This window comes from Arthrobacter sp. MOO21 (assembly GCF_057369995.2).
In genome coordinates this window covers 342,395-456,068 of record NZ_CM170671.2, presented here as the reverse complement: position 1 = coordinate 456,068, position 113,674 = coordinate 342,395, and the positions used below count along the sequence as shown (strand labels likewise).

Genomic DNA, 113,674 nt, shown 5'->3' with positions numbered 1-113,674 from the left:
CGACGAAAGCATCCTCACCGGGGAGTCCCAGCCCGCCGCCAAGGACCCTGCTCCCGTGCCGGCGGGCGCGGCCCTGGCCGACCTCGCCTCCTGCGCCTTCATGGGCGCCGTGGTCCATTCCGGCAGCTGCAGCGGCGTGGTGGTGGCCACCGGCGGCCGTGCAGAGTTCGGCCGGAGCGCGCTGGGCCTGGGCGAGCGGCAGCCGCAGACCGAGTTCCAGCTGGGGCTGAAGCGCTTTTCCTTCCTGCTGCTGCAGGTGGCCATCGTGCTCACATCGCTGATCTTCATCGCCAACGTGCTGCTGCAGCGCCCACTGCTGGAATCACTCCTGTTCTCCCTGGCCATCGCGGTGGGCATCACGCCGCAGCTGCTTCCCGCCGTCGTCAGCACCAGCCTTGCCACGGGCACCCGCCAGCTGGCCCGGCGCAGAGTTCTGGTGAAGCGGCTGGTGTGCATCGAGGACCTGGGGGACATGGACATCCTGGTCACGGACAAGACCGGCACGCTTACCGAGGGGAAGATCAGCTACACCGGCGCACTGCCGGCCTCCCCGGACATGTCCGACGACGGCCTGCTCACCCTGGGCCTGCTGGCCACCGAGGCGGATTACAGCGGCGGCACGGTATCGGCTGCCGGGCAGAACCCGCTGGATGCGGCGCTGTGGGAGAGCCCGGGCGCGGCTGCTTTCGAACCCGCGCGGTTCGAGCGGCTCGACCTGATCGGCTTCGACCACCAGCGGCGGCGGACCACCGTGCTGGTCCGGGAAACGGATGGCCCTGCGCTGGTTGTCACAAAGGGAGCACCCGAGGACGTGCTGGCTTTGTGCGGACCCACCCCGCCTGCCGTGCAGGCCATGCTGGATGGACAGTTCGACGCCGGCGCCCGGGTGGTTGCCGTGGCCACCCGTCCTGCCGCAGGGCTGGGGCAGCTGGTGCCCGCGGACGAGCGGGACCTCACCCTGGCCGGCTTCCTCGTGTTCCTGGACCGCCCCAAGGCCAACGCCCGTCAGCCGCTGGACCGGCTGGAGGCCCTGGGCATTTCCGTGAAGCTCGCCACCGGGGACAACGCGAAGGTGGCGGAAAAGGTCTGCGCGGACCTGGACGTGGTCTCGGGCGGCACGCTCACCGGCGCCGAGGTGGAGGGAATGTCCGACGCTGACCTGGCTGCCGCCGCGCGCACGGCCACCATCTTCGCCCGCGTCTCCCCGGAACAAAAGGCCCGCATCATCACCCTCCTGCGGGAGAGCGGCGGCGCGGTGGGCTTCATGGGCGATGGCGTGAACGACGCCCTGGCACTGCACAAGGCGGACATCGGCATCTCCGTGGACACAGCAACGGACGTGGCCAAGGACGCGGCCGACGTCGTCCTCCTCGACAAGGACCTCGGCGTCCTGGCGGACGGCGTGATGGAGGGGCGGCGGATCTTCGCCAACACCATCAAGTACGTGCTGATGGGCACATCCAGCAACTTCGGCAACATGTTCAGCGCTGCTGTTGCATCGGTGGTGCTGAGCTTCCTGCCCATGCTGCCCGGCCAGATCCTGCTGAACAACCTGCTCTACGACAGCGGGCAGCTCGCCCTCCCGGGAGACCGCGTGGACAAGGAACAGCTGCGGGCGCCCTCGCACTGGAACATCGCCTTCATCCGCCGGTTCATGCTGCTTTTCGGGCCCATCAGCTCGGTGTTCGACTTCGCCACGTTCGCCCTGATGCTGTTCGTGTTCACCGCAGCCCCCGGGGAGTTCCGTGCAGGCTGGTTCATCGAATCCATCGCCACACAGACCCTGATCATCTTCGCCATCCGCACCCGGCGCGTCCCGTTCCTGCGCAGCCGGCCCTCTGCCGGACTTCTCGCAGCCTCGCTGGGCGTGGTGGCGCTGGGGGTGTTCCTGCCGCTTTCACCCCTGGCCGGGGTCCTGGGCTTCGACCCGCTGCCGGTGCCGTTCTTCCTGGCACTGCTGGGCATGGTGGTGGTGTACCTGGTCCTGGTGGAGCTGGCCAAGCAGTGGTTCTTCACCCGCGGGGCGCAGAAGGTGCCCGTGGTACCGCCGCCGGTCCAGCGACGGCACGCCACCCACCACATCTCCCGCCGCGCGTTCCGCTTCAGCACCGCAGTCCGGGTGCCCAGGTCGGGTGCGCACCGCGTCAGGGTGCGGCGGCGCCGTAATCATCAAGCCAGGCGGTGACGCGTGTTGCTAGCATGGTCGCAAGAGGCGGCGGGGGCGTCACTTGTATGCCGGACCGGGGTGAAGTAGCCCGCCCTAGTGAGGCCGGCGAATGCTGAGGTGTTTTCTCAATGTGGCGTGAACCCATCAGGCGGCGGACCCGTGAACTCCTGCGGGAATTCGTAGACCGGGCAGATGACCTTGTCCGTGCCCAGGAACATGTGGAGGGCCTGCTCGGCGCAGTGGTTTCCATGGCGGAGGACCTGAGCCTGGAAGCGGTCCTGGACCGGGTGGTGCAGTCAGCGTGCGAACTTGTCGGGGCACGGTATGGCGCGTTGGGCGTCATCGGCGACGACCAGCAGCTCAGCCACTTCATCACCGTCGGCATCGACGAGGAAGGTGCCCACCTCATCGGGGACCTTCCCAAGGGCCACGGAGTGCTGGGCCAGCTGATCCGCGAACCCCAGCCGCTGCGGCTCCATGACCTGGGCGAACACCCCATCGCCGTAGGCTTCCCGCCCAACCATCCGCCAATGAGGACGTTCCTCGGCGTACCTGTCCGGGTCCGGAACGAAGTCTTCGGGAACCTGTACCTGACCGAAAAGATCGACGGCCCGGACTTCACGGCCGAGGACGAGGACCTGGCCGTCGCCCTCGCCAGCGCCGCCGGCGTGGCGATCCAGAACGCGCGGTTGTTTGACGACACCAACCGCCGCCAGCGGTGGCTCGAAGCCGGAATGGTGGTCAGCGACAGGCTGAAGGCCCAGCCGCGGTCCGATACGGAAAACCTCGACATGATCGCGGAACAGGCCCTGCACGCGTCCGGTTCCGCACTGTCACTGGTGGCCTCCGCGGGCGGGGACGGCAGGATATGGTGCCGGACTTCCGTGGGGGTCCAGGCCATGCCCGGCGGGCAGGAACTGCCTGCCGCCGCTGTCCTGGCCCAGGTGCTTGAGACCGGGGAATCCATAGCCTTCAAGGATCCTCACCAAGTGTTTGATCCGGCGGCGGCCGAAAAGCTCGGGCCGGTCCTGGTGGCAGCACTGGGCAGCAACAGCGACGGCCACCGCGACAGCGTCCTGATCCTGGCCAGGCCCGCCGGCGGGTCGCGCTACACCGAGGTGGACGTCGAACAGAGCGCCTTGTTTTCGTCCCGGATCGGCCTGACGCTGGACCTGCTGAAGGCCAACCAGTTGCGGGAAGAGCACGCGCTGTTCATCGACCGGGAACGGATTGCGCGGGACCTGCACGACCTGGTCATCCAACGGCTGTTCGCGGCCGGTTTGAACCTGCAGGGCCTGCGGCGGTACATGTCGGATCCCGCCGCGCTTGAGCGCCGCATTGCCGGTGTCACCACAGAGCTGGACGACTGCATCCATCAGCTCCGCGATACCATCTACTCCCTCCATGCCAGGCAGCCCGACCAGGAGCTTCTCAGCGGACGCGTCCTGCGCGCTGTCCAGGAGGCCGCGAACGCCGGCGGTTTCCTCCCGAGGATCCAGCTCTCGGGCCCGGTGGACGACGGTGTGGGCGACGAGGTGGCCGACCAGCTGCTGCCGGTGCTGTACGAAAGCGTCAGCAACGCCGTCCGGCACTCCGGGTCGGAGGACATCTACATCCACCTGGCAGCCCAGGAGGACGAGGTGGTGCTCACGGTCCGGGACAATGGGTGCGGCTTTGCCGTTCCGGAACGCGTCAGCGGCTTGGACAACATGAAGAGCCGGGCCTCCCGCCTGGGCGGTGCCTGCGTCATCGAGAGCTCACCGGGCAAGGGCACGTGCGTGACCTGGACGGTGCCTGCTGCCGGACGAGGCGGGCTCCGGCGCTAATTCACGGGGATCTCGGCCGGGGCCAGCTGGCTCCGCGGGCGGAAGCCAAGCTTGTGCAGTACGGCGGAGACACAGGCGGCCACGGTGTCGTCAGCGAGCGTGAGTTCCTGTCCGATCTGCGGGTTGGTGAGGCCCCGCGCCATGAGCGCAAGCACGTTCCGTTCCCGCTGTGTCATGGTTTCCGGCCAGGAGGCGGAGGCGGCTGCGTGCAGGCCTTCGGCAGCCCACGCCCTAAGCCCGGGCCGCGGAAGGGGAACGCCGGCGGCGGCCATGCGGATACGGTTGACCAGTTCGTTGTTGGTCCCCACCTGCTTGAGCACATAGCCGGATGCACCCGCCAGGACCATTGCCCGCGCTGCGTGGTGTTCATCCCAGCCGGTGAGGATCAGGCATTTGACGTGTGGAGCGGTGGAATGGAGATCACGGCAGACCTCGATTCCGGTGCCGTCAGGGAGCCTGTCGTCCAACACCGCAAGGTCCGGGTTCAGGACGGGGATAAGCCTTCTGGCTTCGGCGGCTGATCCGCTTTCGCCGGCGATAACGAAGCCGTCGTGTTCGAGCAGGTCCCTCAGCCCCTGCCGGACCAATTTGTGGTCATTGAGGACAAAGACCCGGACGGCCAGGCCAAGGGAGCGGACCTTGTCCGGGGGTGCTGCAGGTGTATCCATGGAGATGCTCTCGTCGGTTCGGTGCCCTCCCCGGCCACCCTCCCCGTGCAGCCACCCCTTCGAAAGGAACTTCAGTCCATCATCCCGCATATCACCGCCGTCCGATACCCATTCCCGGATCGGGAATGGCCGGTACCTCGGCTGGGGTGCTGCAGGCGGAGCCTGTGGTGCTGAGTCTTTCAAAGGTGCTGTGTCTTTCAAAGTCGACGTCGCCCCGGTGGCGGAGCAGCGGGAAGGTCATGCCCTGCATCGAGCCCAGGGCCACCGCGGGCACATTGGCGTCCACCTGGCGGCCTGCAGCCCGGTGACGGCGCAACTGGGCAGCGAACCCGTCCCATACTTTCCGAGCCGCGATCCGCGCCACTTCCGTCCGTGCTTCATTGTCCGGCAAACCCCGGCACAGCAGTTCCTGGTGGAGGAACTCCAACGCGGCGAGCTCTTCTCCCTGTGCCATTGGCACCGGTGATGTCAGGGCCTGTGGCGGCGGAACGGAATGAAGCGTGAGGATGTCAGCGGGCATGCCGTGCTCCTTTCGATGCCTTCGCGTGTGGATGCCTTCACGGCCACATGTCCTTGGGGTTCTGCGTGGAAAGCCGCTCCGGCCTCGCGACGTGAGGACCCGGACGGCGCCTTTACCAGCGTGCCAAAGCACGGCGGCCCCTCCATAGGGCTGAAGGTCCCGTATCGAGGTGCTCGGACTTGGCCGCGATGCGGGGGTTGGAAGGCGGGGGGCTTTGTGCCCTGTTTCCGTTTCCGGGCCGGTCCTAGCCTGAGTTAAGCAGCGCGGCGCGCGGCCGCCTGCCGTATCCCGGGAGGCACACGGTGAAATCGGCAAACGCAAGCATCATCGCAGGCATCGTCCTCATGGCGCTGGGTGTGCTGTTGCTGCTGGACCGGCTCGGCATTATGGACAGCGGAGCCTTTGTGGCGCCGGTGGCCTTCGCAGCCGTCGGGGTCCTGTTCCTGTCCCTGTTCATCAGGCGCCGGGAGTTCTGGTGGGCTGCCATCCCCGGCTCCGTGTTCCTGGGCCTGGCGGCGGTCATCACGGCCACACAGCTCACCGGCGGCGCCTGGGGCGCAGCCCTTCTGTTCCTCTTCATGGGGGCGGGCTTCGCCGCTGTGTTCCTGCGGGAACCCGGCAACTGGTGGGCCCTGATCCCGTCGGGCGTCATGTTCACGCTGGCGGTCATCGTGGCCCTCCCGCAGGAGCTGCAGGGCACGCCCACCGCCGCCGTCCTCTTCCTTGGCCTGGCGGCCACCTTCGGCGTGCTTTCCCTGATCCCGGTGCGCATCGATGAGGCAGCCGAGCACCCCGACCGGATGAAGTGGCCGTTGATCCCGGCCGGGATCCTCGCCGTCATGGGACTGATCTTTGTCCTCCAGGCCACGGCGATATTCATTCCCATGGACTTCGCCGTGCCCGCCGTCATGGTCCTGGCGGGTGTAGCACTGCTGGTCTACGCATACGTCGCCCACCGCGACGGGCAGCAGAAGGCACACGGACCCGGCCCCCGGGCAGGCTGACGGCTTTGGGCGGTTAACGGACCTTCCGCGCGGGCCGCAGCAGCGTGGCCCACAGGTGCCAGAGCATCCCGGCCATGGTGGCAAGGAATGCTGCGACCGCGAGCCACAGCTCGGCCCGGCCGATCGCTGCCACCAGGGGTAACTGGTCGGCGCGGCCGAGGTAGATCCCGGCCACGGCGTACATCCCGAGGGGGAAGATGACGCTCCACAGGCCGGGCTCGTAGGACAAGGGAACGCGGTGGAGCACGTGCCGCCACCACCCGGCCGCGAGCAGCACCGGAAACAGCCACGAGGCGAAGGCCCAGAAGACCACGGACGCGCCGGCCACCAGCCCTCGGGTTGCATCCACCATGGGCGCACCCGCCATCTCCACGATCCGCGCTCCCGCCAGGACACTGATGGCCATGGCGCCCATGGCTACGAAGTATTGCGGACGCAGATCCTCGGGGCGGATGGGGTAGGTCATCAGCCGCAGCGAAACGAAGATGCCCACCGCGGCGTAGAGGATGAGGCCCACCGACCAGGCCACGACGCCGGCAAGCGCCAGGGGTGCGCGCCAGTCGGGCCCGGCGAGCGGTTCGAGGGACGCGGCCGCCACCGCCACTGACTGGCTGGCCACGCACCAAATGAACCAGGTGCCGTTGGCATCCTTGACCACGGGCCGCTCCGCGCGGCCCAGCACGGCCGTCCATGGGATGACGTAGCCGAGCACCACCCAGGCGAGCGTTGCAGCTGCCAGGAGGACCGCCGTCGCGACCGGCCACCCTGCCATCCCAAGCCGCACGCCGAGGACGTTGGTGCCGGCAATGAAAGTGAAGAAGCCGAATGCCCGGCCGGGATCGAGGAAGTCGCGGCGCATGTCGGCGGGGTACCGGGCGAGGCGGAGCAGGCTGAGCGCAAGGATCACGGCATAGGAGACCGCGCAGGCCACCAGCAGCGCCACGGAAAGGACATGGAAGCCTTCGAGTTCAAGGCCCACTGAGATGATGCCGCTGGCCATGGTGAGGGCGAAGTATCCCGGGGTCAGGGTTTGCACCGCCTCGTTGACCCGGGAGCCCAGGGAGATCCGGGCGGCATCGGCGGTGTTCATGCCACCAAGCTTAGGACTGGTGCCCGCCCCATCCGCGAGGTGGCCCTTTGCGGGGCGTCTCAGGCAGTGCCGGTGGCGGCCTCCGCCTTGGCTTTGATGCCGGCCAGCTGTTCGGCCTGGCTGTGTTCGGACATCTTGATGACAAGTGCATCCACGGCGGCTTCGGCCATATTCCGGGGCACCACGTCCGACCTCATGTCGAGGCGGGTGCCGCCGTCAACGGCCGAGACCTCCACCTTGAAGACCGGCCCCATGGCCGCCTTTGACGTGAAGTGCTCATTGGGAACGAACTCGGTGTATTCGTGCGTCGTCTTGAGTGGAATACCAAGGACCTTCCATGCTGCCTGGAAGGTGGTGCCGACGCCCTCGGGGGTGGTCTTAAGGTCGGAGATCTGCACGTCCGGTCCCAGCCAGACATGGGGATCCTTCACCAGGTCGAAGACCCGATCCACCGGCGCGGCGATGGTGATGCCACCGAACATCGTCAGCGTTTGGCCGGACACGGCGCCGGCGGCTTCCGGGACCGCCTTCTTCCCGGTCTCGATGAGGCTCTTGACGTTGGCCACCATGCCCTTGACGTCGTCTTCTGTCATCCGGACAAAAAGCGCCTGCGCCGGCACCCTGACCAGCGGGGCCTGGATATCGAGGACTGAATCGACCGTCAGCGCAGTGCCCGTGCCCGCCGGTTCCAGGGAGAACGTGATGACAGGCCCGAACGACCTGGAGACAATGCGCTTGTTGGGAACCACCTCGCGGTACTCGTGGGTGACATGCATGGGAATGCCCCACGCCTTCGCGGACCACCGTGCGGACGTGCCGATGCCCTCCGGCCTGATGTCCAGCTGGGTGACTTCGCTGTCCCCGGGGAATGCCTTCATCCAGTTCGTCGGATCGCTCAGGAAGGAGAACACCTTGTCCACGGGGGCGTTGATCATGGTGCTCTGTGAGACGTTCCTGGTCATACTTTCCATCTCCTTTCGGGTCAGGAGCTCCGGCGTCGGCTCCCGCCGTTCCAGTGCAGCCCGAAAGGAAGGCCGGGAACAGGGCAAAAAGTCCCGGCGGACCCCCGTAACCGAAAAGGGGGGGAACGCAAGGGGCGGACCCGGCTACTCCGCCCCCGCCCGGTTCACGGCATTGGGCCTGCCGGCCTTGGCGGGCCGGGCCTTCGGCTCCTTGGCAGGGAGCGTGGCGACGTAGCCCAGCGCCTTCTCGGCCCATGCCCTGGCACGGGTGTCGTCGCCGTCGCCCTCTTCATTCCACACTTCCGGCAGTCCCGTGTACCCGCCCATGGGCCGCCCGGCCGGCCCGAAGGGTACGGTCCGTTCCGAGGACTCCAGCAGTTCCTTGTCCTCGGCGGACAGCTTCACGCCGATGGTGGACCCGAATAGCCCGGCGAACATGTTGCCATTGACGAAGGCCCCTAGGTTGCCGAACATCGGTTTCACCACCACGCCAGGGCGGTCCGGGACCACGCGCCGGAAGCGCTCCTTCTCTTCCTCGGTTGCCTTGGGCATGTCCATGGCTTCATCTCCCGTTGAAAGGGCTGCGACCGCAGATCTGGAGGCAGGATATGCCTATTCCCGCCGGTGGTCGAGGACGTGCGGGCGGCCGCTGCGGGGCCGGAAGAAACTCATGCCTGAACAGGTGAAACATCCGGAAGGAGTGCTATATATAGCTCAAGGCAACTATTTTTTGGTTGCCGTGCCGCAGGTTATGGATCCGGGTGCCGCCCGGGGGCTGGAGGCAAAGGTGCTGAACATGCCGGGCCCGGCCTCCGCCGCCAGCAGGAAGTTCCTTGCCGCCCTGGCATTTTCCGCGCTCGCACTCCTCACCGCGTGCACCGGCAGCACCAGCGAAACGGTCGCGACGGCCGTCAAGGACAGCTCTTCGGCGGTCGCCACCGCGCGCCTCGCCCTGCGGCAGGACATGGACGGAAAGCTGACCCGGGCCGCAACCTCCACAGCCCTCGACGACGGGCTCAAGGAAGTCCAGGCCAGCCGCGGCACCGTCCTGAAGCTCTCGGCCGCCACCCAGGGGGACCGCGACACCCAAAAGCAGGCCCTTGATGTGCTGGACCAGTGCGCGGCAGGTTTCGCAACCGCCCGCGCCGCGCTGTCAACGTCCGACGGCGCTGCCCCCTCCCTGCCCGACGGGGACAGGGCGCTCGCAGCGGCCGAGGACGTCCTGGACCAGCTGGCCAGGAAGGTGGGGTCCACATGAAGCGGCTCCTCGGCGTCGCACTGGGAATCCTCACCGCCATCGGCGGGTTCGTGGACATCGGCGACCTGGTGACCAACGCCGTCGTGGGTTCACGCTTTGGCCTCTCCCTGGTGTGGGTGGTGGCTGTTGGGGTGGTGGGGATCTGCCTGTTTGCCAACATGTCCGGCCGGGTGGCAGCAGCCTCCGGCAGGGCCACGTTCGAGGTGATCCGGGAACGGCTGGGCGCGCGGGCCGGCCTGGCGAACCTTTCGGCGTCATTCCTGATCAACCTCATGACCGTCACGGCGGAAATCGGCGGCATTGCGCTGGCCCTGCAGCTGGCCAGCAGCGTGAACTACCTGCTCTGGATCCCGGTGGCGGCCGTGGCCGTGTGGCTGGTGATCTGGCGGGTCAAGTTCTCCATCATGGAGAACGTCACCGGCCTGCTGGGCCTGACGCTGATTGTGTTCGCCGTGGCGCTGTTCATGCTCAAACCGGACTGGGGGTCCCTCGCGGGACAGCTGGTCCCCAGTGTTCCGGAGCAGGAGACCGCCTGGACCTACAGCTACTACGCCATCGCCCTTTTCGGTGCCGCCATGACGCCATATGAAGTGTTCTTCTTCTCCTCCGGCGCTGTGGAGGAAGGGTGGAACGTCAAGGACCTGATCCAGTCCCGGATCAACGTCCTGGCCGGCTTCCCACTCGGCGGCCTGCTGTCCGTCGCCATCGCAGGCTGTGCCGCCGTGGTGCTTCTGCCCGCCGGCATTGCGGTGACCTCGCTCTCGCAGGTGATCCTGCCCGTGGCAGAGGGCGCGGGGAAGCTCGGCCTGGCGTTCGTCCTGGTGGGAGTGGTGGCCGCAACGTTCGGTGCCGCACTGGAAACCACGCTCTCCAGCGGCTACACCCTGGCCCAGTACTTCGGCTGGTCCTGGGGCAAATTCCGCCGGCCCGCCCAGGCTGCGCGCTTCCACCTGGCCATGATCGTGTGCCTGCTCGTGGGCATCGCGGTCCTTGCCACCGGCGTTGACCCTGTCCTGGTGACCGAGTACTCCGTGGTCTTCTCCGCGATTGCGTTGCCGCTGACCTACCTGCCCATCCTTATAGTGGCCAACGATCCGCAGTACATGGGCAAGCACGTCAACGGCCGGGCAGTGAACATGCTGGGCATGGTGTACCTGGTGATCATCCTGGTGGCGTCCGTGGCGGCAATTCCCCTCATGATCGTGACAGGAGGCGGCTCATGACTCCCTCCAAGGGCCCACTGGCCCCCGCGCCGCACCATGCGGGGCGCACCCTGGACGCGCAACTGCACCTGATGGACCGGCAGGTCCTGGACCACGACGGCGTCCCGGTCACCACCGTTGACGACCTCGAGCTGAGCGGGCCTGCTGTGGACGAAGAGATCCCGCCCGGCACCCCGGCCCCGGTCCTTACCGCACTGCTGACCGGCCCCGTCCTGGGGACACGCATCTTCGGCGGCAGGCCGCCGTCGGCCCGGCTGATCCGCATCCCCTGGAAGGACGTGGCCGCGGTGGACGTTGTCCTGACGCTGGGTGTCAGCGGCGAGAACCTGGACGCCGGCTGGGTGGAACGCTGGATCCGCGACAAGATCATCGCCCGTATCCCGGGAGGCCGCCGTGATCCTCGGTGATTTGCTGGGCACCTCCGTGCATGATCCCGACGGCGGGTGGCTGGGCCGGGTGGCCGACGCCCGGTTCGTCCTGGACGGCACCCCGCGCCAACTGCTGGCGGAGCCGCGGCTGCTGGGCCTGGTGGTCAGCCCGCACAGCGTGGCCTCGTTCCTGGGGTACGAGCGCACCGGACTGACCCAGCCCTGGCCGCTGGCGAACCTGCTGCGCTGGCGGCACCGGGGTTCGTTCCTGGTGATGTGGGAGGACATCGCCATGATTGGCGCCGGTTCCGTGCGCCTCCGGCCAGGATTCACCAGGTACAACCCGCAGCTTGACGACCGGGGGCAGGAATAGCCGGGTTGTACGGCGTGGTAATGCGCGGCGGCAATGTCCTGTAGTGTGGAACCTGTTGTTGTGTTTATGCAGTTGGTAGTTCAGGCAGTACGCGCGGTCGGAAGTCCGCGTTCTTCTGAAGTAGCGGTTTTTGAACACCCCACGCCGGAGGGCCCGAAAGTCGGGATTTTCCCTCCACCTTCACGAAGGACAAAAATAATGGCTACTGGTACCGTCAAATGGTTTAACGCTGAAAAGGGCTTCGGCTTCATCTCCCCGGACGACTCCTCACAGGATGTTTTCGCGCACTACTCCGCGATCAACTCCAACGGCTTCCGCTCCCTCGAAGAGAACCAGAAGGTTTCCTTCGACACCGAGCAGGGCCCCAAGGGTCCCCAGGCCACCAACATCCAGGCTCTCTAATTCCTTAGGGTTCCGGGACCGTTAGGTTTCCAAGCAGGGCTTGCCGTTCATCGGCAGGCCCTGCTTTTTGTTAACCCGGCTTAGCCATAACCGGGCCGTGACCGCATAGGCGGCGCCGGGCAGCAACGGTTATGCGGTGCAGGGCCGCCCTCAGGCCGGGCCCCATAGTCCGTGAGGCGGGAATGTCTGTCGTCTCGACAAAATTCAGTTGAAGGAGCAAGCTAAAAGTGCGTCCGCCTTACGCGTCCTGATACCCCGCGTGAGGGACGGCGTGTGGAATAGATTCCAGCCCTGCGCGCACCAGTTGGGGTGGTGCAGGTCCGGCATGAGAGTGCCGGTTCCGGCTGCCAGCGCCCGAGAGTCCAGGTGGCCGGTATCTCTACCGAAAAAAACCCTGGCCGTTTCGGCCCATCAGGCAATGTGCTGAACGGTCAGAGCCGTGGGCACCGGCCACTGCGGCCGGACGCATCCGAGAAAGCATTGCTATGAAGCACATTCGGGGAATCAATCCCAGATTCAGAATGCTGGCGTTTATTGTTGCAGTCGCTGTTGCGCTGCTGGCTTCAGTAGCCGCAGCGGTCCCCGCCTCGGCGGACGGGGGTGGCCACCGGACCTGGACGGTGCTGGTGGGCTCCGAGTCCCGCGACCAGGAGATCCAGGGCATGGCTTTCCTCCCCTCGGAGATCTACATCAATGAGAGGGACAGCATCAGGTGGGAGGCGAACTCCGCGGAAATCCATACCGTGACATTCCTGGCGTCAGGGCAGTCACTGCAACCCTTCAATCCGTTCAATCCCGATGAGTTACTGAAACGCGGACGGAGCAGTTATGACGGGCATTCGTATTACAACTCCGGCCTCCTTGCCAATGTGGACGTCCCTGGCTTCCCTGATGCGAGGAGCTACACGCTGACGTTCCCGCGGGAAGGCGACTTTACTTACTACTGCCTGGTCCACGGCGAGATGATGAAGGGCACCGTCCACGTCCGGGAACAGGGCACGAAGTACCCGTACAGCCAGGCTGACTACGACAAGGCATCACGGGCACAGGCGCGGTCCATCCTGCGGGACGGGCACCAGCTCGATGCCGCCCTGGCGCAGCAGGCCAGCAACCATCGGGTCATCGCAGGCGGTGACGACGGCGTGGCGATGGTCATGCGCTTCGTCCGGCCCACCGCCACGGTGCACGTGGGTGAGACCGTCGTCTTTGCCAACACCGGGATGGGCGCTCCCCACACTGTCACGTTTGGCACCGAACCGGCCAACATCTTCGCCCCGTCCGGCGACCGGTCCCATTTCACCGGGGGAGACCTCAACTCCGGAATCATGTGGCCCGGCGATGAGTTTGCTGTGACGTTCCAGGCAAAGGGAACGTTCGAGTACATCTGTGCACTCCATGACTACATGGGCATGGTGGGCGAGGTGAAGGTCGTCGGCTGACGCCTTTTCCAGCGACGGTCCGGTGGGGGGTTGCCCCGGCCGGACCGTTTGCGTTATGCCGGGCCAGTGCAGGCGGTCAGTGCAGCCCCATCGCTTCGCGCACCTCGTCGAGGATGTGGTGCATGGCCCGTTCCGCCACCGCGGTATCGCCACGGGACACGGCGGCGGCAACATCCTCGTGCGCCTGGAGCGCCTCCTTGCGCGGCTTGAACGGCATGAGCCCCTGCTGCGTCCGGCTGGTCAGGACCTCGGCCACCATGCCTTCGAGGGCGCGGAACATCTCGTTGCCGCAGCTCCGCAGCAGCAGTTGGTGGAAGGCTATGTCTGCGGCCAGGAAAGCCTGGAGGTCACCGGCCTCGCCCAGGCGCCTCAGGTCGGCAGCCAGCGAGACAAGCTGCGCCCGCTCGGCAGCGCTGGCCCGGCGGGCGGCGCCGGCAGCGGCAATTGGTTCGACGGCGATGCGCAGCTCGGTGAGGCTGCTGTACTGCAGCTCCCGACGGTCCGAGGCCAGCCGCCACCGCACCAGCTTCGGGTCAAAAACGTTCCACAGGGTCGGCTCCTGCACCACGATGCCGACCCGCCGCCGCGAATAGACCAGGTTCATCGACTCCAGGACCTTCATGGTGTCCCGGGCCACCGTGCGGGAAATCCCGTACTCCTGCTGCAGTCCTTCCAGCGTGAGGCGGGTGCCCGGGGCAAGGCTGCCGGATGCGATGGCTACCCCCAGCGCATCAAGAACCCGGCCCTGCATGGCAGGCGACAACCCGCCGTCCTGCACTTCATCGCCGTCCTGGACTGTCGCCGTCGACATTTTCTCCCCGTTCCCTTACGCGCCGCTGCGCCTTCCCAGAATACCCGCAGGAGCGCCAAAGGTATGACTTGTGACACGCAAAGATAGTATCTATGGACGAAAAAGGTGATACCTTATCGCGTAGCCCAATCGAGACCCGGGCCCGTAACGCGCTTCTTCCAAAGCCAAAGACGTCTTCTCCGGAGGTATGACATGCAGTATCCAGCCACGCACCTGGTGGTCATGGGCGTTGCCGGTTCCGGCAAATCCACCCTGGCCGCGGCCCTTTCCCAGCAGCTGGGCTGGGCCTGCGCGGAGGCGGACGAGTTCCACCCCGCAGCCAACATCGCCAAGATGTCCCAGGGCGTTCCCCTCCAGGATGACGACCGCTGGCCGTGGCTGCAGCAGATCCGGGACTGGATGACAGCCCGAGCCGTCGGGGGCCAGAGCACGGTGCTTACCTGCTCCGCACTCAAGCAGAGCTACCGGGAACTCCTTTCCCAAGCCGCAGGCCGGGTGCTCTTCCTCCATCTCGACGGCGGCGCCGACCTGATCAGCGAGCGCATGCAGGGCCGGGAAGGCCACTTCATGCCGCCCACCCTGCTGCCCAGCCAGCTGGCCACCCTGGAGCCGCTCACCGCACAGGAGCTCAACGCCGGCAGCCTCCGCCTGGACATCTCGCGCTCACCCGACGAGCTGGTTGCCGCCGTCGTCAACGCCCTTAGCCTCCCCGCCGGCCAGGCGCCCCAGGCGTCCTGACCCCCCCTGATCCCCAACCCTGTTTCAAAGGAGAACCATGACCATCGAAGGATGGACCCAGACGCTGGGCGCAGGACCGCTGCTGCTCATCGCCGCGGCAGCGATTCTTGTGCTGCTGTTCCTCATCATCCGGCTGCGGATGCACGCCCTCATCGCGCTGATCCTCATCAGCCTCGCCACCGCCTTCGCCACCGGCATCCCCGCCAACAAGGTGGTCCCGGTCCTGGTGGACGGCTTCGGCACCACCCTCGGCACAGTGGCGCTGCTGGTGGGCCTGGGCGCGATGCTCGGCCGCATCGTGGAAACCAGCGGCGGCGCCAAGGTCCTTGCGGACTACCTCATCGGCGTGTTCGGTGAAAAGCGCGCCCCCTTCGCGCTGGGCCTGGCCTCACTGATCTTCGGCTTCCCCATCTTCTTCGACGCCGGCCTGGTGGTCATGCTGCCCGTGGTCTTCGCAGTTGCCCACCGCCTGGGCGGGGGAGTGCTGCGGTATGGGCTGCCCGCCGCCGGCGCCTTCTCCGTGATGCACATCTTCCTGCCGCCGCACCCCGGCCCGGTCTCCGCCGCCGCCTTCTTTGGCGCGAACGTCGGACTCGTCCTGATCGCCGGCCTGATCACGGCCATCCCCACCTGGTACGTCACCGCCTACCTCTACGGCCTGTACACCGGCAAGAAGCTCGTCCTGCCGGTGCCCGAAATCCTGGGCCACGCCAGCGCCGAGGCCGAGGCGCACCCGCCGAAGTTCCGCACCATCATCGGGCTTCTGCTGCTGCCGCTGGTGCTGATCTTCCTCAACACGGGCCTGAACACCCTGGCGTCCTCCGGGGCGCTGGACGAATCCGTCAAGAAGGAACAGTGGTTCCAGGTCCTCCGCACCATCGGCGAAACCCCGGTGGCGCTGCTGATCGCCGTCCTCGCGGCCCTGTTCGTCCTGGGCACCCGCCGCGGCCGGGACGCCACCGCCATGGAGAAGCTGCTCGAGTCCTCGCTGGGACCGGTCTGCTCCGTCATCCTCATCACCGGCGCCGGAGGCATGTTCGGTGGTGTGCTGCGCACCTCCGGCATCGGCAAGGCGCTGGCTGACGTGCTGGGCAACGTGGGTATCCCGCTGATCCTGGCAGGGTTCCTGATCTCCGCCATCCTGCGCATTGCCCAGGGCTCGGCAACGGTCGCACTGACCACCACCGCAGGCCTTATCGCCCCCGCCGTCGCCGCGGGCGGGCTGAACGGCATGCAGGTCGCCGCCATGGTCATCGCCGTGGCCGCCGGTTCCGTGGTGGTCTCCCACGTCAACGACTCCGGCTTCTGGCTGGTGGGCCGCTTTTTCGGGATGGACGTCAAGACCACGCTGAAGACCTGGACCGTCATGGAGACGCTCATCGGCGTGATGGGCTTCGCCATCGCCGGCATGATCTTCCTGGTGGCCGGCCTGGCGGGCTGACGCAGCACGCTTGGGAGCGGGGCGGGGCGGCTGGTGGGAACACCGGCCGCCCCGCCCTCGTTATCCCCAAAGCCACCGTCACCGGAAAGAACCGACCAAAGGACACCCCTTGACTCCTCGCACCATTGTGATCACCGGCGCCAGCGACGGCATCGGAGCGGCAGCCGCACGGACGCTGGCCACGGCGGGGGAGCAGGTGGTCGTCGTCGGCCGGTCTGCCGGGAAGACCCGCGCTCTGGCCACGGAGCTCGGCGCGGACCACTACGTGGCCGACTTCGCCGACCTTGCGCAGGTCCGCGATCTTGCGGAAAAGCTGAAATCCAACTACCCGCGCATTGACGTGCTCGCCAACAACGCCGGCGGCATGATGGGCAAGCGCACGCTCACTGTGGACGGCAACGAGCTGACATTCCAGGTCAACCACCTGGCGCCCTTCCTGCTCACCAGTCTCCTGATGGACACGCTGACCGCCAGCCAGGCGAAGATCATCAATACCGCCAGCCACGCCAACTTCCACGGCAAGCTGAATCTTTCCGACCTCAACGCCGAACGCGGCTACAGCACCTACCGCGCGTACGGCACCGGCAAGCTCGCCAACATCCTGTTCACTTCCGAGCTGCACCGCCGCTTCCACGACCAGGGGATCGCGACGACGGCCTTCCACCCGGGCGTGGTCCGCACCAACTTCGCGGCGGACTCCACGAGCCCCTTCCGGCACGCCTACAAGACCCTGCTGAACCGCTTCATGCTCAGCCCGGACCAGGGCGCGGACACCATGCTCTGGCTCATCAACGGCACCGCCGGCTCCGACTGGATCTCCGGCGCCTACTACGCCAGGCGTGCCCTGGCCAGGGCCAACCCGCAGGCCTACGATGCCGAACTGGCGCACGGGCTCTGGGAGAAGAGCGAACAGCTGGTCGCGGCCCTCGTTTAGGGCGGCGGTCCTGGAGCATCCGTGACGGAAAGGCGTAACTTATGGACGCCGCAGCCGCCGCAATTCAGGTGGATTTCCGCGCTCCGGGTACCGCACCTGCGTAAAGTGACGCGTTTCCGTCAGGCCAGGTTCCATCATTACCCCTGCCGCGCCAGGGCCTCGCCGATGATCCGGGTCCCTTCCGGGTACGCGCCCGGGTTCGGGCCGGAGTAGTTGAGCCGGATGAAGGCGCCGGCGGGCTCGGCCGGGAACCATTCCGTCCCGGCTGCGATGATCACGCCGGCGTCCTCGCAGTCGCGCACCAGCCGGGGCAGGTCCGTCCCGTCGGGTAGGCGCAGCCACAGATTCAGCCCGCCCTTGGGCAGGGCGTCGATGTGCGCCTGCGGGATATGCCCGCGGACGCTGGTGGCCAGCAGGTCGCGGCGTGACTGGAGCTGGTGGCGGAGGCTGCGCAGGTGCGTCTGCCATCCCGGCTGGGTCACCACGTCCAGGGCAGCGGCCTGCAGCAGGCCGCTGACGTACATCGACTCCGCGGCGCGGTGGGCCAGGATGCGCTCCCGCGCCGGTCCGCGCGCGATGACCGCCGCGATCCGGATAGCTGTGGAAACGCTCTTGGTCAGCGACCGGATGTAGACCACCTGGCCCGCGTCGTCCTGGGTGGCCAACGGCAGGGGGTCCGAGGTGATGCCGAAGTCGTGGGCCCAGTCGTCCTCCACCAGGAATGCGCCGTGCCGCCGCACCACCTCCAGGATTTCTCCGCCGCGGCCGCGCGACCACTGCGCGCCGGTGGGGTTCGCGTAGTTCGGCTGGGCATAGAACGCGCGGGCCCCCGATTCCGCGAAGGCCCGGTCCAGATCGTCCGGGTCCGGACCCTCCGGGCCGCTGGGTACTGGCACGGTCCGCACCCCGGTCTGGGCAGCGGCGAGGATCGCGCCCCAGTATGAGGGTGACTCCATCAGCAGCGGCTGCCCTGCTCCCACCAGGGCCCGGAAGACCGAGCTGAGCCCGCTTTGGCTTCCGGGCAGCACGATCACGTCATTCGGTGCCGGGGGAGTGACGCCCACCGGAGTCGCCTGCCCCAGTTCGTGGGCGAACCACTGCTGTAGTTCCGGCATCCCGGCGGCAGGTGGCCGGGACAGCGCGGCATCCCCTCGCGCCGCCCGGGCCAATGCTGTCCGGACCAGCCGCTCGGGCAGCAGTTCCCTGGCCGGGTACCCGGAGTGGAACCAGATGGAGTCGCTGGGCACGTTGCGCATGGTGCTTGACGACGGCGGCAGTGCGGATGACGGCGAGCGCAGCGCTGCCGTCTGCCAGCCATGGTCCAAGGGCCGCGCGGTCCGGACGGCACGGACGAAGGTGCCCACTCCGGGCCGGCTCTCGATCAGCCCCTGCGCGGTCAGTGCCTGCAGGGCTTTCTGCACCGTCACCGGGCTCGCCTGGTAATCAGCCACGAGGGAGCGGGTGGATGGCAGCCGCGCCCCGGGGGCGGCACTGGAAATCCACTGCTTGAGTGCCAGAACGATCCGCGCACTGCTATCGTTGTTCATGAAAGTAAATAGTAGCGCTACTCTCCTTTCCCGCCCAGTGATACCGCCCCGGCCCTTGACCGGGATCTGGTGGGGACTCCTCGGCGTGGCCGCCTTCTCCTTCACGGTTCCCTTCACCCGGGTTGCGGTGCAAGGACTGTCCCCGCTGTTCATCGGTTCGGGCCGCGCCGTCGCCGCCGCAGTCCTTGCCGCCGCGGCCCTGGCCATTACCCGGCAGCGGCTGCCCCGGCCCCGCACCTGGGCCAGGCTGGCACTGGTGGCCAGCGGCGTCGTCGCCGGCTTCCCGCTACTCACCTCCTACGCCCTCACCGCAGTGCCTGCCGGGTACGGTGCCGTGGTCATCGCGCTGCTGCCCGCGGCCACGGCAACTGCCGCCGTCCTGCGCACCCGCGAGCGTCCGCCGGGCGCCTTCTGGGCCGTGATGGCCCTTGGCTCACTGGCCGCCATCGTGTTCGCGTTCCTGCAGTCCGGCGGACCAGGCCACCTGCACTGGGCCGACCTGCTGCTGCTGGGAGCCGTGGGATGCGCCGCCGTCGGATACGCCGAAGGGGGACTGCTGGCCCGTGAACTCGGCTCCTGGCAGACCATCGCCTGGGCCCTGGTCCTCGCCGCACCGGCGATGCTGCTCCTGATGCTGCTCGCCATGGCCGCCCAGCCGCCGTCGGCCACCCCCGTCCAGTGGGCCGCCTTCGCCTACCTCGCCGCGGTAAGCATGTTTCTGGGCTTCTTCGCCTGGTACCGCGGCCTGGCCATCGGCCCGATAGCGCAGGTCAGCCAGATCCAGCTGGTCCAGCCGGTCCTCAGCATCGGCTGGGCGGCGCTCCTGCTGGGGGAGCCGCTCACCTGGACCACCGTCATCGGCGCCCTCGCCGTCATCCTCTGCGCCGCGGCGGCCGTCCGCGTCCGGCTCAAACCAGCCCGCTGACCTTCTGGAAGGACTTTCCCATGTACATTCCCGCCCACTTCGCCGCCCGATCCGAGGCCGTCCAGGACCTCCTTTCGAGCCCCGGGGCGGCCAATCTCATCACCGTGACGGACCAGGGACTGCTCGCCACCCTCCTGCCCTTCGACTTCGCCCCGGACGTGGGGGAGCACGGGGCGCTGCAGGCCCATATGGCGCGCAACAACCCCCAGTGGTCGGCGTCCGGCAAGGGCGAGGCGCTGGCCATCATCCAGGGTCCGGACGCCTACGTTTCGCCGTCGTGGTACGCCTCCAAGGCTGAGCACGGCCGCGTTGTCCCCACGTGGAACTACAGCACCGCGCACGTGTACGGCGAGCTGGTGGTCCATGACGACGCCGAATGGCTGGCAGGGCACGTCCGGCGCCTGAGCCAGGTGCATGAGTCGGGGCGGAAGCGCCCCTGGTCGGTGGACGATGCTCCGGCGAAGTTCATCGCGGGCCAGTTGCGCGCCATCGTAGGCGTGGAGCTGGTGATCACGCGGATCGAGGCGAAGGAGAAGCTGAGCCAGAACCGCTCCGCCGCCGACGCCGCAGGGGTGGCCGCTGGACTGCGGGCCGGCGGGCAGGAAGCCAGCGCGGCCGCCGTCGAACGCGTCCGGCCTTGAGGCGTGCGTTCAGGCAGCCCGCTCGAGCAGGACCATCACCTCGTAGTGCGTGGTCTGCGGGAACATGTCCAGGACCCGGGCCCGACGCGCGGTAAAGGAGGGGAGCGCTGCCAGGTCACGGGCCAGGGACTGCGCGTTGCAGCTGGAGTAGACAACGTGCTGCACGTCCGAGGACTCCAGCCAGCCGCACAGTTCCTTGCCGATCCCGCGCCGCGGCGGGTTGACGATCACCAGGTCCGGGGATTCCTCCGCTGCGAGGGCAAAGGCGGTGGCGTCGCCGGCCTCGAACTCCATCCCCTGCAGCCCTGCTTCGCGGCTGCTGAGCCGGGCTGAGACGATGGCCTCGCTGCTGAACTCGATGCCGGTGACCGTGCGGCCCGGGCCTGCGCAGTGCAGGGCGAAACCGCCCACGCCGCAGTACAGGTCCCAGACGGAGGCCGGGGCAAGCCCGTTGACCCACTCGCGCCCCTGCCGGTACAGGGCAGCGGCCATCTCCGTATTGGTCTGGAAGAAGCTCTGGGGCCGAAGGTGCAGGTTGACGTCGTTGACGCGCATCTCCAGCGTGGACTGCTCGGTGAGCAGGATTTCCCGGTCGCCTTCCAGGACCGCCTTGTGTTCGGGGAGCAGGTTGACCGAGGCCACCTTCACCTGCGGCAGGGCGGCCAGCAGGTCCGGGAGGTTCTTGCGGATGCGCGGCAGCAGCTGTTCCGAGCGCAGGACCAGGCGGAGCATGATGCTGCCGTCCGGCGACTCGGTGATGATGACGTGCTTGAGTTCGCCGCTGCGCTTTGGGACGTCGTAGGGGGTAAGGCGGTTCCTGCGGATGAAGCCGGCCAGCGCGGGGAAGACGGCGCGGAGGCCCGGGGAGCAGACGCCGCATTTGCGCAGGTCCACGCCATGGCCGTCGGCGTCCAGGATGCCGATGGTGGGGTTCTGCGCTGTCCCGCCGACCACCATTTTGGCCTTGTTGCGGAAGCCGGATTCCTGGCTGGCAACCGGCGGCAGCCACTCCAGGTCCGTGTGCCCGGCGAGGAGGGCCTGGCAGTGCAGCTGCTTGCCTGCCAGCTGCTCCTCGTAGGGCCTGCCCATGTGGGTGCAGGAGCGGCAGCGGCCGGCATCAAAGTAGGAACAGTGCATGACCGGTCAAGTTTACCCGGTCGCCTTCCCGGCCACGGAGCGAACGCCCGACGGCGGCACCCGGCCAAGTGCCGCCGTCGTCCCCAGGCAGACCGGCACGGAAGTAACACCGTGCAATATGTGCATGAAGAAATGCTTTTAATGATGAAAAGTTCGAGCACCGTGCTAGTTTCGCAAGGTCATCGTGCATTTCTTCGTTTGGAGACCCGTGGAACCCTCACCCCTCACGCTGGACCCCAGCCCGGCAGCGACGCAGGAGGCGGAGTCCGCCCTTCGCCGTTCCATGGGACCGCGGCATTTGGTGATGATCGCCATGGGTGGGGTCATCGGGTCCGGCTTGTTCGTCAGTTCGGGCTACACGATCTCCCAGGCGGGTCCGCTCGGTGCGGTGATCGCCTACCTGGTCGGGGCGTTCGTGGTGTACCTCGTGATGGCGTGCCTGGGCGAACTGGCCATCGCCTATCCCGTGTCCGGGGCCTTCCACATTTATGCCGCCCGTTCCATTGGCCCGGCCACAGGCTTCGCCACCGCCTGGCTCTACTGGCTGTGCTGGGCCGTCGCCATCGGCTCGGAGTTCACCGCGTCCGGCCTGCTGATGCAGCGCTGGTTCCCGGATGTGGACGTGTGGGTCTGGTGCCTCGTCTTCGGCGCCGTCCTCTTCGGCCTCAATGCCGTCTCCTCCCGGTTCTTCGGCGAGTCCGAGTTCTGGTTCGCGATCATCAAGGTCGGCGCCATCATCGCCCTGATCGTCCTGGGTGGCGCCGCATTGTTCGGCTTCCACCCCCTGGCCGGCGCGGGCGGCCACCCAAGCCTGCTTGGGAACTTTGCCACCGAATCCGGCCTGTTCCCCAACGGTTTCACCGGCGTCCTGGTCACCGTGCTTGCGGTCTTCTACGCCTTCTCCGGCTCCGAACTGATCGGCGTCGCCGCCGGCGAGACCAAGGATCCCGCCACCGCCATCCCCAGGGCGATGTGCTCCACTGTCATCCGGCTGCTCATCTTCTTCGTCGGCGCCATCGCGGTCATCGCCGCCACCATCCCCTACACCGAAGTGGGACTGGACGAAAGCCCGTTCGTTACAGTCTTCTCCGCCGTCGGACTGCCCTTCGCGGCGGACATCATGAACTTCGTCATTATCACCGCGCTCCTGTCCGCCGGAAACAGCGGGCTGTTCTCCTGCGCCCGGATGCTCTATTCGCTCGCCGACGAAGGCCACGCCCCGCGCGCCCTGAAACGGCTCACCCGCCGCGGCATTCCCCTTACCGCGCTGGCACTGAGCATGGTGGGCGGCCTCGCCTCCCTCATCAGCAGCGTGGTGGCACCGGAAACGGTGTACCTGGTGCTGGTGTCCGTGGCCGGCTTTGCCGTGGTGGGCGTCTGGATGTCCATCACCGCCTCGCATTTCTTACACCGCCGGGCCTTCGTCCGCAACGGCGGCGACGTCGCGGCCCTGCCCTACAAGGCCCCCTTGTTTCCGCTGGTGCCCATCCTGGCATTCACCCTCTGCGTCGTCTCCCTCATCGGCATCGCGCTGGACCCCGCGCAGGCTGCCGCCCTGTACTTCGGCGTCCCGTTCGTGGCAGCCTGCTACGCCTACTTCCACTTCCGGCACGGGCGCAAGGCAGTGTCCGTCAACTAACCACCGTGGAACGCGCGACGACGGCAACGGCGGCAGGTGCTTACGGCAGGTGCCGGGGCGCCGCCGTCGTCCATCTACCTTGGGTGCCGGCTGGGTGCCGGTCCCGTGGCGACCGCCGCCGCGGGACCGTGAACAATGCTGTGGAACAACCTCGTGGAACAGCGCCGTGGGACAATGGGGTGCGTAATGATGGCCGGGACTGGTGGGTGAGCGTGGAGTCAACGTCGGTTGAGGCGTCGTCACTGGCGCAGGGCCTGCGGATCGTGCGGCTCGTGGCTGACCGCGAGAAGCGGGGACGGCAACTGCTCGGCGTATCCCAACTCGCCGCGGAACTGGGCATGGAGCAAAGCCGGGTATCCCGGCTGACGCAGGAGCTCTGTGCGCTCGGACTCCTGGAACGCGGGGACCGCGGACCCTTCCGGACGGGTCCGCGCTTCTTCACGCTGGCAGCCTCACTCAACACGGGGTGGGTCCGGGAGGCAAAAGCAGAGCTCGAAGGACTCGTGGCAAGCCTGGGTCTGCGCGCCCGGCTCTCGGTCCGGGACGGCTTCCGCGTGGTCCTGCTCCGGAACTCCAGCAATGACTCGATGCCAGGCAGCTTTGTCACCCCGGGCATGGTCACCCCCGCCTGGTGCACCGGCGCGGGCCGGGCCTTGCTGTGGGACTTTGACCGGGCCGCGCTGGACAGCCTGCTGGCTGACGTGAATTTCATCGGTATCGGCGGTCCCGGTGCCGCCCATTCCACCAACGGAATCTGGGAGCTTATGGTCCGGGACCGGGATGCCGGCTTCATTGCGGCCGACGAGGAGTTTGAGCACGGGGTCCTGGAGCTTGCGGTGCCGGTGCGCGGACCCGGGGGCTCCGTCATGGCCGCGGTCAGCGTCCTCGGCCCCCGTTCCGGGATGGTGCCAGGCTCCGCGGCGGACGCGCTATGGCATTCCGCGAATCGCCTCGGGGCCGCCGCAGGTCAGGCCTGAGGCGGGAAGCCCAGCCTCGACTCCAGCCACCGCCCCTGTTCCACGAGTGCCGCCGCGCAGGAGTGCCGCCGCGGCTGCAGCCGGTCCTTGATCCCGACGATCTGCAGGGCCGCCACCACGTCGCCTTTGAAGTCACGGATGGGGACGGCCAGGGAGTAGAGGCCGGGCTCGGCCTCCTCGTCCACGATTGAGTATCCGCGGGTCCTTGCCGCATCGCGCCGGGCGAGGAACTCCTCGATGCTGGCAGGGGTCTTTGGTCCGTGCCGGACAAAGGCAGCATTCGCAAAGACTGTGCGTACCTCCGCCTCCGATGCTTCCCACAGGACAGCCTGGCCGGCGTCGCTGCAGTAGGCGGGGTAGGGCCGGCCCAGCCAGGAGCCCACCAGGTTGCTGCTGGCGGGAACACTCTCGCTGATGGTCACCGTACTGTCGCCCTGCAGCACTCCGAGGAAGCATGCCTCATCGGTGCCGGCGGCCAGGGTCTCCAGGGCGGCGGCGCCGTCAGACTCCAGCCGGCTGGCGGTGATGAGCTGGGCGTCGGTGAAGAAGTCCCAGCCAAGGGTGTAGGCGCGGCCGCTGCGGACCAGGAAACCTTCCTGCTCTGCGGTGCGCAGGCTGCGTGCTACCTGGCTGCGGTCCTTTTCCAGGTCCGCAGCGACCTCGGCCACGGAGGCGCCGGGACGCCCCGCGGCGTGGCGGGGTCCTACGGCCAGGACGGCCATGAGTCCGCGGCCCATGCTGGAGGTCTTCGACATGGTTCCGAGTCTAGCGATCAGGCTCCGGGCTCACCGCGGGCTGACCGCGGGATCGCCGGAACGGTGCAGGGACGCCGAAGCGTTCCGGCGACTCCGGCGCTCTTCCGGTGACCCCGGCGCGTCGCCCCGGCCCAGGCGTTGGGGGAGAGGCGTAACAGTCTCGTGGAGCATAAGGAGATGCTTATAGTGATCAGATGTCTCCCACTTCATCGCTGTCCGCCGTACTGGCGTCAGGTCGGGCCGTGCTTTCCGACGGCGCCCTGGCCACGGAACTTGAGGCCCGCGGCTGCAACCTCAAGGACCCGCTGTGGTCCGCCAAAGTACTGCTCGAAGAGCCCGAGCTGATCAGGGACGTCCACCGGGATTACTTCGCGGCCGGCGCCAGCATCGCCACCACCGCCAGCTACCAGGCAACACCCCAGGGCTTTGCGGCGCGCGGGATCGGCGGCAAGGAAGCCCTGGACCTGGTAGCGCTGTCCGTCCGCCTGGCAGATGATGCCCGGCGCGAGTACCTGGCCGAGGCGCCGGATGCCGGGCCGCTGCTGGTTGCCGGCTCCGTTGGCCCGTACGGTGCCTACCTCGCGGACGGCTCGGAGTACCGCGGGGACTACGCGCTGACGCCGGGGGAGTTCACGGACTTCCACGCCCCCCGGGTGGCGGCGCTGGTGCAGGCCGGCGCCGACATCCTGGCGTGTGAAACGCTGCCCTCCTTTGCCGAAGCGGAGGCGTTGCTGGCACTCACCGGGGAATACGGCGTCGAAACCTGGTTCTCCTTCTCCCTGCGCGACGGCGCCCACATCAGCGACGGCACGTCCCTGGCAGAAGTCGCGTCGCTCCTGGATGAGCAGTCCCATGTCGCAGCGGTGGGGATCAACTGCGTCCCGCTGCACCTGGTCACCCCTGCACTCTCGGCACTGCGGCTGGACACGGACAAGCCACTGCTGGCCTATCCCAATTCAGGGGAGGCCTACGACCCCGGGACCAAGACCTGGGGTTCGGGCGGCGGAGAGGGGGAGCGGGGTCCCGCGGACCTTGCACAGGGAACCCCCGCCTGGCGGAAGCAGGGCGCCCGCATCATCGGGGGCTGCTGCCGGACCACCCCCGGTGATATCGCGGCCATCGCAAAGGCCAGGTGAACCTGGGCCCGATCGGGAACACTGCAGTCTCCCCGGATGTTAATCCCAGTGGAGAGACGAACGATGGACAACAGGACTTACTTAGCACTTGTAGTACCGGCTAGCAATGCCGAAGCGATCCGCATCGAGCAGGTGGAAACCGACCGCAGGGCCCTCGAAGCCTTGGTGGGCGGGCCGCTGGAATCGGTGATCCGCGGCGACTGGCACGTGTACCTGAACGCCGAAAGCGTCACCACGTTGCTTCCTGTGAACTTCCGGGCCGGCCAGTTGCTGCACGAATGCGGCCTGGACCTTGACGGAATCCGGGGCACCGCGGTGTTCCTCGGCCGCGGCGAACACGGGGCCGAAGCGGACCTGCCGGAGCACCTGGCCCGGCTGGCGGAGCAGCTGTTCGGGGCACCGCTGGCCGCGTGAAGCCAATGCGGACAGCGGCGCCCCGAACCGGATGTCAGCTGATGGCAGCGCAGACATCCGTCACTGTGCCCGAACCAGTGAACATGCCACCGACTTCGCGGCCCTTCTTATCCAACGTCCAGCTCACAGTCCCGGTGGTGTAGTAGAGCCCCGCCGGATGGCCGTTGGCTTTGGGGACCGTGATCAGGTTCGGTCCAGTCGCCGTCACAAACTGGCCGCCGTCGGACAGGTTCTGGACCATGACCACGCCTGTAATGACGTAGCTGAGCGAATCGCCCGGACCCGTAACAGTAACTTCCAGGTCTGGGGCGGTAAGGAACTGGCGGTCGCCGGGGAGGTTGATGACCCCGAGTTTCCCAGAGGCCTGCAACTCGGCCTTGAAGCCGGGGCAGGAGGCTGTGAAGGAGACATCGATCGGCTCTGGCACGGCGCTGGCTGCCGAGGCCGCCGGTGTCGAAGCCGCCAACGCGCCCGCGGCAAGGCTTGCCGCGGCCAGTCCACGCGTAACGCTGTTCGTCTTCATTGGATTTCCTTTCGCTTTGTGCGGTTGGGTGCACCAAGAATCGCGTGTCGCGCTTAAGCCGTCCTTAATTTGCCCCTTGTCCCTCTCCGGATGCGGCGCTGCGGCCGCTGCCGCCCGCCGTCGCGGGGCACATCAACAGCGATCTGCCCCGTCCCGGCCATGAATCCCGGCGTGTCCGTGTCAATGTGCCCCACGTTGGCCGCAACAGCCGCAGTCGACGGCGGCCGCTATTCGCCGCGCAGCCCGTAGGTGGTCAGCACGTTGCCTTTGCTGGTCCGCGACTGCTCCTGCAGCACCAGGCGGGTCAGCGGGTCGCCCTCCCCAAACAGGTGGCGGCCGCTGCCGGCGATCACCGGATGGGTCATCAGCGTCAGCGAGTCCAGCAACCCCGCAAACAGCAGCTGCCGCACCACGGAGATGCTGCCGCACACGGCGATTTCACCGCCGTCGCGTTCCTTCAGCCGGGACACGAACTCCTCAAGCGGCGCGTCCATCAGCTGCGAGTTCTGCCATTCCAACGGTGCGGTCAGCGTGCGCGACGCCACGAACTTCTCCACCGGATTGATGAAGCGCGCGAAGTCCTCATCCGTGGCGGCGGTGGGCCAGTAGCCTGCCCACTCCTGGTAGCTGACGCGGCCCAGCACCACGGTGTCCACCGTGTTGATCATCGTGGCCAGGCCCTGGCCGAGCTCCTCGTCGAAGCTGTCGAACTGGAACTTAAAGGGATCGGACACCACGCCGTCCACGGAGTGGAACAGGCCGGCGGTCACCTTGCGCATGGGAGCCTCCAATAGTTGAGCGGACAGGCTTTAGGCTATGCGCCGGGCACCGCCCGGGGAAGGGTTTTTCGGACGACGGCGGGCGCCCACGTTACATTCATCACTCGCCGTTGCGTCTTGCGCAGTTTCGCCCCGGCTGGGCTTCATACTTGTCTTTGAACGGCTTATGCCGTCCCCCGGCCAGGCAGGAGGAAGTGCATGGAAACCCTGAAAAAGATCGTGACCAACCAGTACTTTCCCGCCGGCGCCGTGCTCACCGCCGTGCTCCTGTTCTGGGTGGTGGGCATGCTGGGCGGCCTGTCGCTCCTGAACAACAGCCAGCCGCCGCTGACCACCCTCACCTGGATGCTGTTCGTCTACTCGGCCGCGGTACTCACCCCGCTCGCCGGCCTCCTGGCAGCCCTTGACCTGCTCCGCCGGTGGCGCAGCAACCGGACCGCGGCCTCCGCGCCCGTTGCACATACTGACGCTGCCGCACCTGCCGCCATGCCGGCGTCGGACCCTGCTCCGGTGCCGCACCCCGCCCCGGCAGAGGCTGCCCCGCAGCCCACAGCGCCGGCCCCGCAGCCCAACGCCACGGCCCCCAGGCCGGCCCAGCCCGCGCCGAAGCCGCGGCCCGGGTGCAACGAAGCAGCCTGACCGCAGCTAGCGCCCCTTCAGCGCGTTGAGCGCTTCCTCCGCGTGGTCCAGGGCGTGGGCGAGCCGCTCACCTGGCTCCGGCAGCGAGAACAGGAACCCCTGCAGGGAATCGCACTCCAGTGCCGTGAGGTAGTCCGCCTGCGCTGGCGTTTCAATACCCTCCGCCGTGACGGTCAGGCCCAGGCTGTGGGCCATGTTGATCATGGAACTGAGGATGGGCAGCCGCTCGTTGCCGGTGCGCACCATGGACACGAAGGTCTTGTCGATCTTGACGGTGTCCACCGGCAGGTCCTGCAGCCTGCCGAGCGAGGAATAGCCGGTGCCGAAGTCGTCCAGGGCCACGCGGGCACCTGCATCCCGCAGGGTGCTGAGCTGGTTGATCAGGCTGCAGTCGGCGTCGAAGAAGACGCTCTCCGTCACCTCGAGGACCAGCTGGTAAGGGGCAACGCCGCTCGCCTCCGCCAGGCCAAGGACGGTTCCGGCGAAATCCGGCTCCTGCAGCTGGACACCGGAAACATTGACCGCCAGGGACCGCGACGGGTCCTCGCTCAGCCAGTCCGCCAGTTGCACCATGGCGGATGCCATCACCTCGGCACCGACCTCGCTGATCAGTCCGGTGCGCTCGGCCAGCGGAATAAAGACCGACGGCGGCACGCGTTCGCCGCCGCGGTCCCACCGTGCCAGGGCCTCCAGCTGAACCACTTGGCCCATCCGGTGGGAGACGATCGGCTGGAAATCCACTGTGATTTCGCCGCGTGGGACGGCCAGCTGCAGGCCGCTTTCCATGTGGGTGCGCTGCACCAGGGCCTGCATCATGTCCGGGTGGAAGCGCAGGAACCGGTTCTTCCCGGCGGCCTTCGCCGCGTACATGGCGATGTCCGCGTGGCGGAGGAGCTCCGACGGGCCCACGCTGTCCTGGCCCAGGGACGCCAGGCCCAGGCTGAGCCGGGGCCGCAGCACGGTCCCGCTGATGGTCACCGGCACGTGCAGGCAGCGCACGATGCATTCGGCGATCGCGTCCGCGTCGGGGCAGGCCGTCAGTAGCACCACAAACTCATCGCCGCCCAGCCGCGCCACCACGTCCGCCGTGGGAACGCAGCCGCGCAGCCTCCGCGCCACTTCGATGAGCATGTCGTCGCCGGCCTGGTGGCCCAGGATGTCGTTGACTTCCTTGAAATCGTCCAGGTCCAGCAGCAGCACGTCCACGGTCTTCAGCCGCGGCTCCTGCAGGGACCCGACCAGGGCATCGTTGAACACCGCCCTGTTCGCGAGCCCCGTCAGCGGGTCCTGGAACGCCATGGTCCGTAGCTTTTCGGCCTGCGCGGCGAGGTCCACCATGGCCTGCTGCGCCTGCTCCTGGGCCTTCCGGCGGGGCGTCACATCACGGAAGCTCCACACCCTGCCCACGATGTTCTCGCCCACGCGCTGCGGCCGGGAATAGCGTTCAAAGGTACGGCCATCCTTGAAGTCCACCACGTCGTGGCTTTCAGCGGCCGGATTGTCCTGGAGTTCACCGAGCCGGGCCATGAAGGCTGGCAGGTCCGCCACCTGCTCCACAATGAGGCGCATGACAGGTTCGTCGCTGTCCCCCTCCATGAGTTCGGGCGGAATGCCCCACATGGTCAGGAACTGGTCGTTGAATCCTGCCACCCGCCCGTCGTTGCTGATCACCAGGATGCCGTCCGCCGTGGATTCCAGGGTGGCGGTGAGCAGGGACATGGCTTGCCGGAGGTTGGTGTCCTCGGTTTTGCGGTGCGCCATGCTGCGCAAAGAGAGCAGGAGGCGCGGACCGGCATCAGTCTCCGCTGGCGCGTCGCCTGGCGCCGGCTGGGGGAACAGGGCGGCGGCCACCTCTGCGGAAAATTCTGTCCCATCCCGGTGCAGCCAGCTCATCTCCCGGGGCGGTTGCTGCTCCTGCGGCTGCCTCAGCAGCAACCGGAACATCTGCTCCACCTCGTGGCGTGACCCTGCCGCGAGCAGCGACTGCTGGTCCATTCCGGTGAGTGCTTCCTGGCTGAACCCGAACAGCGTTGCAGCTGCGGCGTTGGCAGCAAGGACCGTCCCGTCCTCGTCCAAGGCGAGAAGGGCGTCCGGTGCCGCGTCCACAATGGCGCCGAAGCTTTGTAATGCCACATTGTCGCCACGGCCGCGAAAAACGGTCATTGCACCACCCCTTCGCCATCATAAATGCCATCTGCGCAAATTGGAGGAGTAGCGCCAAATACGTTAAAAGACTGTTGTCCGCCGTGATGCCGGGGACATAAAAAAGCGCCGTCCTCCAAGGGAGTCCGGCGCCTTTCGCTAATGAATCAGGGGTGCTGTTACACCCGGCGTCCGCTGCGGTTCGTGACTGCCCCGTAGATGAGCAGCACCACGATCGAGCCGAGGATGGCGAGCAACCAGGTCCTGAGATCGAAGAATTCGGCCAGGCCGCCGCCAAAGATCAGCGATCCGATCCAGCCGCCAAGAATGGCCCCTACAACGCCGAGGACCATGGTTACCACCCAGCCGCCACCCTGGCGGCCCGGCAGGATCGCCTTCGCGATAGCGCCAGCTATCAGGCCCAAAATGAGAAATCCGAGAATGCCCATGTTGTCACTCCTTGTCAGTAAGTTATGCCGGGTCCCCCAACTCCGGTTCCCTCATTCAATCAGCATGCTTACTTGCCTGCAAGGGTTTGAATATCACAGGATGACTGTCAGTTTGGCGGAAATGCAGGCGGCCTTTAAGCCGGTCAAATCGGCTGGCTAGTATTGGGTATTCACGAACGAAGACCAAGGAGCCCCGGCATGTCCAGCCATTCCCACCGCCCGCGGGCCATCTTCCTGGACGTCGACGGCACGTACGCGGACCACGGGTTGGCGCCGCAGGCGCACGTGGACGCCGTGCGCACCGCTCGCCGGCTTGGCCACCTTGTCTTCGTATGCACGGGCCGGCCGCTTTCCATGGTTCCGGACCACATCCTCGACGCGGGCTTTGACGGCACCATCACCGGCGCCGGTGCCCGGGTGGAGCTGGAAGGGGAGGTCCTCAAGGACACGCGCTTCAAGCCCGAACTGGCCCGGCTCATCGTGGACACGCTGGACGCGCACGACGCCGCCTACATCCTCGAGGCGCCTGAGGCCCTGCACGCCCGCTCCGGCATGGACCAGCGCCTCCGCCGGGTGCTCGCCCCCGTCTTCGCCGGCCGCGCCCGCCACGACGGCGTCCTCGTGACGGACGTCGATCCGGTGGAGGACATCCTGGGCCCGGTGCAGTACAGCGACGACGTGCGCGGGATGTCCTTCGCCAAGATTTCCTGCTTCGACTCGCCCGTGCCACTGCCCAGGCTGATGGGCGCCCTGGGGCCGGAGGTCGGGCTCATCCCGAGTTCGCTCTCCGCTCTCGGCGACGGCGCCGGCGAGATCTTCATGGCGGGTACGCACAAAGCAGTGGGCATCGCGGTGGTGGCTGCCCGCCTGGGACTGGACCGTGCGGACATCGTGGCCATCGGCGACAGCGCCAATGACATCGAGATGCTTGAATACGCCGGCATCGGCATCGCAGTGGAAGGCGGCCATCCCGACGTCCTCGCCGTCGCCGACAAGGTCACCGCAGGGCCGCCGGCAACGGCGTTGCCCTGGCGTTCGCCGAGCTGGGACTCCTGGACTAGGCGTACCCGGCCAGGTTCAGCCTACGGCCGCCGAAGCGGCAAAGGCACCTGCAGAGGTCCCAAGGCCGCGCACCACCCAGCCTTCCTCCCGCCACGCCGGCGCATCCAGTGCGTTGCGTGCGTCCAGCACCACCCGGCGCCGGACCAGCGAGCCGGCAACGGCCGGGCACAACCGGCGGTACTCGTCCCACTCGGTCAGGAGCAGGACCAACTCGGCCCCCTCAAGCGCGCGCGGCGTTGACGCTTCGAAGCGGAGGCGGGGGTAGCGCAGCCAGGCATGGTTCACTGCCTGGGGGTCGGTCACGGTGACGTGCGCGCCGGCGGCAGCGAGCCTGTCGGCGACATCCAGGGCGGGGGAGTCGCGGATGTCATCGGTGTCCGGCTTGAAGGAGGCGCCAAGGACGGTAATGGCGCGTCCGGCCAGGGTGCCGCCGCACAGCCCGCGCGCCAGGTGGACGGTGCGCTCGCGCTGGCCCATGTTCACCGAGTCCACCAGGCCCATCCAGTTCCGGATGGCGGGGATTCCGAGCGCCGCGGCCTGGGTGCGGAAGCTGCGGATGTCCTTGGGCAGGCAGCCGCCGCCAAAGCCCAGGCCGGCATGCAGGTACCGGCTGCCGATCCGGGGGTCCAGGCCCATCGCCTCGCTGAGTTCCGCCACGTCCGCGCCCGAGGCGTCGCACAGTTCGGCGACGGCATTGATGAAGCTGACCTTGGTGGCCAGGTATGCGTTCGCTGCCGACTTGATCAGTTCGGCAGTGGCGAAGTTGCAGACCAGCCGCGGTATCCCTGCCGCCAGGAGTGGTTCGTAGACGGCATCCAGGACAGCCGTCACGCCCTGCGGCGCCCCGGTGGCCTTATTGAAGGCGGCAGCACGGCCGCCGTCGACGCCGTACACCAGCCGGTCGGGCACCAGCGAGTCCTTCACCGCAGTGCCCTGCCGGAGGAACTCGGGGTTCCAGCCCAGCAGTACGTCCGGCCGTTCGGACATCAGGCGGCGGAGCAGTTCCACGGTGCCAACGGGCACCGTGGATTTGCCTACGACGACGGCGCCCGCGGCCAGGTGCGGCAGCAGGGCTTCCGTCGCGGAGACAAGGAAGGTGAGGTCGGCGGCATCGGACGTTTTGTCCTGGGGCGTCCCCACGCAGATGAAGTGCACCTTGGCGTCCGCGGCATCGGCGGCCTCCGTGGAGAACCGGAGCCTTCCGGTGGCCCTGCCGTGCCGCAGAAGTTCATCCAGACCGGGTTCGTGGAACGGTGCGCTTCCGGAGGCGAGCTGAGCCACTTTGTGGTGGTCGACGTCGATGCCCACCACTGTGTGCCCCATGGACGCCAGGGTGGCGGCGTGGACCGCGCCGAGGTAGCCGCAACCGATGACAGAAACTTTCATAGCCTTGCTCCCTTGACGTTGGTTGTGCCTGTGCGGACAGGGCCGCTGGCGATGACGTCCGTGTAATGGCGGACCAGTTCCCGGCAGAGCGCGGGCCAGGTCCGGTCCTGGACCGAGGCGTGGGCCGCGGCCCCGAACGCCCGGCGTTTGGCGTCATCGCCCATCAGGTCCTGTACGCGGGCACGCATGCCGGCCAGATCCCCGGGTTCGTAGAGCCATCCGGTCCGCGAATTTTCCACCAGGTCCAGCGGGCCGCCGCGGCCGGTGGCCACCACGGGTACGCCCGAGGCCATGGCTTCCTGGATGGTCTGGCAAAAGGTCTCGAACTCGCCCGGATGGACGAAGAGATCGAAGGACGCCACGGCGCGGGCCAGGTCCTCGCCGCCGAGGAACCCGGTGAAGGCCGCGTCCGGCAGGGCCTCTTCCAAGGCCGCCCGCTGGGGCCCATCGCCCACCACCACCAGCCTGGTATGCGGCAGCCCGGCCAGGGCAGCGAGGTCTTCCACCTGCTTCTCCACGGCAAGCCTGCCGACGTAGCCGATGATCCGCTCCCCGCCGGGGGCCACCGAAGCCCGCCAGCCGACGTCGCGCTTGTCCGGCGAAAACCGCACGGTGTCCACGCCGCGACGCCACATCCGGACCCGCGGGATTCCCCGGCCGCGCAACTGGTTCAGCGCGAACGTAGAGGGGGCCAGGGTGCGGCTGGCCAGCAGGTGGATGTTCTCCACGCGGCTCCAGGCCCAGTTCTCGAGGAAGGGCACGCCATACCTGGCGGCATAGCTGGGGACCTCGGTCTGGTAGATTGCCACGGCCGGGATACCCAGCTGGTGGGCGGCCTGCGCGGCGCGCCAGCCCAGAACGAACGGCGATGCGAGATGGACGACATCAGGTGCGTAGTCGGCAAGGATGCGCTTGACCCGGTACACACCGCCCATCGCCACCCGGACATTCGTGTATCCCGCCAGCGGAACCGCGGGAACCCTGTGGATCTCCGCGCCGTTGACGTAGGCCGGTGCTTCGCTGTCGTGGGCGGACGGGGCGATGACCAGGACGTCGTCGCCCCGGTCCTGGAGGTGGTCCAGCACCCGCAGGATGGAGTGCGTGACTCCGTTCATCAGCGGCAAGAATGATTCAGCAACAATCGCGATCCTCACCCTTCAACCGTGGGGGCCGTCCTTGAAATGGCGGGGGAGAAAGCGTTACCCGAAGGAAAAGGCCGGATGAACAACAGATCGGTGGGTTCAAAAAAAATACTAAGTAGGCTTGGCATCTGATGCTAAGCATGCTTACTGTAGAGGTGCAGTCAGCGCAGAGCCTCAAGCAGCCGGGGCGCAAGCCGGACACCAGAGGAACCCCCCGGGTACGTCCGCCGCTGGCAGACCCAGTGCAAAGACAGATCCAAGGAGAGTCATGCTCAACAGGAACAATCTTGAAGACCTGCTCAACCGCGGCGGCCATGTTGTCGGATCCGACGGCGCGAAGATCGGTTCGATCGGACAGCTGTACGCCGACGACGACACGGGCGAGCCCACGTGGGTCACCGTCAAGACGGGCCTCTTCGGCACCTCCGAGTCTTTTGTGCCCGTTGAGGGCGCACACCACCAGGGCGACGACCTCGTGGTTCCGTACACCAAGGAACACGTCAAGGATGCCCCCCGTGTAGACGCGGACGGGCACCTCACCCCCGAGGAAGAGGACCGCCTCTACACCTACTATGACCGCGGCGCCCGGACCTACACCGAAGCGCGTACCGGCACGGAGCGGGACGTCGACCTGCAGGGCGATGCCGACTTGAACGCCGGCACCCCGACGACCGGACTTACCGCCGGCCGGGACACTTACGACCGCGACGAGACCGCGCGCGGAACCGTCGGCCACGACACGTCGGGCCCGACCACCGATGACGCCATGACGCGTTCCGAGGAACGGCTGCACGTCGGCAAGGAACGGGAAACCACCGGCCGCGCACGGCTGCGGAAGTACGCCACCACTGAGAACGTCACCAAGACGATCCCCGTGGAACGTGAGGAAGTCCGCGTTGAGCGCGAGCCCATCACTGACGCGAACCGCGGCGCCGCCCTCGACGGACCGGCGATCAGCGAAGAGGAGCACGAGGTTGTCCTCCACGAGGAACGCCCGGTCGTCGAGAAGGAAGCCGTTCCGGTGGAGCGGGTCCGGCTGGACAAGGACGTGGTCCGCGACGACGTCACGGTGAACGAAGAAGTCCGCAAGGAGAACATTGACATGGATGGCGACACCCGCCGCTGATCCTGTCCCCGCAGGCTGAACCCCGCGCCTGGAGGCGCACCGCCACAGCGGCACCTTCAGGGCGTTAGACGGCGCCGGGAGTCCCACCGGGACTCCCGGCGCCGCTGTGTGCCATCATGGCGTGGCCTGCCGGCACAAAAATGCTGGTGCAGCCGCAACAACGGCGCCTGCACCAGCCAGTAGGACGAATATCTTCAGAACTTACGGTTCATCTCTCATTCGCGGCTCCTGTTTTCCCGGTTTACGGATTCCGGGCCCGTAGCTGGCGTGTCCGAAACCGGAAGCCAGCGAAAATCGCAGTACACCCTCGGCGGGGGTCGGTGGTGATATCAGATAACAATTTTACGGCCCGCCCCGGGAAAAAGCGCCGGGGCGGTGTGCACTGATTATGCGGCCGTCAGGTGCCTGTCGTTCGCAGGCGGGGGGCACGCCGCGTGACACCATGGAACACGATGAAACTGCGTGCTGATCAGACCGGAGACCGTGGCCTTCCCATGCCCCTGTGGCTGCAGGGCGCCCTCGAGACGGCGCAGGCTGCCATCATCTCCGCGCTGGTGGTGGTGGCGCCTATCGTGGCCGTCTGGGCCACTGCCGGATTCCAGAACGGCCAGTTCGAGGTCCTCGCCCGCCTGGCCGGGCAGTCCTGGCTCCTGGTCCACGGCGTTCCGCTGGAACTTGCCGGCGCCGGACCCGCGTCCGCTTCCCGTGGCACTTCGGACCTCCTGAACCTGATACCACTCGGCCTGACCCTGATCCCCTTCCTCCTGGCATGGCGTGCCGGCCGGCGGCTGGCGCGTGCCTCCTACACGGACCAGCTCTGGCAGGCGCTGCTGGGGTCGTGGGCGGTGTATGCCGCGTTCGGTGCCGCCACCGGCTTCGTGTGCCGGACGCCCGACGTCGTCATCAACCTTTGGTACGCCCTGCTGGTTCCGCTGATCCCGTACGGGTTGGGCATGGTGGTCGGAGCCCGGAGGGAAGCGGGGTCCTGGAGCCGGCTGATCGGAGTGGACGCAGTGGACTGGATCTCCCGCACCAGCCAGCACTCACGCTGGGCCGGCTCGTATTTCGCTTCCGCCGCGAAGGCAGGATTCGTGGCGGTGGCCGCCGCACTCACCCTGGCCGCCGTCCTGCTGGCAGTCGACCTGTTCATCCACTGGAACCTGGTGGTGGCGGTCTACGAAGCGCTCGACCCCGGCCCGGTAGGGGGTGCTGCCCTCACCATCGCGCAGCTGGGGTTCCTGCCGAACCTGGTGGTGTTTGCCCTGGCCTGGACCTCGGGCGCCGGATTTGCGATGGGGGCCGGGTCCCAGGCGGGACCCCTGGGCACGGCTGTGGGGCCGCTGCCTTCGGTCCCTGTGCTGGCAGCCATTCCCTCGGGGCCCCTGGATTACGCCTTCGTGGCACTGATCGTCCCCGTGCTGGCAGGAGCCGCTGCCGGCTGGTGGTTCCTCAGGGAAGGCGAAAACCACTTCGACGAATGGCTCGCCATCAAGGTCCGGGCGCGCTGGTTCACGGCGACGGTGTCCACGCTGGCGCTTGGAGTGCTGGTCGGCGCGGCGGCAGGGCTGCTGACGGTCTGCCTGGCCTGGGTGGCCAGGGGATCCGCCGGCATTGGCCGCCTGACCAACATTGGACCTGACCCGTTCTGGACGGCCCTGTGGGTGGCCGCGGAGGTGGGGGCCGGCGTCGTGATTGGCTACGCTGCGGGGCCGTGGCTGGAACGCGAGAAAATCGTTGCCGCGGAACAGGATGTGGAACTGGTCCGCTAGGACCAACGGCCGTGGCCGGGCTACCGCACCCTGGTGGGCAGCACATCCTGGAACTGCACCATGCAGGCGTGGGTGGCGCGGTCGGTCAGGGCGCGGGCCACGCAGGCCTGGTACTCGCGCACCTGGTCAAAGAACACCATGGTGCTGACGATCAGCAGCACCATGACAGCGGCGACCACCAGGCCCGAAATGGTGCCGAACAGCACCAGCCTGGATTCCCTCAGCCGGACCGCCCTGACCAGCAGGACCACGCCGAGGACAATCCCGGCAGCCGTGAGGAACGTGGTCAGCCACAGGTAGTTGACGTCAAGCTGGTAGACGAAGAACGCGCCGAGCACGGAGACAACGAACATCCGGAACAGGGTGTGGGTCTTGGCGAGGGAGGCCTTGGCCGCCTCGCTGGGCGACGGCCTGGCCTGCTGCTTCCCGCCCCGCCCCGGTGTGCTGTTCATGTTTTCCAGCGTACGCGAGCGTGCACCTAAGCTGGACCAATGCGAATCGTCGTCCTCGTCTCCGGAACCGGGTCCAACCTCCAGGCCGTCATCGACGCCGTCAAGGCGGGCCGGCTCGACGTCGAGATCGCGGCGGTGGGGGCAGACCGCGAAGGCACGTTCGGCGTCGAGCGCTCCGCCGCGGCGGGCATCCCCACGTTCGTGGTGGACTTCAAGGCCTATCCGGACCGGGCCGACTGGAACGCCGCGCTGACCGAAGCCGTGGCCGCGTACAAGCCAGACGTGGTGGTTTCCTCCGGCTTCATGCGGATCGTCAGCCCGGATTTCATCGACGCGTTCAACGGCCGGTACCTCAACACCCACCCCGCTCTGCTCCCGGCGTTCCCCGGAGCCCACGGCGTGCGGGACGCCATGGCCTACGGCGTGAAGGTGACCGGCTGCACCGTGCACTGGGCCGACGCCGGCGTGGACACCGGACCCATCATTGCCCAGGAGGCCGTGGCTATCGAGGAGTCGGACACCGAGGAGACGCTGCACGAGCGCATCAAGGTCGTCGAACGCAGGCTCCTGGTGTCTACCCTGGCCGCCCTCGCCGCCGACCCCTCGTTCTCCGCGTCCTGAAGCCGTCCTCGACACGCATTCTCATTCTCGAGGCGGGTATCCCTTTTCGCACCCCGGATTTCGTGCGCGAAAAGGAACCTGAGTGTCGACTATGAGCGGCCGCGTCGCCGAACGTCCTACTCGAGGCGGCGCTGGCGGGTTTCGGGGGAGAAGAACGCCATCCACAGGACGGCGGCCAGCACCAGCGCCCCTGCCAGCGCAAAGGACGTGGCCAGCCCCAGTTCGGGCCAGAAGTAGTTCGCGAAGATGAGCGGACCGAACCCGGCCCCCAGCCGCGAGAACGTCGACGCCCAGCCGAACCCGGTGCCGCGCAGCTCGGTGGGGTAGAGCTCTGAGACGTACGCGTAGAGCACCGGGATGGCCACCTGGACCACGAACCCGAACACCAGCAGCCAAAACACCGCGGCCGTGGGGATATCCACTACGATCGCCACGATGACCAGGGTCAGCGCGGACAGCGGGCCGGTGATGGCCAGAATCCATTTGCGGCCCACCCGCTCCACCAGCAGGGCTGCCACCACCACGCCCAGGAAGCCGACGGCCGCCATGGACGCAGTGGTCACGAACGCCTTGTATTCGGCGAACCCGGCCCCAATCAGGATCCGCGGCATCCAGGTCAGCGACAGGTAGTACACCAGGAGGATGCTGAAGAAGAGGGACCACGCAGCGGCGGTGATCTTCCAGTTGAACTGCCAGACGGAGCGGAGCTGCGTCCAGGCGCTGCCGGCCGAAAGCCGCGGCACATCCCTGGCATCGGGCAGGCTGTAGGCGCGCGCCTCTGCTCCGGTGGCGGCCACCAGTCCGTCGATGATCCGGGCCGCCTCCTCGCGGCGGCCCTTGCGGATCAGGAACAGCGGCGACTCAGGGACGCTGCGGCGGACCCAGAACACCAGCAGTGCCGGCAGCACCATGACCAGCATGGTCAGGCGCCAGTCACCGTACAGTGCCACCAGCCCGGCGGAGACGAACCCTGCCAGGGCGGCCCCGATGGGCCACCAGCCGTCCATCGCCGTCAGCACCTTGCCGCGCTGCTTCCGCGGAGTGAACTCACCCACCAGGGCATAGTCCACCGGGATGCACCCGCCCAGCCCGAAGCCGGCCAAGAACCGGAAGAGGCAGAACCACGCAAAGTCCGGAGCAAACGCACCGAGCACGGTGAACACGGAGAACAACAGCAGCGTGGCGGTGAATGCCTTCTTGCGACCGACCGTGTCAGCAATCGTGCCCCAAATGAAGGCGCCCAGCGCCATGCCGACCAGGTTGGCGGTGCCCACCCAGGCCGCGTCGCCGGCGGTCAGGGACCAGTGCTTGGACAGCAGCGGGATCAGGATGCCGTTCAGGGTCACGTCCCAGGCGTCGAACATGAAGCCCAGGCCCCCGATCAGGAAGATCCTGCCCTGGACTTTCCAACGCCAGGGCAGTTCCTGGACCACCTGTTCGCCGCTGGGCACAGTGGTGTAAGTATTCATCGCCGCCTCCTGGGAAAACTCTAGCCCGGCCCCGGGTGTTCATACTCGGGCGGACACACCTGCCGAAGCTGCGCTTCGCGATAAACTGGCCGTATCCCCACCAACCGCGGCACTGGTCCGCGAGATAAGACGGAGACATTTGTGAGCTTCACGCAGCATGAGCGCGTATCCATTGACCGTGTACCCATCCGCCGGGCCCTGATCTCGGTTTACGACAAGACCGGCCTGGAGGAGCTCGCCAAGGGCCTGCACGAGGCGGGCGTGAAGCTGGTGTCCACCGGCTCCACGGCCAAGAAGATCGCCGCCGCGGGCATCCCCGTCCAGGAGGTGGAGGAAGTGACCGGGTCGCCTGAGATGCTGGACGGCCGCGTCAAGACCCTGCACCCGCGCGTGCACGGCGGCATCCTGGCCGACCGCCGCGTCGCGGCGCACATGGAGACGCTCACGCAAATGGACATCGAGCCGTTCGACCTCGTCGTGGTGAACCTCTACCCGTTCGTGGAGACCGTCAAGTCCGGTGCCGCGCAGGACGACGTCGTCGAGCAGATCGACATCGGAGGCCCCGCCATGGTGCGCTCGGCAGCGAAGAACCACGCCGCCGTCGCCATCGTGGTGGATCCGTCCTTCTACGGCCAGGTGGTGGAGGCCGCAGCCGCCGGTGGCTTCGACCTCAAGACCCGCCGCCGCCTCGCGGCCAAGGCCTTCGCCCACACCGCGTCCTACGACAATGCGGTTGCCACCTGGACCGCCAGCCAGTTCCTTGACGAGGACGGCGACGGCGTCATCGACTGGCCCGCCTACGCCGGCCTGTCGCTGGAACGCTCAGAGGTCCTGCGCTACGGCGAGAACCCGCACCAGCAGGCCGCCCTCTACGTGGACAACGCCGCGCCCGTGGGCATCGCGCAGGCAGACCAGCTGCACGGCAAGGCCATGAGCTACAACAACTTCGTTGACGCCGACGCCGCCCTGCGCGCCGCCTTCGACTTCAGCGGGCCGGCCGTCGCGATCATCAAGCACGCCAACCCATGTGGCGTCGCAGTTGGCTCCGCCGGCGCCGCCGACCCCATCGCCGACGCACATGCCAAGGCCCACGCCTGCGACCCCGTCTCCGCATACGGCGGCGTCATCGCCGCCAACCGCACCGTCACCGCCGGCATGGCCGACACCGTCAAAGACATCTTCACCGAAGTGGTCATCGCGCCAGGCTTCGAGCCCGAAGCCGTGGAGATCCTGTCCAAGAAGAAGAACATCCGCCTCCTCGCCCTGCCCGAGGGCTACGGCCGCTACCCCACGGAGTTCCGCCAGGTCTCCGGCGGCATGCTGGTCCAGGTCACCGACAAGGTGGACGCGGAGGGCGACAACCCCGCCAACTGGACCCTCGCCGCCGGTGAAGCCGCGGATGAGAAGACCCTCGCGGACCTCGCCTTCGCCTGGACCGCCTGCCGGGCAGCCAAGTCGAACGCGATCCTCCTCGCCGAGAACGGCGCAGCGGTGGGTATCGGCATGGGCCAGGTCAACCGCCTGGATTCCTGCCGGCTGGCCGTGGAGCGGGCCAACACCCTGGGCGTGAAGGTGGAGTCCGACGTCGACGGTGCAGGCGGTGCCTCCAACGCCGACGCTGCCGGCGCACCGGAGCGTGCCCGAGGCGCCGTGGCGGCTTCGGACGCGTTCTTCCCGTTCGCTGACGGACTGCAGATCCTGATCGACGCCGGCGTCCGGGCAGTGGTGCAGCCCGGCGGATCCGTGCGTGACGACGAGGTAATCGCCGCCGCCAACGCGGCCGGCATCACCATGTACTTCACGGGAGCCCGCCACTTCTTCCACTGATCCCCATCAATCGATGGTGTTAACGACGACGGCGCCCGTCCCCTCGGTGAGGACGGGCGCCGTCGTCGTTTGTTCGTTGAGCCGTGGCCCGGTGCGTGCCTAGCGTTCCGGGCCGGGGGAGCCGGATTCTGGTTCTCCAGTGTCCGCGCCCCTCTGCTTGAGACGCGGACCCTCCTCCGGAAGCCGGAGCTCCCGGGGCTTGGCTTCCGCCATCCGTTCCTCTGTCCAGTACTCGAGGACCTCGTCGGGCGACTGGTTCAGGTCGACGTGGCTGACGTCGCCCTGGCTGGCCCCGCCGTGGCCCGGCGCTGGTTCTCTAGGCTGCTGCTGCACTGTTGTAGGTGGCCTGGATGACGGAGCCCCAGTACGGGCCGTACATCACTGCGGAGCGGTTGTAGCCGTAGCTGTTAATGGAGTTCTGCAGGCCGTCGGAGCTGGTGCCGATGAACCACGGGCCGCCGGAGGAGCCGCCGGTCATGTCGCAGGGAATGCCCTGGCTGCCGAACTGCGGGTTGTTGGGGTCGTCCGTTGCGGTTCCGGTGCAGCTCTTGAGCGTCTCGCCGTTGAACGGTGCTGCGGCGGGGTAGCCGTAGGACTTGTAGGTCAGCCCGCGGGCCTGGTTGAAGGCTACACCCGAGCCGCCGACCACGGACGTCAGGGTCTGGTTCTGCGTGTTGCGGTTCACCACGGCGAACCCGGTGTCGTAGGTCATGTCGCCGTTGGTGACCCACTGGGTGGGGGCGTACAGGGCACGTGCGGCCCATTTGCCGTAGGGGGCGTTGCCGTTCTCGTAGGCGGGCACGAAGACGAAGTTGGTTGCATAGGCGCCGGGGCCTTCGTTCACGCAGTGACCGGCCGTGGACACCGTGCTGCCGTTGGCTGAGGAGACGGCGTTGCCCGAGCAGACGTAGTTCGACCCGCCCAGGGTGAAGAAGACCTTGCCGATGTGGGAGACGGGGACTTCGCTCTGGGCGATGGTCTGCTTGCCCCTGGTGGCCTTGGTGGTGCTGGCCTTGCCCTTTTCCACGATGTCGGCGCTGGAGCGGTTGCCGCGTTCCAGGGCTTTCCCGGCCAGGACGTTTCCGGGGATGGCGCTCTGCATCCGCTCGGCGGTCCAGTAGTCGGCGGCACCTGCGGCCTCCACGGACGCCTTGGTGACCGAGGGATTCGCCTGGTCCCCGGACGGTGCCGGTGCAGCGGATGCTCCGGCTGCTGAGGTGAGTGCCAGCACGGCGGCTGCCGAGAAGGCCAAGAGGCCGGAGGCCAGAGACCTGGTGCGTGTCATTGTTGTCCTGTCTTAACGGGGTTGGGCCCGGGGTCGGGAGTGACGTAGCGAATTTATCGTCATATGACAAGTTTGTAAACAGTAGTGACGTCTCATGTAGGGGTTGCCCGGCCCTTTCCGTCCCCGGGGGACGGGAGATGCCGACGGCGCCACGCACCCAAGTGCGCCATCCCGCCGTCGTGCGTTCTCCATCGCTGTAATCCTGCTCTCAGCGCGGTAATGCGGGGGGCCCGTTGAGGTTTGAACGGGCGTCCTCGGGTAAGTTGTACATGGTGAAATAGACCGAAATTTTCACAACCAAGCCGACCCACAGGGAGACGCCCGCGCATGTCCAAGATTATCTACACCCACACCGACGAAGCGCCGATGCTGGCTACCTATTCGTTCCTGCCGATCATCGAGGCGTTCGCTTCGACAGCAGGTGTGGAGGTGGAGACCCGCGACATCTCGCTCGCCGGCCGCATCATCGCCGTCTTCGGTGACTACCTGACCCCCGAGCAGCAGATCGGTGACGCCCTTGCTGAACTCGGTGAGCTGGCAAAGACGCCGGAAGCAAACATCATCAAGCTGCCCAACATCAGCGCCTCCATTCCGCAGCTGAAGGCCGCGATCGCAGAGCTGCAGGGCCAGGGCTACGCACTGCCGGACTACCCGGACAACCCGTCCTCGGACGAGGAAACTGCCATCCGCTCGCGCTACGACAAGATCAAGGGCTCCGCCGTGAACCCGGTCCTGCGCGAAGGAAACTCGGACCGCCGCGCACCGCTGTCCGTCAAGAACTACGCACGCCAGAACCCGCACTCCATGGGCGCCTGGACCCCGGACTCCAAGACCAACGTGGCCACCATGGGCCAGGACGACTTCCGCTCCAACGAAAAGTCGGTGGTCATCGAATCCGAAGGCACCATCGCCATCCAGCTGGTCCGCGAGGACGGCTCGGTTAAGGTCCTGAAGAAGGCCTTCCCGGTCCTGGCCGGCGAGGTCATCGACGGCACCGTCATGCGCGCCGCCGCCCTGGACGAATTCCTGAAGGCACAGGTTGCCCGTGCCAAGGAAGAAGGCGTGCTGTTCTCGGCGCACCTCAAGGCCACCATGATGAAGGTCTCGGACCCCATCATCTTCGGCCACGTGGTCAAGGCATACTTCTCCGAACTGTTCGAAACCTACGGCAAGCAGCTCGCCGCCGCCGGCATCAGCCCCAACAACGGCCTGGCCGCCATCCTGAGCAGCCTCGAGGACCTTCCGGAGGACGTCCGCGACGGCGTCCAGAACCTGATCAAGAAGGGCCTGGAAGACGGCCCCGCCCTGGCCATGGTGGACTCGGACAAGGGCATCACCACCCTGAACGTCCCCAGCGACGTCATCGTGGACGCCTCCATGCCCGCCATGATCCGCAGCTCCGGCCACATGTGGGGCCCGGACGGCAAGGAAGCCGACACCCTCGCCGTCCTGCCGGACAGCTCCTACGCGGGCATCTACCAGGTGGTCATCGACGACTGCCGCGCCAACGGCGCCTACGACCCCACCACCATGGGCACCGTGCCGAACGTGGGCCTCATGGCCCAGGCAGCCGAGGAATACGGCAGCCACGACAAGACCTTCGAAATCCAGGAAGCCGGCACCGTGCAGGTTGTGGACGGCTCCGGCAATGTCCTGATCGAACACGAGGTTTCCGAGGGAGACATCTGGCGAGCCTGCCAGACCAAGGACGCCCCCATCCGCGACTGGGTCAAGCTGGCCGTGACCCGCGCCCGTGCATCCCAGACGCCGGCCGTGTTCTGGCTGGACGAGGAGCGCGCGCACGACGCCAACCTCATCGCCAAGGTCAACGAGTACCTGAAGGAGCACGACACCGAGGGCCTGGACATCCAGATCATGTCCCCGGTCAAGGCCATCGCCTTCACCCTGGACCGCATCCGCAAGGGCGAGGACACCATCTCCGTCACAGGCAACGTGCTTCGCGACTACCTCACGGACCTGTTCCCCATCCTGGAACTGGGTACCAGCGCCAAGATGCTCTCCGTTGTTCCGCTGATGAACGGCGGCGGCCTGTTCGAGACCGGCGCCGGCGGGTCCGCCCCGAAGCACGTCCAGCAGCTGCTCAAGGAAAACCACCTCCGCTGGGACAGCCTGGGTGAGTTCCTGGCCCTGGCCGTCAGCTTCGAGCACCTGGCCACCACCACGGGCAACGCCCGTGCGCAGGTCCTGGCCGACACCCTGGACCGTGCCACCGGCACCTTCCTGCTGGAGAACAAATCCCCGAGCCGCCGCGCCGGCGAGCTGGACAACCGCGGCAGCCACTACTACCTGGCCCGCTACTGGGCCGAGGAACTGGCCAAGCAGACGGACGACGCCGACCTGGCGGCCGCGTTCAGCTCGGTCGCCGGCGAGCTTTCCTCCAAGGAAGAGACGATCGTGGGCGAACTGGCCGAGGTGCAGGGCTCGCCGGTGGACATCGGAGGCTACTACCGCCCGGACGACGCCAAGGCGTCAGCTGTGATGCGTCCGTCCGCGACGCTTAACAAGGTCATCGGCAGCCTGAGCTAGGCATCGGCGCGGCCCGGCACCTGCGGTGCTGGGCCGCTGGCCAAAAAGAGGCGGTGCTCCGGGATCCCGGAGCACCGCCTCTTTCGTTCAGGTTCTGTGTTTGGCACGGCAATACCTGCCTCAGTTCTTGCCCTTGCCCTTGTCACCATTGTTCTTGCCGGCGTCCGTCCCGTTGCCGGAGGCAGCGCCTGGGGCCGGTGCAGGGGCAGGGGCCGCTTGGGACACCTTTGCTTCGGGGGCGGGGGAGGGGCTTTGCGCGGCCGCCTGCTCGGCGGCGATCCGGGCGTCCTCCGCGGCCTTGGCCTGTTGGGCGGCAAGGGCCTGGTTCAGGTCTGCCCGGACGGCCGTTGCCACGGTGGTGATGCTGCGCCGCCGGTCCTCTGAGACGCGGCCTCTCGCCTGCGCGGCCGAGAGGTCGGACTCAAGTCCGTCGAGGGCTTTCAAGGCTGAGGCCGCATCGTTTTGGGACGACGCCTGTGTGACCTCCAGGACCCGTGCCTGCAGCTGGGTGGCGACGTCCCGCTGCAGGCCGTTGTTGGCGGGCGCGCAAGCACTGAGGACAATGGCTGAAAGCACCAGCGCCGAGCAGCCAAGTAACAGCCTGGCGGAGCGGCCCGGGGGGAGGGTCACGGCTCCACGCTCTTCTGAAGTTGCTGCAGGTGGTCGCCAAGAACCCCGGTCACCGTCGGGTAAGGGACGACGTCGGCGGGGGTCTGCGCTGACACGGTCATCATGACAGCTGCCACCGCGGCAGCCACCACCACGAGCCCCAGGACCAGCGCCAGCCAGAAGCGCTTTGTCCGTGTTTGGGGATGAAGATTCCGGGCGGGCGCGGCAGCGGGCTTTTCGATTGCCGCTTCGGTGCTGGCTTCAACGCCCCCTGTTCCGGCTGCTTCCCGCAGCTCATCCACGGATTCCTCCGCGGTGATGGAGGGCGGGTGGAAAGGCATGGCCGGCAGGACGCGGGTGGTCTCGGGTGCGAGATCACCAGGTGTCGACGCCGGGGAGACAAGCGCCTGCCGCAACGACGTTTCGATCTCGGCGGCGGTGGGCCGTTCCAAAGGTTCGATAGCGGTCATGGAGCGGATCAGCTCGGCCCACTCCGACGGTACGTCTTCGGGGATCTCCGGTGCGCGGTGAAGGCGGGCAACAGCGGATTCCACCGGGCTGCCGGGGTACTCCACGGTGCCCTTGATGCATTCAAGCAGCACAAGCCCCAACGAGTAGATGTCTGTGGCCGGGGACAGGGGCTTGCCGAGGGCCTGTTCAGGGCTGAGATAGGCGGCGGTGCCCACCATGGTGCCGGTGGCGGTCAGCCGGGTGGAGTCGACAATCCTGGCGATACCGAAATCGGTGAGTTTGGGGCGCAGCGGCTCGCCGGGGCGGATCTGGACCAGCAGGATGTTGCCGGGCTTGATGTCGCGGTGGATGATCCCAAGGCCGTGCACATATGCCAGCGCGTCAGCGATGCCGGCGCCGATGACCGAAAGCTCCTCCACGGGGACACGGCTGTGGCGGATACGGCTGCGCAGGTCCTGGCCCTCCACAAGCTCCATGGTGAGGAATGGCCTGGGCTCATCCGGAATCCGGTCGTCGATGCCCGCGTCAAACAGTGTGACAAGACCGGGGTGGTTCAGCGTGGCAAGAAGCTGGATCTCGGCTTCCTGCCGCTTGAGTTCGTCTGCGTCCGGAGCCTGCGGGGCAAAAAGTTTCAACGCCACGTCCCGGCCGAGGTTTTCGTCCCGGGCGCAATATACCGAGGACATCCCGCCCCGCCCTATGACATCCCCCAGTCGATAACGTCCGCCGACCACTTCATTCTTGATGGAGCTAGGCGATTCCGCCACCATGACCGTTCCTCCCGGTGCGCCGCGGCACTCTCGTACCTCAAATTATACGGGCGGTGGAGTAATGCCGACGATTGGGGGGGGGTGCCCCGTATCCGTGACACGCCGACGGCCCGGCGGCGAACCAAAGCTGGTCCGCCGCCGGACCATTGGCTACAAGGACATGTGTGCTGGACATGTTTTGTATTTCTTTTCGTGGTTTCCGGGCGGGTCCTCCTCTCGTCAGCTCGCTGGATGCTGCCGCTTCAGGCGCATGTGTGCGGGATTGCGGATGGTGCGTGGACGGCTGCTACGACATCCTGCGCTTGCGGAGGAGCAGGACCCCCGCGATCAGGAGCAGCAGGGCCAGGGGAACCAGTGAAGCGTCCCAGCCGGTCTTTGCGAGGCCGGTGTTGGCGAGGCCTGCGTTGCCCAGTGCCGCGTTGCCGTTGGCGGAGATGCTCCGGGGAACCTCAACGGTTGCGATCGCGCCGCTTACCGCGGTGGAACCGGCGCCAGCCGCCGGCAGGCCACCAGCGTCTGCGGTGCCGGCGGCACCGCCCGTGCCGGTGGAGTTATCACCGGGGTTGGCTGCGCCGGGATCAGACGTTACCGGGTCGACGGTGCCGGCGTCACCGATGGTGCCATCGCCCGGGGTGGAGGTTCCCGGGTCAGTGGTGCCAGGAGTGCTGGCGCCGGTGTCGCTTGCACTACCTACACCCAGGTCAACGGCCAGGCCGACCACGGCATCAAGCCCGCCGGTGCCGGAGGTGTCGGTGCCGGTGGTGCCGAGGCCGAGGTCAACGGCGGCTGCTGCTGCGACGTCGGTGGTTCCGGTGGTGCCGGGGTCGGTGACCGTTCCGGTGCCGAGCCCCAGGTCGACGGCTGCGTCGGCGGTGAGGTCCGCCGTCGTGCCATCTGTGGTGTCGGTGCCGGTGGTGCCGAGGCCGAGGCCGAGGTCGACGGCGGCTGCTGCTGCGACGTCGGTGGTTCCGGTGGTGCCGGGGTCGGTGACCGTTCCGGTGCCGAGCCCCAGGTCTACGGCTGCGTCGGCGGTGAGGTCCGCCGTCGTGCCGTCCGTGGTGCCGGTGCCGGTGGTGCCGAGGCCGAGGTCGACGGCGGCTGCTGCTGCGACGTCGGTGGTTCCGGTGGTGCCGGGGTCGGTGACTGATCCGGTGCCCAGGCCGAGGTCGACGGCGGCTGCTGCTGCGACGTCGGTGGTTCCGGTGGTGCCGGGGTCGGTGACTGATCCGGTGCCCAGGCCGAGGTCGACGGCGGCTGCTGCTGCGACGTCGGTGGTTCCTGTGGTGCCGGGGTCGGTGACTGATCCGGTTCCCAAGCCGAGGTCGACGGCGGCTGCCGCTGCGACGTCGGTGGTCCCGGGGTCGGTGACCGTACCGGTGCCGAGCTCGACGGTTGCGTCGGCGGTGAGGTCCGCCGTCGTGCCGTCCGTGGTGCCGGTGCCGTTGGTGCCCAGCCCGAGGTTCACGGCGGCTGCTGCTGCGACGTCGGTGGTTCCGGTGGTCCCGGGGTCGGTGACCGTTCCGGTGCCGAGCCCCAGGTCGACGGCGGCTACGGCCGCGACATCAGTGGATGTGGTGGCCGTCGGATCTGTGGCGCTTACGGTGCCCAGGCCGAGGTTCACGTCAACGGCGGCGGCGACGCCCGTTGAGTCGGCCGGCGTTGGGTCACCCAGCAGGCCCAACGACGTCGAGTCAGCGGGAGTCGCCGCCGAGATCAGTGCCGAAGCGGAGAGGTCCGCTCCGGTGGTGGTATCCGCGGCATTCGCGGCTGTGCAGCCGAGGGCCAAAAGGCCGCCGGCAAAGAGGGTGCCAAGCAGCCCCCTGCAAAGGTTGGAACTCATGGTGGATTCTCCTGAGAAAGTTGAGGTTCGGGCGCTGTTCAGCTGCCCTGATGGCCACGTGCTGCCCTAAAAAGGGCAGACGGGTCTCAACTAGTCAGGAGAAGAACCGGGGTCGAACGACACCGGTGCGGGCGCATGCTCGGGGCTTTCGAGGCCCAGCACGGCTCCGGCAATGCGGAAGAGGTAATCGAAGGAATTAAGCCAGGCGGCAGCCCCGGAAGGTCCGGCAGGCGATCCGCCGGAGCCCGTGCCGGAGCCCGGGGCCGCAGGTGCCTGGGCAGGCAGGGGTGAAGGATCGAGGGACAGGGGGTCCTCTACGGCGATTCCAGCGGGCGCCGATTGGCCGGCAGTAGTGGCCGCCAGAGGTGCAGCGCCCTGGCCTGACGCCTGCAGCATGCTGCCCGGAAGGGACCCTTCAGCGGCGGAGTCATCCGCCTCGGAGATGTTTTCAACAGCCCGGGCATTCGAAGCGGCGGCCCCAGGGAGCGCCCCTACAACATCATCCGCAGGACTCGTCGGCAGTTCGGGGCCTGAAGCAACAGCGGGCAGCTCCGGCAGCTGGACGGGCAGCGCCTCAACTCCAGTGAGAAGATCGGAAACCGGCTGGAGTGCAGGTTCCAGCGCCGGGACGGACTCGGCAACAGGGGCAACGGCCACCTCCACCACATCCGCCGCCAGGCTGTCAGCAGCACCTGCGATGGGTGCTGAAACGGTTGACACGGTCCCGGCAGGAACCACCTGGCTTACCACCGGCACCGACGCAATAAGATCGTCTGCCAGTGTGGAGACCGGGGCGGCCACGGGCTGCAGCACCCCGGTGGACGCCGCAGCATCGGAAGCGGAAGCTGTGGGAATGGATTGGGCCGGTCCGGTGACGGTTTCGGCCAGGGACGAGACCGAGCTGGTGATGCCGCCCAACACGGATGAGGAGTCAGGACCGGCGTCCGCAGTTGCGGCCGTTGAGGAAAGCGTCAGCCAGGTGACGGCGGCGGCTCCGGCAAGGAGCGCCGGGCGCAGGGCACGCCATGGCGAACTCATGAGAGCCATGCGTACCACCCCCCAGTGACTGTTGCAATCGACACTGCCTACATCGTAAGACTGCTTATTACCGAAGTCCAGAAGCGGGTAAAACAAATTTACAAACGGGAAGAGCGCACTCGAAAGCCGTCAACGGCCAAACCTTGGCCGTCACGCCGCTGACCCACCGGCGAACGCCGCACCACGGCGCGGTACCCGAGCGCTGTTGCGTCAGTGGCTGTCGTTTGGATAGGTGACACCCAACTGGGCACGGACCCCATCGAAGAGGCGCATGGTGTTCAGCGTGTCCTCCAACGGCATCACCGGGCTCTCGGTCAGGCCCTGCTGGATGCAGCGTGTCACCTCCCGCAGTTCATAGGCGTAGCCCTTGCCTACGACATCAAAGGTTTCTGTCCGGCGGTCCTCCCAGCCCTTGGCGACGACCAGTTCCAGGGGGTTGTTGATGGAGCCGATGCTCTGCAGGTAGCCCAGGCTCCCGGCTACAGTGGCCGTCCGGGGACCGTGGGCGAGCAGGGAGGAGGTGAGCTGCACCTGGGCGCCGTGGTTGTAGCCGAGGGTCATGGCGTTCTGGGCGTCCACGCCGTCGTCATTGACGAAGCCGGTGGCACTCACGGTCTGCGGAAAGCCGAGGGTCCCAAGCGCCCACAGCAAGGGGTAGACGGCGAGGTCCAGGAGGGCGCCTCCACCGTCCCTTCGAGCCCACAGCCTGGCCGTGGGGGAGTACGGCGCCGGAAACCCGAGGTCGGCGGTGATCCAGTGGATGTCTCCCAGTTCGCCGGAGGCTGCGATTTCGAAGGCGCGTTGCATGGAAGGCAGGAACCTGCTCCAGACCGCCTCCATCAGGAAGAGCTTCCGGCTACGGGCGGCGTCGATCAGCTCCGCGGCTTCGCGCGCGTTGATGGTGAAGGCCTTCTCGCAGAGCACATGCTTGCCGGCGTTGAGCGCGGCGAGGACGATTTCGTGGTGCTGCGCGTGCGGCGTGGCGACGTAAACGACGTCCACGGCCTCATCGGCGAGAAGCCGCTGGTAGCCGGGGACTCCGCCGTCGTCCCCGTAGGCCTTGGCGAAATCGTAGGCCACGGCAAAGGCGTCCGCGGTGTCCTGCGTCCGGGAACTGACGGCGTACAGTTCGGCGTCGGCGAGCAGGGCAAGCTCCTGCGAGACGGCGCGGGCAATGCTGCCTGTTGAGATGATGCCCCAGCGCAGCGGGTCCCCTGTGGCGGAACGTGGATCCTGGTCGGACTGGCTCGAAAGCCATGGCGTGGCGATGGGGGCACTCATAGCTGCCATCCTGTCACAGCGGCTGGGAGCCCGGTGGATTCCGGCCGGCAGGAAGGGACGCGGCGGAAAGAGGCCGACGGCGGCGGAACCGGAGAGCGGTTCCCCCGCCGGCGGCCCCGGGGCGTCACGCCGTGGCCGTGACGGCGGCCCGGCCCCGCACCGGTTCCTCCGTGAGCTTGCCCTGCTGGAGCCGGAAGCGGCGGTCCGTCTTGTTCGCCAGGGCCCGGTCGTGGGTCACCACCAGGATGGTGGTGTTGTGCTCCCGGCTGAGCGAGCTGAGGAGCTCGATGATGTGGTCACCCGTCTGCTCATCCAGGTTGCCCGTCGGTTCGTCGGCGAGGATCAGTTTGGGCTCGTTGGCCAGTGCCCGGGCGATCGCCACACGCTGCTGCTCGCCGCCGGAGAGCCTGTTGATGCGCCGGTCATGCTTGGTCGGATCCAGCTGGACCTGCTCCAGCAACTCCCCGGCGCGCTGCAGCCGGGCCGCCTTGCCCATCCCGGCGAACTCCATCGGCAGCATGACATTGTCCACCGCCGACAGGTTGGGGATCAGGTTGAACTGCTGGAACACGAACCCGATGTCGCGGCGGCGGTATTCGGTCAGCTTGGTGTCGGGCAGGCTGGCCAGGCTGACGCCATCGACCACCACGTCCCCGCTGGTTGGCTTGTCCAGGGCGCCCAGCAGGGAAAGCAGCGTGCTCTTGCCGCTGCCGCTCTTGCCCACGATGGAGGCTAGGGTTCCCTGCTCCAGGACGAAGCTGACGTCGTTCACCGGCTTGATGGTGCGGTCTCCGGAGTTAAAGGTGCGGACCAGGTTCTTGACTTCAATCATGGCTATTCTCCTCGCAGGACTTCGATGGGGCGGATACGCGCGGTGAGCAGCGCGGGAACCAGGGCTCCGATGACGGCGACCCCGAAGACGGCGGCGATGCCGCCGGCGATCACGCCGGGGGAGGCGCTTGCGGTGACGGAGTTGAGCAGCTGGGAGGCGCCGCCGAACGGGCCACCTTGGCCGCCGGGGAAGCCGCGGCCGGTGGTGGCTGTCGTGGTGGTGTTGCTGCTGATGAGGGCAGACGCGATGCCGCCGCTGGCGAAGGAGGCGATGGCCGCGCCCACCGCGCTGCCGAGGGCGGCCAGGACCAGGGCTTCCAGGACGAACTGGAGCCCGATGGTGCGGTTCGGTGCGCCGATCGCCTTCAGTACGCCAATTTCCCGGCGGCGCTCGCGGACCAGCATCACCATGATGAGCAGGATGATGATCCCGGCGGTGCCCAGCGCGGCGACGAAGGCGATGAAGGAAATGTTCTTCACGCTGTTAAGGGAGCTGAGGGCGGTCTGCAGGTTCTGGCCCTGCGTGACATCCGCTTTGTCGGTGCCGAGGGCGGCCTGCAGGGCCGTCTTGGTGGCGGCGACGTTTTCCAGGGAGTCGACGGTGACGATCATGCTGGACAGTTCACCCGGCGTTCCGGCGAGGGCCTGGGCGGTGGGGAGCGTCACGAAGGCGGCGTTGTTGCCGAAGGCGGTGCCGGCGTCGAACACTCCGGCCACGGTGTAGGTCTGGTCGCTGATGGTGAAGGTGGAACCGACGGCCAGGTTGTTCTTCACAGCCAGGGTGGTGCCCAGCAGGGCGCCGCTGGATACTGCCGAATAGTCGCCCAGCCCGGCGCCCTGGGTGATGTCCAGGGCCTTGCCCGTGGTGTCGAGCTCCGCCCCGATGCCGGTAACGGTGATCGGCAGGGACCGGGCGGGCTGCGCGGTTCCGGAGGCGCCAGCCGTTCCGTTGGCCTGCTGGTTGCGGTTGCCCAGCGTACCCGCGTCCACTGCGGCGGTGAGGCTGGTGGTCAGTGTTGCGGCGGCCTGGCCGCCAGGTCCGCCCTGTCCGCCGGGGCCCGCCTGGGTTCCGGCCGCGGCCTGCGCTGCCGCCTCACTGGCGTTGCGGAGCCGCAGGGAGGAGGTCCCGACGACGGCACTAACGTTCGCCACGCCGCTGGCCGTGGCCGCCTGGTCGGCGGTGAGCGGCTCCCCGCCGCCTTCAAAGCCTTGCCCGCCGGCGGGGTTGACGGTCAGGACGGTGCCGACGGAGGCATTGAGCTCCTGCACTTTCGCTCCGACGGCCTGGTTGGCCACCAGCATGGCCAAGGCGAGGCCGATGGCGACGGCCAGCACCGCGACGACGGCTCCGGTGCGGACCTTGTTTCTGAAGGCATTGCCTACGCTTCGGGCGAGGACGCTCACGTTACTCCTATGGTTCAGGTGCCGGCGCGGACGGCCGGCTTCGCCTCCACCTTCACCGGGGATGCTGTGCAGGAATCCGGCCCTGCCTGTGTTTGGGCTGTGAACCGCGCTGGCGTGGTCCGCAAACGCCGGAAAGCCCGGCCCCACGAGGGGGCCGGGCTTTCCGGTTGCCGCTGGTTCCGGCTGTTGCTGAGTGGTGTTACTTGGTGATCGGGCCGAGTACCGGATCGTCGGTGTAGGCCGTCTTCACGTTGGCCGCGGTGACGATGACCGGCTCCAGCAGGTAGGCCGGGACAACCTTGTTGCCGTTGTTGTAGGACTTGTCGTCGTTGACCTCGGGCTTCTTGCCGGCCTGCAGGTCCTTCACCATGGTGACGGCGTGCTCAACGAGCTTGCGGGTGTCCTTGTTGATGGTGGAGTACTGCTCGCCTGCCATGATCGACTTAACCGACTCAACCTCGGAGTCCTGCCCGGTCACGACGGGGATCGGCTTGCCGGCGGCCTTGACGGAGGTCAGGACTGCACGGGCCAGGGTGTCGTTGGGGGAGAGGACGCCGTCCAGGTTGGCGCTGGTGTAGCTGCCGGTGAGCAGGGTGTCGGCGCGGCGCTGGGCGTTCTCGGCCTTCCAGCCCTGGGTCACGGCCTGCTCGAAGGAGGTCTGGCCCGAGACCACCTTGAGGGTGCCGTCGTCGATCTTCGGCTTCAGGACGCTCATGGCGCCGTCGAAGAAGACCTTGGCGTTGGCATCATCGGGGGAGCCGGCAAACAGCTCGATGTTGTAGGGGCCCGTGGGCTTCTTGGCCTTGAGCCCGTCCAGCAGCGCCTGGCCCTGGAGCACGCCGACCTTGAAGTTGTCGTAGGCCACGTAGTAGTCCACGTTGTCGGTGTTCAGGAGGAGTCGGTCGTACGCAATGACGGTGGCGCCGGCGTCCTTGGCCTGCTTGAGCTGGGTACCCAGCTGCGAGCCGTCGATGGCGCCGACGATGATGACCTTGGCACCCTTGGTGACCATGGCGCTGATCTGGTTCTGCTGCTCGGAGACGCCGCCGTTGGCGAACTGGACGTCAGCTTTAAACCCTGCACCGTTGAGGCCGTCGTTGAAGAGCTTCTCGGCGAGGACCCAGTTTTCGCTGGTCTTCTGCGGAAGCGCGACGCCGATGGAGGAGTTCTGCTCGAATCCTCCAGCGCCTCCGCTGGCTCCGCCCGAGGGGGTTTCCGAGCGGCCGCAGCCCGTCAGCGCCAGTGCTGCGATGGCAGCAACCGCTGCGGCCTTTCCTGCTTTACCAAACATTCGCATTATTGGTTCTCTTTCTTTGTGTGATGGAACAGTATTCAGGCTGCAAACATCAGGCTTCCCTGGCGATCGCTTCCTTGGTGGAGGTAGTTTCGTCGGGCTGCATGGGGCCGCTGGGACCGGAGGACGGGCGCCCCATATTCCTGGTCAGCATGCCGATGATGGAGCGCTTGCCCTGGCTCTTGTTGTAAACGTCGAAGGCGACGGCGATCAGCAGGACCAGGCCCTTGATGATCTGGGTGAGGTCGGCGCCGACGCCGAGGAGCTGGAGGCCGTTGTTGAGCACTGCCATGACCAAGCCACCGATGATGGATCCGACCACGGTGCCCACACCGCCGGTGACGGCCGCGCCGCCGATGAAGACTGCGGCGATGGCGTCCAGTTCCCAGCCGACGCCGTCGAACGGGCCGGAGGCTGTGGAGCGGCCCACGAAGATCATGCCCGCCAGGCCGGCCAGGATGGACATGTTCATCATGACCAGGAAGTTGACCTTCTTGGACTGGACGCCGGAGAGCTCGGCTGCGTGGCGGTTGCCGCCGACTGCGTACACATGGCGGCCCAGGATGGTGCGGGAGGAAATGAACCCGTAGATCAGCACCAGGACGGCCAGGATCAGGCCGGGGATGGGGAAGGAGGTACCGGGGCGGCCGGTGGCGAAGAGATACGTGGCGTAGAGGATCGCTGCGCAGATCAGGACCAGCTTTACAACTGTGACCCACATTTCCGGGACTTCGGCGCCCAGCGCCTTGGCCCTGGCCCGGGAGCGCAGTTCGCCCACCACCACGAACGCTGCGACGGCGATGCCCAGCAGCAGGGTCAGGTTGTTGTAACCGATGTTCGGGCCGACCTCGGGCAGGTAGCCGGAGCCCAGGTACTGGAAATCGTTCGGAACCGGGATGGTGTTGGACTTGCCCACGAACTGGTTGAAGCCGCGGAACAGCAGCATGCCGGCCAGGGTCACGATGAAGGCGGGAATTCCCACATACGCTGTCCACCAGCCCTGCCAGGCTCCGATCACGGCGCCGAGCACCAGCCCCAGCAGGACGCCTGCCCACCAGGGGATGCCCCAGTCGCGGATGGCCAGGGCCACGGTGACGCCCACGAACGCTGCGACCGAACCCACGGAAAGGTCGATGTGGCCGGCGATGATCACCAGGACCATGCCGATGGCCAGGATCAGGATGTAGGAGTTGCCGTTGAAGAGGTTGATGACGTTGCCGGGGGTCAGGGTCCGGCCGTCGGTGGCGAACTGGAAGAAGATGATCAGGGCCACGAGGGCGAAGATCATGCCGAATTGGCGGGTGTTGCCGCCAAACAGCTTTTTGAGGGCGTTCATGGTGTCAGTCCTTGTGTCCGGAAGGTTCTGGGTGGTCCAGGGGTCAGGCGGCTTTTCGGGTGGCGGAGGTCATCAGCTTCATCAGGCTTTCCTGGCTGGCCTCGTCTTTGTTCAGGACACCGGTGATGGCGCCTTCAAAGATGGTGTAGATGCGGTCGGACAGTCCCAGGAGTTCGGGCAGTTCGGAGGAGATGACGATCACGCCCTTGCCCTGGTTGGCCAGCTGCTGGATGATGCCGTAGATCTCGTACTTGGCTCCAACGTCAATGCCGCGCGTGGGTTCGTCCAGGATCAGCAGGTCCGGGTCGGTGAACATCCACTTCGCGAGGACTACCTTCTGCTGGTTGCCGCCCGAGAGCTTGGCGACGCCTTCCTCCACGGACGGGGTCTTGGTGCGCAGCGATTTGCGGTACTGCTCCGCCACCGTGAACTCCTGGTTGGGATCCACCACCGAGTTGTGGCTGATCTTTTTCAGGGCAGCTGAAACGGTGGTGGTCTTGATGTCGTCCAGCAGGTTCAGGCCCAGGGATTTGCGGTCCTCGGTGACGTACCCCAGGCCGGCGTCGATGGCCTGGCGGACGTTCTTCAGGACCACTTCCTTGCCGTCCTTGTAGATGTGGCCGTCGATGAAGCGTCCGTAGGAGCGGCCGAAGACGGAGCGTGCCAGTTCCGTGCGCCCGGCGCCCATGAGTCCGGCGAAGCCAACGATCTCGCCGCGGCGGACGTAGAAGCTGGAGTTCTTGCAGACCAGCCGGTCCTGGACGTTGGGGTGGCCGACCGTCCAGTTCTTGACTTCGAAGAACACGTCGCCGATCTTGGGGGTGTGGTCCGGGAACCGGGACTCGAGGGTGCGCCCCACCATGCCCTTGATGATCCTGTCCTCGTCCACGCCGTCCTTCTTGACGTCCAGCGTCTCGATGGACTTGCCGTCGCGGATGATGGTGATGGAGTCGGCGATCTGCTCGATCTCGTTGAGCTTGTGCGAAATGATGATCGAGGTGATGCCCTTGGCCTTCAGGCCCAGCATTAGGTCCAGCAGGTGCTGGGAATCCGATTCGTTCAGGGCCGCCGTGGGCTCGTCCAGGATGAGGATCTTCACCGACTTGTTCAGTGCCTTGGCGATTTCCACCAGCTGCTGCTTGCCGACGCCGATTTCCTTGATGGGGGTGTCCGGGTCGTCCCGCAGGCCAACGCGTGCCAGCAGGTCCAGGGACCGCAGGCGGGCTTCGGACCAGTCGATGATGCCGCGCTTGGTGGGTTCGTTGCCCAGGAAGATGTTTTCCATGATGGACAGTTCGGGAATCAATGCCAGTTCCTGGTGGATGATCACGATGCCTGCGTGCTCGCTGGCCCGGATGTCCCGGAACTGCTGGACCTGCCCCTGGTAGACGATGTCGCCGTCGTAGCTGCCATAGGGGTACACGCCGGAGAGAACCTTCATGAGGGTGGACTTGCCGGCGCCGTTCTCGCCGCAGATGGCGTGGATCTCGCCGGCCTTCACCCGCAGGTTGACGTTCGACAAGGCCTTAACGCCCGGGAACTCCTTGGTGATGGAGCGCATCTCAAGGATGATCGGCTCCGCTTGCGTGGTCTGGGACGTCATGAACCCTAACCCTCCAATGCAATGACTTCTTTGTCCGGCCGGCAAAGCGCAGGGCCGTCTGAACCAAAAGTAAACTGGATCACAGCCATTGTCGTCAAGTCTTTAACGCAATTGCCGGATAACGAAATGGTCTAGGACTTGCGGATCCCGGCGTGCTGGAACACCAGTGCGGCCGCGCCGAGTGCCTCTGCCCGGTCCCCCAGGGAGGACATGGCGAGGGTGGTGGTTTCGCCAATGACCGGCACCGCATGCCGGATCAATCCGCGCCGGATCGGGTCCAGGAGGATGTCCCTCAAACCCGCAAGCGGCCCGCCAACCACGATCACCTCGGGGTTGATCAGGTTGGCCACGTTGCCCAGGGCACGTCCCACCGCCAGGCCGGCATCGTCCACCACGCGCAGCGTCGCGGGGTCCCGGTTCAGGGCTTTCCTGACGATGTCCGCCGGTGTCAGCGGCGGGTCTTCGCCGCGGCTGAGCAGCTCGATCATGGTGGTGGTGGAGGCGATGGTTTCCAGGCAGCCGCGGTTCCCGCAGCGGCACACAAGCCCCTGTTCGTGGATCGTGGCGTGGCCGATTTCGCCGGTGATTCCCACGTTGCCGTAGTAGGGTGCGCCGTTGAGGATCAGGCCCGCGCCGATGCCCGAGCCGATCTTCAGGAACAGCAGGTTGCTGACCCCTGTGTGCTGTCCCCAGGTAACCTCCGACCAGGCGCCAAGGTTGGCGTCGTTGTCAACAAAGACGGGGATTCTCAAGGTTTCCTCAAGATGTTGCAGGATGTTGATGCCCACCCATTCGGGGAGGATCGCGCCCTGCGCCACGGTCCCGGTGCGCCGGTCGATGGGGCCCGGAATTCCGACGCCGGCGCCCACCACCGCGCTGCGTTCCACGCCGCTTTCGAGCAGCAGTTTGTCCAGCAGGGCCACCGCCGCCTGGATGCCTTCGTCCGCCTGGTGCCCGAGGGGCAGCATGACCGATTCCTCGGCGATGACGTGGTAACTCAGCGACGCGAGGACCACGCGCAGATGCCGCCGTCCGAAGTCGATACCCACCGCCACGGCGCCGTTGGAGTTCAGCCGTACGTTCAGTGCGCGCCTGCCGGAACTGGTGATGGGTTCGGTGGACGCGAGGCCCGAGTCCAGCATGATCTTGACGATGTTCGAGACCGTCGCGGTGGAGAGTCCGGTCTGGCGCGCGAGTTCGGCCTGGGTGGACGGGCCGCCCATCAGGGTCTCTATGATCCGCTGCTGGTTCAGCTGCCGCAGGGCAGACTGAGAGCCGGGGTTTTTGGGTTTGCTCCTCGTTGAGCGCGGGGTTGCGGACATGCTAAGAACATTGCCCTATCGCTGCTCTTGGAGTCAAGAAGTTAACGCATACGCCCGTGTGGGGCCCTAATGCAAATCGTCAGGACAGCCCTGTGGATGCCCTGGCCGGTGACCGGTGCATTACGTCCCGCGGCCGCACCTGCCGGGTCCAAACGACCATCAGCTTGTCCGGGGTGGCTGGCTACGCTGGAAGACAGGAACCAACCGCGCTCCATTCCGGGCCGGTGACAGTCGAAGGGAAGGTGGCGATGATGCTGCTGTCCGTCCTCCAGGCAAATGCCGCGGTGCTGGACGTCGAGGCCAATCTTCGGACCATCGACGACGCCGCCGGGAGCGCCGCCCGGGCAGGCGCCGCGCTGCTGCTGACCCCGGAACTGTTTCCCGTGGGCTACGCACCCCTCAGGCTCCGCGATGAGCTGGACCCGGCACAACTTCCCGCTATCCGTGCCCGGCTCGCCGGGATCGCGCGGCGGAACGGGATTGCCCTTGTCTACAGCCTTCCTGCCGTGGCAGCGGGCGGAAACAGCCGGGACAACGGCGCGTCCTGGCACATCAGCGCCACGCTCGTGGACGCCGAGGGCACTGAAGTCCTCAATTACGCCAAGGTGCATCTCTTTGGCGCGGAGGAACACCGGGCCTTTGCGGCAGCCGCTGCGCCTCCCGCCGTCGTGGACTTCAACGGCATCCGGACGTCGCTACTGATCTGCTACGACATCGAGTTCCCCGAGGCTGCCCGCGCGGCGGCCACCCGTGGCGCCGAACTGCTCCTGGTGCCCACGGCGCTCTCCGCCGGGTTCGAGGAGGTGCCGCAAATCCTGATCCGGGCGCGGGCGCTGGAAAGCCAACTGCACGTGGCCTACGCCAACCACTGCGGGCGCGAGGATACCTACACGTTTCTGGGGGGAAGCGTGGTGGCGGGGCCGGACGGTTCCCTTCTCGCTCAGGCGGGGGAGGCGCCGGACCTGCTGTTTGCCGAGGTGGACAAGGATTCCGTGCAGGCCGCACGGGACGAGGTGCCCTATCTTCGGGACCGCCGCCCCACGCTGTACCGGGAATGGGAGAACCAGGCCTGACGCGGCCGGCCACCTATGCCAAGGCGTTCACGTACTGCAGCGCGAACCACAGCTCTGCCCGAACCTGGGCCTGGTTGAGGTCCATCTCAAGGATCTCGGAGAGGACGCCTATCTGCCGCCGCACGCTGTTGCGGTGCAGTCCCAGCCGCTTGGCCGAGCCGTCCCAGCTGCCGTTTTCGCTGAGCCATCCGTGCAGCACGGTGAGAAGCGTTTCCCGCCGGTCCGGTTCCAGCTCCAGGACCGGCCGCAGGAGCCGCCCGGCAAGCATGGTTCCGGCTTCCCGGCCGAGCAGCCCGGCCACGGACCAGGACACCTCGTCCGCCCGGACGCTTTGGCCGCTCCTTTGGACCTGGCTGCGCAGTGAGCTCGCGCGCTGGTAGGCGGCCGGGAGGCCGGTGAGCTCCGCCGGCTCGCCCACCACCAGTCGCCAGCCGAGCTTTTCGACGTCGGCGAGCAGGGCATCGTCCACTTTGAGGCGGGTGACGGCGGCGAAACCGTAGTCCGTGATCTCCACCAGCTTCGTATCGAACATCCTGCGCCACTGCAGCAGTTCACGCACCGGGCTGTCCCCGGCCGGCCATTCCGGGGCTTCCACCTTGATGCCCTGCACCACGCGCACCGGCGCTGACCTTGTGGACGAGAGGCTTTGCGCCAGCAGGTCCTTCAGCCCGTTGATCTGCCTGGTCCCGCCGGTGGCAAGGCTTTCCGGATGCAGCAGCACGGCGGTTGCCAGCTGGCTGGGAGCCAGCGATCCGCTGGTCCGCTGCCGCACCAGCAGCTCCAGCAGTCCGACGGCGGTCTGGACCACGTTGTTCTGCGCCGGGGTGAGCGGTGCATCGGAACCGAGGATCAGGGCCCCCAGGTTGGCGTCCCTGGTGCTGCGCAGCGGGTGGCCAACAACGAGTGCTGAGCCGGGCTGGTCAAAGCCATCCATCTCCACGCGCGGGCCACTGCCGGAGAGCAGCCGCTGCAGCATGGGCTCCAGGAGGGACAGTTCGACGGCGGAGCTGCCGCCGGCTCCTGTGCCGCGTGCCCGCACCCGCCCGTCGGCGCCCACCAGCAGTGCCCACACGGGGACGCGCTGCACCAGTGCGGCCAGCAGTTCATGCTCCGGTTTCGGGGAGAGGACGGCCCGCATGAGCTGCCGGTTCGTTTCGGCCAGCTGCCGGAAGACCCGCGCGTTGTCCGTCTCCAGCAGCTGGGAGAACTGGAGGCCGATCGCGGCGAACGGCAACGACTCCGGCACTTCGAACAACGTGAGGTTGTGCCGGCGGCAGGCGGCCACCAGCGCGTCGGGTACTGCGTCGAAATAGGGCCTGATGCCGAACCCGAGCGCCGCCACCTCGGCCTCCACCAGCCGACGGACGTAGGCGTCGACGTTGGCAGGGGACCCGCCGTCGCCCAGGAAGGGCAGGCCTGCGGTGAGCAGGAACTCTCCCTCGGGGAGGTAGGGGGTGGGGTCCTCCAGTTCGCTGGGTTCGACCCAGCGCAGCAGGCGGCCGCCGCTGCCGCCGTCGTGAAGTGTCTTCAACAACGGCGGCAGCTGCTCAAGGAACTGCTGGAGCGTGACGAAACTGAGCCGTCCGGCGTCGGCGGGCTCAGGCATTGGCGGGCCCGGCCGCGGCCGGCTCCTGGTAGTCCGGGCATTCACGGGCGGCGCTGTGGCCCGCACTGCCTGTGTAGGAGCGCGGCAGGCGCGGGGCGATCCTGTTGATGATCTCGTCCCCGTGGCTGCCGATCGCGGCACCCCAGTCATCGGCGCTGGCCGCACCGGCGGCCGGGTCCCCGAACAGCACTGCCGTATCGCCAACGGCTATGCCCAGGGGATCCGGTCCGAGATCCACCATGAACTGGTCCATGCAGACCTTGCCGATGACGGGTACCCGCCGGCCCCCGACCGTCACCAGCGGGCGGCCGCTGATGCCCTTGGGGACGCCGTCCGCGTAGCCCAGCGGGATGAGTCCCAGGTAGCGCGGTTCGTGGGTGATGGCCTGGTGCTCGTAGCTGATGCCGGTGCCGGCGGGAACCTTCTTGACCATGACCAGGGGGGCCGTGACGCTGAGCGCCGGACGCAGGCCAAAGTCGGCCGGATGCAGGTGGTCGGCGGGTGCCAGCCCGTAGATGGCGAGGCCGGCGCGCACCATGTCGAAGTGGTGTTCCGGGCGGTCGAGGATGTTGGCGGAGCTGGACACGTGCCGGAGTTCAGGCGTGAGCCCGGCCGCTTCCGCTTCCTCCACCGCGTGTTCGTAGCCGGCCACAGCGGCGGCGTTCGCTGGATGGGCAGGGACATCCGCCCAGGCAAGGTGCGTCCAAATGCCGCGGACACGAAGCGTCCCGTCCAGTTCCGCCTCCCGGGCCCGGGCAACAAACCCCGCCCAGTCTTCCTTTCGCGCCCCGCCGCGGCTTAGGCCGCTGTCCAGTTCGAGGTGCACGACGGCGGGACGCCCCAGCTGCCTGGCGGCACCTGCCAGCACCTCCAGTTGGGGGACGCTGCCGATCGAGACGTCGACGTTGTTCCTGACTGCCTCCACGATGTCCGCGCTGCTCTGTGACGCCAGGTACAGCCAGGACAGAATGGGGGCGGTGATGCCTGCTTTCCGCAGCTCGATGGCCTCCCGGAGCTGCGCCGTCCCCAGCCAGTCCGCACCGGATCCAACCGCGGTGCGGGCCACCTCCACGAGCCCGTGCCCGTAGGCATTGCCCTTCACCACGGCCATGAAGAAACGCGCCTTGCTGAGTGATTTCAGTGCCCTGATGTTGTCTGAAATGGCGGAAAGATCGACGTTGACCTGTCCCGAAACCGCGGCGGCAGTGCCGGCGCCTGATTGTGCAATAAGTCTCATGGGTGATCACTATAGGGCAAACTGCACCGGGTTGAGAGCTGACTCACATGCCAGCCTAGAGGAGGGGAAACCGAAACTACTCTGAAGGGACGTCAACGGTGACCGTGCCTGTGACCACTCAAAAATCCATTGCCCCGGCCGCGCCCCGGCCGCGCCTGGCTGACCAGCTCCTGCGCCGCAAACCCATCGGCCAGATGGTCCGGGAAGCTGACGGCAGCGACGGCGGTACGCCGCTGGTGCGCAGCTTCGGCGTCCTGCAGCTGACCATGATCAGCGTCGGTGCCACCCTCGGCACCGGCATTCTGGTGATCCTCGGAGAATCGGTTCCGCTGGCCGGCCCCGCCATCTGGATCTCCTTCGTGATCGCCGGCCTTGCCGCCCTGCTGTCCGCGGTGTCCTACGCCGAGATGGCCGGCCTGGTGCCGGTGGCGGGATCCAGCTACTCGTATTCCTACGCCACCATGGGAGAGGGGATGGCCTGGATCTGCGGCTGGTGCCTGGTGCTGGAATACGCGGTATCGGTGGCCGCCGTCGCGGTAGGGGCGGGCCAATATGTGAACGAGGCACTCGCGGCCTTTGGCCAGGTGCTGCCGGACGCACTGTCCCAGCCTCCCGGTGACGGCGGCCTGGTGAACATCCCCGCCGTTGCCATCGTGGTGCTGGCCATGGTCCTGCTGATGCGGGGCGCCCGCGAAAGCGCCTGGATCAACACCGCCATCGTCGTTATCAAGGTGGGCATCCTGCTGTTCTTCTGCGCTGTTGCCTTCACCGCGTTCAACGCCGGCAACTTCGAACCGCTCCTCCCCATGGGCGCCGCGGGTGTCTCCGCTGCCGCCTCCCGCGTCTTCTTTTCGTACATCGGCTTCGATGCCGCCTCCACCGCGGGTGAGGAAGCGAAGAATCCCAAGCGGGACCTTCCCCGTGCCATCCTCCTGTCCATGGTGATCGTCACCAGCATCTATGTCCTGGTGGCAGTCGCCGCCATCGGGGCCCGGCCGTGGGGCTGGTTCGACGGAACCGAAGCCGCTCTCGTCCAGATCCTGGAGGAGCTCACCGGCCAGCCGTGGATTGCCCTCGTCTTCTCCGCCGGAGCCGTGCTGGCGATCGCCAGCATTGTGCTGACCGTCCTGTACGGCCAGACCCGCATCCTCTTGTCGATGTCCCGCGACGGCCTCGTGCCGAAGGTTTTCGGCCGCGTTTCCCCGCGGACCGGCACCCCGGCCGCCGGCACGCTCATTGTGGGCACCGCCGTCGCGCTGACCGCCGGCCTGGTCCCGCTCGGTGCGCTCGCCGATGCCACCAGCATCGGCACCCTCTTCGCCTTTGCCCTGGTCAACGTTGCCGTCATCTACCTGCGCCGCAACCAGCCGGACCTGGTGCGGAGCTTCCGGGTCCCGCTGTACCCGTTCACGCCGGTCCTCGGCACCCTCATGTGCGCCTACCTGATGGCGAACCTGGGAGCGGACACCTGGATCGTCTTCGCCGCCTGGATGCTGGTGGGCACCGCCATCTACTTCGGCTATGGACGCCGGAACTCCAAGGTAGCGGCTCTCAGCGAGCTGGACTACCGTGAACTGACCGCCATGGCCCCGCGCCAGGAACCTGTGAAAGCAGAACAATCATGACCATCGCCACCGAACTGCCGGCCTTCGACCCCTCCAGCACCTCCACGCAGCCGGCGGAAGCGCCGCGCCGCGAGGACCAGGCAGCTCCCATCACCATGCTGAATCCGGACTTCCCATTCAGCTACGACCATTACCTGGCCCACCCCGGCGGCCTGGGCTCGGTGCCGCCGGAGCTGTATGGCACCGAAGTCGCCGTCATCGGCGCCGGACTCTCCGGCCTGGTCACCGCCTATGAACTGATGAAACTGGGACTGCGGCCCGTGGTGTACGAGGCGGACCAGATCGGCGGACGGCTCCGTACGGCCGCATTCCCGGCCGCGCCCGGCGTCGTGGCGGACCTGGGCGGCATGCGGTTCCCGGTCTCGGGTAAGGCGTTCTACCACTACGTGGACCTGCTCGGGCTGGAAACGTCCGACTTCCCCAACCCCCTCGCCGAAGCCACCTCCAGTACCGTGATCGAACTGGCAGGCAAGAAGCACTACGCCGAAAAGTCCAGCGACCTGCCCCCGTTCTTCCGCGAAGTGGCCGACGCGTGGAAAGCGGCCGTCAATGACGGCGCCAAATTCGCGGAGATGCAGGATGCCATCCGTTCCCGGGACACCGCGCGGATCAAGGAACTGTGGAACGCACTGCTCCCGCTGATGGACGAGCAGACCTTTTACGGCTTCATCGCCGCCAGCGACTCCTTTAAGAAGGCGGGGTTCGCGCACCGGGAGGCCTTTGGCCAGGTGGGCTTCGGGACCGGCGGCTGGGACACCGACTTCCCCAACTCCATCCTGGAAATCCTCCGCGTGGTCTACACCGACGCCGACGACCAGCACCGCTTCATCCGCGGGGGAGCGCAGAGGCTGCCCGAGGCACTGTGGCAGCATGCGCCGTCGGACCTGGTGCACTGGCCCGCCGGCACCTCCCTTGCCTCGCTCCACTCCGGCTCGCCGCGCGGCGCCGTCGGAAAGATCAGCCGGGACCCGGACGGGAACCTGCGGGTCCGCGAACGCTGGGGCCGCGAAGCCAGCTACCCGGCGGTGGTGACCACCTGCCAGTCCTGGCTGTTGTCCACCCGGATCCACACGGAGGAGGCTCTGTTCCCGGCCGAGCTGTGGACCGCCATGGAGCGCTCGCACTACATGCAGTCATCCAAGACCTTCGTCATGGTGGACCGGCCGTTCTGGAAGGACATCGATCCGGAGACGGGCAACGAGGTCCTGTCCATGACCCTGACGGACCGGCTGAACCGCGCCACGTACCTGCTGGACAACGGCCCGGACCAGCCCGCCGTCATCCTGCTCTCCTACACCTGGAATGACGATGCGCTGAAGTGGCTGGCGCTGGACGCCGACGAAAGGGTGGAACTGATGTTGCACTCGCTTGAGCAGATCTACCCGGGTGTGGACATCGCCGGCCACATCGTGGGCCAGCCCATCACCGTGTCCTGGGAGGCCGACCCCAACTTCATGGGCGCCTTCAAGGCCAACCTGCCCGGCCACTACCGCTACCAGCAGCGGCTGTTCACGCATTTCAAGCAGGACAAGCTGCCGGAATCACAGCGCGGCATCTTCCTGGCCGGCGACGACGTGTCCTTCACCGCGGGCTGGGCGGAAGGCGCCGTCACCACCGGACTGAACGCCGTGTGGGGCGTGGTGAACCACCTGGGCGGCTCATCCGCACCCGGCAACCCCGGCCCGGGCGAGCTGCTGGACGAGATCGGCCCGATCAGCCTGGACTAACTAGGTCCGGGCAACGCTAGCCGTGGAGCTCGCGGTGTTCCGCCGCGAGCTCCACGTAGCGTGTTGCATTGGCGCGCACGCCGTCGAACTCCTCATCGGTCAGTTCGCGGCGCACCTTGGCGGGCACCCCCGCCACCAGTGAGCGGGGCGGAACCACCGTTCCCTCGAGCACGACGGCGCCGGCCGCCACCAGCGAGCCGGCGCCGATCACTGCGCCGTTGAGGACCGTGGCGCCCATGCCGATCAGGCAGTCGTCTTCCACCGTGCAGCCGTGCACGACGGCGGCGTGCCCCACGCTGACCCGCTCGCCCACCGTGCAGGGGAAGCCGGGATCGGCGTGCAGCACCACGTTGTCCTGCAGGTTGCTGCCCGCGCCCACGGTGATGGCGGCGGTGTCCGCCCGGACCGAGACGCCATAGAAGGCGCTGGAATTCTCGGCCAGGGTGGCGTTGCCGATGATCGACGCCGACGGGGCTATGAACGCTGATTCATGGACGGCCGGGGAGGTGCCGCCGAAAGGGTACAGAGGAGCCATAGGTTCACCCTAAGCCACCCCTGCCCGGCGCGGCCTGCGCGTCCGATATGACTGCCGGGGTGCGGAGGACCAGGAACTGGTAGTGCTGGCTCCAGGCGCCCCGGCCGGGGCCGGATTCGTCGCCGCTGCCTTCCGGCCAGGTGCGGAAATGCTCCACCTCGCCGTGTGCACCGAAGACCGACCGGACCGTGGCGTCGCTCCGCCGGCTGAAGAACCGCCGGGGTTCTTCGTCGTCCTCCGGGTTCAGTACCTCCTCATCCTCGCCGGACCACAGGCCGACGGCGACGGGCGCCCCGGGTGCGCAGACCCGTACCAGCTCACTGACCACGCGGTGGATGCTGCTGTTGGGCACGTGCAGGAGGGTGCTCATGGTCCACGCCGCGGAAAACGACGCCTCCGGAAAGGGCAGGTTCCGCCCGCTGGCAACGCTGGCATCCAGTCCCTTGGCCCGCGCCAAGCGGACGCTTTCCCCTGACAGGTCCACGCCGCAGTAGTGCAGCCCGGCGCGGACGAACCCGAGGCCCTCGTCGCCGGTGCCGCAGCCCAGTTCGAACACCGAGTGGCGGTGTTCGTCCTTGAGCAGCCGGATAAACCATTCGAGGCATTCGACGCGGTGGCGCGTGTGGGACCGGATGTTCGGTGCCGCGGCATGCCGGTCATAGAAGACCGCCAGGTCCGCTTCATGGTCCCCGGAGTCCGGAATGCCCTGCATGGCACCAGCGTAGGACCGGGCCGAACCAGCCCCAAGGGCAGGAGGTCCCTTAGTTGAAGACCACAGTCCGGTTGCCGTCCAGCAGCACCCGGTGCTCGGCGTGCCACTGGACAGCCTGGACCAGGGTGCGGCCCTCAACGTCGCGGCCCATCTGCACGAACTGTTCCGGTGTGCGGGCGTGGTCCACCCGGATGACTTCCTGCTCGATGATCGGGCCCTCATCCAGCGCTGCCGTCACGTAGTGCGCCGTGGCGCCGATCAGTTTCACGCCGCGGGCGTGGGCCTGGTGGTAGGGCTTGGCGCCCTTGAAGGACGGCAGGAACGAGTGGTGGATATTGATGGCCTTCCCGGTCAGTTCGGTGCAGAGCTCATCGGAAAGGATCTGCATGTACCGGGCCAGCACGGTCAGCTCGATGCCGTGCTCGGCGATCAGGGCGCGGAGCTTGTCCTCCGCCTGCACCTTGGTGTCCTTGGTCACCGGGATGTAGTGGAACGGGATGCCGTAGAACTCCGCAAGCCCGGCCAGGTCCTGGTGGTTGGACACGATCGCCGGGATCTCGATGGGAAGGGTCCCTGAGCGCTGCTGGAAGAGCAGGTCGTTGAGGCAGTGGGCGGAGGTGCTGGCCATCACCAGGGTGCGCACTTTCTCCCCGACGGCATTAAGGCTCCACTGCATGGAGAACGCCTCCGCGACGGGCTCCAGCGCTGCCCGGAGTCCGGACTTGGGCGCGGCGGTGGTGACCTCGACGCGCATGAAGAAGTTCCCGGTGGCCGGGCTGCCGTACTGCTGCGAATCCGTAATGTTGCACCCCGCCACGAGCAGCGCTCCGGCCACTGCATGGACGATTCCGGGACGGTCCGGGCAGGACAGGGTTACGACGTACGCTTGGTTCAGCTGCTCTTCATTCACGCGTAATAGCCTACCCGCGTGGCGGGCGGTGGTTTTGGTAGGCTGGAATGGTCGCAACTGGCGTTGGGTGGCTAACCACCAGGGAGCGGCAATCACGAAGACCACGGATCGTACGCCTGGGCCGAGGGTCATGTCTTGCCGGATTTGGGGCTGCACCTGCGCCAGCGCAGCAGCACCATCCCGTGCGTTTCCATGCCGTGTCATCGACGCGGTGCGGAAGTGCGCCAGCCGGTAGCCTGACCTAAGCAGTGCCCGTATCCCTAGCCAGGAGTTCTTCGTGACTACTACAGCCACCTCAACCACAGACGTCAGCAACCAGCCGCTGGCTGAGCTTGACCCCGAAATCGCCGCGGTCCTGGACCAGGAGCTCGGACGCCAGCGCGGCACCCTGGAAATGATCGCCTCCGAGAACTTCGCGCCCCGCGCTGTGATGGAAGCCCAGGGCTCCGTCCTCACCAACAAGTACGCCGAGGGTTATCCAGGCCGCCGCTACTACGGCGGCTGCGAGTACGTCGACGTCGCAGAGCAGCTGGCCATCGACCGGGTCAAGGCCCTCTTCGGTGCCGAATTCGCCAACGTCCAGCCGCACTCCGGCGCACAGGCCAACGCTGCGGCGCTGGCTGCCATGATCACCCCCGGTGACAAGATCCTGGGCCTGTCCCTGGCCCACGGCGGCCACCTGACCCACGGCATGAAGCTGAACTTCTCCGGCAAGCTGTACAACGTGGCGGCGTACCAGGTGGAAGAGGACAACTTCCGCATCGACATGGACAAGCTCCGCGAGCAGGCCATCGCCGAGAAGCCCCAGGTCATCATCGCCGGCTGGTCCGCCTACCCGCGCCACCTGGACTTCGCTGCCTTCCGCTCCATCGCCGATGAAGTGGGCGCGCTGCTCTGGACCGACATGGCACACTTCGCAGGCCTGGTGGCCGCCGGACTGCACCCGAGCCCGGTGCCGCACTCCGACGTCGTCACTTCCACCGTGCACAAGACCCTGGCCGGTCCGCGCTCGGGTGTGATCCTCGCCAAGGAGCAGTGGGCCAAGAAGCTGAACTCCAGCGTCTTCCCGGGCCAGCAGGGCGGGCCGCTGATGCACGTCATCGCCGCCAAGGCCGTGGCCTTCAAGATTGCCGGCACGCAGGAATTCAAGGAGCGCCAGGAGCGCGTCCTGGAAGGTGCCCGGATCATCGCCGACCGCCTGAACCAGGCCGACGTCGCCGAGGCAGGCGTCTCCGTCCTCACCGGCGGCACCGACGTGCACCTGGTGCTCGTCGACCTCCGCAACTCCCAGCTGGACGGCCAGCAGGCCGAGGACCTCCTGCACTCTGTTGGCATCACCGTCAACCGGAACGCCGTCCCCTTCGATCCCCGCCCGCCGATGGTCACCTCGGGGCTGCGCATCGGCACGCCGGCGCTGGCCACCCGCGGTTTCGGCGCTGCCGAGTTCACCGAGGTCGCCGAGATCATCGCCACCGCCCTCAAGGCAGGCAACAGTGCCGACGTCGAAGCCCTGCAGGCCCGCGTGGACAAGCTGGCAGCCGACTTCCCGCTCTACCCCCAGCACGAGCAGTGGTAAGCAATGACTGAAACCACCACCGCACAGATCCTTGACGGCAAGGCCACCGCCGCCGCCATCAAGGCCGAGCTGACCGAACGCGTGGCCGCACTCAAGGCCAAGGGCGTCACTCCAGGCATCGCCACTGTGCTCGTGGGCGCGGACCCTGCCTCGCAGCTGTACGTGTCCATGAAGCACAAGCAGTCTGTGCAGATCGGGATGAACTCCATCCAGCGCGAGCTCCCGGCGGATGCCACCCAGGAGCAGGTGGAGGCCCTCATTGACGAACTCAATGCGGACCCCGCCTGCCACGGGTACATCGTGCAGCTGCCGTTGCCCAAGCACCTGGACACGGACGCCATCCTGGAGCGCATCGATCCCGCCAAGGACGCCGACGGCCTGCACCCGACCAACCTTGGCCGGTTGGTGCTGAACGTCAACAACAAGATCACCACGCCCCTGCCGTGCACGCCGCGCGGGGTCATCGAGCTGCTGGAACGCAACGGCTACAGCCTTTCCGGCAAGCACGTCGTGGTGGTGGGCCGCGGCGTCACGATCGGCCGCTCGATCGGCCTGCTGCTCACGCGGCGGGACGTCAACGCCACCGTGACGCTGACCCACACCGGCACCAGGAACCTGTCGGAGCTGCTCCGGCAGGCCGACGTGATCGTGGGTGCGGCCGGCGTCAAGCACATCGTCAAGGCTGCGGACGTCAAGCCGGGCGCGGCCCTGCTGGACGTCGGCGTCACCCGCGAAACGGATCCGGAGACGGGCAAGAGCCGCGTCCACGGTGACATCGATCCAGCCGCCGCCGAGGTGGCAGGCTGGATCTCGCCGAACCCCGGCGGTGTCGGCCCCATGACGGTGGCGCTGCTGATGACCAACGTGGTGGAAGCCGCGGAACGCCAGGCAGGCATCGCCTAGGCACACCAAAAAAGTACGACGGCGGCACGGTACCTTTCGCACGAAAGGCGCGTGCCGCCGTCGGCCATTTAACCCGGGAACTGCGAGCCCACTTCCACCTGCCGGGCGGCTCCACTAGTGTGCGGAGGGTGCACAACGAAGCCATCCTGCCGTCCGGCACCCGGTCCGGCAGCCCGCCGTCGCGCCCCGCCGTCATCACCGCCGAAGGCCTCACAAAGACATACGGGGACGTGGCGGCCGTGGACGGCATCTCCTTCACGGTGACGGCGGGGGAGTCCTTCGGGCTGCTCGGGCCCAACGGGGCGGGCAAGTCCACCACCATGAAGATGATCGGCGGCGTCACCCGGCGCACGTCCGGCCGGCTCAGCATCATGGGCCTGGACCCTGACACGCACGGGCCCGAGGTCCGGGCCCACCTGGGCGTGGTGCCCCAGCAGGACAACCTGGACGAGGAACTGCGCGTCCGGGACAACCTGCTGGTGTACGGCCGCTACTTCGGGCTGCCCATGAGCTACCTGAAGCCCAAGGCGGACGAACTGCTGGAGTTCGCGCAGCTGACGGACAAAGCCAGGGCCAAGGTTGACGCGCTCTCCGGGGGCATGAAACGGCGGCTCACCATCGCCCGGTCCCTCATCAATGAGCCTCGCATCCTGCTCCTGGATGAGCCCACCACGGGGCTGGATCCGCAGGCCCGCCACATCCTGTGGGACCGGCTGTTCCGGCTCAAGGAACAGGGCGTGACGCTGATCCTCACCACCCACTACATGGACGAAGCCGAGCAGCTCTGCGACCGGCTGATCGTGGTGGACAAGGGCCGGATCATGGCCGAGGGATCGCCCGCACAGCTGATCCGTGAACATTCCACCCGGGAGGTGGTGGAACTGCGGTTCGGCTCGGAACGCAACGCCACCATCGGCTCCCGGCTGAGCGGCATCGGGGAGCGCCTTGAGGTGCTGCCGGACCGGGTGCTGCTGTACTCGGACGACGGCGAGTCGGCCCTTGAGGAGGCAACGTCCCGTGGCCTGCGGCCACTGACATCCCTGGTCCGAAGGTCCTCGCTGGAGGACGTCTTCCTCCGGCTCACGGGGCGGAGCCTCGTTGACTGACGCGCGGGCCGTACCGTCGGCGCACCCGCCGGAAGCCTCGGCAGCCAGGGCCCGGCGCTGGGGCGCCTTCTACTATGCGGAGCAGGTGCTCCGGGTGATGAAGGGGTACACGTGGTCCATCCTGATGTACAGCGTGGGCCAGCCGGTGGCGTACCTCTTCGCCATGGGCGTGGGCCTGGCCTCGCTCGTGGACACGGGCAGCGTGGCCTTTGGCGGGGTCTCCTACCTGGCCTTCATCGCACCGGCGCTGCTGGTGTCCGCGGCGGTCATGACGGCGGCGAATGAATTCACGTTTCCCGTGATGGCCGGCTTCAAGTGGCGCCGGACCTACTTCGGCCCGCACGCCTCGCCGCTGACGCCGGGACAGATCGCCGCCGGACATATTATGGCCGTGACCCTGCGCCTGCTCCTGCAGTCAGCCATCTACTTTGCCTCCGTGGCACTGTTCGGCGCCTCGCCCTCCGGTTGGGGTTGGGCGGGAGTCTTCGCCGCCACCCTGGCGGGATTGGCTTTCGGTCTGCCGCTGATGGCCTATTCCGCCTCGATTACCGAGGACAAGGGCCAGTTCGCGCTGGTCATGCGGTTTATCGTCATGCCGCTGTTCCTCTTCTCCGGGACGTTCTTCCCGCTGGACAACCTGCCGCTTGCCGTCCGCTGGATTGGGTGGATTTCGCCTATCTGGCACGGCACGGAACTGGGCCGGGTGCTCAGCTTCGGATACGGGGAGCCGCCGCTGCTGACAGCCCTCCATGTCGCCGTCCTCTGCGGCCTGGCGGTGCTGGGCTGGATCCTGACGCGGCGCCGGTTTGCCCGGAGGATGGGCCAGTGAGCACCGCCGCCTCCGGGACCGGGCAGCGCACCGCACCGGACGAGGCCCGGAACCGGACCTTTGGCGCCCTGTATTCGCGCAATGCCAGGGCCGTGATCTCGCGCGGACTGATGGCCACGCGAAGCACCAACTGGCTGGTCATGGTGTCGGGGTTCTTTGAACCGGTCCTCTTCCTCGTCTCCATGGGGGTGGGGCTGGGCGCAATCGTAGGCGATGTCCAGGGGCCCGATGGAACGCCCATCAGCTACGCGGCCTACATCGCCCCGGCTTTGCTGGCCGTTTCGGCCATGAACGGCGCCGTCTACGACTCCACCTGGAACGTGTTCTTCAAGATGAACTTCGCCAAGCTGTACCAGGGCATGCTGTACACCTCCCTCGGCCCGCTGGACGTCGCCCTGGGGGAGATCTTCCTGGCCCTGTTGCGCGGCATGCTCTACGCCACCGGCTTCACCGCCGTCATGGGCGCCCTGGGGCTGATCACCACGGCCTGGGCACTGCTGATGATCCCGGCGTCGGTGCTGATCGCCTTCGGGTTCGCCAGCCTGGGCATGGGCATCACCAGCTTCCTCAAGACCTTCCAGCAGATGGACTGGATCAACTTCATCCTGCTGCCGATGTTCCTGTTCAGTGCCACCTTCTACCCATTGAGCGTGTACCCGGGGCCCATCCAGTGGCTCATCCAGGCCATGCCGCTGTGGCACGGGGTGGAACTGCTGCGCCAGATCAGCGTGGGCAGCTTCACGGCCGCCACCCCGCTGCACATCGGCTACTACCTGGCGATGACCGCCGTAGGCATGCTCCTGACCACCCTCCGGCTGCGGAGCCTGTTCCTCAAGTAGGGCAGGTCCCCGTCCGGGGCTGTTCGCCGCCGGTGGAAGCGGGACGGAGCATACCGGGCGGTTTGAGAGAATAGCTGCATGCGAACTTTGGGCAGCTCCTCGTCATCCTCCAAACCCGCCAGGGCCGGTTTCTCCATGTTCCGGATCAGCGGGCCGGGCCTGATGGTCCTGGTGACCGCGTTCATTGTGGCCGTCATCTTCGCGGCCAACCAGAACGACGTCGTTGGCTGGGTTGTTGCCGTCATCGCAGGCTTTTGGCTCGCGCTGGCTGCGTTCGTGGTCTTCAGCATCCAGAAGGCAGCGAAGAAGGCCGGGGCAAAGCTGTCCGAGGCCCAGAGCGCCTTCAACACCGCCACCGGCCGCGCGCCGTCGCATTCCTCCGCCGACCAGGGCGGGACGCGGGTCCTCTACGAACGCAGCGAAGCCGACGAGGTACGGGACCTGAAGCTGGACCATTCCTTCAAGATCGTCCAGGTGCAGGTCCGCGTGGTCGAGGAGGAACGCGCCAAGGGAGCCGGCGCGAACCAGGACACCATCAACCGGGCCCTCGAGACCATCGAGATTACAGCCACCAACGCCCGGGACATGATCAAGTCCTCCGGCGGCAGCGGAGAGCCGGTCACCGGAACCATCATCGACTAGAGTGGAGCGGGTGAGCTCGGCATTGAACAAGGACCACCTTCGCATCGCATCGGTCAACGTCAACGGCCTCCGGGCTGCCTACAAAAACGGCATGGCGGCGTGGCTGGAGCCGCGCGAAGTCGATATCCTCTGCCTGCAGGAAGTCCGCGCACCCGACGCGATCGTCCGGCAGCTGCTGGGGGAGGGGTGGCACATCCTGCACGCCGAGGCCGAAGCCAAGGGCCGTGCCGGCGTCGCCATTGCCTCCCGGCAGGAACCGCTGGAGACCCGGAACGGTATCGGGGACGACTATTTCGCCACCGCCGGCCGCTGGGTCGAAGCCGATTTCCGCGTGCCCGACGCCGCCGGGAATCCCGTCCAGCTCACCGTCGCCAGCGCCTACGTCCACTCCGGTGAAGTGGGCACCCCGAAGCAGGACGACAAGTTCCGCTTCCTGGATGTCATGAGCACCCGGCTGCCCGAGCTGACCAAGCACAGCGACCATGCCCTGGTGGTGGGGGACCTCAATGTCGCCCACACCCCCAAGGACATCCGGAACTCGAAGGGCAATGTGAAGAAGGCCGGCCACCTGCCGGAGGAACGGGCCTACTTCGACCGCTTCCTTGGTGAGGAGATCGGCTGGCACGACGTCCACCGCAACCTCGCCGGCGACGTTGATGGCCCCTATACCTGGTGGTCCTGGCGCGGCAAGGCATTCGACAACGACACCGGCTGGCGCATCGACTACCACCTGGCGACCCCGGAACTGGCCGCATCCGCCATCTCGGCAGTCGTTGACCGCGCAGCCACGTGGGATACCCGCTTCTCAGACCATGCCCCGCTCGTAGTGGACTACCAGCTCTAAGCCCGAAGGTTTCAACCCATGACCAGCCAGACTTCCCCGGCCACCAAAAAGCGCATCCTTTCCGGCGCCAAGCCCACCGCCGACTCCCTCCACCTGGGGAACTACATCGGCGCCGTCCGCAACTGGGTGGACATGCAGGCCGAGTACGACGCCGTGTTCTTCATTCCGGACCTGCACGCCATCACGGTCGACTTCGACCCCACTGAGCTGGCCAAGCGCACCCGCACCGTGGCGGCTCAGTACATCGCCGCCGGCATCGACCCGGACAAGAGCATCTTCTTCGTCCAGTCCCATGTGCCGGAGCACGCGCAGCTGGCCTGGGCGCTGAACTGCATCACCGGTTTCGGTGAGGCCTCCCGGATGACCCAGTTCAAGGACAAGACCCAGAAGTCCGGCGCTGACGCCGCCACCCTGGGACTGTTCGCGTACCCCACCCTGATGGCGGCGGACATCCTGCTCTACCAGACCGACCTGGTGCCCGTGGGCGAGGACCAGCGCCAGCACCTTGAACTGACCCGGAACCTGGCGCAGCGCTTCAACACCCGGTTCGGGCACACGTTCACCGTTCCTGAGGCGGCCATCGTCAAGGAAAGCGCCAAGATCTACGATCTGCAGAACCCCAGCGCCAAGATGTCCAAGACGGGGGAGTCCCCCAACGGGTCCATCCAGCTCCTGGAGGATCCCAAGATCGCGGCCAAGCGCATCAAGTCCGCCGTGACCGACGCCGGCACGGACATCCGCTTCGACGCCGAGGAAAAGCCAGGGGTTTCCAACCTGCTGACCATCTACTCGTCCCTGACCGGGAAGTCGGTGGCCGACCTTGAAGCCGAGTACCAGGGGAAGATGTACGGGCACCTCAAGGTGGACCTCGCCGAGGTGCTGGTGGACTTCATCACCCCCCTGCGGAACCGGACCAACGAACTGATGGCCGATCCCGCTGAGCTGGACCGGCTGCTGGCGCTGGGCGCCGAACGGGCCCGCGAGATCGCCTCGGTTACCCTGGGCCAGGTGTATGACCGCATGGGGTTCCTGCCATCGATGAGCCTCGCGGGAGTCCGCTAGCGTCATGGCTTCGAGGAATGTCACCGCCAGGGGAGTCGCTTGCCCGGCCAGCCAGGCCGAGCGGGAACTCACCACTCCGTACCCGGAGCAGTCGGGTCAGAGCGCGGCGGCAAAGCCGGCCGGCAATGATGAGACCAGCGTTGGCGTCATCCTCGGTTTTCCACCCCGGATAGCCGAGGAACTGCAGCGCTGGCGGGCTTCCTTCGGGGATCCGCTGGCGGATGTGGTGCCGGCACACATCACCTTGGTGACCACTACCCCCACCCGGGACTGGGACGCCACCCTCCGCCATGTCCGCGAGGTGGCCCGGTGCCAGAGTCCGTTCATGGTCACCATCGCAGGGACGGGGACCTTCCGGCCCGTCTCGCCCGTCGTCTTCATCAAGGTGGAGGACGGCTTCGGGGAGTGCGTGGAGCTGCACCGCAAGCTCCAGCAGGGTCCGCTCCACCGGGACCTGCCTTTCGCCTACCACCCCCACGTCACGATCGCCCACGATGTCGCGCCGGAAAGCCTGGACGAGGCGGAAACGGTGCTGAAAACCTACAAGGCCACCTTCCCCGTGGTTAGCATGGGACTTTACGAGCACGATGCCGAGGGCATCTGGCAGCTACGGGAAGAGCTGGACTTTGGGACCGAAACTGACAACGACGCCCGCACCCGCTTCACCGGTGCCGCCGCGGACAGGACAACCGACGCCGGCTGACCAGCAGCCGCTGCCCACGGACCATGCCCGGCTGAAACTGGCGGTCATCCAGAAACAAATGGAGTGGAACCGGGTCCGCAGGGACGGCGGCAAATTCCAGGCCCTGATGGCCCTGGTCCAGTGGACCACAGCCCGCCTGAATGTCCTGCGGCCCATGCGCGCTTTCAGGCACTACAGCCTCCAGCACGGTCCGCTGCTGAGCGCAGGCATTGGCTTCAACATGTTCTTCTCCATCACCGGCCTGCTCGCCACGGGCTTCTCGGTGGCAGGCTTGGTGCTGCGCGGCCAGCCGGCGCTGCTGGACACCATCATCAGCAGTGTGGCAACGAGTGCGCCGGGGCTGCTGAAGATCAACGGCGCGCCAGGGCTGGTGGACCCCAAGGACCTGCTGGATCCAAATGGTCTCGGCTGGACCGCGGTGATCGGTTCTTTGGTGACGGTAGTAACGTCGCTGCGATGGATCGCGGGGGTCCGGGAGGGACTCCGCGGGGTCCTGGAACTGCCACCGGTGCTGGTCAACCCCCTTCTTTTGAAGCTGCGCGACGCCGGCACCCTCCTTCTTCTCGGCGTGGCCCTGGTGACCAGCGCCGGTGCTTCGCTGGTGTTCGGAACTGCGGCCGGCTGGGTCTCGGACTTCCTGCACCTCGATGAAACGGTGGCAGGCCCGCTGACCACCTCGGTGAAGATCACCGTCCCGCTGGTGCTGAACTGGGTGACGGCACTGGTCATGTACCGGCTGGCCGCCGCACTGAAGCTGTCGCGGCGGGCGCTGCTTGAGGGGACAATCCTGGCCGCGGTGGGCACCACAGTCCTGCAGGTGTTCAGCACCGAACTGCTCGCCGGCGCCAGCCGCAACCCGATTTTGGCCCCCTTTGCCATCGTTATCGGGCTGCTGATCTGGTTCAACCTGGTCAGTCAGGTGTACCTGGTCTCCGGTGGCTGGGCAGCGGTGCGGGAAGCGGATCTGCATAATTCGCCTGCACGGCAGGACAAAGCCATGTGGGGTGCACGCCAGGTCCAGCCGGGCAAGGTGCCGGTGCAGCCCGGCAGGCTGCCGCTTCCGCCCGGGCAGGTGCCCGTCCTGCCGGAGAACGGGACGGCGGCTACTGTCCGGCGTCGAGGTACTGGTCGGCCCAGGCGGCGATAATGCGGGCGGCGCGGGCGGCCTGGCCCTTGCCCGTCAGCAGGTGGTCGCTTCCCTCGAGCGAGACGAAGTTCCGTGGATGCCGGGCGGTTTGGAAGATGGTGCTGGCGTTTTCGATGCCCACGGTGTTGTCGGTGGGGGAGTGGAGCACCATCAACGGCTTGTGCAGCTGACGGATGCAGTCCGTCAGGTCCGCATTCTCGAGGTCCTCGACGAAGTGGCGGCGGATCTCCACCCGCTTCCCGCCCAGGTCCACCTCCGCGCTGCCATCGCTCAGGATCCTGTCCAGCGCGGCATCGAAGACGTGGGCCACATGCTTCGGCGAGAAGGGCGCCCCAACGGTAGCGACGGCGTCGAGCTCGGGGATCTCCCGCGCGGCAGCGAGCACGGCGGCACCGCCGAAGGAGTGGCCCACCAGCAGCGAGATTTCCCTGCCCTGGCTGCGCATGAACTCGGCGGCCTTCACGGTGTCCGCCACCTTGTGGCTGAACGAGCCCGCAGACCATTCCCCCGCGGAGCCGCCGAGGCCCAGGTTGTCGAAGCGGAGCATGCCCACGCCGCTGTCCGCCAGGGCCTTGCACATGCGCGACGCCGAGGGACTGTCCTTGCCCAGGGTAAAGCCGTGCGAAAAGACACCCCAGCCCTTGACGGGCCCCTCGGGCACATCGATGATGCCGGACAGCATCTCTCCCGTGGAGCCTTCGAAGCTGACTTTTTCCGAGCGGGACACAGTGTCCCCTTTCTATCGACGTTCGGGTTGCTCTATCAGTTGTGGTCCCTAAAAGGCCTTCTTAGCGGCCAGAACTGATAGAGCATCCGGCGGATTTGGTGCGGATACGACGACGGCGCCGCACCCCGGGTGGGGGAGGGCGCCGTCGTCCGCTGCGATCCTTGGTCAGATCTTGCGGGAGAGGATGGCCTGCTTGACTTCGGCGATGGCCTGGGTCACCTGGATGCCGCGCGGGCATGCTTCGGAGCAGTTGAAGGTGGTGCGGCAGCGCCACACGCCTTCCTTGTCGTTGAGGATTTCCAACCGCATGTCGCCGGCGTCATCACGGGAATCGAAGATGAAGCGGTGGGCGTTGACGATGGCGGCGGGACCGAAGTACTGGCCGTCGGTCCAAAAGACCGGGCAGGAGGACGTGCACGCAGCGCACAGGATGCACTTGGTGGTGTCATCGAAGCGCTCACGGTCCTCGGCGGACTGCAGGCGTTCCCGGGTGGGCTCGTGGCCCTTGTTGATCAGGAACGGCATGACCTCGCGGTAGGACTGGAAGAACGGCTCCATGTCCACGATCAGGTCCTTCTCCACCGGCAGGCCCTTGATGGGTTCGACCGTGATGGGCTTGGAGGTGTCCAGGTCCTTCAGGAGGGTCTTGCAGGCGAGGCGGTTGCGGCCGTTGATGCGCATGGCGTCAGACCCGCACACGCCGTGCGCGCAGGAGCGGCGGAAGGACAGGCTTCCGTCCATCTCCCACTTCACCTTGTGCAGGGCATCCAGGACACGGTCCGTGCCGTACATGGTGAGGTGGAAGTCGTCCCAGGTAGCTTCCCCGGATACTTCCGGGTTGTACCGGCGGACCCGCAGGTGCACATCGAAGGTGGGGATTTCCCCGCCCCCGCCGACGCCGGCAGGCAGTTCAACCTTGGAGGCTGGCTCAGCGATTTCAGCGGACATCTTAGTACTTCCTCACCATCGGCTCGTAGCGGGTAAAGACAACCGGCTTGGTGGCAAGCCGGATACCGGCGATTGCTTCCGCCGATCCGTCCGCCGGCGCGTGGTCATCCTTGTACGCCATGGAGTGCTTCATGAATTTCTCGTCGTCACGCTCGGGGAAGTCCTCGCGGAAGTGTCCACCGCGGGATTCCTCGCGGTGGAGGGCGGCCACGGTCATGACCTTGGCCAGTTCCAGCAGGAAGCCAAGCTCAACGGCTTCGAGCAGGTCCAGGTTGAACCGCTTGCCCTTGTCCTGGACGTTGATGCGCTTGTAGCGCTCCTCGAAGGAGGCAATATCGCGCAGCACCTGGTTCAGCGTGTCAGCCGTACGGAACACCTGCATGTTGGCGTCCATGGTGTCCTGCAGTTCCTTGCGGATCTGGGCCACCTTCTCGTCGCCGGTGCCGTTGCGCGCAATATCCAGCAGTTCGGTGGTGTAGGCCAGCGGGTTTTCCGGCAGCTCCACAAACTGGGCGGTCTTGGCGTACTCGGCGGCGGCGATGCCGGCGCGCTTGCCGAACACGTTGATGTCCAGCAGGGAGTTGGTGCCCAGGCGGTTCGAGCCGTGGACCGAAACGCAGGCCACTTCACCGGCGGCGAAGAGTCCGGGAACAACAGTGTCGTTGTCCTGGAGGACTTCGGTCTCGATGTTCGTGGGGATGCCGCCCATCGCGTAGTGGGCGGTGGGGAACACCGGGACGGGCTCGGTGTACGGTTCCACGCCCAGGTAGGTGCGGGCGAACTCGGTGATGTCCGGAAGCTTGGCGTCGATGTGGGCCGGTTCCAGGTGGGTCAGGTCCAGGAGGACGTAGTCCTTGTTCGGTCCGCAGCCGCGGCCTTCGCGGACTTCGTTGGCCATGGAACGGGCCACGATGTCACGGGGCGCCAGGTCCTTGATGGTGGGGGCGTAGCGCTCCATGAACCGCTCACCCTCGGAGTTGCGCAGGATGGCGCCTTCACCGCGGGCGGCTTCGGAGAGCAGGATGCCCAGGCCGGCCAGGCCGGTCGGGTGGAACTGGAAGAACTCCATGTCCTCCAGCGGGATGCCCCGGCGGAACGCGATGCCCATGCCGTCGCCGGTCAGGGTGTGGGCGTTGGACGTCGTCTTGAAGACCTTGCCGGCGCCGCCGGAGGCGAACACCACGGACTTGGCCTGGAAGACGTGCAGTTCGCCGGAGGCGAGGTCGTAGGAGACGACGCCGGCCACGCGCTTCTGCTTGTAGGGGGTGCCATCTTCACGGACAGCATCCTCTTCGACCGTCAGCAGGTCCAGGACGTAGTACTCGTTGTAGAACTCAACGTTGTGCTTGACGCAGTTTTGGTACAGCGTCTGCAGGATCATGTGGCCCGTGCGGTCCGCGGCGTAGCACGCACGGCGGACCGGTGCCTTGCCATGGTCACGGGTGTGGCCGCCGAAGCGGCGCTGGTCGATGCGGCCTTCGGGCGTGCGGTTGAACGGCAGGCCCATCTTTTCCAGGTCCAGCACGGCGTCGATGGCTTCCTTGGCCATGACCTCGGCGGCGTCCTGGTCCACCAGGTAGTCGCCGCCCTTGACGGTGTCGAACGTGTGCCATTCCCAGTTGTCTTCCTCGACGTTGGCAAGGGCTGCACACATGCCACCCTGCGCCGCACCGGTGTGCGAGCGGGTGGGGTAGAGCTTGGTCAGTACTGCTGTGCGCGCGCGCTGACCGGACTCGATCGCGGCGCGCATGCCAGCGCCACCGGCACCGACGATGACGACGTCGTACTTATGGACCTGCATACCAGACGCTCTTTCTCTCAAAATTCGCAATAAAACAACGGGGCGGCGTTGCCTGCTCCGCAAAACAGGGCCCGCGGGAATGCCCGCGGGCCCGGGGTTGTGCCAGTGCTAGGCCGGGCAGAATCCACCCGGAAGGGCCACACCATCCACGACGGGGCAGGGGTTGAAGGTGAAGATGACCAGGGTGCCCAGGAGGATGATGACCACAGCGGCTGCGTAGAGAACGGTCTTCAGCCAGCGGCGGGTTGAGGACCTCTCGGCGTAGTCATTGATGATGGTCCGCACGCCGTTGGTGCCGTGCAGCATGGCCAGCCACAGCATGGCAAGGTCCCAGAACTGCCAGAACGGGTCCGCCCACTTGCCGGCCACGAAGCCGAAGTCGATGGCGTGGATGCCTTCGCCCACCATCAGGTTCACGAAGAGGTGGCCGAAGATGAGGACCACCAGAACCACGCCGGAGAGGCGCATGAACAGCCAGGCGATCATCTCGAAGTTGCCCTTGGAACCACCGCTGCGGCGGTACTGGGGCGCGATCCGCCCGCTGCGGGGGCTCTCGATCGTTGCAGTCATGGCTTAGTGACCTCCGAGGGCGAGGGACAGGTGGCGGATGGAGAAGGCGACCATGGTCACGATCCAGAGGGCCAGCACTGCCCACAGCATCTGCCGCTGGTACTTGGCGCCCTTCTTCCAGAAGTCGACCGCAATGATCCGCAGGCCGTTGAAGGCGTGGAACACGATGGCGGCAACGAGGCCGGTCTCGCCCAGCGCCATCAGGGGATTCTTGTATGCACCGATCACAGCGGTGTAGGCCTCGGGTGACACACGCACCAAGGAGGTGTCCAGAACGTGGACCAACAAGAAGAAAAAGATCACTACACCGGTAATGCGGTGTCCTACCCAGGACCACATGCCTTCACGGCCGCGGTACAAGGTGCCAGCTGGTTTTGTCGGCACTGATAAACCTCCCTGCAACACAGCGGCGCTGGCATGAGATCCACGCGGGGGGAACGCCTGCTGCGAGAGCACTCGTAGCTCAGGCCTAAATCTAGGCTCCGCTAACAGCTTATTCAATTTGGGAGTTCCTTGCTGCCCAATACTGGCGCGGTTTTTCCAAATTTATGAGACGAACGCCACACTGCGCGGGTGCGTTGGTGCGGGAGTGTGTCCCGGCGGCAGCGGCAAAAGGAGGCCGTTGTGCCCGTCGGCTAAAGTAGCGGTGATGAGTACAGACAAAGTGACAAGCCCGGTATCGCCCCTTGACCGCTTCGTTGCGGTGATCCCGGCAGGCGGAGTGGGGACCCGCCTCTGGCCCCTGTCACGTGCAGCAGCTCCCAAGTTCCTTCACGACCTCACGGGCTCGGGCAGCACTTTGCTGCGCGCCACCTATGACCGGCTGCAGCCGCTGGCGGGCAGCCGGATGCTGGTGGTCACCGGCCAGGCCCACCGCGAGGCCGTGTGCCGGCAGCTTCCCGAGATCCACGACGCGGACCTTGTCCTGGAATCCGAGCCCAAGGATTCGGCTGCCGCAATCGGCCTCGCGGCAGCCATCCTCCATGAGCGCGACCCGGACACGATCATGGGGTCCTTCGCGGCCGACCAGGTCATCAGCCCCGACCACCTCTTCCAGCAGGCGGTCAGGGAAGCGATCCACACGGCTGCGGCCGGCAAAATCGTGACCATCGGCATCAAGCCCACCCACCCCTCCACCGGGTTCGGGTATATCCGCTCCGGAAAAGCGCTGCACATCGACGGTGCGCCCAGCGCGCATGACGTGGTGGAGTTCGTCGAAAAGCCCGACGAAGTCGTCGCCCAGCAGTACGTGGACAGCGGCGACTACGTGTGGAACGCCGGCATGTTCGTGGCACCCGTTGCGCTGATGCTCAAGCACCTCGAAGCCAACCAGCCACAGCTGTTCCAGGGCCTGCAGGAGATTGCGCGGGCATGGGACACCCCCGAACGTGACGAGGTCACGGCGCGGGTCTGGCCCACACTGCCGAAGATCGCCATTGACTACGCGGTGGCCGAGCCTGCCGCGGAAGCCGGGGACGTCGCCGTCGTGCCCGGGTCCTTCCGCTGGGACGACGTCGGTGACTTCGCTTCCGTTGGCCGGCTCAACAGTGCCAAGGAAGTCGACGCAGTCACCGTGCTCGGTGAAGGCGCCCGCGTGTTCACGGAAAACTCCAGCGGCGTGGTCGTCACCGACACCAAGCGCGTCATCGCCCTGATCGGGATCGAAGACGTGGTCATCGTGGACACGCCGGACGCCCTGTTGGTGACCACCATGGCCAATTCGCAGCGTGTCAAGGCTGCGGTTGATGCCCTTAAGGCCAGCGGGGACACGGACGTCCTCTGACCGGTTCCTGCCGGCGCGCACATCGCCGGCAGGAAACGGGATGTAATGGGACGTTCGCGAATGGCTCCTATTGCGGCCACGCTCGCTAGAGTGAAGCAGTGCGCAACTACACTACTGAAGCCGAGCCCACCGCCCTGGTGGCTCCCTGGCTCGAGCCGCTCCTGCCGGAACTGATCGAATTCCGCCGGGACCTCCACGCGCATCCGGAGCTGTCCTTCAAGGAGTTCCGCACCACCGACAAGCTGGCGGAGCGGCTCGAAGCCGCCGGCTTGCATCCCCGCCGCCTTGAGGGCACGGGACTCACCGTGGATGTCGGGGAGGGTCCCATCGCCACCGCGCTGCGTGGCGATATCGATGCCCTTCCCATCATTGAAGAGACCGGGTTGGCCTTCGCCTCCCGGAACCACGGCGTCACCCACGCCTGCGGCCATGACGTCCACACCACCACCATGCTGGGCATCGCCCTGGTCCTGCACCGGATGCACCAGGAAAGCCCCCTCGGCGGGCGGGTCCGCATCATTTTCCAGCCGGCCGAAGAAACCATGCCCGGCGGGGCGCATGCCTGCATTGAGCAGGGCGTCCTGGACGGCGTACCCAGGATCATGGCCCTGCACTGCGACCCCCGGATCGAAGTGGGGAAGATCGGCACGCGCATCGGCGCCATCACCTCCGCCTCGGACACCATCCGGATTGAGCTGTCCGGCCGCGGTGGCCATACCTCGCGCCCGCACCTCACCGAGGACCTGGTATTCGCGCTGGCCCAAATCGCGGTCAACGTCCCCGCCGTGCTGTCCCGCCGCGTTGACGTCCGCAGCGGCGTGTCCGTGGTGTGGGGACAGATCACCGCCGGTTCGGCGCCGAATGCCATCCCGGGCACGGGCTACATGGCCGGGACCATGCGCTGCCTGGACCGGGATGCGTGGCATGCTGCGGGGGAGCTCCTCGACGAAGTGGTGCACCAGGTGGCTGCACCGTACGGGGTGGACGTCCACCTGGAGCACACCAGGGGAGTGCCGCCGGTGGTCAACTCCGAGCACGAGACGGCCCTTATCGAAGCCTCGGCGCGCGCCGAGATCGGCGAAAGCGCAGTGGTGCTGACGCCGCAGTCCATGGGCGGAGAGGACTTCGCCTGGTTCCTCGCGGAACTCCCCGGCGCCATGATGCGCCTGGGGACCAAAACCCCCGGCGGCGAGGACTACGACCTCCACCGCGGCGACTACATCGTGGACGAACGCGCGCTGGGCCTGGGCATCCGGGTCCTGACCGCTGCCGCACTGCGTACCATCCGCGATCTCTAGCAACCCCGGCGCGCTCCGCCGTCGTGCCCGGCTGCGCAGTGAAGCCTTGGCTCGCCGCGCACGGACCGTCGCGGCGCGCTGAGCGCTGATTCCAGCGCGCCATCCCATCCCGGAGCGCGCCCGCATCTTCCAGGTAGGTTGTGCACAATTGAATTGTGTACTACGGTTGGAGGCGTGACTGAAGCTCCCCGCCTCGACCGGCAAGTGTGTTTTGCGCTCTACTCGGCCTCCCGGGCCGCCACCGCGGTCTACCGCCCGGTGCTTGATGAGCTCGGCCTGACCTACCCGCAGTACCTCGTGATGCTGGTGCTGTGGGAAAGCGAGCCCCGGGGCGTCAAGGAGCTTGGCGATGAACTCGGCCTGGACTCCGGCACCCTGTCACCCCTGCTCAAGCGCCTCGAGGCCCTCGGCTTTGTGGAGCGGAAGAGGTCGGGGGAGGACGAGCGCCGCGTCGCCGTCCACCTCACTCCCTCGGGACGCAGCCTCAGCGGCCCCGCGGCTGCCATCCCGCAGCGGCTCGCCGACGCCGCCGGGCTTTCCCTTGACGAGCTTGAGCAACTGCGCAACACGCTGGGCAAGCTGACCGCTGCCCTGCATGAATCCCTCTAGACCCGATTACTGCACCATCCCATCAACAGGACGGATAACCATCGTGAAGACCCTCTACACCGCTGAGGCACTGGCCTCGGGAGAAGGGCGGGACGGCACGGCCCGCAGCAATGACGGCAGGCTTGCAGTGGACTTGGCCAGCCCCGTGGAGCTGGGCGGAAACGGCCAGGGCACCAACCCCGAACAGCTGTTCGCTGCCGGCTATGCCGCCTGCTTCCACTCCGCCCTCCGCCTGGTGGGCCGCAAGGCAGGCGCAGACCTGACGGACTCGGCAGTTGCGGCCAGGATCCACCTGGGGCAACTGGACGGGGGAGCAGGCTTCGGACTGGCCGCCGAACTGGAAATCGCCCTCCCCGCACTGGATCTCGCCACCGCGGAGGACCTCGTGGCCAGGGCGCACCAGGTCTGCCCCTATTCGAATGCCACCCGCGGCAACATCAACGTCGACCTCAAGATTCTGGAGTACGCAGCATGAGTACAGCCCTTGCAACCACCACCCGTGAGATCCGCCTCGCCTCCCGTCCCGTGGGGCGCCCCACAGGCGACAACTTCGAACTGGCCGAGTCTCCGCTGCCCGCGCTCGAAGAGGGCCAGATCCTGGTGCACAACCTCTTCATGTCCGTGGACCCCTACATGCGGGGCCGGATGAACAACGTCAAGTCCTACTCCGCCCCCTTCGCCGTGGGCAAAGCGCTCGACGGCGGCGCGGTGGGTGAGGTAATCGCGTCCCGTTCGTCGGCACACCAGGAGGGCGACGTCGTCGTCCATTCCCTTGGGTGGCGCGAGTACGCGGTTGTGGACGGAGCCGCTGCCACCCCTGCCCGCACGGACCTGGCGCCTGCTTCGGCATTCCTTGGCGCCCTGGGCATGACCGGCCTCACGGCATACACCGGCCTGCTCAAGGTTGCCGAATTCAAGCCCGGCGACGCCGTCTTCGTGTCCGGCGCCGCGGGTGCTGTGGGATCCCTGGTGGGCCAGATCGCCAAGGCCATGGGCGCCTCGCGGGTCATCGGCTCTGCCGGCTCGCCCGCCAAGGTGGCACGCCTCCTGGAGCTCGGCTTCGACGCCGCCTTCGACTACCATGACGGTCCCGTGGTGGAGCAGCTGGAGAAGGCAGCCGGCCCCAACGGCATCGATGTCTACTTCGACAACGTGGGCGGAGACCACCTGGAGGCTGCATTGGCGGTCCTCAATGTGGGCGGCCGGGTGGCGATGTGCGGCGCCATCGCGCAGTACAACTCCACCGAACCCACTCCTGCGCCCCACAACCTGATGCAGGCGATCGGCAAGCAGCTCACCCTCCGCGGTTTCCTGGTGGGTGGGCAGCGGCAGCATGCTGCCGAGTTCGCGGAGAAGATGGCCGGCTGGCTGGCTGACGGCACCGTGCGTTACGACGAGACAATCGTGGACGGACTGGAGAACGCGCCGCAGGCCTTCATGGACCTCCTGGATGGCGCGAACACCGGCAAAATGCTGGTCCGGCTGTAGCCAGAGCAACCAGGCATGAGCAGCAGGGGCACCGTTATTCGCGGTGCCCCTACTGCTTGGTAACAACTTGTAAACAATCTCCGGGAACGGCTTCCGGCGTGCTATTGGGACGTGGCGCAGGCCACTAAAGTAATGCCATCAGTGCGCTCCGGCGCAGTGCTGCGTGCCTTCAGTGAAAACAGAATTTCAGCGCCGAAATGGACACTCATTGAATTCCAGCCCGTAGCGCCACTCGCATCATCCCTGGAGGAAAATTGAAGAAATCACTGCGTGCCAGCTTCAAGCGCGGTTCAATGGCCGGTGTGGCCACCCTCGGTGCGTCCGCGCTTGTGCTCACCGCCTGCGGTGCGGCCCCCGAAGCCGGCAGCACCCCGTCCGCGGGTGCCAGCGACTACACCGGCTGCATCGTCTCCGACTCCGGTGGGTTCGATGACCAGTCCTTCAACCAGTCCTCCTACGAGGGCCTGAAAAAGACCGAAAAGGACCTGGGCATCAAGGTCAACCAGGTGGAGTCGAAGACCAACAACGACTTCGAGCCCAACCTGCGGGCCATGGTCACCGCCGGCTGCAACCTGACCATCACCGTCGGCTTCCTGCTCGGTGACGCCACCAAGGCGCAGGCCACCGCCAACCCGGACAAGCACTTCGCCATCATCGATTTCGGTTACGACAAGCCCATCAGCAACGTCAAGCCCATCATCTACGACACCGCCCAGGCGGCGTTCCTCGCCGGCTACCTCGCCGCAGGAACCACCAAGACCGGCACCGTGGCCACCTTCGGCGGCATCAAGATCCCCACCGTGACCATCTTCATGGACGGCTACGCGGACGGCGTGAAGTACTACAACCAGCAGAAGGGCAAGAACGTCAAGCTGCTCGGCTGGAACAAGGACGCGCAGGACGGCAGCTTCACCGGCGACTTCGAGAAGCAGGATGTTGGCAAGCAGCTGACCAAGAACTTCCTGGACCAGGGCGCCGACATCGTCATGCCCGTGGCCGGGCCCGTGGGCAAGGGTGCGGGTGCCGCGCTCAACGAAGCCAAGGCGGCAGGCAAGGACGTCAAGCTCATCTGGGTTGACTCCGACGGCTACCTGACGGCCCCGGACTACAAGGACATCATGCTCTCCTCAGTGATGAAGCAGATGGGCGAGGCCGTGGAAACCGTGGTCACCGAGGACAAGGACGGCAAGTTCAACAACACCCCGTACGTGGGCACCCTCGCCAACGACGGCGTGAAGCTTGCACCCTTCCACGGGATGGACTCGCAGGTTCCCGCAGACCTGAAATCCGAGCTCGAGCAGATCAAGAAGGACATCGTCGACGGCAAGCTGAAGGTCGAATCCGCAGCAAGCCCGAAGGTCTGACCCGCCAGGAAGCGCCACCGCCGGACCCCCACCCACTGGCCGGCCGGTGGCGCTTTTTGCTGGCCGCCCATTTACCGCATGGGACCGGCCCAACCTCCGACTGCACCTACTAGGCTGGTGCTGCAGCCACATATCCCGTCCGGTTGATCACCGGACGCTTCGAGATTGGTCGTCAGTTTTGAAACTTGAACTTCGAGGGATCACCAAACGCTTCGGCACGCTGCTGGCCAACGACCACATCGACGTGGTGGTTGAGCCTGGACAGATCCATTGCCTGCTCGGCGAAAACGGGGCAGGCAAGTCCACCCTGATGAACGTGCTGTACGGGCTGTATGAGCCGTCCGACGGCGAGATCCTGCTTGATGACAAACCCGTCACCTTCCGCGGGCCCGGCGATGCCATGGCTGCGGGCATCGGCATGGTGCACCAGCACTTCATGCTGGTGCCGGTCTTCACCGTCGCGGAAAACGTTGCGCTCGGGGCCGAACCCACGAAAGCGGCCGGTTTCCTGGACCTGGACCAGACGCGGCGCCGGATCCGGGAGATTTCGGACCAGTACGGCTTCGACGTCGACCCCGACGCCCTGGTGGAGGACCTTCCGGTCGGGGTCCAGCAGCGGGTGGAAATCATCAAGGCCCTGGTCCGCAACGCCAAGGTCCTGATCCTCGACGAACCTACCGCCGTCCTGACGCCGCAGGAGACCGATGAACTCCTGGACATCATGCGCCAGCTCAAATCCGGCGGCACGTCGATCGTGTTCATCTCGCACAAGCTGCGTGAGGTGAAGGAAGTTTCGGACACCATCACCGTCATCCGGCGCGGCAAGGTGGTGGGCACCGCCGATCCCGCGGCTTCCACCACGGAACTGGCCTCGATGATGGTGGGCCGCGCCGTCAGCCTGAACCTGGACAAGGCTCCGGCCCAGCCACGGGAAACAACGTTCGAAGTCAGGGACCTCACCGTCATAGCCGCCAACGGCCAGCATGTGGTGGACCACCTCAGCTTCCAGATCCGCCGCGGCGAGATCCTCGCTGTAGCGGGGGTCCAGGGCAACGGCCAGACCGAACTCACCGAGGCCATCCTGGGCCTGCAGGACCGGGTGACCGGTTCGATCGTCCTGGATGGAAAGGAACTGCTGGGCCGCCCCGTCAAGGAAGTGCTGGAAGCCGGCGTCGGGTTCGTCCCCGAAGACCGCAAGGTGGACGGGCTGGTGGGCACGTTCTCCGTCGCCGAAAACCTGATCCTCGATCTGTACGACAAACCGCCCTTCGCCAAGGGCATCAGCATGAGCCCGGCGAAGGTCATGGAGAACGCCACGGCCCGCATCGGCGAGTTCGACGTCCGCACCCCGTCCGCAGCGGCCGCGGCAGGCACCCTCTCCGGCGGCAACCAGCAAAAACTGGTGATGGCCCGCGAACTCTCACGCCCGCTGCGCCTCTTCATCGCCTCCCAGCCAACCCGCGGTGTGGATGTCGGCTCCATCGAGTTCCTGCACCGGCGCATTGTCGCCGAGCGTGACCAGGGGACGCCGGTGATGATCATTTCCACCGAACTGGACGAAGTCATGGAACTGGCAGACCGGATCGCCGTGCTCTACAAGGGCAAGCTGGTGGGCACGGTACCCGCCGGGACCAGCCGCGACGTCCTGGGCCTGATGATGGCGGGCATCCCGCCGGAGGAACACGCACCCACCCCACAGGCCGGCAGCAACCCGGCCCCCGCCACCAACGCCGAGGGAGCCGACCATGCCTGAGCAGCATCCCCCCAAGCACGCCGCAGAGGGCCCCGGCGCCGCCGACAAACATGATGGCACCGCCTCCCATGCCAGCCTGGCAGAGGAGGAAACGGCCGCCGTCGTCTCCGTTGATACGGCCGGCGGAGCGATGGAACCCTCGGCGGTTCCGGCAACCGACCAAAGCGGGAAGCTGCCCGGCGGCCCGGACACCCTGCTCCGCAGGATCTTCACCGGAAGCGGAATGGTCTCGGTCCTGGCGGTACTCCTGGCGCTGGTCATCGGCGGCCTGCTGATCGCCAGCACCGACAAACAGGTGGCCACCACCTCCAGCTACTTCTTCGCCCGGCCAACGGACTTCTTCACGGCGGTGTGGAACGCAGCCACCCGCTCCTACATCGCGCTCTTCCAGGGGTCGGTGTTCAACCCCCGCGGCAACGGGGTAGCCGCGCAGTTCGCCCCCTTCATGGAAACGCTCACCATCGCGACGCCGCTCATCACCGCCGGCCTTGGCGTGGCACTGGCGTTCCGGGCAGGGCTCTTCAACATCGGCGCCCAGGGCCAGATCATCGTGGCCGGCATCCTGGCAGCCTGGGTGGGCTTTGCACTCCACCTGCCGATGGGCCTGCACCTGCTCCTGGTGCTTATCGCCGGCATCGTGGGCGGCGCCCTCTGGGGCGGACTGGTGGGCCTGCTGAAGGCCCGCACAGGCGCCCACGAGGTGATCCTCACCATCATGTTCAACTACATCGCGCTCTACTTCCTGCGCTACCTGCTGAACACCCCGGCCTTCCAGCGGCCGGGGGAGTCGAACCCAATCTCCCCGATCCTGGACCCCAGCGCCGTCTACCCGCAGATCCTTGGCACCCAATACCGGCTGCACCTCGGCTTCATCCTGGCTATCGGTGCCACGCTCCTGGTGTGGTGGATCCTCAACCGGTCCACCGTGGGCTTCGAGTTCCGCGCCGTCGGGGCGAACCCGAAAGCGGCCCAGACGGCCGGCATCAACGTGTCCCGCGCAACCATCCTCGTCATGGCCCTCGCCGGTGCCCTCGCCGGCATGTCCGGCGTGGCCCAGGTGGCGGGCACGGAGAAGGTCCTTACCGACGGCGTCGCCGCCACCTACGGGTTCGACGCCATCACGGTTGCGTTGCTGGGACGTTCGACGCCGTGGGGCACCTTTGCCGCCGGCCTGCTGTTCGGTGCCTTCCGTGCCGGCGCGGTCCAGATGCAGATCCAGACCGGTACTCCGATCGACATCGTCCTGGTGGTCCAGTCCCTGATTGTCCTGTTCATCGCGGCACCGCCGCTGGTACGCGCGGTGTTTGGCCTCAACCCCCGGCGCCGGAAGCCCGCGCGCACCGCCAAGTCCAAGCAGGCAGCCACTACCGGAGGTGCAGCATGAGCACTACAGTTTCCTCGCCCCGGCCGGGCAATCCGCAAGGCGGGGGCACCACCGCAGACCCGTCCGCCACGGCGCTGTCCGCCAAGCCGGTGGGCTGGAAGACGCCTGTCCTGCTGGCCGTGTTCGCCGTCGTATCGCTGGTGTTCTTCGGCTTCCTGGCGCCCAACAAGACCGCCAGCTTCGGCATTTCCACAGGAAGCGACTTCTTCCAGCTGCCCGCCCTGGAGATCGATGCAGCCGTCGGCGGCATCGTGCTGTCCGTGCTCCTGCTGGCGCTGGCGGCCTATGCCGTCTACCTGAAGCTGAAAAACCGCCCGGCCCCGGGCTGGCTGACCGTAACCTTCATCAGCCTCTTCGTCGCGGCGTTCCTGATTTGGGTGGTGGGCGGGGCCCGCACGCCGGCCATCTCGCTGGCCGGCCTGATCGCCGGGTCGGTCACCCTCGCTGTCCCGCTCGTGTTCGGGTCCCTTTCCGGTGTCCTGTGCGAACGGGTGGGCGTGGTCAACATCGCCATCGAGGGGCAGCTGTTGGGCGGCGCGTTCACAGCCGCCATTGTGGCCAGCATGACCAAGAACCCCTTCATCGGCCTGGTTGCCGCTGCCGCTGCCGGCGCTGTCGTCTCCATGGTGCTGGCCCTGTTCAGCATCAAATACCTGGTCAACCAGATCATCGTGGGCGTGGTCCTGAACGTGCTGGTTTCGGGCGTCACCGGCTTCCTGTTCAGCACGGTGATGCAGGCCAACAAGGCCCAGTTCAACTCCCCGCCGGGCCTGGACGTCATCGACATCCCGGTGCTGTCCGGCATCCCGGTCATCGGCCCCATCCTGTTCCGCCAGTCGCTGGTGGGCTACCTGATGTACATCGCTGTCGCCGTCGTTTGGGTGGGCCTGTTCAAGACCCGGTGGGGCCTGCGCGTCAGGGCCGTGGGGGAGCACCCGCAGGCGGCGGACACCCTCGGCATCAACGTCAACCTCACCCGGTTCTGGAATGTCACCCTCGGCGGCGCTGTTGCCGGCATCGGTGGCTCGTTCTTCACCCTGGTGGCGATCGACAGCTTCACCAAGGAAATCTCCGGCGGCCGCGGATTCATCGCCCTCGCGGCGCTCATCTTTGGACGCTGGAACCCGATCGGGGCCTTCTTCGCCGCGCTCCTGTTCGGGTTCGCGGACAACCTGCAGAGCATCGTGACCATCATCGGCACCCCGGTGCCCAGCCAGTTCATGGCCATGCTGCCCTACCTGGTCACCGTCCTGGCCGTGGCAGGACTCGTCGGCAAATCCAGGGGGCCGGCGGCAAGCGGCATTCCCTACGTGAAGGGTTGACCGCCGTGGATGCCCCGCAGCAGGTGGACTGGGCGGCGCTGGAGGCAGCCGCCGTCGCCGCCATGAAAAGCGCCTACGCCCCGTACTCGAAATTCCCGGTGGGGGCTGCGGCCCTCACCGCGGACGGCCGGATCGTCAGCGGCTGCAACGTGGAAAACGCCAGCTACGGCCTGACCCTGTGCGCCGAATGCGTCCTGGTGGGAAACCTGAACATGACCGGCGGCGGGCTCCTGCGCGCCTTTTACTGCGTGGACGGCGCGGGCAACGTCCTCGTGCCCTGTGGCCGGTGCCGGCAACTGCTGTATGAGTTCCATGCGCCGGGCATGCAGCTGATGACCACCCAGGGCATCAAAACAATGGACCAGATGCTGCCCGACGCCTTTGGCCCCGACCACCTGGAGGAGACCCCGTGACCGACAACAAGGCCGAGGCGTTCGACGCCGTGGACATCATCCGCATCAAGCGCGACAAAGGCACGCTGAGCCCCGAACAGATCGACTGGACCATTGCCGCCTACACCCGCGGAGCGATCGCGGACGAGCAGATGGCGGCCCTCAACATGGCCATCCTGCTCAACGGCATGGACCGGGTGGAAATTGCCCGCTGGACAGCTGCGATGATCGCGTCCGGGGAGCGCATGGATTTCTCCAGCCTGCGCCGCCCTGACGGCGGGCTCAAGTACACCTCGGACAAGCACTCCACCGGCGGGGTGGGGGACAAGATCACGCTGCCGCTGGCACCCCTGGTGGCCGTGTTCGGCGTCGCAGTCCCGCAGCTGTCCGGTCGGGGCCTCGGCCACACCGGCGGCACCCTGGACAAGCTGGAATCCATCCCCGGCTGGCGCGCAAACCTCAGCAACGAGGAAATCCTCGCCCAGCTCCAGGACGTGGGTGCCGTCATCTGCGCCGCCGGCGCCGGCCTGGCGCCCGCTGACAAGAAGCTTTACGCGCTGCGCGATGTCACCGGAACCGTGGAGGCCATCCCGCTGATCGCTTCCTCGATCATGAGCAAGAAGATCGCCGAGGGCACCGGTTCGCTGGTCCTGGACGTCAAGGTGGGCAGCGGCGCTTTCATGAAGGACGAAGCCAAAGCACGGGAGCTGGCCGAAACCATGGTGGCCCTGGGCAAGGACGCGGGCGTGAACACCGTCGCCCTGCTGACCAATATGGACACCCCGCTGGGCCTCACGGCAGGCAATGCCATCGAGGTGGAGGAATCAGTGGAGGTGCTGGCGGGCGGCGGCCCGGAAGACGTCGTCGAACTGACCGTCCGGCTCGCCGAAGAGATGCTCGCCTGCGCAGGGGTGCACGACGCCGATCCCTCCGCGGCACTGAAGGACGGCCGCGCGATGGACGTGTGGAACAGGATGATCTCGGCCCAGGGCGGCGACCCGCGCGCCGCGCTGCCCGTGGCCAAAGAATCCGACGTCGTTTACGCCCCGGCGGACGGCGTGCTCGTGGAACTTGATGCACTCGCCGTGGGTGTCGCCGCTTGGCGGCTCGGTGCCGGCCGGGCCCGCAAGGAGGATTCCGTGCAGGCAGCGGCCGGAGTCCGCATGCACGCCAAGCCCGGGGCCGTCGTCCGCGCCGGCGAACCGCTGATGACGCTGCTGACGGACACCCCGGAACGTTTCGCCCGCGCCAGGGAGGCGCTGGAACACGCGGTGGTCATCGCCCCCGAAGGGTCGCGGCCCGCCCAGCAGCTCATCATCGACCGCATAGCATAGGTACCCATGCAGGCCATCAATGACTCCATCCTCGCCGCCGCAGGCCAGCCGTGGGTGCTGGTCCTGGTGCTGGCCTGCTGCGTCATTGACGGTTTCTTCCCTCCCGTCCCCAGCGAATCCGTAGTGGTGGGCCTGGCAGCAGTCGCCGCCACCGCCGATGTCCCCAACCCCTGGATCCTGGCGCTCGTGGCTGCCGGCGGTGCCTTCGCGGGGGACAACATCGCCTACCTGCTGGGGCGCCGCGTGGGAACCAGCAGGTGGGCGTGGATGCGCGGCCCGCGGATGCAGAGCGCCTTTCGTTGGGCAGGCCGGGAACTGCGGAAGCGGCCTGCCTCGCTGATCCTGGTGGCCCGTTTCGTCCCGATCGGCAGGGTGGCGGTCAACCTGACGGCAGGCGGTACCCACTACCCGCATCTGCGGTTCGTCGGACTGACCGTCCTCTCCGCCACCCTGTGGGCCAGCTACTCGGTCGCCATCGGACTTTTCTTTGGCCAGTGGTTTGAAGACAACCACCTCCTCGGCGCCGCCATTGCCATTGTTTGCGCCGTGGCGCTGGGCATCGTGGTGGACCTGGCGATCAACAAATTCCGCGGCAATCCCAACGTGGTGGAACGGATCCGGGAACCAGGGACCTGACCCAGGCGTTTAACGCGTCGTTCCGGGCATTAAAGGCGTAGCGCACTGCGCCCCCCGCATGGGACACTTAGGAACGATTTTCCGCTATGGCTGTGACACATTGGCTGTGTCATTTTTGTACAGGAGCAACACCGCGTGGAGTTTATTAATGAGGCCGTGCTCCATGCAGCGGGCCAGTGGTGGATTTACCCCGTGCTGTTGGTGTTCTTCTTCGTGGACGGTTTCGCCATGGTGGTGCCCAGCGAAACGCTGATCGTGGCGCTCGCGGCATTTTCCCGGCACAGCGGCGAACCCAATCTGTGGATCCTTGGCTTCACCGCCCTCGTGGGGGCCATCTGCGGCGACAACACGGCGTTCATGCTGGGGCGCAGGATCGGCCTGGAACGCTGGAAGTGGATGCGCCGGCCCAAGGTCCGGAAGGTCTTTGGCTGGGCCCGGTACGAACTGGACAAACGCGGTGCCGTGCTGATTTTCACCGCCCGCTACATCCCCTGGGGCCGCGTGGCAGTGAACTACGTGGCGGGCAGCACCGGTTTCCCGCACCGCAGGTTCTTCGTGCTTGACGCCGCCGCCTGCCTCACCTGGGTGGGCTACTCCATCGGCATCGGCCTGCTGGCCAGCTCGTTCCCCTGGCTGCACAACAACCCCCTGCTCAGCGCCGGCATCGCCGTCGTCTTCGCCATCGTGCTGGGAGTCGTCATTGACCACCTGCTGCGCTGGTGGCACAAACGCCTGGGCCGCCATGACGCCCCCGAAGACCCCGACACGGACGGATGGGCGGACGGCTCCTCCGCCGGGGGCGGCCCGGAAGGCCGTTCCGGAACGGTGTCGCTGGTGGTGCCCGCCGCCGAGGCCGGCCCCACGGCCAATTAGCGGCTGGCTTTGAACGGCTGGCATTGGACGGCTGGCTTTGGACACGGGCCCACCCTAAGGTGGGAACGTGACTGAGCCTATTGTTGACGCCGCCCCTGCCATCGATTTTGACCTGAAGAACCTGCCCAAGGTTTCCCTTCACGACCACCTGGACGGCGGACTCCGGCCGGCCACCATCATCGAACTGGCTGAGGCCGTCGGCCACACGCTCCCGTCCACGGATCCGGTGGCCCTTGGGCAGTGGTTCCGTGAGTCCGCGGACTCGGGCTCCCTGGTGCGCTACCTCGAGACATTCGACCACACCGTCGCCGTCATGCAGACCCACGAAGGCCTCTTCCGGGTGGCCAAGGAATTCGTCGAGGACCTGGCGGACGACGGCGTGGTGTACGGCGAAGTGCGCTGGGCGCCGGAGCAGCACCTGCAGAAGGGGCTCACCCTCGACGAGGTAGTGGAAGCCGTCCAGGAAGGCCTGGAAGCCGGCGTCGAGGCTGTGGGGGAGAGCGGCCGCGAGATCCAGGTGGGCCAGCTCATCACGGCGATGCGTCATGCGGACCGCGGCCAGGAGATCGCCGAGCTCGCCGTCCGCCACCGCAACAAGGGCGCCGTTGGCTTCGACATCGCCGGGGCAGAGGACGGGTTCCTGCCTTCCCGGTTCCGGGACGCATTCACCTACCTCGCCCAGCACAACTTCCCCGCCACTGTCCACGCCGGTGAAGCGGCGGGCCTGGAGAGCATCCAGTCCGCCCTGGTGGACGGGCGCGCCCTGAGGCTGGGCCACGGCGTCCGCATCGCCGAGGACATCATGGTGGAATTCGACGACGACGAGGCCGGCGAAACCGTGGGTCTGGTGACCCTGGGCGACCTCTCCAGCTGGGTCCGCGACCGCGGCATCCCGCTGGAAATCTGCCCGTCTTCCAACCTCCAGACCGGCGCGATCGCCGGCTTCGGCGAAGGCATCGAAAGCCACCCGCTGGACATGCTCTACCAGCTGGGCTTCAACGTCACCATCAACACCGACAACCGGCTGATGAGCGGCGTTACCCTCACGGACGAGTTCAACCTGCTGGTGGAAACCTTCGACTACGACCTCGACGACCTGCTGGAGCTGACCCTGAACGCGGCAGAGGCCTCCTTCCTGCCCCTGGAGGAAAAGGAAGCGCTGGTGGAGTACATCAACGACTCCTACGCCAACCTTGGCTGACCAGGCACCCATCGAACGCCTGGTCGCGGTCCTCGCGCAATTGCGCGAGCACTGCCCCTGGATGGGCGCGCTGACCCACGCCTCCCTGGTGGAGTACCTCCTCGAGGAAGCCTACGAAGTCGCCGAAACCATCGAGGAAGGCCACCCCGACGCCGAACTCCAGGCTGAGCTGGGCGACGTCCTGCTCCAAGTGGTGCTGCATGCCCGGCTCGCCCAGGAGCGGGGTGCCTTCACGTTCGACGACGTGGCGCGCGGCCTGGCTGCCAAGATGGTCCGCCGCAACCCGCACGTGTTCCGGCCTGACGGCACCCTGCAGGACAGCTTCCCCGCCACGGTGGCGGAGATCGAGCAGAAGTGGGATGCCGTCAAACGGACCGAGAAACCGCACCGGACAGATCCCTTCGAGGGGATCCCGCAGGCGCTCCCGGCGCTGGCCAGGGCACAGAAGTCACTGGACCGGGCCCAGCGCGCGGGGCTCGGGCTGCCCGCGGGGGTTCCCGTCCCCGGAAGCGAGGAAGAGCTCGGCGAGCTGCTGCTCGCCGTCGTACGTTCCGCCCGGGACGGCGGCATGGACGCCGAGCGCGCGCTGCGGGCCGCCATTCTCCGGTACCAGTCCGACGCCGCACCATCATGACGCCGGGGCCTGGACAGGTTTCCGTAACCCGCACCACTCTCGACTACGCTTGTCCGTGACGAGTACGTCGAGTTTTTCTGCCACATCCCCCCGTTAATCGCCCATAAGGAGCAAATTCATGGCGCTTATCGATGCCATCCACGCCCGCGAAATCCTCGATTCCCGCGGCAACCCGACCGTTGAGGTCGAGGTCCTGCTTTCGGACGGCCAGATTGGCCGCGCAGCAGTTCCCTCCGGTGCATCCACCGGCGAACACGAGGCCGTTGAACTGCGCGACGGCGACAAGGGCCGTTACCTCGGCAAGGGTGTCCAGAAGGCCGTCGACGCCGTCATCGACCAGATCGCCCCCGCCCTGACCGGCTTCGACGCCACCGACCAGCGCAGCATCGACCAGGCCATGCTAGACCTGGACGGCACCCCCAACAAGGGCAAGCTCGGCGCCAACGCCATCCTCGGTGTGTCCCTGGCCGTCGCCAACGCAGCCGCAGCCTCCGCTGACCTGCCGCTCTACAAGTACCTCGGCGGCCCCAACGCGCACGTCCTGCCCGTGCCGCTGATGAACATCCTCAACGGTGGCTCCCACGCCGACTCCGACGTCGACATCCAGGAATTTATGATCGCCCCGATCGGCGCCGAGACCTTCTCCGAGGGCCTGCGCTGGGGCGTCGAGGTCTACCACAACCTCAAGTCCGTGCTCAAGGAACAGGGCCTGTCCACCGGCCTCGGCGACGAAGGCGGCTTCGCCCCGAACCTGCCGTCCAACCGCGCAGCCCTGGACCTCATCACCGAAGCCATCAAGAACGCCGGCTACACCCCGGGCAAGGACATCGCCCTGGCCCTGGACGTCGCCTCCTCCGAGTTCTACAAGGACGGCGCCTACCAGTTCGAGGGCAAGGCCCTGTCCGCCAGCGAGATGAGCGCCTACTACGCCGAGCTCGTGGCCGACTACCCGCTGGTATCCATCGAGGACCCGCTGGACGAGAACGACTGGGAGGGCTGGAAGACCCTCACCGACGCCATCGGCGACAAGGTCCAGCTGGTGGGCGACGACCTGTTCGTCACCAACCCCTCCATCCTGCAGCGCGGCATCGACACCAAGACCGCCAACTCGCTGCTGGTCAAGGTCAACCAGATCGGTTCCCTGACCGAGACCCTGGATGCTGTCAGCCTGGCCCAGCGTGCCGGCTACACCACCATCACCTCGCACCGCTCCGGCGAGACCGAGGACACCACCATCGCCGACATCTCGGTGGCCACCAACGCCGGCCAGATCAAGACCGGTGCCCCGGCCCGCTCCGAGCGCGTCGCCAAGTACAACCAGCTGCTGCGCATCGAAGAGGAACTCGATGACGCCGCACGCTACGCCGGCCGCAGCGCGTTCCCGCGTTTCAAGGGCTAGTAGCCGCGTAATACCTTCAGCGGTGGCTATGGTTGGAAGACCATAGCCACCGCTGTCGTTTCCGGCAGCATCAGTCCCAGCCCAGATTTTTGGCGGCCCAGGCAGGCTGCGTTTCAGGAGTGTCATGGCTACCCGCCGTCCCAAAGTTCCCAAGGCCGCCCCCCACCGTTCTGCCGGGGAATCCGCCGAGGGCGCCGACGTCATCCGCGCCCACTTCGGCCCGGGCAAGGAACGCGCGGCAGGAGAATCCAAGGAACGCGCGGGGGAATCACGGGGTGCTGCTGCGGAAAAGCCGACGGCGGCCCGGCCGACGGCGGGGCAGGCCAAGGCTGCGCGCAGCACCGGCAAGCGAAGCAGCAAGGGGAGCAGCGTCGCGGGCGGTACCCCCGCCGGCGAGGACGAAGCGCCGCAGCCCGTTCCGGCGAAGGCCTTCTCGGGGCGGATGCTGGCGCTGGCCGTGGTCATGATTGCCATCACCATCATGCTCGCGCCCACGGTCAAGGTCTTCTTCGACAAGAAGGCGGAAATTGACGCCCTGAACGCCGATATCGCCGCACGCCAGGCCGAAGGTGACGTCCTCCGGCAGCAGGTCTCCCGCTGGCAGGACCCCAACTACGTGAAGCAGCAGGCCCGCGACCGCATTAACATGGTTATGCCGGGCGAAACCGGCTACTGGGTCTTCGGCGGCGATTTGCCGGCCGGAGAAAGCAGTAGCCCCACCGGCGCAGCAGCACAAGACCCCGCCGATCTGCCGTGGGTGGATTCCCTGTGGGAGTCCATCAGGCGCGCGGCCACAGACTGAACCGCACAGGAAGGACGGCCCGCGACAGTGGAAGACAACACGGCAGCCGCCCGGGACGAATCCCGCCAACCAACAGCACGCGACCTTGAAGTACTGAGCCGGCAACTGGGGCGTCCCGTCCGCGATGTCGTGGAGATTCCGGCGCGCTGCGTTTGCGGCAACCCGCTGGTCGCCGCCACGGCACCCCGGCTCAGCAACGGCACGCCGTTCCCCACAACCTTCTACCTGACGCACCCTGTCATCACCTCCGCCGTTTCCCGGCTGGAAGCCGCAGGCGTCATGAATGACATGAACGACCAGCTCGCGGCCGATTCGGTCCTTGCCGCGGCCTACCGCTCCGCCCATGGGGAATACCTCGCCGCCCGGGAAGCGATCGGCCGGCGTTCGGGCATCGGCCCCGTTCCGGAGATCGACGGCGTCTCGGCCGGCGGGATGCCCACCCGCGTCAAATGCCTGCACGTGCTGGTGGGCCATTCCCTGGCGGCCGGCAGCGGCGTCAACCCGCTGGGCGACAGGGCGCTGGAACTGATCAGCGAATGGTGGACTGCCGACAAGTGCTACTGCGACGGAGCATGGGACACCACCGGCGAGGCCCCCTCCAGGGACCTCAGCCGGCACGGGCCCCAGGGCCTGCCGGACATCGTTGGCAGGCCGGCTCCGTGCGGAAGCCTGCCGGCTCCGGCAAGGCGGCCGAGTGACCCGCGTCGCCGCCATCGACTGCGGCACCAATTCCATCCGGCTCCTGATCGCGGACATCGACCGCAGCAAGGGCAGCACCGCCCTGACCGACGTCGTGCGGGAGATGCGCGTCGTGCGCCTGGGCCAGGGCGTGGACGCCACCGGCGAACTTGCGCCCGAAGCACTGGAACGGACCTTCGCGGCCACCGCCGACTATGCCCGCCTGATCCGGGAACACGGCGTAACGAAGGTCCGGTTCGTGGCAACTTCCGCCAGCCGCGATGCCCGCAACCGCGACGTCTTCGTGGCCGGAATCAGGGACCTGCTGGGAGTGGAGCCGGAAGTCATCTCCGGCGACGAAGAAGCCGCGCTGTCCTTCGCCGGGGCCAGCAGCGTGCTGCCCATCCTCGACGGCCACGAAGTGCTGGTGGTCGACCTCGGCGGAGGGAGCACCGAGTTCGTGCTCGGCACCGCCGCCGGCGTGACGGCGGCAAAATCCGTGGACATTGGCTGCGTGCGGCTGACGGAACGGCACCTGCGGGACGATCCTCCCACTGCCGAACAGATCTCCGCAGCAGAAGCGGACGTCGACGCCGCCATTGCCCGCGCCGGACGCGACGTGCCGCTGGAACGCGCCACCGCCGTCGTCGGTGTTGCCGGGTCCATCACCACCATCACAGCGCACGCGCTCCGCCTGCCGGAATACCGCCCTGACGTCATCCATGGCGCCGAACTCCCCATTGATGAGGTGCGGGCCGCCGCCACCGACCTGCTGACCATGAGCCGGGACAAACGCGCCGCGCTGCCCTACATGCATCCCGGAAGGGTGGATGTCATCGGCGCCGGGGGACTGGTGTGGCGCCGGATCCTGGAACGCGTGGGTGCGCTCAGCGGCGGGAGGATCACTGCCGCCACCGCAAGCGAGCACGACATCCTCGACGGCATTGCGCTGAGTATCGGCTAACCGGATGCAGACAACATCACTGGCACCGACAGTCCTCCGCCGGCTGGGGCCGGCCTGCTGGCCCTGCTGCTGGCTGCCTGCACCCTGTGCGCCGGCCTGTTCACCGCTCCCCAGGCCAGGGCGGACGAATGGCGGGACAAGGAGTACTGGCTGGCCGATTCGGGCATCACCAAGGCCTGGGAAGTGTCCAAGGGCGCGAACGTCAAGGTGGCGGTCATCGACAGCGGCGTCGATGCCCAGCACCCGGACCTGAAGGGCGCGGTCAGCGGCGGCTACGACGCCTCCGGCTCCGGCCAGCCCGACGGGCAGAAGAGCGTTGGTTCCAAGCCCGAGCACGGGACGCTCGTCGCCACCATGCTGGCCGGCCGCGGCCACCAGCCTGCCAACGCCACTCCCAGCCCCAGTCCGGGCCCCTCCGCCCCGCTGCCGGACGGCATCATGGGGGTGGCCCCGGAGGCGCAGATCCTGTCCGTATCCACCTGGCTCGGCTCGCCCAACCCCGCCGGCAAAAGCGACCAGGACCAAATCCCGGAAGCCGTCCGCTGGGCCGTGGACAACGGCGCCAAAGTCATCAACATATCGCTCGGCAGCACCACACCCCAGTGGCCGCAGAGCTGGGACGCCGCCTTCCTCTATGCCGAGCAGAAGGACGTGGTAATCGTCGCCGCTGCCGGCAACCGGGTGGGTGGCAACACGCAGGTGGGCGCTCCGGCCACCATTCCCGGCGTGCTCACCGTGGCAGGACTGGACCGCAAGAACGTGGCAAGCGTGGACGCGTCCTCCCAGGGAATCAGCATTGGCGTTGCCGCGCCTGCCGAGAACCTGGTGGGCGGCCTTCCGGGCGGCAGCTACGCCGAATGGGCCGGAACCTCGGGGTCCACCCCCATCGTGGCCGGCGTGGCCGCGTTGATCCGTTCCAAGTGGCCGGACATGACTGCCGAACAGGTGATCAACCGGATCGTTTCGACGGCTAAGGATGCCGGTGCACCGGGCAAGGACCCGCTGTACGGCTACGGCATCCTCAACGCCGAAGCCGCACTCAAAGCCGACGTCCCCGAGGTGGCAACAAACCCGCTGGGTTCCATCGCCGAATGGATCCGCGTCCACAGGCGGGGCAACCCCGCGGCTCCGGCAACCCCGCAGCCCGCGCCCACCCAGGTGCCAAGCGCTGCACCCACGCTGCCGGAAGCAACCGTTCCCGCTGCCAAGGCTCCCTCCCAGCGGGACAGTGCCGTCGGCGCCGCCGTCGTGATCGGTTTTGCCATCCTGTTCGTGGCCATCATCGCAGCGGCCGCCGTCCAGCTCCGCCGGGCCGCACGGAACCCGGCCCTCGCCCGCGAAGACCCCGATACGGGAGTAGTGGAAAGGGTCGATTCCCGCCGTAATCCCTAGGTTACGCACGAGGGCCAGAGGCTAGTGAAGATTTTCACAAACTCCTGTATCCTTAAATCATGGCAACCACCCCACAGCTCCAGGACCGTCCCCGGGTACTCGTCGTCGGCGGCGGGTACGTCGGCCTGTACGTAGCACTGAAACTGCAGAAGAAGATCGCGAACGCCGGTGGCATCGTCACCGTCGTCGATCCGCTGCCCTACATGACTTACCAGCCCTTCCTTCCCGAGGTGGCCGGCGGCAACATCGAAGCCCGCCACGCTGTGGTGTCCCACCGCCAGCACCTCAAGCAGACGGAACTGATCCAGGGCCGCGTCACCTCCATCGACCACGTCAACCGCACTGCTGTCGTGGCTCCGGCCGACGGCGGCGAGAACTTCGAGGTTCCCTACTTCGACGTCGTCCTTGCGGCCGGCGCCATCACCCGCACCTTCCCCATCAAGGGGCTTGCGGACAAGGGCATCGGCCTGAAGACCATCGAGGAAGCCGTTGCGCTGCGCAACAAGCTCCTGGAGCGCATTGAGGTTGCCTCCACCATGACCGACCCCGTTGCCCGCGCCCGGGCCCTCACCTTCGTGGTGGTCGGCGGCGGCTTCGCCGGCATCGAGTGCATCACCGAGATGGAAGACCTCGCCCGCGCCGCCGTGCGCAACAACCCGCGCATCAAGCAGGAGGAAGTCCGCTTCGTCCTGGTCGAAGCCATGGGCCGCATCATGCCCGAGGTCACCGCGAAGCAGGCCGACTGGGTGGTTGAGCACCTGCGCAGCCGCGGCATCGAGGTCCTCCTGAACACCTCCCTGGACAGCGCAGAGGGCACCCTCAAGCTGATCAACCTCCCGGACAAGACCCCCGCGCAGGAATTCGAGGCCGACACCCTGGTGTGGACGGCCGGCGTGCAGGCCAACCCGATGGTCCGCTCCACCGACTTCCCGCTCGAACCCCGCGGCCGCGTCCGCGTCCTGCCCGACCTCCGCATTGCCGGAGACGAGGGCATCGTGGAGAACGCCTGGGCCGCCGGAGACATCGCCGCCGTTCCCGACCTCACCGGCAAGGGCCTGCCGGACGGCACCTGCGTCCCGAACGCCCAGCACGCCCTTCGCCAGGCCAAGCGCCTCGCCAAGAACCTGTGGGCGTCGCGCTGGGACAAGCCGCTGGCCGACTACAAGCACAAGAACCTCGGTGCCGTGGCCGGATTCGGTGAATGGAAGGGCGTTGCCAACATCAACCTCCTCGGCCGCATCGGCCTCAAGGGGCCGCTCGCCTGGCTGGCACACCGCGGCTACCACGGCATGGCGATGCCTACCTTCGAGCGCAAGTTCCGCGTGATCTTCAACTGGATCATCAGCTTCTTCGCCGGACGCGACACCACCCAGCTGCTGGACCTGGACAACCCGCGCGGTGCCTTCGTGGCCGCAGCCACCCCGGCTCCGAAGCCCGCTGCCGCCCCGGCGGCCGTCCCGGCCGGCGGCTCCGGTTCAACGGCTGCTGCCGCGCCGAAGGAAACGGTGCCTGCCAACGCCAAGTAGCCATCACTGCAGGTGCCATCAGACGTACGACGGCGGCCGGTCCCTTTTTGGGGGCCGGCCGCCGTCGGCGTTTCCAGCCCGGGCCCCTTGGACAGGTACCATTGACCCGGCGCCCCAGTAGCCCAATTGGCAGAGGCATCGGACTTAAAATCCGCGTGTTGTGGGTTCGAGTCCCACCTGGGGTACATCGCGGCAAGAGCCCTCAAGGGGCCCGCCGCCCGGAAGCCGCCTGCGATGCAGGCGGCTTCCGGCATTTAATTCCACATAGGAAACGACTGTTATAAGGCTGTGACCTCAGTCACTTAGTTTCCCTGCTGTCTATGCACTAGCTTGAAGCTAAATCAGGAACACCTGGTTTCACCATGGGCGCCGAGGCGCCCCTACGTTTCCGCATACGCATCGCATGGCCCTGTTTCGGAAGGCAGACACATGTACCGAAAGAAAGTCCTCACCTCGTTGGCGGCAGCAGCCACAGTCAGCATGCTGTTTTCGGCCTGCGCCAACCCGTCGGGTCCCAGCACCGGCGAGAGCTCGGGCGCGTCCAACAAGGTGAACATCCCTGCCATCTCGAAAGTGGACGTCCCGTCCGGCGCGGTGAAGCCGGCCGGCGACGGCAAGGCAACCTGCCCTGCCAGCACCACGATCGCCTACGCCGGAGCGCAGACCGGCCCCAACGCCCAGCTCGGCGTCAACATCTTCAACGGCATCCAGCTGGCCATCGACCAGCACAACAAGGCCAACCCCGGCTGCCAGGTCCAGTTCAAGAAGTTCGATACCGAAGGCGACCCGAACAAGGCCACCGGCCCGGTCACCCAGATGGTCAGCGAGACGGACATCATCGGCGTCATCGGCCTCCCGTTCTCGGGTGAATCCAAGGCCACGGGCAACATCTTCGAGCAGAAGGGACTGGTCCACATCACGCCGTCTGCAACCAACCCGAGCCTCACCGAGAACGGCTGGACCACCTTCTTCCGGGGCCTCGGCAACGACGCCGTCCAGGGCCCTGCAGCCGCCAAGTTCCTTACCGGCAAGCTCGGGGCCAAGAAGGTGTACCTGGTCCAGGACGACTCCGACTACGGCATCGGCCTGGGAACCTCCACATCGGCCGGCCTGGGCAGCGCCCTGACAGGTACGGAAAAGGTGACCACCGGCCAGAAGGATTTCTCGGCTGTCATTTCCAAGATCATGAACGCCAAGGCCGACGCAGTGTACTACGCCGGCTACTACGCAGAGGGTGCGCCGTTTGCCCAGCAGCTTGTGGGCAAGGGCTTCACCGGCACGTTCGTGGGCCCCGACGGCGTGAAGGATGACCAGTTCATCAAGCAGGCAGGCGACGCTTCGAACAACGCCTACTTCACCTGCCCGTGCCTCCCGGGTGAACTGATCCCCGATTTCGCCTCGGCCTACAAGGAAGTCTCCAAGGGCGCGGAGCCCGGTACCTACTCCATCGAGGGCTACGACGCCGCCACCGTCCTCCTGTCCGGTATTGATGCGGGCAAGCAGAGCCGCGCGGACCTGCTCTCCTGGGTCAAGAACTATGACAAGGACGGGCTGAGCAAGCACTACAAGTGGGATGCCAAGGGCGAGCTCCAGGCCCCAACGGTGTACGGCTACAAGGTGGAGAACGGAAAGATCGTTCCCGTCGGCCCGATCGGGGAGTAGCCGAAACGGCGGGAATCGGCTGTGGGGGCCAGCATCAGCAGGCCCCCACAGCCTTTTCTTCGCTCGGCAGCAGCCCGTGACCAAACCAGGTCAATAGACATAAGTCCCACGGCCGGGCCCACAAGGCCGCGTGCAACTGGATCAGGATGTTCCCATGCTTCCCTCTCTTGTCCCACTACTCCCGACGGAAAACGACTGGATCACCTTCGACGTCCCCTCGCTGGCCGAGAACTTCTGGAGTGCCACCTTTGACGGCCTCACCTTCGGGGCCATTTACGCTCTCGTAGCGCTGGGCTACACGCTGGTTTACGGTGTGCTCAACCTGATCAACTTCGCCCACTCGGAAGTGTTCATCGTCGGCTGCTACGCAGTCTTCTTCACCCTCAGCGGCCTTGGCTTCGGTCCATCGGTTCCCAGGCTGGACATTTGGGCCATCATTCTCAACCTGCTGCTGGCGCTTGTCCTGGCCATGGTTGCCTCGGCCGTGACAGCCTTCCTGCTGGAGCGCATTGCCTACAAGCCGCTCCGTAACAGGAACGCCCCCCGCCTGGTGTTCCTGATTACCGCCATCGGTGCGTCGTTCACCATCCAGTACCTCATCTACCTGTGGCGCGGACCCAGCCCCGAACTGGCGCTGACGATGTTCCGGCCCACCCCCATCTTCGACGTCTTCGGCACCATCATCGATTCGCAGCAACTGGTGATCATCATCGCCGCAGTCATCATGATGGTGGGCATCGACCGGTTCATCAGCAAGTCACGCACCGGCCGCGGCATCCGCGCTGTCGCCCAGGATCCGGACACGGCAACGTTGATGGGCGTCAACAAAGAGCGCATCATTATTACCACCTTCGTCATCGGAGGCCTGCTCGCGGGAGCCGCCGCCTTGTTCTACGTCATGAAAATCCCGTCCGGTGTCCAGTACAGCGGTGGGTTCGTCCTGGGTATCAAGGCGTTCGCGGCGGCGGTGCTCGGTGGCATCGGCAACGTTCGTGGCGCGTTGCTCGGCGGCCTGCTGCTCGGCCTGATCGGCAACTACGGGCAGATCCTGCTGGGCAACTCCCAGTGGACCGACGTCGTCGCGTTCGTGGTGCTGGTCCTCGTGCTGCTGCTGCGGCCGGAAGGCATCCTCGGAACCTCCCTTGGAAGGAGCAAAGCATGAGCATGACGGATGGCCCCACGCCGCTGCAGACCGCTGCAGCCGAGCAGGCAGCAGAGGACCGCGAAGCCTCGTCGAAGGCCGCGGGAAGAAGCGACCTGCGCGAGCGGGGGAAACGCAAGCCCGGATACTTCTCCGACCGCTGGCACGCATTGTCCCGCCAGCAGCAGTGGGCTTTTTTGGTGATCGTTGTAGTACTGGCCTACCTGCTCCCGCTGATCAACCCGCCGATCATCACCACCGAGCCGGGAAACAACTTCGCCCTGGCCTGCTTCGACATGGCACGCTTTGCGCTGATCGCCGTCGGTCTGAATGTCGTGGTGGGCTACGCCGGGCTCCTGGACCTGGGGTACGTTGCCTTCTTTGCGGTGGGTTCCTATGTTGCCGCCATGCTGACCAGCCCGGATTCGCCCTACCTCCACATCCCGTACCTCTGGACGCTTCCTTTGGCCATGGCGGTCACCATGTTCTTCGGCGTCATGCTGGGCGTGCCCACCCTGCGCCTCAGGGGCGACTACCTCGCCATCGTGACGCTTGGCTTCGGCGAGATCATCCGCATCCTGGCCACGATCATCCCCGCCATGAAGGGCCAGGTTGGCTTCCAGAACGTCGGCCACCCGCCGGGTACCGAGGCTGACGGCACGCCCATCTTTTCCAACTCCAACGGCGTGCCCTGGTACTGGCTGACGCTGACCATCATCATCATCGTTACCCTCCTGGTGGGCAACCTGGAACGAAGCCGGGTGGGCCGGGCCTGGATCGCCATCCGCGAGGACGAGGACGCCGCCGAAATCATGGGTGTTCCCACCTTCAAGTACAAGGTGTGGGCCTTCGCCATTGGCGCCGCCATCGGTGGCCTCTCCGGCGCTCTTTTCGCCGGGCAGGTCGGGTTCGTCAACAACCAGAAGTTCGACGTCACCACCTCCATCCTGTTCCTCGCAGCCGTCGTGCTGGGCGGCGCAGGCAACAAGGTAGGCGCCATCCTTGGCGGGGCCCTGGTCAGCTACATTCCGCTCAGGTTCACGGCCATTGCCGAGTACAAGTACCTGATCTTCGGCATCGCGCTGGTGCTGATCATGATCTTCCGGTCCCAGGGCCTGCTTCCTGCCCGACAACGGTTGCTCGCCTACGGCCGGACGGCCCTGAACAAGGTCACCAACCGGGACGCCATGGAACCCAAAGACACGGACAAGCCGCCGGCGGGCACGGATTCCCGCGCGGCCGGCGAGAGAGGGGCGGAGGCATGAGCTCCGAGGAAAGGCACGCCGGGTCCAGCAGCGTGGAGGAACAGCCGGCGCAGGAGACCCCGGGGACACCTGTCGCCCCTGAGCTGGACATGGAAGCCCTGGCGGAAGCCGGGGTGGACCAGGAACTGGCCGAGAAGGTGGCGCCCGACCGCGACATCGCGGTCAAAGTCGGCGACAACATCGTGGAGGTGCAGAACCTGACCATCAAGTTCGGCGGCCTCGTGGCCCTGGACAATATCAGTTTCAACATCAAGCGCGGAGAGATCCTGGGGCTTATCGGCCCCAACGGTGCGGGAAAGACCACCTGCTTCAACGCCATGACGGGTGTCTACAAACCCACCAGCGGCAAAGTGGTGCTGGAGGGCCAGGTCCTGAACGGCATCAAGCAGCACAAGATCACGCGCCTGGGCCTGTCGCGCACGTTCCAGAACATTCGGCTGTTCGGCGAGATGACCGCGCTGGAGAATGTGGTGGTGGGCCTGGATGCCCGGCACCGCACCAGTGTGGGCGGGGCTTTGCTTCGCCTGCCCACGCACATCCGGGAAGAAAAGTCGGCCATTGAGCGCGGGATGGCGCTGCTGGATTTTGTGGGGATCGGCAGCCATGCGCATGTGCTGTCCCGCCAGCTGCCGTACGGTTACCAGCGGCGGCTGGAGATCGCCCGGGCGCTGGCCACCGATCCCAAGGTGCTGTGCCTTGACGAACCTGCGGCCGGCTTCAACCCCGCGGAGAAAGAGGAGCTCATGGCCCTCATCCGCACCATCAGGGATGAGGGCTACACCGTGCTGCTGATTGAGCACGACATGAAGCTCGTCATGGGAGTGACGGACCGGATCGTGGTGCTGGAATTCGGCAAGAAGATCGCGGACGGACTGCCCCGTGAAATCCGTGAAGACCCGCGTGTTATTGCCGCCTACCTGGGAGAGCCCGAAGATGACGTTGCTTGAACTCAAAGGAGTGTCCGTCCACTACGGCCGCATCCAGGCCCTGCGGGACATGTCCTTCACGGTCAATGAGGGGGAAGTGGTGGCCCTGATCGGGGCCAACGGCGCGGGCAAGACCACCACCATGCGGACCATCTCCGGACTGCTCAACTGCTCGGAAGGCACGATCACCTTCGCCGGCCAGGACATCACAAAGATGAAGGCACACATCCGGGTGGTCCACGGGATCTCCCAGGCACCGGAGGGACGCGGCATCTTCCCGGGCATGACCGTCATGGAAAACCTGGATATGGGAACTTTTGGCCGCAAGGACAGGAGCGGCGTAGCCAAGGACCTGGAGCGCGTCTTCGACCTGTTTCCCCGGCTGAAGGAACGCGAAAAGCAGTTCGGCGGCACCATGTCCGGTGGCGAGCAGCAGATGCTGGCCATTGGCCGGGCGTTGATGTCCAACCCGAAGCTGCTGCTGCTCGATGAGCCATCCATGGGGCTGGCGCCGCAGTTCATCCGCCAGATCTTCAAGATCATCAAGGAGATCAACAACCAGGGCACCACTGTCCTGATGGTGGAGCAGAACGCCAACCAGGCGCTGGCCGGAGCCCACCGGGCATTCGTGCTGGAGACCGGCGAGATCACGCACAGCGGCACCGGCAAGGAACTCCTGGAGGATCCCGCCGTGAAGGAGGCCTACCTGGGCGTCGGGTAGGGCGCCGGGCGCCGGGCGCCGGGCTCCGGGCAGCCGCCCGGCCCCGGCCGGGAGCCCAAGAGTCACGGTTAGGTTGCGGAGCCGCTGCTGCGGGAACTTTCGGGAGAAGCCCGACGTGGGATTGGTAGCGTAACGAAAAGTACATCACCCACACCCAACATGGAGGAACCCCGCAATGGCACTTGGCGGCAACCCGATCTTCAACGGAAAGAGTTTCCGTGGAGCCACCCAGGCACCGCCTGTACCGCAGGCTCCTTACGGTGCTCCCTATGGCCAGGCACAGTATGGCCAGCAGCCGTACAGCCAGGCACCCTACGGCCAGCAGGGCTGGAACGCGCAGCCCCAGAGCATGACCGACGAGCAGCTGCGCCAGATGTACAGCCAGCCTTCGGCCGGACCCGCAGACACCGGCCGGATGACGTTCGACGACGTCATCATGAAGACGGCAGCGTGCCTTGGGGCCGTCCTGGTGGGCGCTGCCATCACCCTCACGGTCGGGCTGGGCCTGGCCTCGATGCTCATGATCGTCGGCGCCCTGGGCGGCTTCGTGCTCGCCCTGGTCAACACGTTCAAGAAGCAGCCCTCGCCGGCCCTGATCCTTGCCTACGCAGCCCTGGAAGGCCTCTTCCTCGGCGGCCTGACCAGGATCCTGGACACGCAGTTCCCGGGCGTCGGCCTGCAGGCGGTCATCGGCACGCTGTCGGTGTTCGCCGTGACCCTGGTCCTCTTCAAGAGCGGCAAGGTCCGCGCCACCCCGAAGGCCATGCGGTTCTTCATGATCGCCGTCATCGGGTATGCCGTGTTCGCCCTGGTCAACATGGTGATGATGTGGACCGGTGTCCTGCAGCAGCCCTTCGGCCTGCGCAGCGTTGAGATCTTCGGCATTCCGCTGGGGGTCTTCATCGGCCTGCTGGCCATTGGCCTGGCCGCGTTCTCCCTGATCATGGACTTCACCAGCATTGAGGCGGGTGTCCGCAGCGGCGCTCCGCAGCGCTTCTCCTGGACTGCAGCCTTCGGCCTGACCGTAACGCTGGTCTGGCTCTACGTGGAGATCATCCGCCTGCTGGCCATCCTCCGGGGTAACGACTAGGCACTGCGGCAGCTCCCGCCGTCGTAAATCAAACAACTGCGGGCCCCACCAAGCTGGTGGGGCCCACAGTCTTTAAGTGCTGCCGGCGGCAAGGAGCAGGCGCACCTAGGCGATGCGCATGGCTCCCGCGGCAGGGGAGACGGTGAAGATGTCCGGCGCGGCAAATCCGGCGTCGGCGAAAGCCTTGGCGACGGCGTCGCGCACCTTTTGTTCGGCATCCACCGGAGTGAGCGCGATGGCTGCCCCGCCGAAGCCGCCCCCCGTCATCCGGGCGCCGATGGCGCCGCTGGCCCGGGCGGTGTCCACCGCCGTGTCCAGTTCCGGGCAGGAGATTTCGAAGTCGTCGCGCATGGACGCGTGGCTGGCGTCCAGCAAGGGGCCGATGGCTGAGGGGCCCTGGCGGCCCAGCAGTTCCACCGTCTGGAGTACCCGGTCGTTTTCCGTAACTACGTGGCGCACCCGGCGGAACGTGACCTCGTCAAGCAGCCCGGCCGCCTCCTCGAGATCACCCACCTCCACGTCACGCAGCGCCTTAACGCCAAGTACCTCGGCACCGAGTTCGCACGAGGCCCGGCGGGAAGCGTAACCGCCGTCGGAATGGGAGTGTGAAACCTTGGTGTCGATGACCAGCAGCACCAGCCCGGCCGGTTCGGTCTCGAACGGAACCAGGCTGGCCTCCTGGTTCCGGCAGTCCAGGAAGACCGCGTGCCCTCTGGATCCCCGCAGGGACGCTGACTGGTCCATGATGCCCGTGGGCGCACCGACGAAGTCGTTTTCGGCCCGCTGGGTGGCCAGGACCATGTCCTCCGCTTCCAGCCCGGCGCCGGTGAGGTCGTTCAGTGCGGAGATGACGGCGCACTCGATGGCGTGCGACGACGACAGGCCGGCACCCAGCGGCACGTTGGAGTCCAGCAGGAGGTCCACGCCGGGGATATCGATGCCGCGTTCGCGCAAGGCCCACATGACACCGAGGGGGTACTTGGTCCAGCCCTTGGCGGTTCCAGGCTGCAGCGACCCCACCGACGCGGTGACGACACCGTGGTCCCCGTAGGTGGACAGCAGGCGGACGGTGGAGTCCGGGCGGGCTGCGACCGCAACGCGCGCCGTCCGGTCGATGGCGAAGGGAAGGACGAATCCCTCGTTGTAGTCGGTATGTTCACCGATGAGGTTTACCCGGCCGGGGGCCTGCCAGACGCCGTCGGGCCGGCCGCCGAACTCGCGGCTGAAGCGATCGGTCAGCTCGTCGGTGCCGGCCGGGGCGGGACCGGTGCCGGGACTGGGGGCGTTGCTCATGCGGGGGCTCCTTCGGGTGCGGCCGCCAGGGCGGGGACAGGCTGGGACGACGGCGGGACGGCGACATTGCGCAGGCGCTCCGCTACGCTTTCCGGCGTGGTGTCGTTGATGAAAGCGCCCATTGCTGCTTCCGAACCGGCGAGATACTTCAGCTTATCGGCGGCACGGCGGGGAGACGTCAGCTGCAGATGAAGGTAGCCGGCCGGCCGG

The 113,674-nt window shown here is 66.8% G+C and carries 105 protein-coding genes, 1 tRNA gene, 2 pseudogenes and 1 riboswitch (2 of these 109 cut by a window edge); of the genes and pseudogenes, 66 read left to right on the top strand and 42 right to left on the bottom strand.

Annotation, left to right across the window (positions count from 1 at the left end; genetic code table 11):
* A protein-coding gene (mgtA, locus tag AC2JAJ_RS02015) for a magnesium-translocating P-type ATPase (protein ID WP_501053322.1) crosses the window boundary here: on the top strand, window positions 1–2,185 show its 3' portion. Its footprint begins 521 nt before the window's first position; the window shows 2,185 of its 2,706 coding nt (coding positions 522–2,706); its start codon lies beyond the left edge, outside the window; the stop codon is at window positions 2,183–2,185.
* Window positions 2,186–2,295: 110 nt separating this feature from the next.
* Window positions 2,296–3,993, top strand: a complete 1,698-nt coding sequence (locus tag AC2JAJ_RS02010) for a GAF domain-containing sensor histidine kinase (protein ID WP_486414478.1) — start codon at window positions 2,296–2,298, stop codon at window positions 3,991–3,993.
* On the opposite strand, the gene AC2JAJ_RS02005 is transcribed toward AC2JAJ_RS02010, so the two are convergent.
* Complete coding sequence (locus AC2JAJ_RS02005) at window positions 3,990–4,661, bottom strand: response regulator (RefSeq protein WP_486414479.1); 672 nt, start codon at window positions 4,659–4,661, stop codon at window positions 3,990–3,992. The genes AC2JAJ_RS02010 and AC2JAJ_RS02005 overlap by 4 nt on opposite strands.
* 91 nt (window positions 4,662–4,752) lie before the next feature.
* Window positions 4,753–5,181, bottom strand: a complete 429-nt coding sequence (locus tag AC2JAJ_RS02000; protein ID WP_486414480.1) for a hypothetical protein — start codon at window positions 5,179–5,181, stop codon at window positions 4,753–4,755.
* A gap of 302 nt (window positions 5,182–5,483) precedes the next feature.
* Between AC2JAJ_RS02000 and AC2JAJ_RS01995 the strand changes: the two genes are divergently transcribed.
* A complete protein-coding gene (locus tag AC2JAJ_RS01995; RefSeq protein WP_486414481.1) occupies window positions 5,484–6,185 on the top strand; it encodes a hypothetical protein in 702 nt (233 codons plus the stop codon).
* 13 nt (window positions 6,186–6,198) lie between these two features.
* Here AC2JAJ_RS01995 and AC2JAJ_RS01990 read toward each other — a convergent pair whose 3' ends face one another.
* The 3 genes from AC2JAJ_RS01990 to AC2JAJ_RS01980 all read right to left on the bottom strand — a co-directional run bounded on the left by AC2JAJ_RS01990 (window position 6,199) and on the right by AC2JAJ_RS01980 (window position 8,795).
* Window positions 6,199–7,275, bottom strand: a complete 1,077-nt coding sequence (locus tag AC2JAJ_RS01990) for a tellurite resistance/C4-dicarboxylate transporter family protein (RefSeq protein ID WP_486414482.1) — start codon at window positions 7,273–7,275, stop codon at window positions 6,199–6,201.
* Between the two features lie 59 nt (window positions 7,276–7,334).
* On the bottom strand, window positions 7,335–8,237 hold the full coding sequence (locus AC2JAJ_RS01985) for an SRPBCC family protein (protein WP_486414483.1): 903 nt from the start codon (window positions 8,235–8,237) through the stop codon (window positions 7,335–7,337).
* Between the two features lie 144 nt (window positions 8,238–8,381).
* Window positions 8,382–8,795, bottom strand: a complete 414-nt coding sequence (locus tag AC2JAJ_RS01980) for a TfoX/Sxy family protein (protein WP_221384193.1) — start codon at window positions 8,793–8,795, stop codon at window positions 8,382–8,384.
* Between the two features lie 181 nt (window positions 8,796–8,976).
* On the opposite strand from AC2JAJ_RS01980, the gene AC2JAJ_RS01975 reads away from it, so the two are divergent.
* The 6 genes from AC2JAJ_RS01975 (at window position 8,977) to AC2JAJ_RS01950 (ending at window position 13,300) form a co-directional block, all read left to right on the top strand.
* Window positions 8,977–9,495 (top strand): hypothetical protein, encoded by a 519-nt coding sequence (locus tag AC2JAJ_RS01975; RefSeq protein ID WP_486414484.1) that lies wholly within the window; start codon window positions 8,977–8,979, stop codon window positions 9,493–9,495.
* Entirely contained in the window at window positions 9,492–10,718 is a 1,227-nt protein-coding gene (locus AC2JAJ_RS01970) for an Nramp family divalent metal transporter (protein WP_486414485.1), read from the top strand. The genes AC2JAJ_RS01975 and AC2JAJ_RS01970 overlap by 4 nt, the downstream gene beginning before the upstream one ends.
* Window positions 10,715–11,125 (top strand): hypothetical protein, encoded by a 411-nt coding sequence (locus AC2JAJ_RS01965; RefSeq protein ID WP_486414486.1) that lies wholly within the window; start codon window positions 10,715–10,717, stop codon window positions 11,123–11,125. The genes AC2JAJ_RS01970 and AC2JAJ_RS01965 overlap by 4 nt, the downstream gene beginning before the upstream one ends.
* Window positions 11,112–11,459 carry a PRC-barrel domain-containing protein gene (locus tag AC2JAJ_RS01960; protein ID WP_486414487.1) on the top strand — a complete coding sequence of 116 codons (348 nt, stop codon included), beginning with the start codon at window positions 11,112–11,114 and terminating at the stop codon, window positions 11,457–11,459. The genes AC2JAJ_RS01965 and AC2JAJ_RS01960 overlap by 14 nt, the downstream gene beginning before the upstream one ends.
* Window positions 11,460–11,657: 198 nt before the next feature.
* Entirely contained in the window at window positions 11,658–11,861 is a 204-nt protein-coding gene (locus AC2JAJ_RS01955; protein WP_009372930.1) for a cold-shock protein, read from the top strand.
* Window positions 11,862–12,382: 521 nt separating this feature from the next.
* Window positions 12,383–13,300, top strand: a complete 918-nt coding sequence (locus tag AC2JAJ_RS01950) for a plastocyanin/azurin family copper-binding protein (RefSeq protein WP_486414488.1) — start codon at window positions 12,383–12,385, stop codon at window positions 13,298–13,300.
* Between the two features lie 76 nt (window positions 13,301–13,376).
* On the opposite strand, the gene AC2JAJ_RS01945 is transcribed toward AC2JAJ_RS01950, so the two are convergent.
* Entirely contained in the window at window positions 13,377–14,111 is a 735-nt protein-coding gene (locus AC2JAJ_RS01945; protein ID WP_473693309.1) for a FadR/GntR family transcriptional regulator, read from the bottom strand.
* Window positions 14,112–14,303: 192 nt separating this feature from the next.
* Here AC2JAJ_RS01945 and AC2JAJ_RS01940 point away from each other — a divergent pair, with 192 nt between their 5' ends.
* The 3 genes from AC2JAJ_RS01940 to AC2JAJ_RS01930 all read left to right on the top strand — a co-directional run bounded on the left by AC2JAJ_RS01940 (window position 14,304) and on the right by AC2JAJ_RS01930 (window position 17,224).
* Window positions 14,304–14,849 (top strand): gluconokinase, encoded by a 546-nt coding sequence (locus AC2JAJ_RS01940; RefSeq protein ID WP_486414489.1) that lies wholly within the window; start codon window positions 14,304–14,306, stop codon window positions 14,847–14,849.
* 37 nt (window positions 14,850–14,886) lie between these two features.
* Complete coding sequence (locus AC2JAJ_RS01935) at window positions 14,887–16,290, top strand: GntP family permease (RefSeq protein ID WP_486414490.1); 1,404 nt, start codon at window positions 14,887–14,889, stop codon at window positions 16,288–16,290.
* Between the two features lie 109 nt (window positions 16,291–16,399).
* Window positions 16,400–17,224 (top strand): SDR family NAD(P)-dependent oxidoreductase, encoded by an 825-nt coding sequence (locus AC2JAJ_RS01930; RefSeq protein ID WP_486414491.1) that lies wholly within the window; start codon window positions 16,400–16,402, stop codon window positions 17,222–17,224.
* A gap of 137 nt (window positions 17,225–17,361) precedes the next feature.
* Here AC2JAJ_RS01930 and AC2JAJ_RS01925 read toward each other — a convergent pair whose 3' ends face one another.
* Window positions 17,362–18,771 (bottom strand): aminotransferase-like domain-containing protein, encoded by a 1,410-nt coding sequence (locus tag AC2JAJ_RS01925; protein ID WP_486414492.1) that lies wholly within the window; start codon window positions 18,769–18,771, stop codon window positions 17,362–17,364.
* Between AC2JAJ_RS01925 and AC2JAJ_RS01920 the strand changes: the two genes are divergently transcribed.
* Together AC2JAJ_RS01920 and AC2JAJ_RS01915 are read left to right on the top strand one after the other, a co-directional pair.
* The gene (locus tag AC2JAJ_RS01920; protein WP_486414493.1) at window positions 18,770–19,696 is read left to right on the top strand and encodes a DMT family transporter; all 927 of its coding nucleotides are present in this window, start codon (window positions 18,770–18,772) and stop codon (window positions 19,694–19,696) included. The two genes, AC2JAJ_RS01925 and AC2JAJ_RS01920, sit on opposite strands and share 2 nt — an antisense overlap.
* A gap of 20 nt (window positions 19,697–19,716) precedes the next feature.
* Entirely contained in the window at window positions 19,717–20,337 is a 621-nt protein-coding gene (locus AC2JAJ_RS01915) for an FMN-binding negative transcriptional regulator (protein WP_486414494.1), read from the top strand.
* A gap of 9 nt (window positions 20,338–20,346) precedes the next feature.
* Here the strand turns inward: AC2JAJ_RS01915 and rlmC are convergent, their stop codons facing one another.
* Complete coding sequence (gene rlmC / locus AC2JAJ_RS01910; RefSeq protein WP_486414495.1) at window positions 20,347–21,474, bottom strand: 23S rRNA (uracil(747)-C(5))-methyltransferase RlmC; 1,128 nt, start codon at window positions 21,472–21,474, stop codon at window positions 20,347–20,349.
* Window positions 21,475–21,682: 208 nt separating this feature from the next.
* On the opposite strand from rlmC, the gene AC2JAJ_RS01905 reads away from it, so the two are divergent.
* Window positions 21,683–23,113 carry an amino acid permease gene (locus AC2JAJ_RS01905; protein ID WP_486414496.1) on the top strand — a complete coding sequence of 477 codons (1,431 nt, stop codon included), beginning with the start codon at window positions 21,683–21,685 and terminating at the stop codon, window positions 23,111–23,113.
* A gap of 206 nt (window positions 23,114–23,319) precedes the next feature.
* Window positions 23,320–24,090, top strand: coding sequence for an IclR family transcriptional regulator (locus tag AC2JAJ_RS01900; RefSeq protein WP_486414497.1), 771 nt, complete (start codon window positions 23,320–23,322; stop codon window positions 24,088–24,090).
* Here AC2JAJ_RS01900 and AC2JAJ_RS01895 read toward each other — a convergent pair.
* Window positions 24,081–24,845, bottom strand: a complete 765-nt coding sequence (locus AC2JAJ_RS01895; RefSeq protein WP_486414498.1) for an IclR family transcriptional regulator — start codon at window positions 24,843–24,845, stop codon at window positions 24,081–24,083. The genes AC2JAJ_RS01900 and AC2JAJ_RS01895 overlap by 10 nt on opposite strands.
* A 194-nt stretch (window positions 24,846–25,039) precedes the next feature.
* Between AC2JAJ_RS01895 and mmuM the strand changes: the two genes are divergently transcribed.
* Together mmuM and AC2JAJ_RS01885 are read left to right on the top strand one after the other, a co-directional pair.
* Entirely contained in the window at window positions 25,040–25,981 is a 942-nt protein-coding gene (gene mmuM / locus AC2JAJ_RS01890; protein WP_486414499.1) for a homocysteine S-methyltransferase, read from the top strand.
* Window positions 25,982–26,044: 63 nt separating this feature from the next.
* On the top strand, window positions 26,045–26,395 hold the full coding sequence (locus tag AC2JAJ_RS01885; protein ID WP_221384210.1) for a DUF3846 domain-containing protein: 351 nt from the start codon (window positions 26,045–26,047) through the stop codon (window positions 26,393–26,395).
* A 34-nt stretch (window positions 26,396–26,429) separates the two neighbouring features.
* Here AC2JAJ_RS01885 and AC2JAJ_RS01880 read toward each other — a convergent pair whose 3' ends face one another.
* Together AC2JAJ_RS01880 and AC2JAJ_RS01875 are read right to left on the bottom strand one after the other, a co-directional pair.
* Window positions 26,430–26,918 (bottom strand): hypothetical protein, encoded by a 489-nt coding sequence (locus AC2JAJ_RS01880; protein WP_486414500.1) that lies wholly within the window; start codon window positions 26,916–26,918, stop codon window positions 26,430–26,432.
* Between the two features lie 227 nt (window positions 26,919–27,145).
* Complete coding sequence (locus tag AC2JAJ_RS01875) at window positions 27,146–27,697, bottom strand: dihydrofolate reductase family protein (protein WP_221384212.1); 552 nt, start codon at window positions 27,695–27,697, stop codon at window positions 27,146–27,148.
* 198 nt (window positions 27,698–27,895) lie between these two features.
* Here AC2JAJ_RS01875 and AC2JAJ_RS01870 point away from each other — a divergent pair, with 198 nt between their 5' ends.
* On the top strand, window positions 27,896–28,336 hold the full coding sequence (locus AC2JAJ_RS01870; protein ID WP_486414501.1) for a hypothetical protein: 441 nt from the start codon (window positions 27,896–27,898) through the stop codon (window positions 28,334–28,336).
* A 6-nt stretch (window positions 28,337–28,342) separates the two neighbouring features.
* On the opposite strand, the gene AC2JAJ_RS01865 is transcribed toward AC2JAJ_RS01870, so the two are convergent.
* On the bottom strand, window positions 28,343–30,499 hold the full coding sequence (locus AC2JAJ_RS01865) for a putative bifunctional diguanylate cyclase/phosphodiesterase (protein ID WP_486414502.1): 2,157 nt from the start codon (window positions 30,497–30,499) through the stop codon (window positions 28,343–28,345).
* A 158-nt stretch (window positions 30,500–30,657) separates the two neighbouring features.
* Complete coding sequence (locus tag AC2JAJ_RS01860; protein WP_221384215.1) at window positions 30,658–30,927, bottom strand: GlsB/YeaQ/YmgE family stress response membrane protein; 270 nt, start codon at window positions 30,925–30,927, stop codon at window positions 30,658–30,660.
* 198 nt (window positions 30,928–31,125) lie between these two features.
* Between AC2JAJ_RS01860 and AC2JAJ_RS01855 the strand changes: the two are divergent.
* Window positions 31,126–31,872 (top strand): annotated as a pseudogene (locus AC2JAJ_RS01855) (HAD hydrolase family protein); the annotation flags it as partial.
* 132 nt (window positions 31,873–32,004) lie between these two features.
* Here the strand turns inward: AC2JAJ_RS01855 and AC2JAJ_RS01850 are convergent.
* Both AC2JAJ_RS01850 and AC2JAJ_RS01845 read right to left on the bottom strand, forming a co-directional pair.
* Window positions 32,005–33,375: a UDP-glucose dehydrogenase family protein gene (locus tag AC2JAJ_RS01850; RefSeq protein ID WP_486414504.1), complete on the bottom strand. Its 1,371-nt coding sequence runs from the start codon at window positions 33,373–33,375 to the stop codon at window positions 32,005–32,007.
* Window positions 33,372–34,529: a glycosyltransferase family 4 protein gene (locus tag AC2JAJ_RS01845; protein ID WP_486414505.1), complete on the bottom strand. Its 1,158-nt coding sequence runs from the start codon at window positions 34,527–34,529 to the stop codon at window positions 33,372–33,374. Before AC2JAJ_RS01845 ends, AC2JAJ_RS01850 begins: the two co-directional genes overlap by 4 nt.
* Window positions 34,530–34,785: 256 nt before the next feature.
* Between AC2JAJ_RS01845 and AC2JAJ_RS01840 the strand changes: the two genes are divergently transcribed.
* A complete protein-coding gene (locus AC2JAJ_RS01840) occupies window positions 34,786–35,643 on the top strand; it encodes a DUF2382 domain-containing protein (protein WP_486414506.1) in 858 nt (285 codons plus the stop codon).
* Between the two features lie 452 nt (window positions 35,644–36,095).
* Window positions 36,096–37,412 (top strand): cell division protein PerM, encoded by a 1,317-nt coding sequence (locus tag AC2JAJ_RS01835; RefSeq protein WP_501053321.1) that lies wholly within the window; start codon window positions 36,096–36,098, stop codon window positions 37,410–37,412.
* A 20-nt stretch (window positions 37,413–37,432) separates the two neighbouring features.
* Here the strand turns inward: AC2JAJ_RS01835 and AC2JAJ_RS01830 are convergent, their stop codons facing one another.
* Window positions 37,433–37,864, bottom strand: coding sequence for a hypothetical protein (locus AC2JAJ_RS01830; RefSeq protein WP_486414508.1), 432 nt, complete (start codon window positions 37,862–37,864; stop codon window positions 37,433–37,435).
* 39 nt (window positions 37,865–37,903) lie between these two features.
* On the opposite strand from AC2JAJ_RS01830, the gene purN reads away from it, so the two are divergent.
* Complete coding sequence (gene purN / locus AC2JAJ_RS01825; protein ID WP_486414509.1) at window positions 37,904–38,485, top strand: phosphoribosylglycinamide formyltransferase; 582 nt, start codon at window positions 37,904–37,906, stop codon at window positions 38,483–38,485.
* A 116-nt stretch (window positions 38,486–38,601) separates the two neighbouring features.
* On the opposite strand, the gene AC2JAJ_RS01820 is transcribed toward purN, so the two are convergent.
* A complete protein-coding gene (locus AC2JAJ_RS01820) occupies window positions 38,602–39,954 on the bottom strand; it encodes an MFS transporter (RefSeq protein WP_486414510.1) in 1,353 nt (450 codons plus the stop codon).
* Between the two features lie 141 nt (window positions 39,955–40,095).
* Between AC2JAJ_RS01820 and purH the strand changes: the two genes are divergently transcribed.
* Entirely contained in the window at window positions 40,096–41,781 is a 1,686-nt protein-coding gene (gene purH, locus AC2JAJ_RS01815) for a bifunctional phosphoribosylaminoimidazolecarboxamide formyltransferase/IMP cyclohydrolase (protein ID WP_486414511.1), read from the top strand.
* A 99-nt stretch (window positions 41,782–41,880) separates the two neighbouring features.
* Here purH and AC2JAJ_RS01810 read toward each other — a convergent pair whose 3' ends face one another.
* Both AC2JAJ_RS01810 and AC2JAJ_RS01805 read right to left on the bottom strand, forming a co-directional pair.
* Window positions 41,881–42,114: a hypothetical protein gene (locus AC2JAJ_RS01810; protein ID WP_486414512.1), complete on the bottom strand. Its 234-nt coding sequence runs from the start codon at window positions 42,112–42,114 to the stop codon at window positions 41,881–41,883.
* Window positions 42,098–43,066: a trypsin-like serine peptidase gene (locus AC2JAJ_RS01805; protein WP_486414513.1), complete on the bottom strand. Its 969-nt coding sequence runs from the start codon at window positions 43,064–43,066 to the stop codon at window positions 42,098–42,100. The genes AC2JAJ_RS01810 and AC2JAJ_RS01805 overlap by 17 nt, the downstream gene beginning before the upstream one ends.
* A gap of 327 nt (window positions 43,067–43,393) precedes the next feature.
* Here AC2JAJ_RS01805 and AC2JAJ_RS01800 point away from each other — a divergent pair, with 327 nt between their 5' ends.
* A complete protein-coding gene (locus tag AC2JAJ_RS01800; RefSeq protein WP_486414514.1) occupies window positions 43,394–45,613 on the top strand; it encodes an NADP-dependent isocitrate dehydrogenase in 2,220 nt (739 codons plus the stop codon).
* A gap of 120 nt (window positions 45,614–45,733) precedes the next feature.
* On the opposite strand, the gene AC2JAJ_RS01795 is transcribed toward AC2JAJ_RS01800, so the two are convergent.
* The 11 genes from AC2JAJ_RS01795 to AC2JAJ_RS01745 form a co-directional block, all read right to left on the bottom strand.
* Window positions 45,734–46,243 carry a hypothetical protein gene (locus AC2JAJ_RS01795; protein ID WP_486414515.1) on the bottom strand — a complete coding sequence of 170 codons (510 nt, stop codon included), beginning with the start codon at window positions 46,241–46,243 and terminating at the stop codon, window positions 45,734–45,736.
* The gene (locus AC2JAJ_RS01790; RefSeq protein ID WP_501053320.1) at window positions 46,240–47,463 is read right to left on the bottom strand and encodes a protein kinase domain-containing protein; all 1,224 of its coding nucleotides are present in this window, start codon (window positions 47,461–47,463) and stop codon (window positions 46,240–46,242) included. Before AC2JAJ_RS01790 ends, AC2JAJ_RS01795 begins: the two co-directional genes overlap by 4 nt.
* A gap of 286 nt (window positions 47,464–47,749) precedes the next feature.
* Window positions 47,750–49,303: a hypothetical protein gene (locus AC2JAJ_RS01785; protein ID WP_486414517.1), complete on the bottom strand. Its 1,554-nt coding sequence runs from the start codon at window positions 49,301–49,303 to the stop codon at window positions 47,750–47,752.
* A gap of 90 nt (window positions 49,304–49,393) precedes the next feature.
* Complete coding sequence (locus AC2JAJ_RS01780; protein WP_486414518.1) at window positions 49,394–50,341, bottom strand: hypothetical protein; 948 nt, start codon at window positions 50,339–50,341, stop codon at window positions 49,394–49,396.
* A gap of 210 nt (window positions 50,342–50,551) precedes the next feature.
* Window positions 50,552–51,622 (bottom strand): Gfo/Idh/MocA family protein, encoded by a 1,071-nt coding sequence (locus AC2JAJ_RS01775; RefSeq protein ID WP_473693251.1) that lies wholly within the window; start codon window positions 51,620–51,622, stop codon window positions 50,552–50,554.
* 124 nt (window positions 51,623–51,746) lie between these two features.
* Window positions 51,747–52,454, bottom strand: a complete 708-nt coding sequence (locus AC2JAJ_RS01770; RefSeq protein WP_486414519.1) for an ABC transporter ATP-binding protein — start codon at window positions 52,452–52,454, stop codon at window positions 51,747–51,749.
* 2 nt (window positions 52,455–52,456) lie between these two features.
* Window positions 52,457–53,857, bottom strand: coding sequence for an ABC transporter permease (locus tag AC2JAJ_RS01765; RefSeq protein ID WP_486414520.1), 1,401 nt, complete (start codon window positions 53,855–53,857; stop codon window positions 52,457–52,459).
* 199 nt (window positions 53,858–54,056) lie between these two features.
* The gene (locus AC2JAJ_RS01760) at window positions 54,057–55,154 is read right to left on the bottom strand and encodes a substrate-binding domain-containing protein (RefSeq protein ID WP_486414521.1); all 1,098 of its coding nucleotides are present in this window, start codon (window positions 55,152–55,154) and stop codon (window positions 54,057–54,059) included.
* A gap of 49 nt (window positions 55,155–55,203) precedes the next feature.
* A complete protein-coding gene (gene mmsB / locus AC2JAJ_RS01755; protein ID WP_221384045.1) occupies window positions 55,204–56,487 on the bottom strand; it encodes a multiple monosaccharide ABC transporter permease in 1,284 nt (427 codons plus the stop codon).
* A gap of 43 nt (window positions 56,488–56,530) precedes the next feature.
* On the bottom strand, window positions 56,531–58,090 hold the full coding sequence (gene mmsA, locus AC2JAJ_RS01750) for a multiple monosaccharide ABC transporter ATP-binding protein (RefSeq protein WP_486414522.1): 1,560 nt from the start codon (window positions 58,088–58,090) through the stop codon (window positions 56,531–56,533).
* A 131-nt stretch (window positions 58,091–58,221) separates the two neighbouring features.
* Window positions 58,222–59,412, bottom strand: a complete 1,191-nt coding sequence (locus AC2JAJ_RS01745) for an ROK family transcriptional regulator (protein ID WP_486414523.1) — start codon at window positions 59,410–59,412, stop codon at window positions 58,222–58,224.
* Window positions 59,413–59,660: 248 nt separating this feature from the next.
* On the opposite strand from AC2JAJ_RS01745, the gene AC2JAJ_RS01740 reads away from it, so the two are divergent.
* On the top strand, window positions 59,661–60,485 hold the full coding sequence (locus AC2JAJ_RS01740) for a nitrilase-related carbon-nitrogen hydrolase (RefSeq protein ID WP_486416754.1): 825 nt from the start codon (window positions 59,661–59,663) through the stop codon (window positions 60,483–60,485).
* 13 nt (window positions 60,486–60,498) lie between these two features.
* On the opposite strand, the gene AC2JAJ_RS01735 is transcribed toward AC2JAJ_RS01740, so the two are convergent.
* Window positions 60,499–62,091 carry a PucR family transcriptional regulator gene (locus tag AC2JAJ_RS01735; RefSeq protein ID WP_486414524.1) on the bottom strand — a complete coding sequence of 531 codons (1,593 nt, stop codon included), beginning with the start codon at window positions 62,089–62,091 and terminating at the stop codon, window positions 60,499–60,501.
* Complete coding sequence (gene alr, locus AC2JAJ_RS01730; protein WP_501053319.1) at window positions 62,084–63,328, bottom strand: alanine racemase; 1,245 nt, start codon at window positions 63,326–63,328, stop codon at window positions 62,084–62,086. The genes AC2JAJ_RS01735 and alr overlap by 8 nt, the downstream gene beginning before the upstream one ends.
* Window positions 63,329–63,426: 98 nt before the next feature.
* Between alr and AC2JAJ_RS01725 the strand changes: the two genes are divergently transcribed.
* Window positions 63,427–64,953 (top strand): amino acid permease, encoded by a 1,527-nt coding sequence (locus AC2JAJ_RS01725; RefSeq protein WP_374226138.1) that lies wholly within the window; start codon window positions 63,427–63,429, stop codon window positions 64,951–64,953.
* Window positions 64,950–66,680, top strand: a complete 1,731-nt coding sequence (locus AC2JAJ_RS01720; RefSeq protein ID WP_486414526.1) for a flavin monoamine oxidase family protein — start codon at window positions 64,950–64,952, stop codon at window positions 66,678–66,680. Before AC2JAJ_RS01725 ends, AC2JAJ_RS01720 begins: the two co-directional genes overlap by 4 nt.
* Window positions 66,681–66,696: 16 nt before the next feature.
* On the opposite strand, the gene AC2JAJ_RS01715 is transcribed toward AC2JAJ_RS01720, so the two are convergent.
* The 3 genes from AC2JAJ_RS01715 to purU are packed head-to-tail and all read right to left on the bottom strand — an operon-like array spanning window position 66,697 to window position 68,837.
* Window positions 66,697–67,215: a gamma carbonic anhydrase family protein gene (locus tag AC2JAJ_RS01715; RefSeq protein WP_221384038.1), complete on the bottom strand. Its 519-nt coding sequence runs from the start codon at window positions 67,213–67,215 to the stop codon at window positions 66,697–66,699.
* Between the two features lie 4 nt (window positions 67,216–67,219).
* Window positions 67,220–67,927, bottom strand: a complete 708-nt coding sequence (locus tag AC2JAJ_RS01710; RefSeq protein ID WP_486414527.1) for a class I SAM-dependent methyltransferase — start codon at window positions 67,925–67,927, stop codon at window positions 67,220–67,222.
* A 49-nt stretch (window positions 67,928–67,976) separates the two neighbouring features.
* Window positions 67,977–68,837 (bottom strand): formyltetrahydrofolate deformylase, encoded by an 861-nt coding sequence (gene purU, locus AC2JAJ_RS01705; RefSeq protein WP_486414528.1) that lies wholly within the window; start codon window positions 68,835–68,837, stop codon window positions 67,977–67,979.
* 43 nt (window positions 68,838–68,880) lie between these two features.
* A riboswitch (ZMP/ZTP riboswitch) is annotated at window positions 68,881–68,966 on the top strand.
* A 148-nt stretch (window positions 68,967–69,114) separates the two neighbouring features.
* Here purU and glyA point away from each other — a divergent pair.
* From glyA to AC2JAJ_RS01655, 10 genes are all read left to right on the top strand, one after another.
* Window positions 69,115–70,413, top strand: a complete 1,299-nt coding sequence (gene glyA / locus AC2JAJ_RS01700; protein WP_221384035.1) for a serine hydroxymethyltransferase — start codon at window positions 69,115–69,117, stop codon at window positions 70,411–70,413.
* A 3-nt stretch (window positions 70,414–70,416) separates the two neighbouring features.
* On the top strand, window positions 70,417–71,316 hold the full coding sequence (locus tag AC2JAJ_RS01695; protein WP_221384034.1) for a bifunctional methylenetetrahydrofolate dehydrogenase/methenyltetrahydrofolate cyclohydrolase: 900 nt from the start codon (window positions 70,417–70,419) through the stop codon (window positions 71,314–71,316).
* Between the two features lie 128 nt (window positions 71,317–71,444).
* On the top strand, window positions 71,445–72,422 hold the full coding sequence (locus AC2JAJ_RS01690) for an ABC transporter ATP-binding protein (RefSeq protein WP_486414529.1): 978 nt from the start codon (window positions 71,445–71,447) through the stop codon (window positions 72,420–72,422).
* Window positions 72,415–73,251 (top strand): ABC transporter permease, encoded by an 837-nt coding sequence (locus AC2JAJ_RS01685; protein ID WP_486414530.1) that lies wholly within the window; start codon window positions 72,415–72,417, stop codon window positions 73,249–73,251. Before AC2JAJ_RS01690 ends, AC2JAJ_RS01685 begins: the two co-directional genes overlap by 8 nt.
* Window positions 73,248–74,090, top strand: a complete 843-nt coding sequence (locus tag AC2JAJ_RS01680) for an ABC transporter permease (RefSeq protein WP_221384031.1) — start codon at window positions 73,248–73,250, stop codon at window positions 74,088–74,090. Before AC2JAJ_RS01685 ends, AC2JAJ_RS01680 begins: the two co-directional genes overlap by 4 nt.
* A 78-nt stretch (window positions 74,091–74,168) precedes the next feature.
* Window positions 74,169–74,732 (top strand): hypothetical protein, encoded by a 564-nt coding sequence (locus tag AC2JAJ_RS01675; protein WP_473693223.1) that lies wholly within the window; start codon window positions 74,169–74,171, stop codon window positions 74,730–74,732.
* A 10-nt stretch (window positions 74,733–74,742) separates the two neighbouring features.
* Window positions 74,743–75,576, top strand: a complete 834-nt coding sequence (locus AC2JAJ_RS01670) for an exodeoxyribonuclease III (RefSeq protein WP_501053318.1) — start codon at window positions 74,743–74,745, stop codon at window positions 75,574–75,576.
* A gap of 18 nt (window positions 75,577–75,594) precedes the next feature.
* Window positions 75,595–76,638 carry a tryptophan--tRNA ligase gene (trpS, locus tag AC2JAJ_RS01665; protein WP_221384028.1) on the top strand — a complete coding sequence of 348 codons (1,044 nt, stop codon included), beginning with the start codon at window positions 75,595–75,597 and terminating at the stop codon, window positions 76,636–76,638.
* A gap of 4 nt (window positions 76,639–76,642) precedes the next feature.
* Window positions 76,643–77,341 (top strand): 2'-5' RNA ligase family protein, encoded by a 699-nt coding sequence (locus AC2JAJ_RS01660; protein WP_473693219.1) that lies wholly within the window; start codon window positions 76,643–76,645, stop codon window positions 77,339–77,341.
* Window positions 77,342–77,399: 58 nt separating this feature from the next.
* The gene (locus tag AC2JAJ_RS01655) at window positions 77,400–78,488 is read left to right on the top strand and encodes a YihY/virulence factor BrkB family protein (protein WP_486416756.1); all 1,089 of its coding nucleotides are present in this window, start codon (window positions 77,400–77,402) and stop codon (window positions 78,486–78,488) included.
* Here the strand turns inward: AC2JAJ_RS01655 and AC2JAJ_RS01650 are convergent.
* The 5 genes from AC2JAJ_RS01650 to sdhC form a co-directional block, all read right to left on the bottom strand.
* Window positions 78,445–79,215: an alpha/beta hydrolase family protein gene (locus AC2JAJ_RS01650; RefSeq protein WP_486414533.1), complete on the bottom strand. Its 771-nt coding sequence runs from the start codon at window positions 79,213–79,215 to the stop codon at window positions 78,445–78,447. The two genes, AC2JAJ_RS01655 and AC2JAJ_RS01650, sit on opposite strands and share 44 nt — an antisense overlap.
* A gap of 165 nt (window positions 79,216–79,380) precedes the next feature.
* Window positions 79,381–80,163: a succinate dehydrogenase iron-sulfur subunit gene (locus tag AC2JAJ_RS01645; RefSeq protein ID WP_221384025.1), complete on the bottom strand. Its 783-nt coding sequence runs from the start codon at window positions 80,161–80,163 to the stop codon at window positions 79,381–79,383.
* A 1-nt stretch (window position 80,164) separates the two neighbouring features.
* Window positions 80,165–81,964 carry a succinate dehydrogenase flavoprotein subunit gene (gene sdhA / locus AC2JAJ_RS01640; protein ID WP_221384024.1) on the bottom strand — a complete coding sequence of 600 codons (1,800 nt, stop codon included), beginning with the start codon at window positions 81,962–81,964 and terminating at the stop codon, window positions 80,165–80,167.
* Window positions 81,965–82,072: 108 nt separating this feature from the next.
* Window positions 82,073–82,534, bottom strand: a complete 462-nt coding sequence (locus tag AC2JAJ_RS01635) for a succinate dehydrogenase hydrophobic membrane anchor subunit (RefSeq protein WP_486414534.1) — start codon at window positions 82,532–82,534, stop codon at window positions 82,073–82,075.
* Window positions 82,535–82,537: 3 nt separating this feature from the next.
* Window positions 82,538–82,918: a succinate dehydrogenase, cytochrome b556 subunit gene (sdhC, locus tag AC2JAJ_RS01630; RefSeq protein WP_221384022.1), complete on the bottom strand. Its 381-nt coding sequence runs from the start codon at window positions 82,916–82,918 to the stop codon at window positions 82,538–82,540.
* A gap of 265 nt (window positions 82,919–83,183) precedes the next feature.
* Here sdhC and AC2JAJ_RS01625 point away from each other — a divergent pair, with 265 nt between their 5' ends.
* The 28 genes and pseudogenes from AC2JAJ_RS01625 to AC2JAJ_RS01490 all read left to right on the top strand — a co-directional run bounded on the left by AC2JAJ_RS01625 (window position 83,184) and on the right by AC2JAJ_RS01490 (window position 112,171).
* Window positions 83,184–84,317, top strand: a complete 1,134-nt coding sequence (locus AC2JAJ_RS01625) for a mannose-1-phosphate guanylyltransferase (protein ID WP_221384021.1) — start codon at window positions 83,184–83,186, stop codon at window positions 84,315–84,317.
* Between the two features lie 98 nt (window positions 84,318–84,415).
* Window positions 84,416–85,615, top strand: a complete 1,200-nt coding sequence (locus tag AC2JAJ_RS01620) for an amidohydrolase (protein WP_221384020.1) — start codon at window positions 84,416–84,418, stop codon at window positions 85,613–85,615.
* Between the two features lie 174 nt (window positions 85,616–85,789).
* Window positions 85,790–86,224 carry a MarR family winged helix-turn-helix transcriptional regulator gene (locus AC2JAJ_RS01615; RefSeq protein WP_486414535.1) on the top strand — a complete coding sequence of 145 codons (435 nt, stop codon included), beginning with the start codon at window positions 85,790–85,792 and terminating at the stop codon, window positions 86,222–86,224.
* A 43-nt stretch (window positions 86,225–86,267) separates the two neighbouring features.
* A complete protein-coding gene (locus AC2JAJ_RS01610; protein WP_308287803.1) occupies window positions 86,268–86,699 on the top strand; it encodes an organic hydroperoxide resistance protein in 432 nt (143 codons plus the stop codon).
* The gene (locus tag AC2JAJ_RS01605) at window positions 86,696–87,712 is read left to right on the top strand and encodes an NADP-dependent oxidoreductase (RefSeq protein ID WP_486414536.1); all 1,017 of its coding nucleotides are present in this window, start codon (window positions 86,696–86,698) and stop codon (window positions 87,710–87,712) included. The genes AC2JAJ_RS01610 and AC2JAJ_RS01605 overlap by 4 nt, the downstream gene beginning before the upstream one ends.
* A 254-nt stretch (window positions 87,713–87,966) precedes the next feature.
* Window positions 87,967–89,076, top strand: coding sequence for a BMP family lipoprotein (locus AC2JAJ_RS01600; protein WP_473693210.1), 1,110 nt, complete (start codon window positions 87,967–87,969; stop codon window positions 89,074–89,076).
* A gap of 178 nt (window positions 89,077–89,254) precedes the next feature.
* Window positions 89,255–90,829: an ABC transporter ATP-binding protein gene (locus AC2JAJ_RS01595; RefSeq protein ID WP_221384017.1), complete on the top strand. Its 1,575-nt coding sequence runs from the start codon at window positions 89,255–89,257 to the stop codon at window positions 90,827–90,829.
* Window positions 90,822–92,213, top strand: a complete 1,392-nt coding sequence (locus tag AC2JAJ_RS01590) for an ABC transporter permease (protein WP_486414537.1) — start codon at window positions 90,822–90,824, stop codon at window positions 92,211–92,213. The genes AC2JAJ_RS01595 and AC2JAJ_RS01590 overlap by 8 nt, the downstream gene beginning before the upstream one ends.
* Window positions 92,210–93,535 (top strand): ABC transporter permease, encoded by a 1,326-nt coding sequence (locus tag AC2JAJ_RS01585; protein ID WP_486414538.1) that lies wholly within the window; start codon window positions 92,210–92,212, stop codon window positions 93,533–93,535. The genes AC2JAJ_RS01590 and AC2JAJ_RS01585 overlap by 4 nt, the downstream gene beginning before the upstream one ends.
* A 5-nt stretch (window positions 93,536–93,540) precedes the next feature.
* Window positions 93,541–93,948, top strand: a complete 408-nt coding sequence (locus AC2JAJ_RS01580) for a cytidine deaminase (protein ID WP_221384014.1) — start codon at window positions 93,541–93,543, stop codon at window positions 93,946–93,948.
* Window positions 93,945–95,261, top strand: a complete 1,317-nt coding sequence (locus AC2JAJ_RS01575) for a thymidine phosphorylase (RefSeq protein WP_501053317.1) — start codon at window positions 93,945–93,947, stop codon at window positions 95,259–95,261. The genes AC2JAJ_RS01580 and AC2JAJ_RS01575 overlap by 4 nt, the downstream gene beginning before the upstream one ends.
* A gap of 6 nt (window positions 95,262–95,267) precedes the next feature.
* Entirely contained in the window at window positions 95,268–95,897 is a 630-nt protein-coding gene (locus AC2JAJ_RS01570; RefSeq protein ID WP_486414539.1) for a DedA family protein, read from the top strand.
* A gap of 135 nt (window positions 95,898–96,032) precedes the next feature.
* Window positions 96,033–96,770 (top strand): VTT domain-containing protein, encoded by a 738-nt coding sequence (locus tag AC2JAJ_RS01565; RefSeq protein ID WP_501053316.1) that lies wholly within the window; start codon window positions 96,033–96,035, stop codon window positions 96,768–96,770.
* A gap of 67 nt (window positions 96,771–96,837) precedes the next feature.
* Window positions 96,838–97,971, top strand: a complete 1,134-nt coding sequence (locus AC2JAJ_RS01560; RefSeq protein WP_501053315.1) for an adenosine deaminase — start codon at window positions 96,838–96,840, stop codon at window positions 97,969–97,971.
* A gap of 61 nt (window positions 97,972–98,032) precedes the next feature.
* Window positions 98,033–98,605 carry a MazG nucleotide pyrophosphohydrolase domain-containing protein gene (locus AC2JAJ_RS01555; protein WP_486416757.1) on the top strand — a complete coding sequence of 191 codons (573 nt, stop codon included), beginning with the start codon at window positions 98,033–98,035 and terminating at the stop codon, window positions 98,603–98,605.
* A 118-nt stretch (window positions 98,606–98,723) separates the two neighbouring features.
* A complete protein-coding gene (gene eno / locus AC2JAJ_RS01550; RefSeq protein WP_221384009.1) occupies window positions 98,724–100,004 on the top strand; it encodes a phosphopyruvate hydratase in 1,281 nt (426 codons plus the stop codon).
* A gap of 124 nt (window positions 100,005–100,128) precedes the next feature.
* Window positions 100,129–100,806, top strand: coding sequence for an FtsB family cell division protein (locus tag AC2JAJ_RS01545; RefSeq protein ID WP_486414541.1), 678 nt, complete (start codon window positions 100,129–100,131; stop codon window positions 100,804–100,806).
* Between the two features lie 27 nt (window positions 100,807–100,833).
* A pseudogene (locus tag AC2JAJ_RS01540) lies at window positions 100,834–101,504 on the top strand (DUF501 domain-containing protein).
* Window positions 101,501–102,448 (top strand): Ppx/GppA phosphatase family protein, encoded by a 948-nt coding sequence (locus AC2JAJ_RS01535; RefSeq protein WP_486416758.1) that lies wholly within the window; start codon window positions 101,501–101,503, stop codon window positions 102,446–102,448. The pseudogene AC2JAJ_RS01540 and the gene AC2JAJ_RS01535 overlap by 4 nt, the downstream one beginning before the upstream one ends.
* A gap of 15 nt (window positions 102,449–102,463) precedes the next feature.
* Complete coding sequence (locus tag AC2JAJ_RS01530) at window positions 102,464–103,840, top strand: S8 family serine peptidase (RefSeq protein ID WP_501053469.1); 1,377 nt, start codon at window positions 102,464–102,466, stop codon at window positions 103,838–103,840.
* A 59-nt stretch (window positions 103,841–103,899) separates the two neighbouring features.
* Complete coding sequence (locus tag AC2JAJ_RS01525) at window positions 103,900–105,366, top strand: NAD(P)/FAD-dependent oxidoreductase (protein WP_486414543.1); 1,467 nt, start codon at window positions 103,900–103,902, stop codon at window positions 105,364–105,366.
* Between the two features lie 111 nt (window positions 105,367–105,477).
* Window positions 105,478–105,551 (top strand) — tRNA-Leu (locus tag AC2JAJ_RS01520).
* 244 nt (window positions 105,552–105,795) lie between these two features.
* The gene (locus AC2JAJ_RS01515) at window positions 105,796–107,028 is read left to right on the top strand and encodes a branched-chain amino acid ABC transporter substrate-binding protein (protein WP_486414544.1); all 1,233 of its coding nucleotides are present in this window, start codon (window positions 105,796–105,798) and stop codon (window positions 107,026–107,028) included.
* A 154-nt stretch (window positions 107,029–107,182) separates the two neighbouring features.
* Window positions 107,183–108,190 (top strand): branched-chain amino acid ABC transporter permease, encoded by a 1,008-nt coding sequence (locus AC2JAJ_RS01510; RefSeq protein ID WP_486414545.1) that lies wholly within the window; start codon window positions 107,183–107,185, stop codon window positions 108,188–108,190.
* Window positions 108,187–109,434, top strand: a complete 1,248-nt coding sequence (locus tag AC2JAJ_RS01505; protein WP_501053314.1) for an ABC transporter permease subunit — start codon at window positions 108,187–108,189, stop codon at window positions 109,432–109,434. The genes AC2JAJ_RS01510 and AC2JAJ_RS01505 overlap by 4 nt, the downstream gene beginning before the upstream one ends.
* Entirely contained in the window at window positions 109,431–110,381 is a 951-nt protein-coding gene (locus tag AC2JAJ_RS01500) for an ABC transporter ATP-binding protein (RefSeq protein ID WP_260323084.1), read from the top strand. The genes AC2JAJ_RS01505 and AC2JAJ_RS01500 overlap by 4 nt, the downstream gene beginning before the upstream one ends.
* On the top strand, window positions 110,368–111,081 hold the full coding sequence (locus AC2JAJ_RS01495) for an ABC transporter ATP-binding protein (protein WP_221384000.1): 714 nt from the start codon (window positions 110,368–110,370) through the stop codon (window positions 111,079–111,081). The genes AC2JAJ_RS01500 and AC2JAJ_RS01495 overlap by 14 nt, the downstream gene beginning before the upstream one ends.
* Window positions 111,082–111,256: 175 nt before the next feature.
* Window positions 111,257–112,171: a Bax inhibitor-1/YccA family protein gene (locus AC2JAJ_RS01490; protein WP_221383999.1), complete on the top strand. Its 915-nt coding sequence runs from the start codon at window positions 111,257–111,259 to the stop codon at window positions 112,169–112,171.
* A gap of 105 nt (window positions 112,172–112,276) precedes the next feature.
* Here the strand turns inward: AC2JAJ_RS01490 and galK are convergent, their stop codons facing one another.
* Entirely contained in the window at window positions 112,277–113,464 is a 1,188-nt protein-coding gene (gene galK, locus AC2JAJ_RS01485) for a galactokinase (protein WP_501053313.1), read from the bottom strand.
* Window positions 113,461–113,674: the final stretch of a galactose-1-phosphate uridylyltransferase gene (gene galT / locus AC2JAJ_RS01480; protein WP_221383997.1), read on the bottom strand. Its footprint extends 944 nt past the window's final position; 214 of the gene's 1,158 nt are visible here — the last part of the coding sequence; the start codon falls outside the window, past its right edge; its stop codon occupies window positions 113,461–113,463. Before galT ends, galK begins: the two co-directional genes overlap by 4 nt.

Bases quoted from the DNA above. Each gene is read 5' to 3' on its own strand.
- AC2JAJ_RS01720 (WP_486414526.1), top strand. From the start codon at position 64,950: ATGACCATCGCCACCGAACTGCCGGCCTTCGACCCCTCCAGCACCTCC.
- AC2JAJ_RS01645 (WP_221384025.1), bottom strand. From the start codon at position 80,163: ATGTCCGCTGAAATCGCTGAGCCAGCCTCCAAGGTTGAACTGCCTGCC.
- AC2JAJ_RS01840 (WP_486414506.1), top strand. From the start codon at position 34,786: ATGCTCAACAGGAACAATCTTGAAGACCTGCTCAACCGCGGCGGCCAT.
- AC2JAJ_RS01860 (WP_221384215.1), bottom strand. From the start codon at position 30,927: ATGGGCATTCTCGGATTTCTCATTTTGGGCCTGATAGCTGGCGCTATC.
- AC2JAJ_RS01585 (WP_486414538.1), top strand. From the start codon at position 92,210: ATGAGCACTACAGTTTCCTCGCCCCGGCCGGGCAATCCGCAAGGCGGG.
- AC2JAJ_RS01780 (WP_486414518.1), bottom strand. From the start codon at position 50,341: ATGAGTTCGCCATGGCGTGCCCTGCGCCCGGCGCTCCTTGCCGGAGCC.
- AC2JAJ_RS01955 (WP_009372930.1), top strand. From the start codon at position 11,658: ATGGCTACTGGTACCGTCAAATGGTTTAACGCTGAAAAGGGCTTCGGC.
- AC2JAJ_RS01695 (WP_221384034.1), top strand. From the start codon at position 70,417: ATGACTGAAACCACCACCGCACAGATCCTTGACGGCAAGGCCACCGCC.
- AC2JAJ_RS01510 (WP_486414545.1), top strand. From the start codon at position 107,183: ATGCTTCCCTCTCTTGTCCCACTACTCCCGACGGAAAACGACTGGATC.
- mmsB (WP_221384045.1), bottom strand. From the start codon at position 56,487: ATGAACGCCCTCAAAAAGCTGTTTGGCGGCAACACCCGCCAATTCGGC.
- AC2JAJ_RS01745 (WP_486414523.1), bottom strand. From the start codon at position 59,412: ATGTCCGCAACCCCGCGCTCAACGAGGAGCAAACCCAAAAACCCCGGC.
- AC2JAJ_RS01835 (WP_501053321.1), top strand. From the start codon at position 36,096: ATGAAACTGCGTGCTGATCAGACCGGAGACCGTGGCCTTCCCATGCCC.
- AC2JAJ_RS01500 (WP_260323084.1), top strand. From the start codon at position 109,431: ATGAGCTCCGAGGAAAGGCACGCCGGGTCCAGCAGCGTGGAGGAACAG.
- AC2JAJ_RS01775 (WP_473693251.1), bottom strand. From the start codon at position 51,622: ATGAGTGCCCCCATCGCCACGCCATGGCTTTCGAGCCAGTCCGACCAG.
- trpS (WP_221384028.1), top strand. From the start codon at position 75,595: ATGACCAGCCAGACTTCCCCGGCCACCAAAAAGCGCATCCTTTCCGGC.
- AC2JAJ_RS01870 (WP_486414501.1), top strand. From the start codon at position 27,896: ATGGAAACCCTGAAAAAGATCGTGACCAACCAGTACTTTCCCGCCGGC.
- AC2JAJ_RS01935 (WP_486414490.1), top strand. From the start codon at position 14,887: ATGACCATCGAAGGATGGACCCAGACGCTGGGCGCAGGACCGCTGCTG.
- AC2JAJ_RS01625 (WP_221384021.1), top strand. From the start codon at position 83,184: ATGAGTACAGACAAAGTGACAAGCCCGGTATCGCCCCTTGACCGCTTC.
- AC2JAJ_RS01655 (WP_486416756.1), top strand. From the start codon at position 77,400: ATGGAGTGGAACCGGGTCCGCAGGGACGGCGGCAAATTCCAGGCCCTG.
- mmsA (WP_486414522.1), bottom strand. From the start codon at position 58,090: ATGACGTCCCAGACCACGCAAGCGGAGCCGATCATCCTTGAGATGCGC.
- AC2JAJ_RS01945 (WP_473693309.1), bottom strand. From the start codon at position 14,111: ATGTCGACGGCGACAGTCCAGGACGGCGATGAAGTGCAGGACGGCGGG.
- alr (WP_501053319.1), bottom strand. From the start codon at position 63,328: ATGAGACTTATTGCACAATCAGGCGCCGGCACTGCCGCCGCGGTTTCG.
- AC2JAJ_RS01880 (WP_486414500.1), bottom strand. From the start codon at position 26,918: ATGAAGACGAACAGCGTTACGCGTGGACTGGCCGCGGCAAGCCTTGCC.
- AC2JAJ_RS01970 (WP_486414485.1), top strand. From the start codon at position 9,492: ATGAAGCGGCTCCTCGGCGTCGCACTGGGAATCCTCACCGCCATCGGC.
- rlmC (WP_486414495.1), bottom strand. From the start codon at position 21,474: ATGCACTGTTCCTACTTTGATGCCGGCCGCTGCCGCTCCTGCACCCAC.
- AC2JAJ_RS01770 (WP_486414519.1), bottom strand. From the start codon at position 52,454: ATGATTGAAGTCAAGAACCTGGTCCGCACCTTTAACTCCGGAGACCGC.
- mmuM (WP_486414499.1), top strand. From the start codon at position 25,040: ATGTCTCCCACTTCATCGCTGTCCGCCGTACTGGCGTCAGGTCGGGCC.
- AC2JAJ_RS01515 (WP_486414544.1), top strand. From the start codon at position 105,796: ATGTACCGAAAGAAAGTCCTCACCTCGTTGGCGGCAGCAGCCACAGTC.
- AC2JAJ_RS01965 (WP_486414486.1), top strand. From the start codon at position 10,715: ATGACTCCCTCCAAGGGCCCACTGGCCCCCGCGCCGCACCATGCGGGG.
- AC2JAJ_RS01800 (WP_486414514.1), top strand. From the start codon at position 43,394: ATGTCCAAGATTATCTACACCCACACCGACGAAGCGCCGATGCTGGCT.
- AC2JAJ_RS01590 (WP_486414537.1), top strand. From the start codon at position 90,822: ATGCCTGAGCAGCATCCCCCCAAGCACGCCGCAGAGGGCCCCGGCGCC.
- AC2JAJ_RS01505 (WP_501053314.1), top strand. From the start codon at position 108,187: ATGAGCATGACGGATGGCCCCACGCCGCTGCAGACCGCTGCAGCCGAG.
- AC2JAJ_RS01820 (WP_486414510.1), bottom strand. From the start codon at position 39,954: ATGAATACTTACACCACTGTGCCCAGCGGCGAACAGGTGGTCCAGGAA.
- AC2JAJ_RS01865 (WP_486414502.1), bottom strand. From the start codon at position 30,499: ATGACCGTTTTTCGCGGCCGTGGCGACAATGTGGCATTACAAAGCTTC.
- AC2JAJ_RS01830 (WP_486414508.1), bottom strand. From the start codon at position 37,864: ATGAACAGCACACCGGGGCGGGGCGGGAAGCAGCAGGCCAGGCCGTCG.
- AC2JAJ_RS01850 (WP_486414504.1), bottom strand. From the start codon at position 33,375: ATGAAAGTTTCTGTCATCGGTTGCGGCTACCTCGGCGCGGTCCACGCC.
- AC2JAJ_RS01545 (WP_486414541.1), top strand. From the start codon at position 100,129: ATGGCTACCCGCCGTCCCAAAGTTCCCAAGGCCGCCCCCCACCGTTCT.
- AC2JAJ_RS02000 (WP_486414480.1), bottom strand. From the start codon at position 5,181: ATGCCCGCTGACATCCTCACGCTTCATTCCGTTCCGCCGCCACAGGCC.
- AC2JAJ_RS01635 (WP_486414534.1), bottom strand. From the start codon at position 82,534: ATGACTGCAACGATCGAGAGCCCCCGCAGCGGGCGGATCGCGCCCCAG.
- eno (WP_221384009.1), top strand. From the start codon at position 98,724: ATGGCGCTTATCGATGCCATCCACGCCCGCGAAATCCTCGATTCCCGC.
- AC2JAJ_RS01885 (WP_221384210.1), top strand. From the start codon at position 26,045: ATGGACAACAGGACTTACTTAGCACTTGTAGTACCGGCTAGCAATGCC.
- AC2JAJ_RS01605 (WP_486414536.1), top strand. From the start codon at position 86,696: ATGAGTACAGCCCTTGCAACCACCACCCGTGAGATCCGCCTCGCCTCC.
- AC2JAJ_RS01555 (WP_486416757.1), top strand. From the start codon at position 98,033: ATGGGCGCGCTGACCCACGCCTCCCTGGTGGAGTACCTCCTCGAGGAA.
- AC2JAJ_RS01760 (WP_486414521.1), bottom strand. From the start codon at position 55,154: ATGCGAATGTTTGGTAAAGCAGGAAAGGCCGCAGCGGTTGCTGCCATC.
- AC2JAJ_RS01940 (WP_486414489.1), top strand. From the start codon at position 14,304: ATGCAGTATCCAGCCACGCACCTGGTGGTCATGGGCGTTGCCGGTTCC.
- AC2JAJ_RS01525 (WP_486414543.1), top strand. From the start codon at position 103,900: ATGGCAACCACCCCACAGCTCCAGGACCGTCCCCGGGTACTCGTCGTC.
- AC2JAJ_RS01895 (WP_486414498.1), bottom strand. From the start codon at position 24,845: ATGTCGAAGACCTCCAGCATGGGCCGCGGACTCATGGCCGTCCTGGCC.
- AC2JAJ_RS01740 (WP_486416754.1), top strand. From the start codon at position 59,661: ATGATGCTGCTGTCCGTCCTCCAGGCAAATGCCGCGGTGCTGGACGTC.
- AC2JAJ_RS01990 (WP_486414482.1), bottom strand. From the start codon at position 7,275: ATGAACACCGCCGATGCCGCCCGGATCTCCCTGGGCTCCCGGGTCAAC.
- AC2JAJ_RS01735 (WP_486414524.1), bottom strand. From the start codon at position 62,091: ATGCCTGAGCCCGCCGACGCCGGACGGCTCAGTTTCGTCACGCTCCAG.
- AC2JAJ_RS01715 (WP_221384038.1), bottom strand. From the start codon at position 67,215: ATGGCTCCTCTGTACCCTTTCGGCGGCACCTCCCCGGCCGTCCATGAA.
- AC2JAJ_RS01785 (WP_486414517.1), bottom strand. From the start codon at position 49,303: ATGAGTTCCAACCTTTGCAGGGGGCTGCTTGGCACCCTCTTTGCCGGC.
- AC2JAJ_RS01950 (WP_486414488.1), top strand. From the start codon at position 12,383: ATGCTGGCGTTTATTGTTGCAGTCGCTGTTGCGCTGCTGGCTTCAGTA.
- AC2JAJ_RS01985 (WP_486414483.1), bottom strand. From the start codon at position 8,237: ATGACCAGGAACGTCTCACAGAGCACCATGATCAACGCCCCCGTGGAC.
- AC2JAJ_RS01925 (WP_486414492.1), bottom strand. From the start codon at position 18,771: ATGAACAACGATAGCAGTGCGCGGATCGTTCTGGCACTCAAGCAGTGG.
- sdhA (WP_221384024.1), bottom strand. From the start codon at position 81,964: ATGCAGGTCCATAAGTACGACGTCGTCATCGTCGGTGCCGGTGGCGCT.
- AC2JAJ_RS01920 (WP_486414493.1), top strand. From the start codon at position 18,770: ATGAAAGTAAATAGTAGCGCTACTCTCCTTTCCCGCCCAGTGATACCG.
- AC2JAJ_RS01570 (WP_486414539.1), top strand. From the start codon at position 95,268: ATGCAGGCCATCAATGACTCCATCCTCGCCGCCGCAGGCCAGCCGTGG.
- galK (WP_501053313.1), bottom strand. From the start codon at position 113,464: ATGAGCAACGCCCCCAGTCCCGGCACCGGTCCCGCCCCGGCCGGCACC.
- AC2JAJ_RS01790 (WP_501053320.1), bottom strand. From the start codon at position 47,463: ATGGTGGCGGAATCGCCTAGCTCCATCAAGAATGAAGTGGTCGGCGGA.
- AC2JAJ_RS02010 (WP_486414478.1), top strand. From the start codon at position 2,296: ATGTGGCGTGAACCCATCAGGCGGCGGACCCGTGAACTCCTGCGGGAA.
- purN (WP_486414509.1), top strand. From the start codon at position 37,904: ATGCGAATCGTCGTCCTCGTCTCCGGAACCGGGTCCAACCTCCAGGCC.
- AC2JAJ_RS01875 (WP_221384212.1), bottom strand. From the start codon at position 27,697: ATGCGCAAGGTGACCGCCGGCCTGTTCCACTCCGTGGACGGCGTGGTG.
- AC2JAJ_RS02005 (WP_486414479.1), bottom strand. From the start codon at position 4,661: ATGGATACACCTGCAGCACCCCCGGACAAGGTCCGCTCCCTTGGCCTG.
- AC2JAJ_RS01675 (WP_473693223.1), top strand. From the start codon at position 74,169: ATGCGAACTTTGGGCAGCTCCTCGTCATCCTCCAAACCCGCCAGGGCC.
- AC2JAJ_RS01710 (WP_486414527.1), bottom strand. From the start codon at position 67,927: ATGCAGGGCATTCCGGACTCCGGGGACCATGAAGCGGACCTGGCGGTC.
- AC2JAJ_RS01495 (WP_221384000.1), top strand. From the start codon at position 110,368: ATGACGTTGCTTGAACTCAAAGGAGTGTCCGTCCACTACGGCCGCATC.
- AC2JAJ_RS01805 (WP_486414513.1), bottom strand. From the start codon at position 43,066: ATGACACGCACCAGGTCTCTGGCCTCCGGCCTCTTGGCCTTCTCGGCA.
- AC2JAJ_RS01980 (WP_221384193.1), bottom strand. From the start codon at position 8,795: ATGGACATGCCCAAGGCAACCGAGGAAGAGAAGGAGCGCTTCCGGCGC.
- AC2JAJ_RS01660 (WP_473693219.1), top strand. From the start codon at position 76,643: ATGGCTTCGAGGAATGTCACCGCCAGGGGAGTCGCTTGCCCGGCCAGC.
- AC2JAJ_RS01490 (WP_221383999.1), top strand. From the start codon at position 111,257: ATGGCACTTGGCGGCAACCCGATCTTCAACGGAAAGAGTTTCCGTGGA.
- AC2JAJ_RS01915 (WP_486414494.1), top strand. From the start codon at position 19,717: ATGTACATTCCCGCCCACTTCGCCGCCCGATCCGAGGCCGTCCAGGAC.